This window comes from Bradyrhizobium sp. (genome assembly GCF_027451485.1).
GTDB lineage: Bacteria > Pseudomonadota > Alphaproteobacteria > Rhizobiales > Xanthobacteraceae > Bradyrhizobium.
In genome coordinates this window covers 1-113,127 of sequence record NZ_DAIDJE010000061.1, presented here as the reverse complement: position 1 = coordinate 113,127, position 113,127 = coordinate 1, and the positions used below count along the sequence as shown (strand labels likewise).

Annotated in this window: 100 protein-coding genes and 1 pseudogene; 48 read left to right on the top strand and 53 right to left on the bottom strand. The window is 61.8% G+C overall.

The window, feature by feature from the left end:
* The first annotated feature begins 843 nt into the window (after nucleotides 1–843).
* Nucleotides 844–1,584: an SDR family oxidoreductase gene (locus NEZ08_RS09065; protein ID WP_298106270.1), complete on the top strand. Its 741-nt coding sequence runs from the start codon at nucleotides 844–846 to the stop codon at nucleotides 1,582–1,584.
* Nucleotides 1,585–1,647: 63 nt separating this feature from the next.
* On the opposite strand, the gene NEZ08_RS09060 is transcribed toward NEZ08_RS09065, so the two are convergent.
* Complete coding sequence (locus NEZ08_RS09060; RefSeq protein ID WP_298106269.1) at nucleotides 1,648–2,541, bottom strand: LysR family transcriptional regulator; 894 nt, start codon at nucleotides 2,539–2,541, stop codon at nucleotides 1,648–1,650.
* A 74-nt stretch (nucleotides 2,542–2,615) separates the two neighbouring features.
* Here NEZ08_RS09060 and NEZ08_RS09055 point away from each other — a divergent pair, with 74 nt between their 5' ends.
* Nucleotides 2,616–3,389, top strand: coding sequence for an MBL fold metallo-hydrolase (locus NEZ08_RS09055; protein ID WP_298106268.1), 774 nt, complete (start codon nucleotides 2,616–2,618; stop codon nucleotides 3,387–3,389).
* Nucleotides 3,390–3,593: 204 nt separating this feature from the next.
* On the opposite strand, the pseudogene NEZ08_RS09050 reads toward NEZ08_RS09055, so the two are convergent.
* Nucleotides 3,594–4,901: pseudogene (locus NEZ08_RS09050) on the bottom strand (IS5 family transposase).
* Between the two features lie 286 nt (nucleotides 4,902–5,187).
* A complete protein-coding gene (locus NEZ08_RS09045) occupies nucleotides 5,188–5,814 on the bottom strand; it encodes a glutathione S-transferase family protein (RefSeq protein ID WP_298106267.1) in 627 nt (208 codons plus the stop codon).
* A 154-nt stretch (nucleotides 5,815–5,968) separates the two neighbouring features.
* Here NEZ08_RS09045 and pyrE point away from each other — a divergent pair, with 154 nt between their 5' ends.
* On the top strand, nucleotides 5,969–6,532 hold the full coding sequence (pyrE, locus tag NEZ08_RS09040; protein ID WP_298106266.1) for an orotate phosphoribosyltransferase: 564 nt from the start codon (nucleotides 5,969–5,971) through the stop codon (nucleotides 6,530–6,532).
* A 210-nt stretch (nucleotides 6,533–6,742) separates the two neighbouring features.
* Nucleotides 6,743–7,468: a DUF2865 domain-containing protein gene (locus NEZ08_RS09035; protein ID WP_298106277.1), complete on the top strand. Its 726-nt coding sequence runs from the start codon at nucleotides 6,743–6,745 to the stop codon at nucleotides 7,466–7,468.
* Nucleotides 7,469–7,523: 55 nt separating this feature from the next.
* Here NEZ08_RS09035 and NEZ08_RS09030 read toward each other — a convergent pair whose 3' ends face one another.
* Complete coding sequence (locus tag NEZ08_RS09030) at nucleotides 7,524–7,955, bottom strand: hypothetical protein (protein WP_298106265.1); 432 nt, start codon at nucleotides 7,953–7,955, stop codon at nucleotides 7,524–7,526.
* Nucleotides 7,956–8,428: 473 nt separating this feature from the next.
* Here NEZ08_RS09030 and NEZ08_RS09025 point away from each other — a divergent pair, with 473 nt between their 5' ends.
* Complete coding sequence (locus NEZ08_RS09025; RefSeq protein ID WP_298106264.1) at nucleotides 8,429–10,915, top strand: glycogen/starch/alpha-glucan phosphorylase; 2,487 nt, start codon at nucleotides 8,429–8,431, stop codon at nucleotides 10,913–10,915.
* A gap of 20 nt (nucleotides 10,916–10,935) precedes the next feature.
* Here NEZ08_RS09025 and NEZ08_RS09020 read toward each other — a convergent pair whose 3' ends face one another.
* From NEZ08_RS09020 to NEZ08_RS08995, 6 genes are all read right to left on the bottom strand, one after another.
* Nucleotides 10,936–12,573: an ABC transporter ATP-binding protein gene (locus NEZ08_RS09020; RefSeq protein WP_298106263.1), complete on the bottom strand. Its 1,638-nt coding sequence runs from the start codon at nucleotides 12,571–12,573 to the stop codon at nucleotides 10,936–10,938.
* 5 nt (nucleotides 12,574–12,578) lie between these two features.
* Nucleotides 12,579–13,754, bottom strand: a complete 1,176-nt coding sequence (locus NEZ08_RS09015; RefSeq protein ID WP_298106262.1) for an ABC transporter permease — start codon at nucleotides 13,752–13,754, stop codon at nucleotides 12,579–12,581.
* A complete protein-coding gene (locus tag NEZ08_RS09010) occupies nucleotides 13,754–14,863 on the bottom strand; it encodes a microcin C ABC transporter permease YejB (protein WP_298106261.1) in 1,110 nt (369 codons plus the stop codon). The genes NEZ08_RS09015 and NEZ08_RS09010 overlap by 1 nt, the downstream gene beginning before the upstream one ends.
* Before the next feature lie 3 nt (nucleotides 14,864–14,866).
* Nucleotides 14,867–16,750, bottom strand: coding sequence for an extracellular solute-binding protein (locus tag NEZ08_RS09005; RefSeq protein ID WP_298106260.1), 1,884 nt, complete (start codon nucleotides 16,748–16,750; stop codon nucleotides 14,867–14,869).
* Between the two features lie 14 nt (nucleotides 16,751–16,764).
* Nucleotides 16,765–18,660 (bottom strand): extracellular solute-binding protein, encoded by a 1,896-nt coding sequence (locus tag NEZ08_RS09000; RefSeq protein ID WP_298106259.1) that lies wholly within the window; start codon nucleotides 18,658–18,660, stop codon nucleotides 16,765–16,767.
* Between the two features lie 237 nt (nucleotides 18,661–18,897).
* Nucleotides 18,898–19,446 (bottom strand): cytochrome c family protein, encoded by a 549-nt coding sequence (locus NEZ08_RS08995; protein ID WP_298106258.1) that lies wholly within the window; start codon nucleotides 19,444–19,446, stop codon nucleotides 18,898–18,900.
* Nucleotides 19,447–19,652: 206 nt separating this feature from the next.
* Between NEZ08_RS08995 and NEZ08_RS08990 the strand changes: the two genes are divergently transcribed.
* Entirely contained in the window at nucleotides 19,653–20,396 is a 744-nt protein-coding gene (locus NEZ08_RS08990; protein WP_298106257.1) for a 3-deoxy-manno-octulosonate cytidylyltransferase, read from the top strand.
* A gap of 193 nt (nucleotides 20,397–20,589) precedes the next feature.
* Nucleotides 20,590–21,450 carry a prephenate dehydratase gene (locus tag NEZ08_RS08985; protein WP_298106256.1) on the top strand — a complete coding sequence of 287 codons (861 nt, stop codon included), beginning with the start codon at nucleotides 20,590–20,592 and terminating at the stop codon, nucleotides 21,448–21,450.
* Nucleotides 21,451–21,455: 5 nt separating this feature from the next.
* On the opposite strand, the gene NEZ08_RS08980 is transcribed toward NEZ08_RS08985, so the two are convergent.
* Complete coding sequence (locus tag NEZ08_RS08980) at nucleotides 21,456–22,475, bottom strand: LLM class flavin-dependent oxidoreductase (RefSeq protein ID WP_298106255.1); 1,020 nt, start codon at nucleotides 22,473–22,475, stop codon at nucleotides 21,456–21,458.
* Between the two features lie 367 nt (nucleotides 22,476–22,842).
* On the opposite strand from NEZ08_RS08980, the gene metF reads away from it, so the two are divergent.
* Together metF and metH are read left to right on the top strand one after the other, a co-directional pair.
* Nucleotides 22,843–23,748, top strand: a complete 906-nt coding sequence (metF, locus tag NEZ08_RS08975) for a methylenetetrahydrofolate reductase [NAD(P)H] (RefSeq protein WP_298106254.1) — start codon at nucleotides 22,843–22,845, stop codon at nucleotides 23,746–23,748.
* Nucleotides 23,749–23,751: 3 nt separating this feature from the next.
* Nucleotides 23,752–27,645, top strand: a complete 3,894-nt coding sequence (metH, locus tag NEZ08_RS08970) for a methionine synthase (RefSeq protein ID WP_298106253.1) — start codon at nucleotides 23,752–23,754, stop codon at nucleotides 27,643–27,645.
* A gap of 923 nt (nucleotides 27,646–28,568) precedes the next feature.
* On the opposite strand, the gene NEZ08_RS08965 is transcribed toward metH, so the two are convergent.
* The 3 genes from NEZ08_RS08965 to NEZ08_RS08955 form a co-directional block, all read right to left on the bottom strand.
* Entirely contained in the window at nucleotides 28,569–29,201 is a 633-nt protein-coding gene (locus NEZ08_RS08965) for a glutathione S-transferase family protein (RefSeq protein ID WP_298106276.1), read from the bottom strand.
* A 149-nt stretch (nucleotides 29,202–29,350) separates the two neighbouring features.
* Nucleotides 29,351–29,929: a hypothetical protein gene (locus NEZ08_RS08960; protein WP_298106252.1), complete on the bottom strand. Its 579-nt coding sequence runs from the start codon at nucleotides 29,927–29,929 to the stop codon at nucleotides 29,351–29,353.
* A gap of 203 nt (nucleotides 29,930–30,132) precedes the next feature.
* A complete protein-coding gene (locus tag NEZ08_RS08955; RefSeq protein WP_298106251.1) occupies nucleotides 30,133–30,831 on the bottom strand; it encodes a helix-turn-helix domain-containing protein in 699 nt (232 codons plus the stop codon).
* A 345-nt stretch (nucleotides 30,832–31,176) separates the two neighbouring features.
* Between NEZ08_RS08955 and NEZ08_RS08950 the strand changes: the two genes are divergently transcribed.
* Entirely contained in the window at nucleotides 31,177–31,992 is an 816-nt protein-coding gene (locus tag NEZ08_RS08950) for a class I SAM-dependent methyltransferase (protein WP_298106250.1), read from the top strand.
* Nucleotides 31,993–32,064: 72 nt separating this feature from the next.
* Here NEZ08_RS08950 and glpK read toward each other — a convergent pair whose 3' ends face one another.
* The 7 genes from glpK to NEZ08_RS08915 all read right to left on the bottom strand — a co-directional run bounded on the left by glpK (nucleotide 32,065) and on the right by NEZ08_RS08915 (nucleotide 42,311).
* On the bottom strand, nucleotides 32,065–33,564 hold the full coding sequence (gene glpK, locus NEZ08_RS08945; protein ID WP_298106249.1) for a glycerol kinase GlpK: 1,500 nt from the start codon (nucleotides 33,562–33,564) through the stop codon (nucleotides 32,065–32,067).
* Nucleotides 33,565–33,668: 104 nt separating this feature from the next.
* Nucleotides 33,669–34,442 (bottom strand): SDR family NAD(P)-dependent oxidoreductase, encoded by a 774-nt coding sequence (locus tag NEZ08_RS08940; RefSeq protein ID WP_298106248.1) that lies wholly within the window; start codon nucleotides 34,440–34,442, stop codon nucleotides 33,669–33,671.
* 157 nt (nucleotides 34,443–34,599) lie between these two features.
* Complete coding sequence (pimD, locus tag NEZ08_RS08935) at nucleotides 34,600–35,742, bottom strand: pimeloyl-CoA dehydrogenase small subunit (RefSeq protein WP_298106247.1); 1,143 nt, start codon at nucleotides 35,740–35,742, stop codon at nucleotides 34,600–34,602.
* 142 nt (nucleotides 35,743–35,884) lie between these two features.
* The gene (gene pimC / locus NEZ08_RS08930; RefSeq protein ID WP_298106246.1) at nucleotides 35,885–37,075 is read right to left on the bottom strand and encodes a pimeloyl-CoA dehydrogenase large subunit; all 1,191 of its coding nucleotides are present in this window, start codon (nucleotides 37,073–37,075) and stop codon (nucleotides 35,885–35,887) included.
* Nucleotides 37,076–37,217: 142 nt separating this feature from the next.
* Nucleotides 37,218–38,405, bottom strand: a complete 1,188-nt coding sequence (locus tag NEZ08_RS08925; RefSeq protein WP_298106245.1) for an acetyl-CoA C-acyltransferase — start codon at nucleotides 38,403–38,405, stop codon at nucleotides 37,218–37,220.
* Nucleotides 38,402–40,093, bottom strand: a complete 1,692-nt coding sequence (gene pimA, locus NEZ08_RS08920; RefSeq protein WP_298106244.1) for a dicarboxylate--CoA ligase PimA — start codon at nucleotides 40,091–40,093, stop codon at nucleotides 38,402–38,404. The genes NEZ08_RS08925 and pimA overlap by 4 nt, the downstream gene beginning before the upstream one ends.
* Nucleotides 40,094–40,214: 121 nt before the next feature.
* Nucleotides 40,215–42,311, bottom strand: a complete 2,097-nt coding sequence (locus NEZ08_RS08915) for a 3-hydroxyacyl-CoA dehydrogenase NAD-binding domain-containing protein (protein ID WP_298106243.1) — start codon at nucleotides 42,309–42,311, stop codon at nucleotides 40,215–40,217.
* Between the two features lie 234 nt (nucleotides 42,312–42,545).
* Between NEZ08_RS08915 and NEZ08_RS08910 the strand changes: the two genes are divergently transcribed.
* The 8 genes from NEZ08_RS08910 to NEZ08_RS08875 all read left to right on the top strand — a co-directional run bounded on the left by NEZ08_RS08910 (nucleotide 42,546) and on the right by NEZ08_RS08875 (nucleotide 50,997).
* Nucleotides 42,546–43,409, top strand: coding sequence for an IclR family transcriptional regulator (locus NEZ08_RS08910; protein WP_298106242.1), 864 nt, complete (start codon nucleotides 42,546–42,548; stop codon nucleotides 43,407–43,409).
* Between the two features lie 57 nt (nucleotides 43,410–43,466).
* Complete coding sequence (locus tag NEZ08_RS08905; protein WP_298106241.1) at nucleotides 43,467–44,264, top strand: ABC transporter ATP-binding protein; 798 nt, start codon at nucleotides 43,467–43,469, stop codon at nucleotides 44,262–44,264.
* Nucleotides 44,261–44,971, top strand: a complete 711-nt coding sequence (locus NEZ08_RS08900) for an ABC transporter ATP-binding protein (protein WP_298106240.1) — start codon at nucleotides 44,261–44,263, stop codon at nucleotides 44,969–44,971. The genes NEZ08_RS08905 and NEZ08_RS08900 overlap by 4 nt, the downstream gene beginning before the upstream one ends.
* Before the next feature lie 11 nt (nucleotides 44,972–44,982).
* On the top strand, nucleotides 44,983–45,861 hold the full coding sequence (locus NEZ08_RS08895; protein WP_298106239.1) for a branched-chain amino acid ABC transporter permease: 879 nt from the start codon (nucleotides 44,983–44,985) through the stop codon (nucleotides 45,859–45,861).
* Between the two features lie 2 nt (nucleotides 45,862–45,863).
* Nucleotides 45,864–46,907, top strand: coding sequence for a branched-chain amino acid ABC transporter permease (locus NEZ08_RS08890; RefSeq protein ID WP_298106238.1), 1,044 nt, complete (start codon nucleotides 45,864–45,866; stop codon nucleotides 46,905–46,907).
* A 24-nt stretch (nucleotides 46,908–46,931) separates the two neighbouring features.
* Nucleotides 46,932–48,143 carry an ABC transporter substrate-binding protein gene (locus NEZ08_RS08885; protein WP_298106237.1) on the top strand — a complete coding sequence of 404 codons (1,212 nt, stop codon included), beginning with the start codon at nucleotides 46,932–46,934 and terminating at the stop codon, nucleotides 48,141–48,143.
* 209 nt (nucleotides 48,144–48,352) lie between these two features.
* Nucleotides 48,353–49,585 (top strand): ABC transporter substrate-binding protein, encoded by a 1,233-nt coding sequence (locus tag NEZ08_RS08880; protein WP_298106236.1) that lies wholly within the window; start codon nucleotides 48,353–48,355, stop codon nucleotides 49,583–49,585.
* Nucleotides 49,586–49,716: 131 nt separating this feature from the next.
* Nucleotides 49,717–50,997, top strand: a complete 1,281-nt coding sequence (locus NEZ08_RS08875; protein WP_298106235.1) for a DUF4147 domain-containing protein — start codon at nucleotides 49,717–49,719, stop codon at nucleotides 50,995–50,997.
* A 97-nt stretch (nucleotides 50,998–51,094) separates the two neighbouring features.
* Here the strand turns inward: NEZ08_RS08875 and NEZ08_RS08870 are convergent, their stop codons facing one another.
* Nucleotides 51,095–51,592, bottom strand: coding sequence for a MarR family winged helix-turn-helix transcriptional regulator (locus NEZ08_RS08870; protein ID WP_298106234.1), 498 nt, complete (start codon nucleotides 51,590–51,592; stop codon nucleotides 51,095–51,097).
* Between the two features lie 162 nt (nucleotides 51,593–51,754).
* On the opposite strand from NEZ08_RS08870, the gene NEZ08_RS08865 reads away from it, so the two are divergent.
* The 4 genes from NEZ08_RS08865 (at nucleotide 51,755) to NEZ08_RS08850 (ending at nucleotide 55,941) form a co-directional block, all read left to right on the top strand.
* A complete protein-coding gene (locus tag NEZ08_RS08865) occupies nucleotides 51,755–52,795 on the top strand; it encodes a branched-chain amino acid ABC transporter permease (RefSeq protein ID WP_298106233.1) in 1,041 nt (346 codons plus the stop codon).
* The gene (locus NEZ08_RS08860; RefSeq protein WP_298106232.1) at nucleotides 52,795–54,564 is read left to right on the top strand and encodes an ATP-binding cassette domain-containing protein; all 1,770 of its coding nucleotides are present in this window, start codon (nucleotides 52,795–52,797) and stop codon (nucleotides 54,562–54,564) included. The genes NEZ08_RS08865 and NEZ08_RS08860 overlap by 1 nt, the downstream gene beginning before the upstream one ends.
* Nucleotides 54,561–55,268, top strand: coding sequence for an ABC transporter ATP-binding protein (locus NEZ08_RS08855; protein WP_298106231.1), 708 nt, complete (start codon nucleotides 54,561–54,563; stop codon nucleotides 55,266–55,268). The genes NEZ08_RS08860 and NEZ08_RS08855 overlap by 4 nt, the downstream gene beginning before the upstream one ends.
* Before the next feature lie 157 nt (nucleotides 55,269–55,425).
* Complete coding sequence (locus tag NEZ08_RS08850; RefSeq protein WP_298106230.1) at nucleotides 55,426–55,941, top strand: MarR family transcriptional regulator; 516 nt, start codon at nucleotides 55,426–55,428, stop codon at nucleotides 55,939–55,941.
* Nucleotides 55,942–56,024: 83 nt separating this feature from the next.
* Here NEZ08_RS08850 and NEZ08_RS08845 read toward each other — a convergent pair whose 3' ends face one another.
* A complete protein-coding gene (locus NEZ08_RS08845; protein WP_298106229.1) occupies nucleotides 56,025–56,669 on the bottom strand; it encodes a c-type cytochrome in 645 nt (214 codons plus the stop codon).
* 250 nt (nucleotides 56,670–56,919) lie between these two features.
* On the opposite strand from NEZ08_RS08845, the gene NEZ08_RS08840 reads away from it, so the two are divergent.
* Genes NEZ08_RS08840 through NEZ08_RS08825 form a run of 4 tightly spaced genes read left to right on the top strand, consistent with a single transcriptional unit; the run spans nucleotide 56,920 to nucleotide 60,665 of the window.
* Entirely contained in the window at nucleotides 56,920–58,485 is a 1,566-nt protein-coding gene (locus NEZ08_RS08840; RefSeq protein ID WP_298106228.1) for a cytochrome C, read from the top strand.
* 30 nt (nucleotides 58,486–58,515) lie between these two features.
* Nucleotides 58,516–59,298 (top strand): outer membrane beta-barrel protein, encoded by a 783-nt coding sequence (locus NEZ08_RS08835; RefSeq protein ID WP_298106227.1) that lies wholly within the window; start codon nucleotides 58,516–58,518, stop codon nucleotides 59,296–59,298.
* Between the two features lie 59 nt (nucleotides 59,299–59,357).
* On the top strand, nucleotides 59,358–59,999 hold the full coding sequence (locus NEZ08_RS08830; protein ID WP_298106226.1) for a c-type cytochrome: 642 nt from the start codon (nucleotides 59,358–59,360) through the stop codon (nucleotides 59,997–59,999).
* 60 nt (nucleotides 60,000–60,059) lie between these two features.
* Nucleotides 60,060–60,665: a c-type cytochrome gene (locus NEZ08_RS08825; RefSeq protein WP_298106225.1), complete on the top strand. Its 606-nt coding sequence runs from the start codon at nucleotides 60,060–60,062 to the stop codon at nucleotides 60,663–60,665.
* A 112-nt stretch (nucleotides 60,666–60,777) separates the two neighbouring features.
* On the opposite strand, the gene NEZ08_RS08820 is transcribed toward NEZ08_RS08825, so the two are convergent.
* From NEZ08_RS08820 to NEZ08_RS08785, 8 genes are all read right to left on the bottom strand, one after another.
* Nucleotides 60,778–61,926, bottom strand: a complete 1,149-nt coding sequence (locus NEZ08_RS08820; protein ID WP_298106224.1) for an ABC transporter substrate-binding protein — start codon at nucleotides 61,924–61,926, stop codon at nucleotides 60,778–60,780.
* 55 nt (nucleotides 61,927–61,981) lie between these two features.
* Nucleotides 61,982–62,404, bottom strand: a complete 423-nt coding sequence (locus tag NEZ08_RS08815; RefSeq protein ID WP_298106223.1) for a thioesterase family protein — start codon at nucleotides 62,402–62,404, stop codon at nucleotides 61,982–61,984.
* Complete coding sequence (locus NEZ08_RS08810; RefSeq protein WP_298106222.1) at nucleotides 62,401–63,162, bottom strand: SDR family NAD(P)-dependent oxidoreductase; 762 nt, start codon at nucleotides 63,160–63,162, stop codon at nucleotides 62,401–62,403. Before NEZ08_RS08810 ends, NEZ08_RS08815 begins: the two co-directional genes overlap by 4 nt.
* Nucleotides 63,153–65,081, bottom strand: coding sequence for a feruloyl-CoA synthase (locus tag NEZ08_RS08805; protein ID WP_298106221.1), 1,929 nt, complete (start codon nucleotides 65,079–65,081; stop codon nucleotides 63,153–63,155). The genes NEZ08_RS08810 and NEZ08_RS08805 overlap by 10 nt, the downstream gene beginning before the upstream one ends.
* Nucleotides 65,082–65,221: 140 nt before the next feature.
* A complete protein-coding gene (locus tag NEZ08_RS08800) occupies nucleotides 65,222–65,683 on the bottom strand; it encodes a DUF3237 domain-containing protein (protein ID WP_298106220.1) in 462 nt (153 codons plus the stop codon).
* A 36-nt stretch (nucleotides 65,684–65,719) separates the two neighbouring features.
* Nucleotides 65,720–67,039: a TRAP transporter large permease gene (locus tag NEZ08_RS08795; RefSeq protein WP_298106219.1), complete on the bottom strand. Its 1,320-nt coding sequence runs from the start codon at nucleotides 67,037–67,039 to the stop codon at nucleotides 65,720–65,722.
* 7 nt (nucleotides 67,040–67,046) lie between these two features.
* A complete protein-coding gene (locus tag NEZ08_RS08790) occupies nucleotides 67,047–67,556 on the bottom strand; it encodes a TRAP transporter small permease (RefSeq protein WP_298106218.1) in 510 nt (169 codons plus the stop codon).
* 153 nt (nucleotides 67,557–67,709) lie between these two features.
* The gene (locus tag NEZ08_RS08785; RefSeq protein WP_298106217.1) at nucleotides 67,710–68,726 is read right to left on the bottom strand and encodes a TRAP transporter substrate-binding protein; all 1,017 of its coding nucleotides are present in this window, start codon (nucleotides 68,724–68,726) and stop codon (nucleotides 67,710–67,712) included.
* A 277-nt stretch (nucleotides 68,727–69,003) separates the two neighbouring features.
* On the opposite strand from NEZ08_RS08785, the gene pobA reads away from it, so the two are divergent.
* Nucleotides 69,004–70,173, top strand: coding sequence for a 4-hydroxybenzoate 3-monooxygenase (pobA, locus tag NEZ08_RS08780; RefSeq protein WP_298106216.1), 1,170 nt, complete (start codon nucleotides 69,004–69,006; stop codon nucleotides 70,171–70,173).
* A gap of 131 nt (nucleotides 70,174–70,304) precedes the next feature.
* Nucleotides 70,305–70,724, top strand: a complete 420-nt coding sequence (locus tag NEZ08_RS08775) for a PaaI family thioesterase (protein WP_298106215.1) — start codon at nucleotides 70,305–70,307, stop codon at nucleotides 70,722–70,724.
* 1 nt (nucleotide 70,725) lies between these two features.
* Here NEZ08_RS08775 and NEZ08_RS08770 read toward each other — a convergent pair whose 3' ends face one another.
* Nucleotides 70,726–71,619, bottom strand: a complete 894-nt coding sequence (locus NEZ08_RS08770; protein ID WP_298106275.1) for a LysR family transcriptional regulator — start codon at nucleotides 71,617–71,619, stop codon at nucleotides 70,726–70,728.
* Between the two features lie 107 nt (nucleotides 71,620–71,726).
* Here NEZ08_RS08770 and NEZ08_RS08765 point away from each other — a divergent pair, with 107 nt between their 5' ends.
* Nucleotides 71,727–72,353 (top strand): pyridoxamine 5'-phosphate oxidase family protein, encoded by a 627-nt coding sequence (locus NEZ08_RS08765; RefSeq protein ID WP_298106214.1) that lies wholly within the window; start codon nucleotides 71,727–71,729, stop codon nucleotides 72,351–72,353.
* A 146-nt stretch (nucleotides 72,354–72,499) separates the two neighbouring features.
* Here NEZ08_RS08765 and NEZ08_RS08760 read toward each other — a convergent pair whose 3' ends face one another.
* Nucleotides 72,500–73,228: a glutathione S-transferase family protein gene (locus NEZ08_RS08760; RefSeq protein ID WP_298106213.1), complete on the bottom strand. Its 729-nt coding sequence runs from the start codon at nucleotides 73,226–73,228 to the stop codon at nucleotides 72,500–72,502.
* A 223-nt stretch (nucleotides 73,229–73,451) separates the two neighbouring features.
* Between NEZ08_RS08760 and NEZ08_RS08755 the strand changes: the two genes are divergently transcribed.
* Nucleotides 73,452–74,150: a YafY family protein gene (locus NEZ08_RS08755; RefSeq protein ID WP_298106212.1), complete on the top strand. Its 699-nt coding sequence runs from the start codon at nucleotides 73,452–73,454 to the stop codon at nucleotides 74,148–74,150.
* A 2-nt stretch (nucleotides 74,151–74,152) separates the two neighbouring features.
* Nucleotides 74,153–74,485: a YkgJ family cysteine cluster protein gene (locus NEZ08_RS08750; RefSeq protein ID WP_298106274.1), complete on the top strand. Its 333-nt coding sequence runs from the start codon at nucleotides 74,153–74,155 to the stop codon at nucleotides 74,483–74,485.
* 13 nt (nucleotides 74,486–74,498) lie between these two features.
* Here NEZ08_RS08750 and NEZ08_RS08745 read toward each other — a convergent pair whose 3' ends face one another.
* Together NEZ08_RS08745 and NEZ08_RS08740 are read right to left on the bottom strand one after the other, a co-directional pair.
* The gene (locus NEZ08_RS08745) at nucleotides 74,499–74,891 is read right to left on the bottom strand and encodes a hypothetical protein (protein ID WP_298106211.1); all 393 of its coding nucleotides are present in this window, start codon (nucleotides 74,889–74,891) and stop codon (nucleotides 74,499–74,501) included.
* 120 nt (nucleotides 74,892–75,011) lie between these two features.
* Nucleotides 75,012–75,365 (bottom strand): DUF3307 domain-containing protein, encoded by a 354-nt coding sequence (locus tag NEZ08_RS08740; protein ID WP_298106273.1) that lies wholly within the window; start codon nucleotides 75,363–75,365, stop codon nucleotides 75,012–75,014.
* A 387-nt stretch (nucleotides 75,366–75,752) separates the two neighbouring features.
* On the opposite strand from NEZ08_RS08740, the gene NEZ08_RS08735 reads away from it, so the two are divergent.
* The 3 genes from NEZ08_RS08735 to NEZ08_RS08725 are packed head-to-tail and all read left to right on the top strand — an operon-like array spanning nucleotide 75,753 to nucleotide 79,067.
* On the top strand, nucleotides 75,753–77,147 hold the full coding sequence (locus NEZ08_RS08735) for a TAXI family TRAP transporter solute-binding subunit (RefSeq protein ID WP_298106210.1): 1,395 nt from the start codon (nucleotides 75,753–75,755) through the stop codon (nucleotides 77,145–77,147).
* Between the two features lie 16 nt (nucleotides 77,148–77,163).
* A complete protein-coding gene (locus NEZ08_RS08730) occupies nucleotides 77,164–78,276 on the top strand; it encodes a cyclic nucleotide-gated ion channel (protein ID WP_298106209.1) in 1,113 nt (370 codons plus the stop codon).
* 11 nt (nucleotides 78,277–78,287) lie between these two features.
* A complete protein-coding gene (locus NEZ08_RS08725; protein WP_298106208.1) occupies nucleotides 78,288–79,067 on the top strand; it encodes an enoyl-CoA hydratase/isomerase family protein in 780 nt (259 codons plus the stop codon).
* A gap of 74 nt (nucleotides 79,068–79,141) precedes the next feature.
* Here the strand turns inward: NEZ08_RS08725 and NEZ08_RS08720 are convergent, their stop codons facing one another.
* From NEZ08_RS08720 to NEZ08_RS08700, 5 genes are all read right to left on the bottom strand, one after another.
* Nucleotides 79,142–79,861, bottom strand: a complete 720-nt coding sequence (locus tag NEZ08_RS08720; protein WP_298106207.1) for a nitroreductase — start codon at nucleotides 79,859–79,861, stop codon at nucleotides 79,142–79,144.
* Between the two features lie 3 nt (nucleotides 79,862–79,864).
* The gene (locus tag NEZ08_RS08715) at nucleotides 79,865–81,109 is read right to left on the bottom strand and encodes an acyl-CoA dehydrogenase (protein WP_298106206.1); all 1,245 of its coding nucleotides are present in this window, start codon (nucleotides 81,107–81,109) and stop codon (nucleotides 79,865–79,867) included.
* A gap of 112 nt (nucleotides 81,110–81,221) precedes the next feature.
* On the bottom strand, nucleotides 81,222–82,469 hold the full coding sequence (locus tag NEZ08_RS08710) for an acyl-CoA dehydrogenase (protein ID WP_298106205.1): 1,248 nt from the start codon (nucleotides 82,467–82,469) through the stop codon (nucleotides 81,222–81,224).
* Between the two features lie 30 nt (nucleotides 82,470–82,499).
* Nucleotides 82,500–83,627, bottom strand: a complete 1,128-nt coding sequence (locus NEZ08_RS08705; RefSeq protein ID WP_298106204.1) for an acyl-CoA dehydrogenase family protein — start codon at nucleotides 83,625–83,627, stop codon at nucleotides 82,500–82,502.
* Between the two features lie 22 nt (nucleotides 83,628–83,649).
* Nucleotides 83,650–84,408 carry an SDR family NAD(P)-dependent oxidoreductase gene (locus NEZ08_RS08700; RefSeq protein WP_298106203.1) on the bottom strand — a complete coding sequence of 253 codons (759 nt, stop codon included), beginning with the start codon at nucleotides 84,406–84,408 and terminating at the stop codon, nucleotides 83,650–83,652.
* Between the two features lie 154 nt (nucleotides 84,409–84,562).
* Here NEZ08_RS08700 and NEZ08_RS08695 point away from each other — a divergent pair, with 154 nt between their 5' ends.
* From NEZ08_RS08695 to NEZ08_RS08680, 4 genes are all read left to right on the top strand, one after another.
* Nucleotides 84,563–85,735 (top strand): acetyl-CoA C-acetyltransferase, encoded by a 1,173-nt coding sequence (locus NEZ08_RS08695; protein WP_298106202.1) that lies wholly within the window; start codon nucleotides 84,563–84,565, stop codon nucleotides 85,733–85,735.
* Between the two features lie 88 nt (nucleotides 85,736–85,823).
* Entirely contained in the window at nucleotides 85,824–86,963 is a 1,140-nt protein-coding gene (locus NEZ08_RS08690; RefSeq protein WP_298106201.1) for an alpha/beta fold hydrolase, read from the top strand.
* Nucleotides 86,964–87,068: 105 nt separating this feature from the next.
* Complete coding sequence (locus tag NEZ08_RS08685; protein WP_298106200.1) at nucleotides 87,069–87,380, top strand: hypothetical protein; 312 nt, start codon at nucleotides 87,069–87,071, stop codon at nucleotides 87,378–87,380.
* A 214-nt stretch (nucleotides 87,381–87,594) separates the two neighbouring features.
* A complete protein-coding gene (locus tag NEZ08_RS08680; protein ID WP_298106199.1) occupies nucleotides 87,595–88,002 on the top strand; it encodes a hypothetical protein in 408 nt (135 codons plus the stop codon).
* A 71-nt stretch (nucleotides 88,003–88,073) separates the two neighbouring features.
* Here NEZ08_RS08680 and NEZ08_RS08675 read toward each other — a convergent pair whose 3' ends face one another.
* Nucleotides 88,074–88,796 (bottom strand): hypothetical protein, encoded by a 723-nt coding sequence (locus NEZ08_RS08675; protein WP_298106198.1) that lies wholly within the window; start codon nucleotides 88,794–88,796, stop codon nucleotides 88,074–88,076.
* Nucleotides 88,797–88,949: 153 nt separating this feature from the next.
* Between NEZ08_RS08675 and mbfA the strand changes: the two genes are divergently transcribed.
* Together mbfA and NEZ08_RS08665 are read left to right on the top strand one after the other, a co-directional pair.
* Nucleotides 88,950–89,921 (top strand): iron exporter MbfA, encoded by a 972-nt coding sequence (mbfA, locus tag NEZ08_RS08670; protein ID WP_298106197.1) that lies wholly within the window; start codon nucleotides 88,950–88,952, stop codon nucleotides 89,919–89,921.
* A gap of 91 nt (nucleotides 89,922–90,012) precedes the next feature.
* Nucleotides 90,013–91,485 carry an amidase gene (locus tag NEZ08_RS08665; RefSeq protein WP_298106196.1) on the top strand — a complete coding sequence of 491 codons (1,473 nt, stop codon included), beginning with the start codon at nucleotides 90,013–90,015 and terminating at the stop codon, nucleotides 91,483–91,485.
* On the opposite strand, the gene NEZ08_RS08660 is transcribed toward NEZ08_RS08665, so the two are convergent.
* Nucleotides 91,482–93,257 (bottom strand): acyl-CoA dehydrogenase family protein, encoded by a 1,776-nt coding sequence (locus NEZ08_RS08660; RefSeq protein WP_298106195.1) that lies wholly within the window; start codon nucleotides 93,255–93,257, stop codon nucleotides 91,482–91,484. The two genes, NEZ08_RS08665 and NEZ08_RS08660, sit on opposite strands and share 4 nt — an antisense overlap.
* A gap of 73 nt (nucleotides 93,258–93,330) precedes the next feature.
* On the opposite strand from NEZ08_RS08660, the gene NEZ08_RS08655 reads away from it, so the two are divergent.
* Complete coding sequence (locus NEZ08_RS08655) at nucleotides 93,331–94,032, top strand: SDR family NAD(P)-dependent oxidoreductase (protein WP_298106194.1); 702 nt, start codon at nucleotides 93,331–93,333, stop codon at nucleotides 94,030–94,032.
* A gap of 108 nt (nucleotides 94,033–94,140) precedes the next feature.
* On the opposite strand, the gene NEZ08_RS08650 is transcribed toward NEZ08_RS08655, so the two are convergent.
* Together NEZ08_RS08650 and NEZ08_RS08645 are read right to left on the bottom strand one after the other, a co-directional pair.
* A complete protein-coding gene (locus NEZ08_RS08650) occupies nucleotides 94,141–94,755 on the bottom strand; it encodes a GNAT family N-acetyltransferase (protein WP_298106193.1) in 615 nt (204 codons plus the stop codon).
* Nucleotides 94,756–94,814: 59 nt separating this feature from the next.
* Entirely contained in the window at nucleotides 94,815–94,988 is a 174-nt protein-coding gene (locus NEZ08_RS08645; protein WP_298106192.1) for a DUF1127 domain-containing protein, read from the bottom strand.
* A gap of 135 nt (nucleotides 94,989–95,123) precedes the next feature.
* Here NEZ08_RS08645 and NEZ08_RS08640 point away from each other — a divergent pair, with 135 nt between their 5' ends.
* The 6 genes from NEZ08_RS08640 to NEZ08_RS08615 all read left to right on the top strand — a co-directional run bounded on the left by NEZ08_RS08640 (nucleotide 95,124) and on the right by NEZ08_RS08615 (nucleotide 102,905).
* Complete coding sequence (locus NEZ08_RS08640) at nucleotides 95,124–96,032, top strand: transcriptional regulator GcvA (protein ID WP_298106191.1); 909 nt, start codon at nucleotides 95,124–95,126, stop codon at nucleotides 96,030–96,032.
* A gap of 163 nt (nucleotides 96,033–96,195) precedes the next feature.
* Nucleotides 96,196–97,506, top strand: a complete 1,311-nt coding sequence (locus NEZ08_RS08635) for an MFS transporter (RefSeq protein WP_298106190.1) — start codon at nucleotides 96,196–96,198, stop codon at nucleotides 97,504–97,506.
* A gap of 96 nt (nucleotides 97,507–97,602) precedes the next feature.
* Nucleotides 97,603–98,991: an FAD-dependent tricarballylate dehydrogenase TcuA gene (tcuA, locus tag NEZ08_RS08630; RefSeq protein ID WP_298106272.1), complete on the top strand. Its 1,389-nt coding sequence runs from the start codon at nucleotides 97,603–97,605 to the stop codon at nucleotides 98,989–98,991.
* 156 nt (nucleotides 98,992–99,147) lie between these two features.
* Entirely contained in the window at nucleotides 99,148–100,179 is a 1,032-nt protein-coding gene (locus NEZ08_RS08625; protein WP_298106189.1) for an esterase, read from the top strand.
* Nucleotides 100,180–100,196: 17 nt separating this feature from the next.
* Nucleotides 100,197–101,300, top strand: coding sequence for a tricarballylate utilization 4Fe-4S protein TcuB (gene tcuB / locus NEZ08_RS08620; protein WP_298106271.1), 1,104 nt, complete (start codon nucleotides 100,197–100,199; stop codon nucleotides 101,298–101,300).
* Between the two features lie 108 nt (nucleotides 101,301–101,408).
* The gene (locus tag NEZ08_RS08615) at nucleotides 101,409–102,905 is read left to right on the top strand and encodes an AMP nucleosidase (RefSeq protein WP_298106188.1); all 1,497 of its coding nucleotides are present in this window, start codon (nucleotides 101,409–101,411) and stop codon (nucleotides 102,903–102,905) included.
* A gap of 15 nt (nucleotides 102,906–102,920) precedes the next feature.
* Here the strand turns inward: NEZ08_RS08615 and NEZ08_RS08610 are convergent, their stop codons facing one another.
* Genes NEZ08_RS08610 through NEZ08_RS08600 form a run of 3 tightly spaced genes read right to left on the bottom strand, consistent with a single transcriptional unit; the run spans nucleotide 102,921 to nucleotide 105,592 of the window.
* Nucleotides 102,921–103,334 carry a Rieske 2Fe-2S domain-containing protein gene (locus tag NEZ08_RS08610; RefSeq protein ID WP_298106187.1) on the bottom strand — a complete coding sequence of 138 codons (414 nt, stop codon included), beginning with the start codon at nucleotides 103,332–103,334 and terminating at the stop codon, nucleotides 102,921–102,923.
* A gap of 54 nt (nucleotides 103,335–103,388) precedes the next feature.
* Nucleotides 103,389–104,510, bottom strand: a complete 1,122-nt coding sequence (locus tag NEZ08_RS08605; RefSeq protein WP_298106186.1) for an amidohydrolase family protein — start codon at nucleotides 104,508–104,510, stop codon at nucleotides 103,389–103,391.
* The gene (locus NEZ08_RS08600; RefSeq protein WP_298106185.1) at nucleotides 104,507–105,592 is read right to left on the bottom strand and encodes an amidohydrolase family protein; all 1,086 of its coding nucleotides are present in this window, start codon (nucleotides 105,590–105,592) and stop codon (nucleotides 104,507–104,509) included. Before NEZ08_RS08600 ends, NEZ08_RS08605 begins: the two co-directional genes overlap by 4 nt.
* A gap of 132 nt (nucleotides 105,593–105,724) precedes the next feature.
* Between NEZ08_RS08600 and NEZ08_RS08595 the strand changes: the two genes are divergently transcribed.
* Nucleotides 105,725–106,207 (top strand): CinA family protein, encoded by a 483-nt coding sequence (locus NEZ08_RS08595; protein ID WP_298106184.1) that lies wholly within the window; start codon nucleotides 105,725–105,727, stop codon nucleotides 106,205–106,207.
* A gap of 146 nt (nucleotides 106,208–106,353) precedes the next feature.
* Here NEZ08_RS08595 and NEZ08_RS08590 read toward each other — a convergent pair whose 3' ends face one another.
* From NEZ08_RS08590 to NEZ08_RS08565, 6 genes are all read right to left on the bottom strand, one after another.
* Entirely contained in the window at nucleotides 106,354–107,685 is a 1,332-nt protein-coding gene (locus NEZ08_RS08590) for an HlyD family type I secretion periplasmic adaptor subunit (protein WP_298106183.1), read from the bottom strand.
* Nucleotides 107,682–109,430 carry a type I secretion system permease/ATPase gene (locus NEZ08_RS08585; RefSeq protein ID WP_298106182.1) on the bottom strand — a complete coding sequence of 583 codons (1,749 nt, stop codon included), beginning with the start codon at nucleotides 109,428–109,430 and terminating at the stop codon, nucleotides 107,682–107,684. The genes NEZ08_RS08590 and NEZ08_RS08585 overlap by 4 nt, the downstream gene beginning before the upstream one ends.
* 244 nt (nucleotides 109,431–109,674) lie before the next feature.
* Nucleotides 109,675–109,944 carry a GlsB/YeaQ/YmgE family stress response membrane protein gene (locus tag NEZ08_RS08580; protein WP_298106181.1) on the bottom strand — a complete coding sequence of 90 codons (270 nt, stop codon included), beginning with the start codon at nucleotides 109,942–109,944 and terminating at the stop codon, nucleotides 109,675–109,677.
* A 107-nt stretch (nucleotides 109,945–110,051) separates the two neighbouring features.
* Nucleotides 110,052–111,464: an amidase gene (locus NEZ08_RS08575; protein ID WP_298106180.1), complete on the bottom strand. Its 1,413-nt coding sequence runs from the start codon at nucleotides 111,462–111,464 to the stop codon at nucleotides 110,052–110,054.
* Nucleotides 111,461–111,658, bottom strand: a complete 198-nt coding sequence (locus NEZ08_RS08570; RefSeq protein WP_298106179.1) for a hypothetical protein — start codon at nucleotides 111,656–111,658, stop codon at nucleotides 111,461–111,463. Before NEZ08_RS08570 ends, NEZ08_RS08575 begins: the two co-directional genes overlap by 4 nt.
* A gap of 143 nt (nucleotides 111,659–111,801) precedes the next feature.
* A partial coding sequence (locus tag NEZ08_RS08565; protein WP_298106178.1) for an adenylate/guanylate cyclase domain-containing protein occupies nucleotides 111,802–113,127 on the bottom strand: 1,326 nt, incomplete at its 5' end.

The window sequence follows — 113,127 nt, the reverse complement described above, 5'->3', positions numbered from 1 at the left end:
GTTTGCGCGGGTGCTTCTGATCCCCTCCCCTGACAGAGAAGGATAAGAAGTACAGCCCGCATCGGTAACGGCGCGGGGCAAGCACCAGCCCGCGTTGCAGTTTCCGGTTCACCTTTCAAACAGCGGACGTGCGCTCGCATTCTCACGGCGCGATTGCACCTTGAGTCTTGCTCGAACCATCGTCCATCGAATGATGGAGGGCGCAGGGAATGCCGGGTGATCAGGCTCACCCGCAGCCTCGTGTGCAAGTGAAGAAAGCACACGAGTTAGTCACCACAGGTTCGCCGAACATTCCGGCATTCCCTGCACGATGGTTTTACGGGTTCCTTCGGGCTCTCTCTGGTGATCGGGCTTTCTTGTCACCATCCCTAGTGCAATGCGTCAGCATTGTCACTGAGTTGATACCAGCGTCGAGGCATCAAGACCACACGACTTCGCCGTCCGCGACCGGCGCCGCTCGTCTGGCAGCACCAACGCGTCCATCGCATCCTACGCCCAACGTTCGTGACGATCGGCCAAACGCCCCTCTGGCGAGCACAGGATGGCGCGGGCTTGTAGAGATGATTTGCCCGACGGGGTGAGCGAAATATCTTTCGCAAGAGGCCTTGCGCGTCCGAGCAAATCATCCGTGGCAAGCTCACAATCAGAGGCCACCCGTGTCCGGTTCGAGGGTGGAAGCGGTCGTGCTTTGTCAGCACGATCACATCGCATTTTGACCCAACTCGGACTATCGAACTGACGGTGTGACACCTGCATTTTTTCGCATCGGCGGTTGAAAAACGCGCATTCAACTTCGTGCTGTTCAGGACTACGGTCGCGCTGGTTACGAAAGAGGGATCGCGAATGAGCGGGATTATACACAAGGTAGCCCTTATCCTTGGAGGCGCCGGTGGCATCGGATCGGCAGCGGCTCAGGATCTTGCAGCAAAAGGAGCAAAGGTGGCGGTCGCGGATATCAATGCAGCCAAGGCCGAGATTGTCGCCAAAACGATAGAGAGCAAGGGCGGCATCGCTCGCGCGTACCCGGTCGACATTACCAAGAAAGACCAAGTACAAACCCTTGTTGAGCACATCGTACGCGATTTTGGCTCGCTAGATGCGCTGATCAATTGCGCCGGAATAATGTTCGTTCGCCCCCTAAAGGAGATCAACACGACAGAATGGGAGACGACGATCGATTTGAATGTTAAGGGGGCATTGTGGGCTATCGCCGCCATTCTTCCTGTGTTCCTGGAACAGCAGCGAGGGCATGTAATCAACATCAGCTCCGTCCACGGACTAAAGGTATTTTCTCCGGGCGGCGCTGTGCATTCGGCCTCCAAGTTTGCTCTTCGAGCGCTATCCGAGGGTTTGAGAGCCGAACTCGCAAGTACGCCCATACGGTCCAGCCTGATCACGCCGGGTGCCGTTGACACCGGCATACAATACAAGACGACGGGCTCCGACAGCGCCCGCATGCTTGAGATCTATAAGAATGCAATTCCGGCCGAAGCCGTGGCTCGTGCAATCACGTTCGCGATGGAGCAGCCTGCCAATGTCGACGTGAACGAGATAGTGATCCGCCCAACTGCTCAAGCAATTTAAACACGCTTTCAAATTTCCAGGCGCGACGTTAGCCGACAAGAGATGATCTCGCGATGCGGCTTTCTATCGCTTCTTATCGAAGAATCCAGGCTCCTTGGCAAAGATCGAAGCGATATGCTCCGCAACCGTTTTTATGTGGAGGCTTTCTCGATCTTGGCGTCGGATGATTAGCCAAAGCTCGCGAGTTGGTGGCTCGAGGTCCAACTCGCAGATTACGAGTCTGTCGTCCATTTTTCCGATGAAATGCGGAAGAAGCGCAATTCCAGCACCCGCTCTTGCCGCGGCCGATTGAGAAGATTGACTGTTCGTCCGAAATGATATGCGTCTATGAGCGAAGTGTTCGGCCAGCCAAAGCGCTTCTGGCAAATGGGCGTTTGCCTCGTCAAATCCAACGAAAGTTGGATCTGCGCCGGCGTTAAGGCGACGCCTGTATTCAGCGTTAGCGTAGAACCCGAATTCGATCGATCGCAACCGCTTGGCAAGAACGTCACCATCCCGGGGGCGCCCAAAGCGGAGAGCAATGTCGGCTTCATGCCGCTCCAGGCTCACCGCCCGAAAGTCGGTCGCCAGATTGATGTCGATCCCTGGATATTTCCCACAAAGACCAGCGAGACGGGAAGCGAGAAAATGCTGTGAGAGACTTGGTGGCGCATTGACGCGAACAAGCCCCACAGGTCGGTCGTCCCCGCCTCCGCGGCTCAGATTGGCCGCCGCCGTCTCCATTTCCTTAGCTGGCCCGAGCAACCGCGTACCTGCCGGGGTAAGCACGTAGCCATCAATACGCCGCTCCACCAACCGCTCGCCCAAAGACCGTTCCAAAGAGCGCACGCGGCGGGCGACTGTCGCATGATTTACCGACAATACGCGTGCGGCGGCTGACAAACTGCCGTAGCGGGCAAGCGCGAGAAAAACGCGCACATCCTCCCAATCAAGCTCTGTGCGTTTTTTATCAGCCATTGATGAAGGATAGAGGATTTCTCGCAGATCGCCAGGAGGTTATCTGCGGTTGGCTTAACATCGAAGAGAGCGCTATGCCCCGTTCTATCACTCTCACCTTGATTGGTGGTCCCACCGTGCTCATCGAGTACGACGGCTATCGTTTACTCACAGATCCGACCTTCGACCCTCCAGGCCAATACCAAGGCGCGCACAGCTCTGTAAAGCACGTCAAAACTGAAGGGCCAAGCATCTCGATAGACGAGATTGGCGAACTAGACGCAGTCTTGCTGAGCCACGATCATCATTTCGACAATCTCGATAACTCGGGGCGCTCACTGTTGCCGATGGTCAGCGCGGTTTATACGACGAGGTCTGGGGCTCAGCGTCTTGGTGAAAATACTGTCGGCCTAGACCCATTTGAAAGCAGATTGCTCCAGAAAGACGGTCGGCAAGCGTTGACCGTGACCGCCACCCCCGCGCGCCATGGCCCCATCGGTATTGATGTTGGAGATGTCGTAGGCTTCGCTCTCGGAACTGAGACGCACGGCGACTTGGTCTACATTACAGGCGATACTCTCTGGTTCGATGGCACGGCTGAGGTGGCGCGGAGGTTTTCGCCGAGGGTCGTCATCCTGCATGCTGGTGCAGCCGAACCTCGCGGCCGGTTTCACATGACGATGGGGAGCGAAGACTCCCTGGAGGCTGCACACGCGTTTCCAAATGCGGCTTTAGTATCGGTGCACAATGAGGGTTGGGGACATTTGCGCGAAACTCAGGATCAACTCGCCCACGTTTTCGCGTCATTCAACCTGTCCAACCGTCTAAGCCGGTTTGAGAAAGGCAAACCTCTGAGCATTTCATGGTAAGGGCGCTTCAAGTCCAAGCGGCAAACTTCTAACTACTCAGTTCTGCTATCGGCCCGTCGCCGACATCGAAACCCCACGAGGTCCGCTTCCTGGGCTTGAGCAGACGCAGGCTGGGTCGGCGCTCGACTTCGGTTTGTGACCCACAAACGAAGTCCGACTCTGTTCTGAAATAGTCGACCGTGAAGAACTGACGCGGCGCCCAGCTCAAGCGGTGTTTTGAGCCTGGATGACGGTATGCATGAAGGCTCGGATGATGACACGCAACAGTTCTGCGAGCCACCGCAGCAGCAGGCTGAAGTTATAGCCAGCTGCGGCGAGAACAGCGTTGATGCGGTCGCCGAGGCGTCCCTTGAGATAATTGCGGTCCATGCGGTGCTCGGCCTTGAGGTGCCCGATGACGGGTTCAACAGCCGCGCAGCGCTTCATCTCGCGACGGATGGAAGCGGTGACGCGGCGGACCTGACCCGAGATCCAGACCCTGAACCGATGCGGGTGATTGTGACCGCGATACCCTTTGTCGACGTGGATACGGCGAGCCTCCACACCGGTGAGCTTCTCCATATCGGCGATCACGGGACCGAGCGTGTGCCCATCGAAGGGATTGCCATGCAGGGCCTTGGCGTGGAGCACGAACTGCCCGCCCTTTGGAGATGTCACGGGCGTGGCGATACTGACCTTGCAGCCGAACTCATAGGGCGCGCGGGCTTTGCCCTTGCCGATGCACTCCACCTCCGGGGCATGTAACGCATAGACCTTTGGACCGCGCTGATGCTGATCCTGGCTGCGCACCTGCTGCGCTAAAGCGAGCAACGGGCCGAAGCGAGCTTCCAGCACCGGATCGCCATCAATCTTGCGGCGGATGTCGCGGATGATCCGGCCAAGCCGTATCCGCAGGAACTTGAGCTGGCGCCGGGCGCGTTTGAACTGGTGGGCGTGGGTATAGCGGCCGACCATAATGGCGGCGCGCTTGGCCAGGCGCAGATAGCTCTGGCGCAGCGGCACACGGTTGCGCCTGGCAAGCCCAACCAGCTTGATGATTGCCCGGTGCACCAGCCGCGCGTCGGTCGGATGCGCAACCGCCTTGGGCTGCACCGTGGTATCGACGACCACCCGTTTTGGTCCTTGGGACAGACTTTCCTGGATCAACGCGACGAGCTGTTCTTCGCCGAGCCGCTGCCGCCAGCGTGTCATCGACGATCGATCAAACGGCAGACGGTGGCAGAAGCTCAATTCGCCGCAAAATTATTGGTAGTAGGGATTCTCGATCCAGCGAGCGCACAGCACCTCATCTGACAGGTTGTGCATGTGCTTCAAAATGAACAGGCCAGCGACAAGCCGCGTCGGCAAGCCCGGTTGCCCAGACCCTGCCTGGCACACCGAACTGAAGCGCTCATTCAGGATGTTCCAGTCGACCAGCCCCGCCAACCGCACCAGCGGATGACCCATGTCGATGATCTGATCGAGAGCCGGAAGCAACAGGTCTTTCTGGCGATCATCCCGCGGTTTGCTCATCGCATCCCCCAACGTCGACGACGCCGTCAGGGAATCACGAATCGCCCAAAAGCAAAATCCAAAAACGCAAGAAAGCCAGGTCCAACACCTCGCTTTCCTGCAAAATCGAATACTATATCAAGGCCAATTCTGCTTATTTCTCAGGCCAGTCCGCATTCTTCACGGACGACGAAATAGTCCGCTGATTGGGGTCGAGCTGACGCTACTGACCTGACGCTCTAGACGTCGTTCATGACCCGAAACCCGCGTCGATCAATTCCCAAAGTTGCCGCGGGCAGAAAGATCCTCAATCCAGCTTCACTTCCATGCCGCGTTTCACACCGGGCCGCGCCATCAGCGTTTCGTACCAGCGCTTCACGCTGGGAAAGTCCGAAAGATCGACCTTGTGGCGCGGATGACGCCAGGCCCAGCCGAGGATCGCGAAATCGGCAACCGACAGCGCGCCGGCGACGAACTCGCGGTCAGTAAGCCGCCGGTCCAGCACGCCGTAGAGACGGCGCGTCTCGGCCATATACCGCTTCAGCCCATAGGCACGATCCTGCTCGTTCTCCAGCGCAATGAAATGATGCACCTGGCCAGGAAACGGCCCAAAGCCGCCCATCTGCCACATCAGCCATTCATAGACCGGAATGCGCTCGACGAGCGGCAACGGTAAGAACTTGCCGGTCTTTTCGCCGAGATAGAGCAGGATCGCGCCGGATTCGAACACGCTGACGCGCCGGCCGCCCGGGCCATCGGGATCGACGATGGCCGGAATCTTGTTGTTGGGGCTGATCGCCAGAAACGAGGGCGCCATCTGCTCGCCCTTGGTGATGTCGACCGGAAAGACCTTGTAGGGCAGTCCCATTTCCTCCAGCGCCACGCTGATCTTGCGGCCGTTCGGCGTATTCCAGGTGTGGAGTTCGATGCTCATTTGCGGGCCCTCAAGGCGTTGCGGTTGAGGCGTCTGTAGCATTCCCGATTGCTCACGCAAAACGGCCCGGTTCCCCCTGTTGATGTCGTAGTCAGGGCACTGGCATTGCCGCTCGACCGCGCATAAATTGCGCCACCCGATACGGAGATCACTGTTGTCCAAATCCGCTTCCCGCGCCCGCCTCGTCGAGATCATTCGCAAGCGCTCCTTTGGGCGTGGCGAGATCACGCTGGCTTCCGGGCGCAAGAGCGACTTCTACTTCAATCTCAAGCCAACAATGCTGGATCCCGAAGGCGCCGCGCTGCTGGCCGAGTTGACCTATGAGGCGCTCAAGGACGAGGGCCTCGACTATATCGGGGGGCTGGAGATGGGTGCGGTGCCGCTGGCCGGCGCGGTCGCCCAGATCTCGTGGCTCAAGGGCCATCCGATTGCAGCCTTCTTTGTCCGCAAGAAGCCGAAGGAACACGGCGCCCGGCTTGCGGTCGAAGGCCTCGCCAAGAACGAGAGCCTGCAGGGCAAGCGCGTGGTGATCGTGGAGGATGTCACCACGACCGGCGATTCAGCGCTCAAGGCGGTCGAAGCCGTACGGGACGCCGGCGGTGAAGTCGTTCTGGTTCTGACGATGGTGGATCGTCAGGAGGGTGCCGTCGAGAACTTTGCGCAGGCCGGCCTCGCCTTCCGCTGGCTGTTCCAGGCAAGCGAATACCTGAAGGAATAGGATAGCGAAGCACCGCGCGAGTCTTCAAAAGAGCACTTTTTGGCCTCGCTCCCGCCCTTGCTCATAGCTCGTTTACCATACCGCACTAACGTCAACCGCGCCGGGCCCTGAGCTGCCTTGGCGTTAAGATTTGGTATCGGTGGAGTAAGCGCGTTGGGTATCGAGTCGATTGATCAGCGCAGGCAGCCTCGCTGGGCATCCGTTGCCGCCATTCTCCTCGTCAGCAGCCTTGGCCTGTTGCCAGGCCAAGCTTGCGCCGAGGGTCTGTTCGACCTCTTTTTCGGCGGCTTGCGGAAACTGCAACATCAGGCATCGTCATCGCAGGCGAACTTCTTCGCCGATCCCTTTCAGCAGAACCAGCAGCCGGCGCGGTCGGTGACCTTGAGCGGCCCTGCCTTTTGCGTGCGAAGCTGCGACGGCAAATATTTTCCGCTGGCGCGCGGTAACGCCTCCCCGGTTCAGATCTGCCAGGCCTTTTGTCCGGCAAGCCCGACCCAGGTCTTCTATGGCAACAATATCGATAGCGCCACCAGCGCGACCGGCGAACGCTACGCCGACAGCGAAAATGCCTTCGCCTATCGCAAGGCGCTGCGCGCCGACTGCACCTGCAATGGCCGCGACGCGGCGGGCCTGGCGCCCGTCGATCTGACGATGGATTCCTCGCTCCGCGCCGGCGACGTGATCGCCACCACCGATGGGCTGGTGGCCTATTCCGGCATCAAGGTCGGCAACAACAACAGCCCGGACTTCATTCCGGTTGCCAGCTATCCCGGCCTGACGCCGGAGGTGCGCGCCCGCCTGGGTGCGATGAAGGTGTCGCCGGTCGCACCCGATGCGTCCGGCTACGGCGCCCCGACGTTGGAGAGCGCCAGCGACGTGAGCGCGCCGGCGGCCAAGCCGGTTCCAGCGCGCGACAATCACGCAGCGTTAAATTGACGGCCCTGCGGTCAACCGGCGTTCTGGAGGGCTCCGGCCATGACAGACAATCTTCTTACCTTCCCACTATGACGCCGATCACGTTCGGCGCGGCGCGGTATTTTTCCTCGATCTGAGCGCGCGCCGCAGCGCGGTTTTCCACCGTGAGCAGGCCGCGCTTCTCGGCCAGAATCATCCAGCAATACCCCCACCAGTCGGTCAGCATGCCTTCGTCGTCCACGAGGTCGTAGCCTTGCTCCGCCGCAAAGATGCGCGCCTGCGCTTCGTCGAGCGAATCCAGAAAGGCGTGGTCCTCATCCGAGAAAAGCTCGTCGCTGATATCGTCGGTGGTGTAGCCCCAGACCGACTGACAGACGGCGTTGAACTCCCGGTCGATTGCGTCGTCATCGACCGGCTGGCGGCGCGAGGCTTTGTGCAGCCGTGACAGCGAGCGGGCGAAGTCGGCGATACGGGTCAAGGCGAATTGATCAAAGGCGATGGTGGACATGTTGTCCTCGGCAAGCTCCACAGACCATAGATGTGGTATTGGGACGTCGCGAATCACTATGATATATCAAAGACTTGCTAAAGTGTTCTTAATTCGTTCCAAACTCAGTGCTGCTGCCCAAGGTTGAGCGCCATGAACGCAAGTGGGAAATGGGAACGTCAACCAGAAATCATCGAACTTGGCCGTCGGTACGGTCCTATGATGGCAAGCTGGTTCCCCTTCGACAGCCGTCGCGCCACCATGAGAACACCGAAGCGCCGTTAGGCGCTCACCGACGCGAGAATACGCGCAAGAATAAACGTTATCGGCAACGAGCGGTTGGATGCGCGGCATGAGGTGGAACCCCGGTCCGGTCCTTGCATGAAAGCTGTGCATTCCCAGCTACCGCAAATCGCGGGGGTTCGATCCCGGCGCAAGGTACGGTATCCTAGTTTTTGTCGCAGGATTTGCATTTGCCAGAGCCGTCACATCCAGTGAATTCGCCGGCAGGCCAGCCCATCGATGAGCTGGCGCTGTCGGAAATCAAGAGCGCCATTCTTGCCAAGCTCCGGCTTGCCCTCGGCAAGGACGCCGGCATGGCCACCCGGCACGACTGGTACAAGGCAGCGGCGCTCGCCCTGCGCGACCGCATCGTGCACCGGTGGCTGGCGGCCGACAAGCAGAGCTACGATACCGGCCGCAAGCGCGTCTATTATCTCAGCCTCGAATTCCTGATCGGCCGGCTCTTCAGCGACGCGCTGAACAATATGGGACTGCTGGCGCTGTTCGAGGCTGCGCTCGGCGACCTTGGCGTCGGACTGACGGAACTGCGCAAATGCGAGCCCGACGCCGCGCTCGGCAATGGCGGCCTCGGACGGCTGGCGGCGTGTTTCATGGAAAGTATGGCCACCCTCGGCATCCCCGCGATCGGCTATGGCATCCGCTACGATTTCGGCTTGTTTCGTCAGATCATCAACGATGGCTGGCAGCAGGAATATCCGGACGAATGGCTGAGCTTCGGTAATCCCTGGGAATTCCAGCGGCCTGAGGTCGTCTATCACGTCCATTTCGGCGGCCGCGTCGAGCATGTCGACGACAATGGACGCGACCGCGTCATCTGGCATCCGGCGGAAACCGTGCAGGCTGTCGCCTACGATACGCCGATCGTCGGCTGGCGCGGCCAGAACGTCAATGCGCTCCGCCTGTGGTCGGCGCGCTCGCCCGACCCGCTCCGGCTCGATGTCTTCAACACCGGCGACTACATCGGGGCGGTCGCCGAAGAGGCACGCGCGGAATCGATCTGCAAGTTTCTCTATCCGAACGACGAAAGCCCCGCCGGGCGCGAACTTCGCTTGCGCCAGGAATATTTCTTCGTGTCGGCCTCGTTGCAGGATCTGGTCAAACGTCATCTTGAGGCTGATGGCCAGTTGCGCAGCCTCTCGCAGAAGGTCGCAGTTCAGCTCAACGATACCCATCCGAGCCTCGCGGTCACCGAGCTGATGCGCATTCTCGTCGACCTGCATAATTTCCGCTGGGACGAAGCCTGGAAGATCACGGTTGCGACATTCTCCTACACCAACCACACTTTGTTGCCCGAAGCGCTCGAGACTTGGCCGGTCGAATTATTCCAGCGACTGCTGCCCCGGCATCTGGAGATCATCTATCGCATCAACACCGGCCATCTTGCGCTCGCTGAAGAGCGCTGCCCCGGCGACATCGAGTTCCGCGCTTCCGTCTCGCTGATCGACGAGAAATCCGGCCGGCGGGTGCGAATGGGGCAACTGGCCTTCGTCGGATCGCATCGCATCAATGGCGTCTCGGCAATGCATTCCGATCTGATGAAAGAGACCGTGTTCCACGATCTCAACCATCTCTATCCCGATCGCATTACCAACAAGACTAACGGCATCACCTTTCGCCGTTGGCTGATGCTTGCCAATCCGAAGCTGACCGGCCTGTTGCGCGAGACCTGCGGCGAAGCCGTGCTCGATGATCCAACGCTATTGCGTAAAATCGAGAGCCATGCCGGCGACAGCGCCTTTCAGGAGAAATTCCGTAACATCAAGCATCACAACAAGGTCGCGCTGGCGCGGCTGATCGGCGAAAAAATCAATATAAAGGTCGATCCCTCGGCGCTGTTCGACGTTCAGATCAAGCGAATCCATGAGTACAAGCGGCAGCTTCTTAACATCGTTGAAGCGATCGCGCTCTATCACGCAATGAAGGACAATCCGCAAGGCAACTGGGTGCCGCGCGTCAAGATCTTTGCGGGCAAGGCCGCTGCAAGCTATCGCTACGCCAAGCTGATCATCAAGCTGATCAACGACGTCGCCGAGGTCGTCAACAATGATCCTGCGATCGGCGGCCGCCTGAAAGTCGCGTTCCTGCCCGACTACAATGTCAGCCTGGCGGAGGTCATCATTCCGGCAGCCGATCTTTCCGAACAGATATCGACCGCCGGCATGGAAGCCTCGGGCACCGGCAACATGAAACTCGCGCTCAACGGCGCTATCACCATCGGCACGCTCGATGGCGCCAACATCGAAATCCGCGAGCATGTTGGTGCGGAAAACATTGCGATCTTCGGCATGGAAGCGATGGACGTGATGGTACGGCGCAGGCAGGGGCTGGATGCCAGTGACGTGATCCGCTCTTCCCCGGGGCTGTCACGCGCGATCAATGCAATCGGCGGCGGCGAATTCTCGCCGGGCGAGACCAGCCGCTTCGAGTCGATCGCGCATGCACTGCGTCACCTCGACCACTACATGGTCAGCGCCGACTTCGATTCCTATTATGCGGCGCAGCGCGGCATCGACGCTCGCTGGCAGACGCAAGCCGCCTGGACCCGCGCCTCCATTCTCAATGTGGCACGGATGGCCTGGTTCTCTTCCGATCGGACCATCGCTGAATACGCCGAAGATATCTGGAATGTGCCGGTCAACGGGCAGACGCCGGTCGCGAGGCTTCGCGCCGAGGGGTGACACCAAGGCGGTGCCGATCGTTATTCCCTGACGACGCCCTCGCCGGCGCTTTCCAGCCTGAACGCGGCCGCAAACAACGCGCGGGTATATTCAGTCTTCGGGTTCTTGAACAATTCCGCTGCCGGCCCCTCTTCCATCACCTTGCCGTCGCGCATCACGATCAGATGACTCGCGAGCGAAGCCACGACGCGCAGGTCGTGCGAGATGAACATGTAGGTCAGGTCGCGCTTGCGCTGCAATTCGCGCAGGAGATCGACCATTTGGGCCTGAAACAGCATGTCGAGCGCGCTGGTTGGCTCGTCAAGCACGATGAAATTCGGCTCCAGCACCACAGCCCGGGCGATCGAGATGCGCTGCCGCTGGCCGCCGGAGAACTCATGCGGGTAACGGAATCGCATTGCCGGGTCGAGCCCGACCTCGTGCAGCGCCTGTATCACGCGCGCTTCGCGATCGGCTTCCGAAAGGGACCTTTGATGCACGGTCAGGCCCTCGGCAACGATATCCCCGACCGACATTCGAGGGCTGAGTGAGCCGAACGGATCCTGAAATACGATTTGCATGTCGCGCCTGAATGGCCGCATCTGCTTGAAACGCAGGCCCTGGATCTTGTTCCCCAGGAAGACGATCGGACCGTCGGAAGAAATCAGCCGCAACAGTGCGAGCCCGAGCGTCGTCTTGCCGGAACCTGACTCCCCGACAACCCCTAGCGTTTCCCCCTGCCGCACGTTCAGGCTGACGCCATCCACCGCCTTGATGTGACCAACCGTCGAGCGCAGCAGGCCTCGCTTGATCGGAAACCAGACCTTCAGATTGTCAGCCGACATCACCACCGGGGATGCAGGCCGCGGCGGTGCAGGATCCGGCTTGGGCTCGGCGGCAAGCAGTGCACGAGTATAAGGGTGCTTCGGTGCGGCGAAGACCTGCTCGACTGGCCCTTGCTCGACGATCTTGCCGCCATTCATGACGCAGACCACATCCGCGATGCGGCGTACGATGCCGAGATCATGGGTGATGAAGAGAAGGCTCATGCCAAGGCGCGTGCGGATGTCGGCCAGCAGCGCCAGGATTTGCGCCTGCACGGTGACATCGAGCGCGGTGGTCGGCTCGTCGGCGATCAGAAGATCAGGCTCGTTGGCCAGCGCCATCGCGATCATTACGCGTTGCCGCTGGCCGCCGGACAGCTGATGCGGATAGCTCTTCATCCGCGTTTGTGGATCGGGGATACCGACCTGCTTCAGCAGCTCCAGCGTGCGCTGGCGCACCATCCGGCCACTGACATTGTTGTGAAGCCGCAAGGACTCGCCGATCTGCGCCTCGATCGTATGGAGCGGATTGAGGGAGGTCATCGGCTCCTGGAAAATGATCGAGATATCGTTGCCGCGAATGCCCCGCATCTCGCGCTCCGGCAACTTCAAGAGGTCGCGCCCGTTGAAGAGGATGCTGCCGGAGGGATGCGATGCGTTCGGATATGGCAGCAGCTTCAGGACGGAGAGCGCGCTGACGGATTTTCCCGAGCCGGATTCTCCGACCAGCGCGACGCATTGGCCGCGGCGAATCGAAAACGAAACGCGATCGACCGCGGTCGCCGCGCCTCCCTGATGGCGAAACGCTACCGAGAGCTCGCGAACGTCAAGCAGAGGCTGGTTGACGGCATCCATGGCTCTCACCTGAACGTCTTGCGCGGATCGAAGGCGTCGCGCACGGCTTCACCGATAAAGATCAGAAGCGACAGCATGATCGCGACCGCAAAGAAACCGGTAAAGCCAAGCCACGGCGCCTGGATGTTGGCCTTGCCTTGCGACAGCAATTCGCCGAGCGAGGGCGAGCCGGGCGGCAGGCCGAAGCCGAGGAAATCGAGCGCGGTCAAAGTCATCACCGACGACGAGACGATGAACGGCAGGAAGGTCATCGTCGCCACCATCGCATTCGGCAACAGATGGCGGAACATGATGACGGCGTTGGATACGCCGAGGGCCCGCGCCGCTTGGATATATTCGAAATTTCGCCCGCGCAGGAACTCCGCGCGCACGAGGCCGACGAGCGACACCCAGGAAAACAGCGCCATGATGCCGAGCAGCACGAAGAAGCCCGGCGGCAACACCGCCGAAATGATGAGCAGCAGGTAGAGGTAAGGTATCGAATTCCAGATCTCGATAAAACGCTGGAACGAGAGATCAATCCAGCCACCGAAATAGCCTTGCACCCCTCCGGCGGCAACGCCGATGATCGAGGAAACAATGGTCAGGCTCAGGCCGAACAGCACGGAAATGCGGAAACCGTAGATCAGGCGCGCGACCACATCGCGGCCCTGATCGTCTGTCCCAAGCCAGTTGTATTCGAGATCGCGGCAGCTCTTGAGACCCTTGCGCTGCACCACATCCTTGCACTGCGCTTCCGTCAGCATCCAGGTTGGCGGCGATGGCGCGGGCGTCGGCAGATCGAGATTATGGGTATCGTACGAATAGCGGATCAGCGGCCAGATGATCGTGCCGCCCTTGTCGGCAATCAGTTTCTGCACGTAGGGATCGCGATAATCCGCGGCGGTTTCGAAATCGCCGCCGAACGTCGTCTCGGAATAAGTGACGAAGGCCGGCCAATAAAGATGGCCCTGGTACTCGATCAGGAACGGCCGGTCGTTGGCGATCAGCTCCGCAAAGAGCGAGATGAAGAACAGAACCATGAAGATCCAGAACGACCAGAAACCGCGCCTGTTCGACTTGAAATTCTGCCAGCGCCGGTAATTGAGCGATAGCGGGCGGACCTTGTGCCCGGTAACGGGCACAGCCTCGCCGAGCGGTGCCGGCGTCCTGGTCTCTGGTGGCGGGGCCGTGAGAGTCATCACACCTCCCGCGCTTCGAAATCGATCCGGGGGTCAACCCACATATAGGTGAGATCGGAGACCAGATTGACGACCAGGCCGACCAGCGAAAAGATGAACAGCGTTCCGAACACTACCGGATAATCGCGATTGAGGACACTCTCGAAGCCGAGCAGGCCGAGGCCGTCGAGCGAGAAGATCGTCTCGATCAGGAGCGAGCCCGAGAAGAACGCGTGGATGAAAGCGCTGGGAAATCCTGCGATCACAATCAGCATCGCATTGCGGAAGATGTGACCGTAAAGGACCTGACGCTCGCTGCATCCCTTGGCGCGCGCGGTCATCACATATTGCTTGCGGATTTCGTCGAGGAAAGAGTTTTTTGTCAACAGCGTCATAGTCGCGAAAGCGCCGAGCGACATCGACACGATCGGCAAGGTTATGTGCCAGAAATAGTCGATGATTTTCCAGTACCACGGGAATTGCGACCAGCCGTCCGACGTCAGTCCGCGCAGCGGAAAGATGCTGAGGAAAGAGCCCCCGGCAAACAGGATGATCAGCAGGATCGCAAACAAGAAGCCGGGAATAGCGAATCCGATGATGATCACAGCCGACGTCCAGGTGTCGAATGGCGAACCGTCCTTGACGGCCTTGCGGATGCCGAGCGGGATCGAGATCAGGTAGGTGATCAGTGTCATCCAGATGCCGAGCGACATCGAGACCGGAAGCTTTTCCTTGATCAATTGCAACACGCTGACATCACGGAAGTAGCTCTTGCCGAAATCGAACCGCGCGAAATTCCAAACCATCAGCAGGAATCGCTCAGGCGCCGGCTTGTCGAAACCGAACTGCTTCTCCAAGCTCTTGATGAAATCGGGGTCCAGTCCCTGGGCGCCGCGATACTTCGAGTTCATCGCGTCTGCCGATGCGCCGACCTGGCTCCGCGGCCCGAAGTCACCACCTGGTGATCCCGAAATCCGCGACGTACCGCCGGTATCGGCGCCGGAGAGTTGTGCAATTACCCGCTCGACCGGGCCGCCCGGCGCAAACTGCACCACGACAAACGATACAAACAGGATTCCCAACAGCGTGGGAACCATCAGCAGTATCCGGCGTGCGATATAGGCGGCCATCGGTCACTTCGCCTGTTCGGCTGTCGCCGCTTTGACGCCATCCCACCACCAGATGTCCGGCGCACCGACACCTTGCGCATATCGCGGCAATTTCGCGGAATGGGCAAACACATCCCAATACGCCAACTTGTGCGTATTGGCATACCATTGCGGCACCCAATAACGCCCGGCGCGAAACACCCGATCGAAGGCGCGGCAGGCGACCGTAAGATCGGCGCGGTTGTCGGCGGCAAGGATCTTTTCGATCAATGCGTCTATGACGGGATCGGCGATGCCGGCGAGATTGTAGGAGCCTTTGGTCTTGGCCGCCTGCGAGGTGAAGAACGGCCGCATTCCGTCACCCGGGGTCGCCGACATGCTGAAGCGCTCGATTGTCATGTCGAAGTCGAAATCCTCGACCCGCGCCCGGTACTGGACGGGATCGACGAGACGCAAACTCGCCTCGATGCCGAGTGTCGCCAGATTCTTGATGTAAGGCGCGTGGTGCGGCTCAAGCGACGGCTCATCGACGAGAAATTCAATCCGGAAGATTTCGCCATTCGACAACACGCGCTTGCCGTCCTTGACGGGAAGGCCTGCCGCCCCCAACAGCTGTTGCGCCTTCCGCAGCAGGCTGCGGTCCTGGCCCGATCCGTCCGAGACCGGTGGCACGAATGGCGGGCCGAACACCTCTTCCGGCACCTGGCCGCGGAACGGTTCGAGCAGCTTGAGTTCTGCGGGTGACGGTGAACCACTCGCCATCATATCGGAGTTTTGGAATGGCGAGACCGTACGTGCGTAGGCGCCGTACATGATGGTCTTGTTGGTCCATTCGAAGTCGAATGCCTGGATCAAAGCCTCGCGCACGCGGGCGTCCTTGAACTTGTCCCGGCGGGTATTGATGAACCAGCCCTGCGCGCCTGATGGGGTTTCATCCGGCAGGACCTCGCGCTTGACGCGGCCCTCCTTGATCGCCGGAAAATCATAACGCGTCGCCCAGACGCGCGAAGTGAATTCCTCGCGGAAAAGATAATTCTTCGCGGTAAATCCCTCAAAGGCGACGTCGCGGTCTCGATAAAATTCGTAGCGTACAACATCGAAGTTGTATGCGCCGCGAGCCACCGGGAGATCACGGCCCCACCACTCCTTGACCCGATCGAATTCGACGAAGCGGTTGACTTCGAACTTGCCGACCCTGTAGGGGCCGGAACCGAGGGGAATGTCGAGCGTCGATTCGTCGAACGGCCGAGTGGCGTAATAGGCCTTCGAGAAAATCGGCAGAGCCGCCACGTAGAGCGGTACGTCCCGCGCACGTTTTTCGGCGAAGGTGACGACCAGTGTAGCCTCATCGGCTGCTTCCGCCTTCAGCATGTCGCGCAGCTGCTGCAGAATCAGCGGATGACCTTTGGTCTTGAGCGTCGTCAGCGAGAATGCAGCGTCCTGCGCCGTCAGTCGGGAGCCGTCGTGAAACTTCGCCTCGGGCCGCAGCGTGAATCGATAGATGAGCTTATCAGGTGAAATCTGCACCGATTTCGCCACCAAGCCGTACATTGCATCGGGCTCATCGCCAGCCCGCACCATCAACGGTGCGAAAGTCATGTCCATGCCCTGCGCACCCTCGCCTTTGAGAATGTAGGCGTTGAAGGAATTGAAGGTCTGATAGGACTGGTTGTAGGCGCGAACGGATGGGATCAACGAAAAGACCCCGCCTTTCGGCGCATCCGGATTGACGTATTCGAAATGCGCAAAGTCGGCTGGATATTTCAGATCACCGAAGACCGACAGGCCATGGATATCGTTGCCCGCACCGGCCGCGAACGCTTGTCGTAACCCGGACGCTCCCGAAATGCCGGCGCCGAGAAGACCAGCGCCAAGACCGAGCACATGCCGGCGGGAAAAAGGCATCATGCGCAGAAAATCCCTCAAGATCGCTTGCCGATCTTGGCAGCCTTGTCGGCATCGAACCACCACAGCGCGGGAAATCCCGAAAGCCCATATTTCGGCAATTCGGCCGGGTGGCTAAAGCGGTCCCAACGCGCGGTCCGCACCTTCGGATAATTCCACTGCGGCACAACGTAGTGATTCCACAACAAGACCCGATCCAAAGCCTTGGTGGCTGCGACCAGTTCGGCTCGGTCCTTGGCGAAAATCACCCTGTCGATCAAAGCATCCACGGCGGGATTTTTGATGCCGATCGTATTCCTGGAGCCCGGCGCATCCGCGGCCTGAGATCCCCAGTATTCCCTTTGCTCATTGCCGGGAGAGAGTGATTCAGGCCAGCTATCGATGATGATATCGTAATCGAAATTACGCTTGCGATTCTCGTACTGCACCTCGTCCACGACACGGACCGACGTCGCCACGCCGATACGCTCCAGTGATGGCTTGTAAAACAGCGCTACTCGTTCGTATGACGGGTCCTCAACGAGAATCTCGACGGCGACCGGCTTTCCCGCAGCGTCGACGAGCTTATGATCCTTGATCTCAAAGCCCGCTTCCTTCAACAGCCGCATGCTTTCCCGCAGATTGGTGCGCACGGCATCAGGATTGCCGCCGACGGGATTTTGATAGGGCTTGGTGAAGACTTCAGCCGGCACCTTGTCCCGAACGGTTTCAAGAATCGCCAATTCCTGCCCCTCCGGCAGACCGGAACTGGCAAGGTCGCTACCGGCGAAATAGCTGTTGATACGGATATATTGTCCATAGAACAGCTGCTTGTTCATTTCCTCAAAATCGAAAGCCCAGTTGAACGCATTTCGCACCCGGGCGTCCTTGAATTGGGCTCGGCGAATATTCAGCACGAAGGCCTGCATGATGCCCGAACTGCGATTGGGAAATTCCTCTAGCAGCACATGCTTCTCCGCAACGGCGGGAAAGTCGTATGCGGTGGCCCAGTTCTTCGCGCTGTTTTCGATGCGCCAGTCGACTTGATCGCCCTTGAACCCTTCAAGCGCAACGGTCGAGTCACGAAAAAACTCGTACCGCATCTCGTCGAAATTATTCTGGCCAATCCGCGCTGGAAGGTTGGCGCCCCAATAATTCTTCACCCGTTCGAGCGTTAATGTGCGGCCCGCGTTAAAATCCTTGATGCGATAGGGCCCGGAGCCCAGCGGCGGCTCCAGCGTGGTCTGCGAGATGTCGCGCTTGTGTCCCTGGTTGTCGGTGCCCTCCCAATAATGCTTGGGCAGAACCGTCAGTTCGCCGACGATCTGCGGCAGTTCGCGGTTTCCCGGAGAATCGAAGCTGAATTTGACCTCGCGCTCACCCGTCTTCTCAGCCTTCACGACATGACGATAGTACGAAGCATACATCGGGCTGAATTTTTTCAGCACCTCGAGCGAATAGACGACGTCCTCCGGCGTCACCGGCTGGCCGTCATGCCAGCGCGCCTCTTTGCGAAGACGGTAGATGACCCAGGAAAAATCGGCGGGATGCTGGGCTGCTTCTGCCAGCACGCCATATTGGGTCGCAACTTCGTCCAGAGAAGGCTCCATGAGCCGTTCGTAGATTTGACCGATCGGCGCCATCGAGCCTTTCACACCCGACACCGCGATGTTGAAATTATCGAATGTGCCGACCGCGATTTGCCGCACGGCGCCGCCCTTGGGCGCATCGGGATTGATATAGTCAAAATGTTTGAAGTCGGCCGGATACTTGACGTCGCCGAACAACGAAAGACCATGACGCCAGGCGGGCTCGGCAGCAGCGGTGTCGGCATTCGCCGGACTAGCGATCGAGAAACTGGAAGCTGAGCCCAGCGCCGGGGCGATCACGGTCGCCGCTCCGCCCTGCAAAAGATGTCTGCGGTTCAATGCCAAAGGAGAGATCCTGTCGTTAGCCGCCTTACCGGAAGGTCAGTATAGGGCAAGGTTTTCGCCGATTAAGTTGCTTTTTGCTCATGATGGCGCCGATCGTGGGGCGAAAGGCCGCGGAGACGAAAGTCAAACCGGGAACATCCTCGCAAAATTGATGCGGATTAGCGGAACCAATAGGACCACGCGAAAACGGCCGGGAAATCCCGGCCGTTCAAACAGGATGCTTGCGATCAACGGCCGCTATTTTGACGCGGTCGGCAGAGGCTGCGGGTGGTCGGAAAGCGAGTTCAGATAGGCGATGACGTCTGCCCGCTCACTGTCCTTTTGAATGCCGGCGAAGCCCATCGCGGTGCCGGGCACGAAGCCCTTCGGATTGTCGATGAACTGGTTGAGGTCGTCGATGGTCCATGTGCCGCCCTTGGCCTTCATCGCTGCCGAGAAATTGAAGCCGCGGCCTTCACCCTTCTTGTCACCCACGATGCCCCAGAGATTCGGGCCGACCTTGTTAGGGCCGCCCTTGGTAAAGTCGTGACAGGCGCCGCATTTCTTGGCGGCCTGTTCGCCTTTCTGAACCGAGGCGGTCTGCAACAGCTTCTCGATCGGCTCGGGCGCGGCTGCCTTGGCGGCCTTTTCGCCCCCTGCGGGCGTTTCCTTCACGGCGATTTCAAATCCCGGCTTTTGCGGCTTGTTCGGAGCGAAAATCGCCCCTGCGGCAAAGCTCGTCACCAGCAGAAGGATGCACGTACCGAGGACGGCACCGAGGATTTTGTTAAGTTCGAAGGAGTCCATTTTCGATCTAGGCCCCAGGCCGGAAATGTCGACTTTGGCCGGAGTGATGCGGCCGCGAAAAGTGCCAGGAATCGGCCGTTTGCGCCGCCCCAAGCCCGCATGAGATATCGGTTTGCCCGTGCTCTGGCAACCCGTATAAACGCTTCGGCTCTTGACCCGTCCCCTGATTTCCGGACGCTTTCCTGGGACGACCAGACAGAATTCCGATGACCGATCCCCGCGTTTTGGTGCTGATTCCGGCCCGCATGGCCGCCACGCGACTGCCCGGCAAGCCGCTGCTTGAACTCGCCGGTCTGCCGATGATCGTGCACGTCCTGCGCCGGGCTGAGGCGTCCGGAATCGGGCGGGTCGCGGTCGCGACCGATACCGCCGAGATCGCGGCAGTGGTCATGGCGCACGGCGGAGAAGCGGTCATGACCCGCTCCGACCACCCCTCCGGCTCGGACCGGATCTTTGAGGCGGCAAGCCGCCTCGATCCCGACTGCGAGGCTGAGATCGTCGTCAACCTGCAAGGTGATTTTCCGACCATCACCCCGGGCAATATCCGCGATGTGCTGGCCCCGCTGGCCGACGCCGGCGTCGATATCGCGACGCTCGCGGCCGAAATCCACACCGAGGAGGAGGCGACAAATCCGAACGTGGTGAAGGCGGTCGGCTCGATGGTCAGCCCCCGGCGGCTGCGCGCGCTCTATTTCACCCGCGCGACGGCGCCCCATGGCGAGGGGCCGCGCTACCATCACATCGGCCTCTATGCCTATCGCCGCAAAGCGCTGGAACGCTTCGTCGGCCTGCCTCCCTCGCCGCTGGAACGGCAGGAGAAACTGGAGCAGTTGCGGGCGCTCGAGGCGGGCATGCGGATCGATATCGGTATCGTCGATTCCGTGCCGCGTGGCGTCGACACCGCGGCCGATCTCGAGGCAACGCGGCGGATACTCACGTCCCGGTCCTGACATTTGAATGGAGCGGCGGGTCCGTTTAACGAATGCCCAAGCCAAAGGGACGCGGACAAATACTCGATTCCAGTGCGATTTTCGATTCGACTTCGCCTTCTGAGAACTCGCGGCTGCGCCGCAGCGGAGGTCGAATCCACCGCACTGGCATCCGCCACACTGGCGAAAAGCTGAGCGGCTGCTACAAGGCGTCATGACCAAGATGCTGAAAATCGCATTCCAGGGCGAGCCGGGCGCAAACTCCCACATTGCCATCAGCGAAGCTTACCCCGACGCCGAGGCGATGCCCTGCCCAACCTTCGAGGACGCGCTGGCCGCGATCTCCTCCGGTGAAGCGGATCTCGGCATGATCCCGATCGAGAATTCGGTCGCCGGCCGCGTCGCCGACATTCATCATCTGCTGCCGCAGTCCGGGCTCTTCATCGTCGGAGAGTGGTTCCTGCCGGTCCATCACCAGCTGATGGGGCTGCGCGGCGTCAAGATCGGCGACGTCAAGACGGTCGAGAGCCACGTCCACGCGCTCGGACAATGCCGGCGGATCATCCGCAAGCTCGGCATTAAGCCGATCGTCGCCGGCGATACTGCCGGCAGCGCCCGCATGATCGCCGAGCGCGGTGACAAGAGCTGCGCTGCGATCGCCCCGCGCCTCGCGGCCGAAATTTACGGCCTCGACATTCTGGCCGAGGACGTCGAGGACGAGGCGCACAACACCACCCGTTTCGTGGTTCTGGCCCGCAAAGAGAGCTGGGCCAAACAGGGCTCGGGGCCGCTGGTCACCAGTTTTGTATTCCGCGTTCGAAACCTCCCGGCCGCGCTTTACAAAGCACTTGGCGGTTTCGCCACCAACGGCGTCAACATGACCAAGCTGGAAAGCTACATGGTCGACGGCAACTTCTTCGCCACGCAATTCTACGCCGACGTCGATGGCCACCCCGCCGACCGGGCGCTGGCCTTTGCGCTGGAAGAACTGAAATTCTTCTCGCGCGAATTCCGTATCGTCGGAGTCTACCCGGCCCATCCCTTCCGCGCCACTTTCAGCGAAAAGCGGGAGTAACCGGCTTACGCCGCCTCCCGCCCGGCAAGACCGAACGCCTGCGCCAGCAGGCTGTACGACCTCTTGCGCGCTTCGTGATCGTAGATCGCGCTGACGACCATCAGTTCATCCGCCTGGCATGCCGCAATCAACGGCTCGAGCTTTTGCATCACGGTTGCAGCGCTGCCGACGAACAGCCGCGAGCGGTTGCGCGCGATCACGGCGCGATCGGCGTCCGTATAAGCGTAGGCCTGAGCCTCTTCCGGGCTCGGCAGCGGAATATATTGACCACGATCGCGCAGCAGGCGATTGAGATCCATCGACGTCGCCAGCCGCTCGGCTTCCGCGTCGGTTTCACCCGCAACCACGGCCACCGCGAGAATGGCATAGGGCGTCTCGCGCCAGCCCGTCTGCTTGAAGTGGGCGCGGTAGTTCGTCATCGCCGCGACCGCGTCATAGGAAGCAAAGTGATGCGCAAACGCATAACCCATGCCGACCTGGGCGGCGAGTTCCGAACTGTAATCGCTTGAGCCGAGCAGCCAGATCGGCGGCAGCGGCGTGTCGTCCGGCATCGCCACCACTTTGTTGAAGGGGTGATTGGGCGGGAAGTTGCGGGTCTCCCACAGAGTCAGTTCGTGCAGGCGCTCCAGGAAATCGTCGCCCTCGCGGCGATCGAGCCGGCTGCGCAGCGCGTAAGCCGTGGCGCCATCGGTGCCGGGCGCGCGCCCGAGCCCGAGATCGATCCGGCCTGGAAACAGCGCCTCCAGCATTTTGAAGCGCTCGGCTATCACGAGCGGGGCGTGGTTCGGCAGCATCACGCCGCCGGAGCCGACGCGAATGTTTTTCGTCACCGCGGCGATCTGGCCGATCATGAGGTCGGGAGCGGGGCTCGCGACCGAAGCGAGATTATGGTGCTCGGCGAGCCAGTAGCGGGTGAAACCGAGCGCATCGGCGTGACGGCCGAGATCGATGCTGTTGCGCAGCGCAGCGGCGGGCCTGGTGCCGGAGGTAACGACCGACAGATCGAGGATGGAAAGCGCAATCATGGCGGTAAACCTAGTGCGAGCGTCAAAGCGCGCAACGGCGCGGCATGCAGAGCAGACCATTAGCGGCCTCTGCGGCTTGGCAACGCCCCTTGGTGGGCAAAATGCTTTCTTCTCGTTAATTTCTTCAATTTGCCCACCATCTACCGAATGCTGAATCTGAACATATTGTTGTAATTCCAATATGTTACTATCATATGCCGGCTTCCCACCAGAGACTTAAATACAGTAATTTTGAACTTAATCGGTGGATATTGGGCAATTTCCCATAACTGGTGGGCTGTTTAGGCCAAAGCTTTTCACCTATTTTGGCGCTTCGAGAGCAACGCCGTGCACGGCCGTCAGGTTTGTTGCGGAGATTACCAGAGTCATGAACGAACCCACCCCTGCCGCCTCCCGCGCGGCCAAGCAGCCGGCGATCTCCTTCGAATTCTTCCCGCCGAAGACCGAGGAGATGGAAAAGAGCCTGTGGGAGACCATCAATCGCCTGGCGCCGCTCACCCCGAGCTTCGTTTCGGTGACGTACGGCGCCGGCGGCTCGACCCGCGAGCGCACCCATTCCACCATCGCCCGTATCCTCAAGGAGACCGAACTCCTGCCTGCCGCGCACCTGACCTGCGTCGGCGCGGCGCGCGGCGAGATCGACGATATCGTCGCGCGTTATCATGAGATCGGCGTCCGCCACATCGTCGCGCTGCGCGGCGATCCGCCCGGCGGCATCGGCACGCCATTCTTCACCCATCCAGACGGCTATCAGACCTCTTCCGAGCTTGTCGCTGCCATCAAGAAGCGCTTTCCCGACGTCGAAGTCTCCGTCTCGGCCTATCCGGAAAAACACCCGGAGAGCCCGAGCTTCGATGCCGACATCGACACGCTGAGGGCCAAGGTGGACGCCGGTGCCACCCGCGCCATCACGCAAGTGTTCTTCGATAATGACCTTTACTTCCGCTTCCTCGACCGCGTCCGTGCCCGCGGCATCGAGATTCCGATCGTGCCCGGCATCATGCCGATGCACAATTTCAAGCAGGCTAGAGCCTTCGTCACCCGCGCCGGCACCACCGTGCCGGAGTGGCTCGCGGAAAAATTCAACGGCCTCGACGACGATGCCGAGACCCGCAAGCTGGTCGCGGCAACCGTCGCTGCCGGTCAGGTGCAGAAGCTGAACAAGCACGGCGTCGATACCTTTCATTTCTACACCATGAACCGCGCCGATCTTGTTTTCGCGATCTGCCATCTGCTCGGCATCCGGCCCGCAAGCGTGCAAAAGGCGGCTTAAGCAATGACTGTTCCGGTCTCCCCGAGACGCACCGCGTTTCTCGCCGCCGCCAAGCAGCGCATCCTGGTGCTCGATGGCGCCATGGGCACCATGATCCAGGCGCTGCAATACGACGAAGCTGCCTTTCGGGGGCAGCGTTTTGCGAATTTCCACCGCGACGTCAGGGGCAACAACGATCTATTGATCCTGACACAGCCGAAAGCGATCGAGGACATTCACGCCGCTTATTTGCGTGCCGGCGCCGATATCGTCGCCACCAACACATTCTCTTCGACGTCGATCGCGCAGGCCGACTACGAGATGGGGGACCTCGCCTACGAGCTCAACCTCGAGGGCGCGAAACTCGCGCGCGCTGCCGCCGAGCGCGTGAGCGGGGAGGACGGCAAGCCGCGCTTTGTCGCCGGCGCCATTGGTCCGACCAACCGTACCGCCTCGATCTCGCCTGACGTCTCGAACCCCGGCTATCGCGCCGTCACTTTTGACGATCTGCGCAAGGCTTACGGTGAACAGATCAAGGGGCTGCTCGACGGCGGCGCCGATCTTCTGCTGGTCGAAACCATTTTCGACACGCTCAATGCCAAGGCAGCGCTTTACGCGATTGCCCAGATCGCCGAAGCACGTGGCATCGACGTGCCGGTGATGGTATCCGGCACGATCACCGACAAATCCGGCCGCCTGCTCTCGGGGCAGCTGCCGGAAGCGTTCTGGAATTCGGTGCGGCACGCGAGGCCAATCACGGTCGGCTTCAACTGCGCTTTGGGAGCGGAGGATTTGCGCGCGCATATCGCCGACATCGGCCGTGTCGCCGATACGCTGGTCTGCGCCTACCCCAATGCTGGCCTGCCCAACGAATTCGGCCAATATGACGAGAGCCCGGGCTATATGGCGCGGCTGATCGGCGAATTCGCCGCCGCCGGTCTCGTCAATGTCGTCGGCGGCTGCTGCGGCACCACGCCGGAACATATCGCGGCGATTGCGGCTGCCGTCAGCCCGCACAAGCCGCGCGATATTCCCGCGATCGAGCCGCGCCTGCGGCTCTCGGGTCTCGAGCCCTTTGCGCTGACGCCGGCGATCCCCTTCGTCAATGTCGGCGAGCGTACCAACGTCACCGGTTCGGCGCGCTTCCGCAAGCTGATCACGGCCGGCGACTACGCCGCGGCCTTGCAGGTCGCACGCGACCAGGTCGAGAACGGCGCGCAGATTATCGACGTCAACATGGACGAGGGCCTGCTCGATTCCGAAGCGGCGATGGTGACCTTCCTCAACCTGGTCGCCGCCGAGCCGGATATCGCCCGCGTGCCGGTCATGATCGATTCCTCGAAATTTCCCGTGATCGAGGCCGGCCTGAAATGCGTGCAGGGCAAGCCGGTCGTCAACTCGATCTCGATGAAGGAAGGTGAGGAGAAATTCATCCATGAGGCCGCAATCGCCAAACGCCATGGCGCTGCCGTGGTTGTCATGGCGTTCGACGAGAAGGGACAGGCGGATACGTTCGCGCGCAAGACCGAAATCTGCAAGCGCGCCTACGACATCCTCGTCGACCGGGTCGGTTTCCCGCCTGAGGATATCATTTTCGATCCGAACATCTTTGCGATCGCAACCGGCATCGAGGAACACAACAACTACGGCGTCGATTTCATCGAGGCGACGCGCTGGATCCGGAAGAACCTGCCGCACGCGCACGTCTCCGGCGGCGTCTCCAATCTGTCCTTCTCCTTCCGCGGCAACGAACCGGTGCGTGAGGCCATGCACTCCGTGTTCCTGTATCACGCCATCAAGGCCGGCATGGACATGGGCATCGTCAATGCGGGGCAGATGATCGTCTATGACGACATCGACCCCGAGCTTCGAAGGACCTGCGAAGACGTCATTCTTAACCGCGATCCCGGCGCGTCCGAGCGGCTGCTCGCTTTGGCCGAGAAATTCCGCGGCAAGGAGAAAAAGACCGAGGCGCAGGACCTCGCCTGGCGCGAATGGCCGGTGGAAAAGCGCCTGAGCCACGCGCTCGTGCACGGCATCACCGAATACATCGAAGCCGATACCGAGGAAGCCCGCAAGTCCGCCGCGCGCCCGCTCGATGTGATCGAGGGGCCGCTGATGGCCGGCATGAACATCGTCGGCGACCTGTTCGGCGACGGCAAGATGTTCCTGCCGCAGGTGGTGAAATCCGCCCGGGTGATGAAGCAGGCGGTCGCTTATCTCATGCCGTTCATGGAGGAAGAAAAGGCGAAGAACCTCGCCAACGGCATCGCCAGCGACGAGCGACATGCCGCCGGCAAGATCGTTCTCGCGACCGTGAAAGGCGACGTCCACGACATCGGCAAGAACATCGTCGGCATCGTGCTGCAATGTAACAATTTCGAAGTGATCGACCTCGGCGTCATGGTGCCGGCCGCCAGGATCATCGAGACCGCCAGGCGCGAGAACGCCGACATCATCGGCCTTTCCGGGCTGATCACGCCATCGCTCGACGAGATGAGCTTTCTGGCGGGCGAGATGCAGCGCGAAGGCATGCAGATTCCGCTTCTGATCGGCGGTGCCACCACGAGCCGGGTCCATACCGCCGTGAAGATCGACCCGAATTACCGATCGGGGCCGGTCGTGCATGTCAACGACGCGAGCCGCGCCGTCGGCGTCGCCTCCTCGCTGCTGTCGCCGGACAAGCGCGAGGCCTATGCCACCGAGATCCGCGCCGAATACGACAAGATTTCCGCTGCCCACTTCCGCGCGCAGGCCGAAAAGAGGCGTCTGAAGCTCGCCGATGCGCGCGCCAACGCCGTATCGATCGATTTTGCCAAGACGCCGCCTAAAAAGCCGTCGTTCCTCGGTCTCAAGACGTTCCGCAACTACGACCTTGCGGAACTGGCCGACTACATCGACTGGACGCCGTTCTTCCAGACCTGGGAGTTGAGCGGGCGTTTTCCGGCAATTCTCGACGATCCCAAGGTCGGAGAGGTCGCACGCTCGCTCTATGACGACGCGCGCAAGATGCTGACGCGCATCATCGAAGAGAAATGGTTCACGGCGCAGGCCACCATCGGCTTCTGGCCCGCGAACACCCAGGGCGACGATATCATCGTCTATGCCGACGAGAGCCGGAAGAAGCCGATCGCGACCTTCCACACCCTGCGCCAGCAGCTTGAGAAGCGCGAAGGCCGCTTCAACGCCGCGCTGTCCGACTTCATCGCGCCCGTTTCCTCCGGCGTCGCCGATTATATCGGCGGCTTTGTCGTGACCGCGGGGATCGGCGAGGACGCGGTCGCCGATCGTTTCAAGAAATCGAACGACGACTATTCCTCGATCCTGTGCAAGGCGCTGGCCGACCGCCTTGCCGAGGCCTTTGCCGAGCGCATGCATGCGCGTGTGCGCCGCGAATTCTGGGGTTATGCGCCGGACGAAACTCTCTCCGCGGAAGACCTGATCCTCGAGAAATACGACGGCATCCGTCCTGCGCCCGGCTATCCGGCGCAGCCCGACCACACCGAAAAGGCGACGCTGTTCGCGCTGCTCGATGCCGAGAACACTGCGGGCGTCAAACTCACCGAGAGTTTTGCGATGTGGCCGGGCTCTTCGGTGTCCGGGCTTTATTTCAGTCATCGGGAAAGCTTCTATTTCGGCGTCGGCAAGATCGAACGCGACCAGGTCGAAGACTATGCGGCGCGCAAGGGTCTTGCCGTCGAACAGATCGAGCGTTGGCTCGCGCCGATCCTGAATTACATCCCGGTGAAGGATCAATCGCCGCAGGATCGCAGCCTGAAAGAGGCGATGCCGGCCCTGGCGCGCTCTCCCGCAAAGCCCGCGAACGATGCCGAGGCGCAAGAACTCTCGTCGCATCCGCCCGGCTGCAGCTGCGCCGTCCATCTCGCCTGGCGCAAGAAGAAGGTCGGCGCGGGGTAGAGTGTTTCGGTCACCTGTGATTCCAACGCTGCTTGTCATTTCCGCGGCGCGCGTAAGCGCGAGCTTGGTGCGCGATTGCACCCGAGAATCCCATTCTTTCCGGACTGCGGCGCCATGGCTTCCGGGCTCGATGCTACGCGCCCCGGAATGAAGAGACGTGTATGACTGGGGCATGCCGGCCGAAACTCATGCCCGAAAACCCGCTGATTCAGATTTCAAACAGCCGTCCGCATTCCCGCAGCCCGATTACCGCGGGTTAAGCCGAATTCATCGCTCCCTCGAAAGACGGAGGGCGCAGGGAATGCCGGGTGCGCGACGCACCCGCAGCCTCGTGCGCAAAAGAAAAGCACACGAGTAAGTCACCACAGGTCCGCCGAAGCAATCCGGCACCCCCTGCGCGAGTGGTTTTAACGGCTTCCTTCGTGATCTCCTCGGTGAACGGGCTTTGTTGCCACCGTCGCAGGCCACGATGCAAAAGCATCGTCGGCCGGCTTGATGCCAGCGTCGCGGCATCGGGACCACACGACTTCGCCGTATGCAGATGGTGTTTCGTCCGGCGCAAAGTGCTTGCACCTGACACCACCTGCATCCATCGCATCCCGCGCCCCACGTTCGTGACGATCGCGAAACGCCCCTCTTGGCGGGCACGGGACGCAGGAAGAGGTGCCAGTGATTTGCCCGACGTCACAAGCGAAAATGACTGCGACAGAATGGCACGACGCGCAAATCAGTGCGAGAGAGCAAGCCGCTGTCAAGCGCGATCCCGCGTCCCGAACGCGATGCGGCGTATGCACGACGATGGGCCACTGATCAGCAGAGCACCACGCTGCATTCCCTTGGTGCGCTACGCAGCATCCGGGAAGGTTTCCGCCGTTCGCCGAACCAGCCCCCCAAGCACGCGCGCGAGGCGAAAAAGAAAAGTTTCATCCCTTCGGCGGCACCAGCGGCTGTAAGATGTCCTGGAACACCGGCATGGCTTCGCAGCGCGCGGCATGATCGGCGAGCGCCGGATGGCTTGCATCACTGAACAATTGCGGATGGGCGTCCTGCGTGAACCGCAACACACAGGCGACGGCAATGTCGGCATGGCTGATCTTGACGCCGAACCAGAACGGCGAAGCGATCGCTGCGCGTTCTTTCTCCAGCACGTCCAGCACGCCGCTGATCTGGGCTTCGCATCGTTCGATCCAGAGCTGCGAGGGATGATCTTTCCGCAACACGCGTTCGTAAAGCAGGCTGACCGCCTTGTCGGCTAGGCCGCCCGCGAGCGCGCAAATCCTCAAAGCGCGGCGCCGCTCCGGTCCGCGAGCAGCGATCATCGCCTTCTCGGGACCTGCGAGCTCGTCGAGATAGTCCAGGATGATCGCGCTCTCGATCAGCGCCTCACCATCACCAAGCACAAGGGTCGGCACGCGCCGCAGCGGATTGAAGGCCGCGATCTTCTCGGCGTCGCCGAAAGTCGACCACGGCCGGTGCTCGAAATGAAAGCCATATAGTTTGAGCGCAATCGCGACGCGGCGGACGAAGGGCGAGTCGTACTGGCCGATGAGGATCATGGAAACGACACGTGATGGCTTGCGAACTTCGGATTCGAAGTTCCAGGCTGACATGGATCACCTCACTTTCGCAACTGAGGAAGGGCCGTGAAGCGAGATCGACCCCGACCTCGATGGCCGGGGTCATGCAGAGGGCGGACGCGAAAAGCCTAGAGCCTGCTGAACCGGCTGGATCCTGCGAACCTTGTCCACCCCGCGCTCGGATTGACGATGGTGTAGCCGGCGATCGAAACCGGGTGCTCGCGCGTCACATGGCCACCCGAATTGCCATCATGGGCATACCAGATGCTGCCGGAGATCTGGCTCTCGAGAATCATGACGTGTCCCGGCCGGACCGCGGCCATGCCCGACGCCGGCATGGCGCGCGGAAAGCGCAGCCAGTTGGATGCGAGGTTCAGTTCCGGAATGATGCGGCCAAACTTGTAGAGAGAGGCTTCACATCCACAGAAGCGGTTTGGACACCCATAGGGGCGGCTGCCGACGACCCGCTCACCGCCGTCCGGCGAGGCCATCGCCCAGGCCTGCCGGAAGTTCCGCGTGTCATAGGCGCGACGAGCGTAGGCGTGACGATAATAAGCGTGACGGGAATAAGCGTGATGGACGTAGGCGCGGTGAGAATAGGCGTGGTGGATGGCGGTATGATGGAAATGGCGCGCTTCGGCTTGGGAGGGAAGGACCAACGGCGCGGCCACGATGCACGCGGCTACGCTCCAGACGGCTCTATGCATTGCGGAGGACTCCTTGGATTTGAGGAAATCCCCCTGCCCGCGCGGACAGCACCCGGCAAACGTGTCGGCACGGTGGCCGAAACCTGGCCGCGCGACCTGCCCATGCGCAGAGCTGCATTCGCGGAGCGCACAGCGAAAGTAGCGCAGGTTATTGCCAGCCTCGCAAGTCTGGAGCTCCGGCGGCTCAGTGCCACCTGCAGGCTCTACGCAACCTTCCTCTCGACCTTTGCGAACATGCTGAGTTTCAACCAGGCGCGCAGGTCGGCAGCGAGGTCTCTGTTGCCTGTCACGACAAGGCGGCCGTCATCGGATGCAAGGCCGGCGGACGCATAGCCGAGCCAGATTTCGGTCATCGTTCGCAGGTCGGTCGACACGTAGAGGTCGACGTCGAAGCCAGGATCGACAACGCACAGGTCGACCTCGTTGCGCGGTTCTACGATGAGCCAGTAATTGCGCTCCGCAGGCGGCCGGTCCTTGAAGATGAACTGGATAACGTTGCGGCGATGCGGCATCGGATCGGTATTGATGTTTCGCCTGATGTCCCACATCAGCAGATTGGCATCGAGGTTCTTCAGCGTCGCCTCGGTCGTCACCCATCGATGTCCCCAGACGCCGACCGCTTCGATGATCGGACGAAGCTCTTCTCCGGCCGGGGTAAGACGATATTCGTGCACGCCGGGCTCGCGCTCGGCCGCAGTGCGCCTGACGATCCCCGCAGCTTCCAGATCTTTCAGCCGCTTCGAAAGCAGTGCCGGCGACATGCTTGGCACGCCGCGCCGCAATTCGTTGAAGCGGCTCGATCCCTGTACCAGCTCGCGCAAGACGAGCAGTGTCCAGCGGGAGCAGATGATTTCCGCCGCCATCGAGACGGGACAGAACTGGCTGTAGCCGCTATCCGACATTGGTGCGTTCCCTCCGGCCATCGCGCTCGTCCTGCTGCGCCGCAGCCAGTGCTAACCAACATCCTGAGGTCGCTTGCGCGCTTCTCGAAGGATTTGGCCAGTGGCCGGTGGTCTCGTGGTTCGAGATGACGCTTACGCGTCTCCTCACCATGAGGGGTATGACGCAGCAGGACCGGGATGAAGGATGCTACCGATCGCCCGACAGCGCCAGTTCAAAATCTGTACCGCATGGATTCAGATCCTGAACTGGCTCTCCGCAATCGCGCCGTGAGAGGCTCCCGCCGAGTTCGCCAAGCCGCGGCTCGGCCTCGGACGGCAAGTCCGGAAAACACAAGGAGATCAGCTATGCCGGTTGCGACGCTTCCCCTCGATTACACCGCCATCAAACAGCGCCAGCAGGCCGTATGGTCGGCCGGAGACTATGCGCTCATCGGAACAACGCTCCAGATTGTCGGCGAGCGACTGTGCGAGGCGGTCGATCTCTGTGCCGGCAGCAGCGTGCTCGATGTCGCGGCCGGCAACGGCAATGCCACGCTTGCCGCCGCACGCCGCTTTGGCCGCGTCACGTCCACCGACTATGTGCGCGCGCTGCTGGACCGGGGCAAGGAACGTGCCGCCGCCGAGCGCCTTGCCGTCAGTTTTCAGGAGGCCGACGCCGAAGCGCTTCCCTTTGCCGACGGCAGCTTCGACGTGGCGCTGTCCACGTTCGGGGTGATGTTCACGCCCAACCAGGAGAAGGGGGCGGCCGAGCTCGTTCGCGGCGTTCGCAGGGGCGGCAGGATCGGGTTGGCGAACTGGACGCCGGACGGCTTCATCGGCCAGCTCTTGAAGCTTGTTGGCCGGTATGCGCCGCCGCCGGCGGGCGTGAAGCCGCCAACGCTCTGGGGAACCACTGCGCGCCTGGAGGAGCTGTTCACGGGCTGCGAAATCAACAGTTCGTTGCAGACCTTCACCTTCCGGTACGAATCTCCGGAGCATTGGCTCGAGGTTTTTCGCAACTACTACGGTCCCACCAACCGGGCGTTCGCAGCGCTCGATATGGAGAAGGCGGCGGCCCTGGAGGCCGATATCCTCGACCTCCTGGAGAAATCAAATTGGGGCCGCGGGGGAAACCTCATTGTCCCCGGCGAATATCTCGAGGTTGTGATTACGAGATCTTGAGATTCAAGCGATGTCGGGCCGCATGGCTGCCAAGGGGCAGGCCTCTGGCAGCCATGCGCCCGGCTTGATCAATCACTCCTCATCGCTCGCAAGCACGCCGTTGACGGCCCGCGCCCATCCCTGTCGTTTGCGCTCGCGCGTCGCCGCGCTCATCTTCGGCTCGAACCGGTATTCGAGCCGCCAGTGATCGGCGAATTTTTCAGGCTCCGGGAAAACACCTGCGGAAAGACCGGCGAGATAGGCCGCGCCCAGTGCCGTCGTTTCCTGAATGACCGGACGGTCGACCGGCGCGTCAAGCAGATCGGCGAGGCGCTGCATGGTCCAGTCGGAGGCGGTCATGCCGCCATCGACGCGCAGCACGACATTGGCGGCTTTCGCCTCCGGCCAATCGGCGCGCATCGCTTCCCACAGGTCGCAAGTCTGGTAACAGACGCTTTCGAGCGCGGCATGCGCGAGCTCGGCAGGGCCGGTGTTGCGCGTCAGCCCAAACAACGCGCCGCGCACGCGCGGATTCCAGTAGGGGGCGCCCATGCCGACAAAGGCCGGCACGAGATAAACGCTCTGCGCGGAATCGGATTTTTCTGCGAGCGGGCCGGTGTCGGCCGCCTGCTTGATGACCCCCAACCCGTCCCGCAACCACTGCACGGCGCTGCCCGCCACGAAGATCGAGCCTTCGAGCGCGTAGGTGCGCCTTCCCTTCAGCTGATAGGCGATGGTGGTCAGCAGCTTGCTCTTCGAGGCAACCGCCTTCGTGCCGGTGTTGAGCAAGGCAAAGCAGCCGGTGCCGTAGGTCGACTTGATCATGCCGGGCGAAAAACAGGCCTGCCCGATGGTCGCAGCCTGCTGATCGCCGGCGATCCCAGCTATTGCGATTGGACCACCGAGGATATCCGCCATCGTCTCGCCGAAACGAAAAGAGCAATCCTTCACCTCCGGCAACATGGCGCGCGGCACGCCGAGCAGCTTCAGGAGATCATCATCCCACGTGCCGCTGTGAATGTTGAACAAAAGCGTGCGCGAGGCATTGGTGGCGTCTGTGGCGTGAACCACGCCGCCGGTCAGGCGCCACAGGAGATAGCAATCGACGGTGCCGAACAACAGTTCGCCGCGCTCGGCGCGCGCCCGCGCGCCCGGCACATTGTCGAGCATCCAGGCGACCTTGGTGCCGGAAAAGTAGGGATCGATGATCAAGCCGGTCTTGGCCGTGATCGCCGGCTCATGGCCTTGATCTTTCAGCCGCGCGCAAAAATCGGCGGTGCGGCGGTCCTGCCAGACGATGGCGCGGTGGATCGCTTTGCCCGTGCCACGGTCCCAAACCAGCGTGGTCTCGCGCTGGTTGGTGATGCCGATCGCGGCGATGTCCTTTGCGGTCAGATCCGCTTTCTTCAACGCCTCGCGACAGACCGCAACGGTCGAATTCCAGATGTCTTCCGGATCGTGCTCGACCCAGCCCGACGCAGGAAAATGTTGCGGGAATTCCGCCTGCGCGATCGCGGCGACCGAGAGATCGGCGCGAAACACCATGGCGCGCGAGGACGTGGTGCCCTGATCGATGGCGAGCACGAGGGACATTGGCGTTGCTCCCGGCGTTTCTTTCGTGTCGTATCCGGCGAAGGCAAGCGGATTGAAGAAGTTTCGTCAATACATACGCGTCAGCCGGCAACGACGGCGGCGACCTACACCGCAGCCGTCGTGACGCCTCCGTCGACCACGATGGTCTGGCCGGTCATGAAGCTGGATGCATCAGAGCCGAGATAGGCGACTGCGCCGGCGATCTCGTCGGGCTCGCCGATCCGCCGCAACGGCGTGGTGGCGCAGCGGCGCTTCAGCCGTTCTTCGTCTTCCCACAGCGCGCGGGCGAAATCGGTCTTGACGAGCCCCGGCGCGACGCAGTTGACGCGGACGCCCTTCGGCCCCCACTCGCCGGCAAGGCTGCGGCACAGCGCGAAATCGGCGGCTTTTGAAATGCCGTAGGCGCCGATCACAGTCGAGCCGCGCAGGCCGCCGATGGAGGAGATGATCACCACAGAACCTTTGCCGCGCTCAGCCATTTGCGGAATTGCCAGCGCGCAGAGCCAGAGGTTGCTTTTGACGTTGGAGGCCATGATCTTGTCGAAGGCCTCGTCCTTGATGTCGAGCAGCGGACCGTAATAGGGGTTCACCGCCGCGTTGCAGACCAGAATGTCGATCCTGCCGAAGTGCTTGATGGAGCCGGAGATCAGCGCCTCGACCTCTTCGCGGCGCGAGATGTTGCAGGCGATGACATGGGCGTCGCCGCCGGATTTGCGGATGCCGCTCGCGACTTCCTCGCAGGCATCCGCCTTGCGCGAGGAAATCACGACCTTGGCGCCGAGTTTGGCGAGCAGTTCGGCGGATGAGCGGCCGATGCCGCGGCTCGACCCGGTGACGACGGCGACCTGACCGGTGAGATCGAAAGGGGTGGCTTTCATGGAAGGGTCCTCTGACGTCTTTTGGGGGACGCGCGTGAGCGCGAACTATGGTGCGAAATTGCGCACCCGAGAAGCCATTTGTCCTCGAATTGGAGCGCCATGGATTCCGGGCGCGATGCTGACGCATCGCCCCGGAATGGCAGCAGTGCGCGGCTACTTACACCAATCCGCCGCCCGCCGTGACACGGCGCAGGTGATACTCGGTGTCGCCATAGGTGTTCTCGATCATCGTCAGGCGCTTGAAGTAGTGGCCGATCGCGGCCTCCATGGTCATGCCAATGCCGCCATGCAGCTGGATCGACTGCTGACCGACGAATTTGCCGGACTTTCCGATCTGCACCTTGGCGGCCGCGACCGCGGTGGCACGCTCCTTGGCATCCTCGAAATCGGTAGCCATCGTCGCAAACATCGACATCGAACGCGCCTGCTCGACCGCGACGAACATGTCGGCGGCACGGTGCTGCAAGGTCTGGAAACTGCCGATCGGCACGCCGAACTGCTTGCGCGTCTTGAGGTATTCGACCGTGGTCTTCAGCGATTCGTCCATCAGGCCAACCGCTTCCGCGCATAGCGCAGTGCGCGCCTCATCCACCACCCGCTCGATCAGCGGAAGCGCATTTTCGGGATCGCCGATCGCAGCATCGGCGCCAACCTCGACACCGGTGAAGGTGACATCGGCGCCATGCAGGCCGTCCTGGGTCGGATAGCCCTTCTTGGCAATGCCCCTGGCATTGGCCGGCACCAGGAACACGCCAACGCCGCCCGCATCGCGCTGGCCGCCTTTGGTGCGCGCGGTCACGATAAAGGTATCGGCGGCTTCTCCATTGAGCACGACGAATTTCTCGCCGTCGATCACCCAGCCATCGCCCTTCTTCTTCGCCGAAGTCGCGACGTCCGCCAGATCATAGCGCGAGTTCTTCTCGAGCTGCGCGAAAGCAAGCGTCTTGCTGCCGTCGATGATGGCGGGAATATGCGCTTCTTTCTGCGCGGCCGAACCGCCATGACGCAGAAAGCCGCCGCCGATCACGACCGTCGTCAGATAAGGCTCGACCACGAGCGCGCGGCCGAGCGCTTCCATCACGATCATGGTTTCAACCGCGCCGGCCCCGAAGCCGCCGTCGCCTTCCGCAAACGGCAGTCCGAGCAGGCCCTGCTCGGCGAAGCGGCCCCAGATCGCCTTGCTCCAGCCGCCCGGCTCCTTCATGTATTTCTTGCGCCGATCGAAGTCATAGGCGTCGCCGAGCAACCCTTCGACGCTTTCCTTGAGAAGCCGCTGCTCCTCCGACAAATCGAAATCCATTTATTTATTCCTCATACCCGGTCTATCATTCCGTCTCTCCGGGATGCGCCCACTCGGGCGCAGGCCCGGAATCCATTCCTCGACGCAACCCGCAGAAAAATGGACTCCGGGCTCGCCTTTCAGGCGCCCCGGAATGACGTCCCTACAGCCCCAGCACCGCCTTGGTGATGATGTTGCGCTGGATCTCGTTCGATCCGCCATAGATCGAGACCTTGCGGTTGTTGAAGTAGCTCGGCGCGATCTGCGCGGTCCATTCCATAGCCTCGTTCGAGCCGTCGTCGGCGTGTTCGTCGAACGGCGCGGCAAATGGCCCGATCACTTCCATCAGGAGTTCGGTCGTTGCCTGCTGGATTTCCGAGCCCTTGATCTTGAGCACGGAGGATGCCGGATTCGGTTTGCCCTTGCCGTGCTTGCCTTCGTCGGCCACCACGCGAAGCTGGGTGAGTTCGAGCGCCTTCAGTTCGATCTCGACCGCCGCGAGCTTTTCACGGAAAGCCTGGTCTTCCATCATCGGCTTGCCGGCCGACTCGACCTTGGAGGCCAGATCCTTGATGCGGCGGATGCGCTCCTTGGAGACGCCGACCCGCGCAATGCCGGTGCGCTCGTTGCCGAGCAGGAACTTGGCGTAGTCCCAGCCCTTGTTCTCTTCGCCGATCAGATTCTCGTAGGGCACCTCGACGTCATCGAAGAAGACTTCGTTGACCTCGTGGCCGCCGTCGATGGTCTGGATCGGCCGTACCGTGACGCCCTTCGACTTCATGCTGAACACGATGAAGGAGATGCCGGTCTGCTTCTTGGCCGACGGATCGGTGCGGCAGAGACAGAAGATCATGTCGGCATATTGCGCCAGCGTGGTCCAGGTCTTCTGACCGTTGATGATCCACTTGTCGCCCTTGCGCTCGGCCTTGGTCTTCAGCGAAGCAAGGTCGGAGCCGGAGCCCGGCTCGGAGAAGCCCTGGCACCACCAATCGTCGACATTGGCGATGCGCGGCAAATACTGCTTTTTCTGCGCTTCGTTGCCGAAGGTATAGATGACGGGGCCGACCATGCTGACGCCGAACGCAAGCGGCGCCGGCGCCGGATAGGCCTGCAGTTCTTCGTTGAAGATGTAGTGCTGCACGGAAGACCATCCCGTGCCGCCATATTCCTTCGGCCAGTGCGACACGCCCCAGCCCTTCTTGTTGAGGATGCGCCACCAGGCGACCATCTCGTCCTTGCTGAGATGACGGCCTTCGATCATCTTCTGCCGCGTCGTGGCCGGCACGTTATCCCGAAGAAAGGCCCGCACCTCTTCGCGGAACGCCACTTCTTCCTTGGTAAAAGCGAGATCCATCGGATTCTCCTACGAATTATCCTACCAATCTATCCATTGTCGTCCCCGCGAACGTGGGGGCCCATAACACCACCGGCGCCCGTTTTTGGGAGGCCGGCTGCCGCTGCGTATGGGCCCGGCTCGCGGCCGTGGACGACCACAACTAGTGCACCACCTCGAACAAGCCGGCCGCGCCCATGCCGCCACCAACGCACATTGTCACGACCGCATATTTGGCCTTGCGCCGTCGGCCCTCGATCAGCGCGTGACCGGTCAGGCGCGCGCCCGACATGCCGTAGGGATGGCCGACCGCGATTGCGCCGCCGTTGACGTTGATCTTTTCCGGATCGATGCCGAGCTTGTCGCGGCAATAGATCACCTGCACCGCGAACGCCTCGTTCAATTCCCAGAGATCGATGTCGTCGACCTTGAGGCCGTGCCGCTTGAGCAGGCGCGGCACCGCGAAGACCGGCCCGATGCCCATTTCGTCCGGCTCGCAGCCGGCAGCGACGAAGCCGCGGAAAATGCCGAGCGGCTTCAAACCCCGCCTAGCCGCTTCCTTGTCGCTCATGACGACGGAGGCGCTGGCGCCATCGGACAGCTGGCTGGCATTGCCGGCGGTGATGGTAAAACCATCGCCGCGCACCGGCTTGAGCGCCGCGAGGCCCTCCGCCGACGTATCCGGCCGCGGGCCCTCGTCTTTGGAGAGTGTCACCTCCTTGAACGAGACCTCGCCGGTTGCCTTATCGGCGACGCCCATCGTCGTGGTGATCGGCGCGAGTTCGTCGTTGAACTTGCCGCCCTGCTGAGCGGCGGCGACGCGGCGCTGGCTCTCCAGCGAATATTCGTCCTGGCGTTCGCGCGAGATGCCGTACCGCTTGGCCACGACTTCGGCGGTATCGATCATCGGCATATAGACTTCGCCCTTAATCTTGAGGAGCGCGGGATCCTGGGCGTGAAAAGTGTTCATCTTGTCGTTCTGCACGAGGGAGATGGACTCGCCGCCGCCGCCGACCGCGATCTCGACACCGTCGAAAATCACCGAACGCGCCGCGAGCGCAATCGCCTGCAAACCGGAAGCGCATTGCCGGTCGATCGTGGTCCCGCCGACCGTCACCGGAAGCCCGGCGCGCAGCAGCGCCTTGCGCGCGATATTGCCGCCGGTTGCGCCCTGCTGAAGGGCTGCGCCCATCACGACGTCCTCGATCTCCGCAGGGTCCAGCTTGGCGCGCGCGACCGCTTCGCCGATGGCGTGACCCAGCAGCGTGGCACCTTCCGTGGCGTTGAGCGCGCCGCGGTAGGCCTTGCCGATCGGTGTGCGGGCGGTGGAAACGATGACGGCGTCGGTCATGAGCGACCTCCTGTTGCGAGTTGTTGTTGTGGTGTTTCCGGCGCAGGCCGGCTGTTGGCTTGCTGGCTGCGCAATTCGTGCCGCGAGAGCTTGCCGACGGGCGTGCGCGGCAAGTCATCGACGAATGCGAGCGCGGCCGGAATCTCGTGCCGACCGAGCTTGCCGGCAAGAAACGCTTTCAGTTCGTCGAGCGAAAAGGCGGCCGAGCCGGGGCGCAGCTTGATGAACGCCTTCGCCGCCTCGCCGCGGTATGCGTCGGGGATGCCGATCACGATCACTTCCTGCACGGCGGGATGCTCATAGATCGCCTGTTCGATCATCTGCGGATAGACGTTGAAGCCTCCGGAGATGATCATATCCTTCTTGCGGTCGACCAGAAAGAAATAGCCGTCCTCATCCATATAGCCGATGTCGCCGGTGAGAAAGCGGCCGCCGACAAAGGCCTGCGCCGTTTCCTGGGGCCGGCCCCAATATCCCCTGGTGACGTTCGGCCCGCGAATGCGGATTTCGCCGACTTCGCCCGGAGACAAAACCTTGTTCGGATCATCGAGCGCAACCACGTCCATCTCGATGCCGGGCAGCATCAGCCCGATCGAACCCGGCTTGTCCGGCCCTTGCTGCGGATGTCCGGTGCCGGGCGAGCAGGTCTCGGTCATGCCCCACCCGCTCTTCAGCTTCATGTTGGTCTTGCGCTCGAAGATTTTCGCAACCTCGACCGGCAGCGGCGCCCCGCCTGAGCCCGCCTGGACCAGCGAGGAAAAGTCACGCTTGTCGAGATCGGGAAGGCTTGCGATTGCGATCCACATGGTGGGAACACCGGGAAAGGCGGTCGCGCGCTTGACCTCTATATCGCGCATCACGGCTTCGACGTCGAAGCGCTGGTGCAGCGAAATCAGCTTGCCGAGCCGCAGGCATGAGAGCATGACCACGGTCAGCGCGTAGATGTGGAACAGCGGCAATACGCAGATGACACGTTCGTCGCGATCGAGCCGCGCCGGCCGCCCCCAGACCTCATAGATCGATACGGCCGAAGTCAAATTGCCGTGGCTGAGCATGGCGCCCCTCGGCAGTCCCGTCGTGCCGCCGGTATATTGCAACAGCGCGATGTCGTCTGCAGAAATGGCCGGCCATTGCGCCGGCCTGGTTGCGCCTTCGGTGAACTTCGCAAAGGTGACGATCGCCGGATGATCGGGAATTGGCGCATGCGGATTGCCAGCCACGCCCCAATGATCGTCCTCGCAGACGACCAGGCGGTCGATCAGGCCACTTTCCAGGAATTTCAGCGCCGTCGGCAGCAAGGAGGCGAGATTGGACGTGACCAGGATGCGCGCGCCGCTGTCGCTCAGTTTGTGGGACAGCGCGCGCATCCCGTCGAGCGGCGAAAGATGCGCGATGCGGCTGCCGGCCTTCAGGGCGCCGAAGAAATTGATCGGGTGATCCGGCGAGTTGCCGAGAAACAACGCCACGGTCGTTCCGCTGCCAAACCCGGCACGCAGGAACGCCGATGCCGCGACATCGGCAAGCGCTTCCAGCTCGCTGAAGCTGATGGTTCGGTCGCGGAATTCGATCGCCGGCCGCGCGCCGAATTGACGCACGGCGTGCGCCAACAGGTCGGGCAGGGTCCCGCGCTCGATCGGATCATCCCAGCGGACGCCCTTCGGATAAAACTGCTCGCCGGGATGGGTCATGGGCGCGATGCACCACGCACGTCGTCGTTCCGGGGCGCGCAAAGCGTGAGCCCGAAACCTCGAAATTCCGGGGCAGGCGCTGACGCACCATCCCGGAATGACGTGAGCTTGCAAAATCCCATCACGCCGCCTTCGACTCCCGCGCCCACGAGGCAAACGTCTTCCCCTCGGCGGCAAGCCGCTTGAGCAAAGGCGCAGGTTCCAGCGATGGGTCGCTGGTCTCCTTGGCATAATGGGAGAGACGGTCGGCAATGTGCTTCAGGCCGACCTGATCGGCATAGAACATCGGGCCGCCACGATAGACCGGCCAGCCGTAGCCATAGAGCCAGATTACGTCGATGTCGCCGGGTCGCGCCGCGATCTTCTCCTCGAGAATCCGCGCGCCTTCGTTGATCATCGGATACATCATGCGCTCGAGAATTTCCTCGTCGCTGACCTGGCGGCGCTTGCGCCCGAGGCGCTGCAACGTCTCGTCGATCAGCTTCTCGACCTCGGGATCAGGCAGCGGCGCGCGCGACCCGCCTTCATACTTGTAGTAGCCCTTGCCGGTCTTCTGGCCGAAGCGGCCCGCCTCGCACAGCGCATCGGCGATCTCCGACTTGATGCCGCGGTCCTTTCGCGAACGCCAGCCGATATCGAGACCGGCAAGATCGCCCATCGCAAACGGGCCCATCGGCATGCCGAATTTGGTGACGACAGCGTCGACCTGCTGCGGCAAGGCGCCTTCGAACAGAAGCTTCTCCGCCTGTTTGCCGCGCTGGGCGAGCATGCGGTTGCCGACAAAGCCGTCGCAAACGCCGACGACGGCCGGAACCTTCCCAATCCTGCGGGCAACGGCAACGGCCGTAGTCAGCACGTCAGGCGCCGTCTTTTCCGCGCGGACGATCTCGCACAGCTTCATCACATTGGCCGGTGAGAAGAAGTGCATGCCAAGCACGTCCTGCGGACGCTTGGTCTCCTTCGCGATCTCGTTGATGTTGAGATAGGAGGTGTTGGAGGCGAGCACCGCGCCCGGCTTGGCGTACTTGTCCAGCGCGCCGAACACTTCCTTCTTGATCGCCATGGTCTCGAACACCGCCTCGATGATGAGGTCGGCATCCTTGACGTGTTCCAGCCCGACGACGCCGTTGATCAGCGCCATGCGCTTGGCGGGCGCATCTGCCGGAATGCCGCCGCGGGCGGCGGTCGCCTCATAGTTCTTCTGCATCACGCCCATACCGCGCTTGAGCTGCTCCTCGCCGGTCTCGACCAGGGTCACCGGAATGCCGGCATTGGCGAAAGACATCGCGATACCGCCGCCCATGGTGCCCGCGCCGATGATGGCGACGCGCTCGACGTTGCGCGGCTTGGTTCCCTCCGGCACGCCGGAGATCTTGGCGGCCTCACGCTCGGCGAAGAACGCATAGCGCTGTGCCTTGGACTGATCGCCGGTGACGAGCTTGGTGAAACCTTCCCGCTCCTTCTTCAGCCCTTCGTCGAACGGCAGGTCGATTGCCGCACCGACGGCATCGGCCGCCGCAAACGGCGCCTCGAGCCCGCGCGCCTTCTTTGTCATCGCCGCGACCGCGTTTGTAAAGATCGAGCGGTCGGCCCTCGCCGCCGCCAGCTTGCTGTCGTCGTCACGCAGTTTCCGCAGCGGCCGCTTCTCGGCCAGAATCTTGCGGGCAAACGCCTCGCCGCCGGCGGCGGGACCTTCGACGATCTCGTCGATCAGCCCGTTCTTGAGCGCATCCGAAGCCGAAATCGGATCGCCGCCGACGATCATCTTGACCGCGAGTTCCGGACCGACCGCGCGCGGCAGCCGCTGCGTTCCGCCGGCGCCGGGCAGCAGCCCGAGCTTCACCTCGGGCAGGCCGAGCCGGGCTTCCTTGACGGCAACCCGGAAATGGCAGGCGAGCGCGACCTCGAGGCCGCCGCCAAGGGCGGTGCCATGAATGGCAGCAACCACGGGCTTGGGCGAATTTTCGATTTCGGCCAGCACCTCGTGAAGGCTCGGCGGCTGTGGCGGCTTACTGAATTCGGTGATGTCGGCGCCGGCGATGAAGGTCCGTCCAGCGCAGGTCAGAACGATCGCCTTGACTTCGGAATCCGCGATCGCGCGCTTGACGCATTCGTTGATGCCGCTCCGCACTGCGACGCTCAGAGCATTGACCGGAGGACTATTCACCGTGACGATGGCGACGACGTCGTGACGTTCAAGACTGACCACTTCACTCACGGAGATTCTCCCTCGATGTCCTGTTCTTGCGCAGCTCAATTAACGCAGATCTATGAATTCCGCATTGCGGAATTCAATTCCGCATCTTGACAGGGAGGGTTATTTTGAAGCACGTCCCTTGTCAACAAAGCCCCGCGCAGTTGAGGGGCCGGGTTCAGTTTCGGTTGTTAGGCTCGCGGGTACGTCGGCAGCGAACATCAATTCACTCCACCAGGCGAGCATCGGCAGAAGCATATGAAGCGTCAGGGCAAGAAAGTGGCGACCGATCGCAGTTTTGTCGTCGCGCTTTCCCGCGGTCTCGATGTGTTGCGTGCATTCCGGCCAAACGACGGACTTCTCGGCAACCAGGAGATTGCGGCGCGGACCAACCTGCCGAAGCCGACGGTCTCCCGGCTGACTTATACGCTCACCAAGCTCGGTTACCTGGCGCCGGTTCCGCGGTTCGAGAAATATCAGCTCGCGCCGGCAGCCATGGCGCTCGGCTATGCCGCGCTCGCCAATCTCGGCGTTCGACATTTGTCGGAACCGTACCGGGAAGAATTGATGCGCGAGACCGGCGGTGCCGTCGCCATCGGTGGCCGTGATCGCCTCAGCATGATCTATTTCGGCCAGAGCCGCGGCATGACCATTGGAGTTCAGCTTGACGTCGGCTCGCGTGTCCCGATCGCCACCACCGCCATGGGACGCGCCTATCTCTGGGCGTTGACCGAAGAAGAACGAAGCGAGTTGCTCCAGGAGCTTAAGGAGCACTACGGCCCGCGCTGGGCCCGCATGCGCGACGGCATCGAGCGTGCCGGCGAGACCGTCGCCAAGCATGGCTTTGTGATCTCGGCGGGCGAGTGGCACGACGACATTGCAGCAGCCGGCGTAGCACTAAAGCTTAATGACGGAACCGGCCCTTATGCGTTTAACTGTGGTGCGCCAGCCTTCCGTTTTACGGAAGAACGGCTGCGCACTGACATTGGCCCTCGTCTGGTGACGATGGTCAGGAATATCGAAGCGGCACTCGGTGGAATGGCACCGCAAATAAAAAAACAGGAAGGCCGGAAACTGAAAGCAGGAGGGAAAGTTGCGCGTGTGGTTGAGGGGATCAGATAGCTTTCGCCGCCTTGATTCAGCCAGGGCTCCAGCCCGTTCCGGCGCGTGCGGTGAACGATGAACGCGGCTCAGACGGCGCCGGCCACATCGCCGCTTCTTGCCGTTTGTGACGTCAGCGTCGCGTTCGGCGGTATCATTGCCCTGAACGGCGTGTCGTTCGAGATGCATCACGGGCAGATTCTTGGCCTGATCGGACCGAACGGGGCCGGCAAGACCACGCTTTTCAACTGTCTCAGCCGGCTCTATCAGCCGAGCTCGGGCGATATCCTGCTCGAAGGGACGAGCATTCTGAAGCGCCCGCCGCACCGCATCGCCGAAATCGGCATCGGACGCACCTTTCAGAACGTCGCTCTGTTTTCCAACCTGTCGGTGCTCGACAACGTCCGGGTCGGCGCGCACGCCCGGACGAACAGCGACATCCTAAGCGACTCCTTGAGACTTCCCAAGGTGCGCCGCGATGAGGCCGCGCTCAACGACCGTGTCCACGAGATCCTCGGCTATCTCGACCTCGAAAGCGTTGCCCGCAGCATTGTTTCGGGACTGCCATTCGGGACACAAAAGCGCGTGGAGCTGGCGCGGGCGCTCGCGGCCGAGCCCAAGATCCTGCTGCTCGACGAGCCCGCCGGCGGCCTCAATCACGAGGAAGTTCACGCGCTGGGCGACCTGATCCGGCGCATACGCACCGACCGCAAGGTCACGGTGCTGCTGGTCGAACACCATATGGGCCTTGTGATGTCGATCGCCGATCATGTGGTCGCCCTGAACTTCGGCCGCAAGCTCGCGGAGGGTACTCCGGCCGTCGTGCAGTCCGATCCCGATGTGATCAAGGCCTATCTCGGGAGCAAGGACCAATGACCGCGCTCCTCAACATCAAGGCGCTCAACGCCTATTACGGCCAGGTCCAGGCGCTGCATGGCCTCGAATTTTCGCTGAACGAAGGCAGCGTGACGACGCTGCTCGGCGCCAACGGCGCCGGCAAGACCACCACGCTGCGCGCGATCTGCAACATGGTTCGCACCACAGGCGCGATCGAGTTCGCCGGCGCTCCGTTGTCGAGCCGTCCCACCGAAAACATCGTCCGTCTCGGCATCGCCCATGTTCCGCAGGGCCGCGGCACGTTCACCACCATGACGGTCGAGGAAAACCTTGAGCTCGGCGCGATCACGCGCAGCAAGGCCGGGATCGCGGCCGATATCGAACGCATGTACGCGTATTTTCCCGTTCTCAAGCAGCGGCACACCCAACAGGCCGGCACGCTTTCCGGCGGCGAGCAGCAGATGCTGGCGGTGGCACGCGCGCTGATGCTGCGGCCGCGCCTGATGCTGCTCGACGAACCCTCGTTCGGGCTTGCCCCGCTGATCGTGCGCGACCTGTTCAGGATCCTCGGCAAGATCAACCGCGAGGACAAGGTCACGATCCTGGTGGTCGAGCAGAACGCGCAGCTCGCGCTGGAAATTGCCGACCACGCCTATGTGATCGAGACCGGCCGCATCGTGATGTCCGGCAAGGCCGCCGAGATCGCGGATAATGAAGACATCCGGAAATCGTATCTGGGCTACTAGGGAACGCCGCCATGGACCTTCTCCTCAACCAGATCCTGGCCGGAATCTCGACCGGCGCGATCTATGCCTGCATGGCGCTTGCGGTCGTCATGATCTACCAGGCGATTGATCATCTCAATTTCGCGCAAGGCGAAATGGCGATGTTCTCGACCTTCATTTCCTGGCAATTGATGCAGTGGGGCTTGCCTTACTGGGTCGCCTTCGCGATTACCCTTGTCCTCTCCTTTATCGGCGGCATCGTGATCGAACGACTGTTGTTCAAGCCGCTCGCCAAGGCGCCGATCCTGACCAACGTCGCCGGATTCATCGCGCTGTTTGCGATTCTCAACAGCAGCGCCGGCCTGATCTGGGATTTCACCATCAAGGAATATCCGACGCCGTTCGGCTCCTCGCCGTTCCTCGGCAGCCAGTTGATCTCGACCCATCAGGCCGGAATGATCGGGGTGACGGTGCTGCTGCTGATCGCGCTTTACGTCTTCTTTCGCTACACCAGGATCGGGCTTGCGATGCGCGCCGCCGCTTCGGTGCCGGAATCGGCGCGGCTCGTCGGCATCAACACCTCGTGGATGATCGCGCTCGGCTGGGGCATGGCGGCTGCGATCGGCTCGATCGCCGGCATGCTGATCGCGCCGGTCGTGTTCCTGGAGCCCAACATGATGGTCAGTATCCTGCTCTATGGCTTTGCCGCCGCGGTGCTCGGCGGCCTGACCAGCCCGTTCGGCGCGGTGATCGGCGGATTTCTGGTCGGCATCATCGAAAATCTCGCCGGCACCTACATTCCCGGCGTCGGCAATGAACTGAAGCTGCCGATCGCCCTGGCGCTGATCATTACCGTTCTGGTCATCAAACCGGCCGGCCTGTTTGGCCGGCCCGTCGTCAAGCGAGTTTGAGCATGAGCGCCGTGCAGGAAGTCGTCACCGAAGCACCGGTCATCGAAGCCGTTCCGAAACGGGCGATGACGCTGGGCGCAGGCACCTCGCTCGTGATGCTGGCGCTTTTGATCCTTGTGCCGTTCTTCGTGAAGAACTTCATCATCTTCCAGCTGACCATGCTGCTGGTCTACGGCCTGGCGGTTCTCGCGCTCAACATCCTGACCGGCGGCAGCGGGCAGTTCTCTCTCGGACAAAGCGCCTTTTACGCGGTCGGCGCCTACACTTCGGCGATCCTGATCGAAAATGCCGGCATGAACTACGCCCTGACGCTGCCAGTCGCCGGCTTCATCTGTTTCCTGTTCGGCTTCCTGTTCGGCCTGCCCGCGCTGCGGCTTTCCGGCGTTTACCTCGCACTGGCGACTTTCGCGCTCGCCACCGCGATGCCGCAGATCCTCAAGCTCGGCTATCTCGAAGCCTGGACCGGCGGCGTACAGGGCCTGGTGGTGACCAAGCCCGATCCGCCCGACATCGTGCAGGGCGTGCTTGCATGGTTCCACCTGAAGATGTCGCAGGACATGTGGTTCTATTACTTCACCCTCGCGATCACGGTTGCGATTTACGTCCTCTCCCTGAACCTGCTGCGATCGCGCTCGGGCCGCGCCTTCATGGCGATCCGCGACAACGAGATCGCAGCCTCCGCCATGGGTGTCGACGTTGCGCTCTATAAGACGCTGGCGTTCGGCGTGTCGGCCGCCATCACCGGCATCGCCGGCGGATTGGGCGCGATTGCCGTGCAATTTGTCGCGCCCGACGGCTACACCATCACGCTCGCGATCTCGTTGTTTCTCGGCATGGTGGTCGGCGGGGTCGGCTGGCTGCCCGGCTCGATCGTCGGCTCCGCCTTCATCATCTTCGTGCCGAACATCGCCGAAGGCATTTCGAAGGGCCTTTCCGGCGCGGTGTTCGGCGTCATCCTGTTTATCGTCATCTTCCTCGTGCCGCACGGCGCGAGGCAGGTCGCCATGGTCGCCCAGCATCTGCTCGGCAGGCTCAAGAAACGCTAAAACGCTTCAAGGAGAAAATGAGACATGACGCTTTCGAAACGTAGGTTGCTGATTGCGGCGATCGCGGTCGGGCTCACCTCGACCTGCAACGCGCTGGCGCAAAAAAAATACGACACCGGCGCCACCGACACCGAAATCAAGATCGGCAACATCATGCCCTATAGCGGCCCTGCTTCCGCGTACGGCGTGATCGGCAAGACCGAAGCGGCCTATTTCAACAAGATCAACGCCGAGGGCGGCATCAACGGCCGCAAGATCAAGTTCATCAGCTATGACGACAGCTACAGCCCGCCGAAAGCGGTCGAGCAGGCGCGCAAGCTCGTGGAGAGCGATGAAGTGCTGTTGATCTTCAACCCGCTCGGCACGCCGTCGAACACGGCGATCCAGAAATACATGAACGCCAAAAAAGTCCCGCAGCTGTTCGTTGCGACCGGCGCCACCAAATGGGACGAACCGAAGCAGTTTCCATGGACCATGGGCTGGCAGCCCAGCTATCAGGGCGAGGCGCGGATCTACGCCAAATACCTGCTCAAGACCAAGCCCGACGCCAAGATCGCCGTGCTCTATCAGAACGACGATTTCGGCAAGGATTACCTGAAAGGCCTGAAGGACGGGCTCGGTGCCAAGTCGTCGATGATCATCGCCGAGGAAGGTTACGAGACCTCCGAGCCGTCGATCGACGGCCACATCGTCAAGCTCAAGGCCTCCGGCGCCGACGTGTTCATCAGCATCACGACGCCGAAATTTGCCGCTCAAGCCATCAAGAAGCTGGCGGAGATGAACTGGACGCCGCTGCACATCCTGACCAACGTCTCGGCATCGGTCGGCGGCGTGATCAAGCCGGCGGGATTCGAGAATTCGCAAGGGATTCTCTCGGCCGCCTACGCCAAGGACGGCGCCGATCCGCAGTGGAACAACGATCCCGGCATGAAGAAGTTTTTCGACTTCCTGGCCAAGTATTATCCCGACGCCAACAAGCTCGACGGCTCGGTGGTGTACGGCTACGGCGCTGCGCAGACCATGGTGAAGGTGCTGCAAATGTGCGGCGACGATCTCACGCGCGCGAACGTGATGAAGCAGGCCGCGAGCCTGAAGGATTTCACGCCGGACACCCTGCTCCCGGGCATCTCCATCAACACCTCGCCGACCGACTTCGCCCCGATCAAGCAGTTGCAGATGATGCGCTTCAAGGGCGAGAAGTGGGAATTGTTCGGCGACATCATCTCGAGCGAATAGAGCAGGCGGACCGCCGGCGTTTCGCCCTGTGGAAACGTAAACGCCGCAAAACGCCTACTAAAGACGCAGCCCTTCGCACCTGGTGCGGAGGGCTTTTTGTTGTGAGCAGTCTGGTAAAATGATACGCAAAGGGTGGAGCCATCAAGAGCTTTCGGTGAAGAAAGCCAAGCCAGACACAGCATCAGAGACTGGACAAGAGGGAGAACGTCATGACTGTTTTTGTAAACAGAATTGCGACGGCATCCGTTGCCGTCGTCACGCTGCTTGCCGTATCGACGAGCGCTGCGCTCGCGCAGAAGAAATACGATACCGGCGCCACCGACACCGAAATCAAGATCGGCAACATCATGCCCTATAGCGGCCCGGCTTCCGCGTATGGCGTGATCGGCAAGACCGAGGCCGCCTACTTCAAGATGATCAACGAGGCCGGCGGCATCAATGGCCGCAAGATCAATTTCATCAGCTATGACGACGGCTACAGCCCGCCGAAGACGGTCGAGCAGGCCCGCAAGCTCGTGGAGAGCGACGAGGTCCTGTTCATCTTCAATTCGCTCGGCACGCCGCCGAACTCGGCGATTCACAAGTACATGAACGCCAAGAAGGTGCCGCAGCTCTTCGTTGCCACCGGCGCCACCAAATGGAACGACCCCAAGCACTTCCCTTGGACCATGGGCTGGCAGCCGAGCTATCAGAGCGAGGCACGCATCTACGCCAAGTACATCCTGAAAGAGAAGCCCAATGCCAAGATCGCGGTGCTCTATCAGAACGACGACTACGGCAAGGACTACCTGAAGGGCCTGAAGGACGGACTGGGCAGCAAGGCCGCTTCCATGATTGTTGCCGAGGAAAGCTATGAGACCTCCGAACCAACCATCGACAACCATATTGTCAGGCTCAAGGCGAGCGGCGCCGATGTCTTCGTTGACATCACGACGCCGAAATTTGCGGCTCAGGCGATCAAGAAAGTCGCAGAGACCGAGTGGAAGCCCCTGCACTTCCTCAACAACGTCTCCGCATCGCTCGGCTCGGTGATCAAGCCCGCCGGATTTGATAATTCGCAAGGGATCATTTCGGCCGCCTATATGAAGGATGTCTCCGACCCGCAATGGGCCAATGATCCCGGCATGAAGCAATTCCTGGCCTTCCTCGCCAAGGACTTCCCCGAAGCCAACAAGCTCGACGGCTCTGTCATCGTCGGTTACGGCGTTACGCAGACCCTGTTACAGGTGCTGAAGCAGTGCGGCGATAATCTCACCCGCGAAAACGTCATGAAGCAGGCCGCGAACCTGAAGGACTTCCGCACCGAAGTTCTGCTGCCCGGCATCAAGATCAACACTTCGCCGACCAATTTCGCTCCGATCACGCAGCTTCAGCTGATGCGGTTCAAGGGTGAACGCTGGGTGCTGTTCGGCGATATCATCAGCGGTGATGTCAACGGCTGACGCCTTGTTCCGACCGATGAGCTGAACACCCCCGCTGGGTGCCCAGCGGGGGTTTTCTTTTGCCGCAATGCGGAGGATAACGGCGTTCCTGTCCGCCCCCTCGCCTCCTGCTGAACGAAGCCAGAAACGCCATGACCGACAGACGCCCTCTCCTGCGCGCGATTTTCGATGCGGCGGTCGCCGCCGCGCATCCCGACGTCGTGCTGTCGGCTCACCTGCGTCCCGTTCCCACAGGCAGGATCATCTGCCTTGCCGCGGGCAAGGGGGCAGCGGCGATGGCCGCCGCCGCCGAACGGCATTATCTCGATCGCCTGAGGTTCGATCCGGCGCGGCTGTCCGGCATCGCCACCACCCGGCACGGTCACGGCGTGCCGACTCGGCGGATCAAGGTGATCGAGGCAGGTCACCCGGTGCCTGACGAGGCCGGGCTGAAAGCCGCCGACGAGACGCTCGCGCTGGCGCAGACGGCGGGGCCGGACGACCTGCTGCTGGTGCTGCTATCGGGCGGCGGCTCCGCCAACTGGATTGCGCCGGCCGATGGCGTGAGCTTCGCGCAGAAGCAGCAGGTCACCCGCGCGCTGTTGCGCTCGGGCGCCCCCATCGGAGAGATCAACACCGTTCGCAAGCATCTGTCACGGATCAAAGGGGGCCGGCTCGCCCGCGCCGGACAGCGCGCCGAACTCGTCACCCTCGCAATCTCGGATGTGCCGCATGACGAGCCGTCCGCGATCGCATCCGGCCCCACCGTGCCGGATCCGACGACGCTGGCGGACGCGCGTGCCATTGTCGCGAAATACCGCCTCGACATCGACGATGCAGTGCGCCGCGCGCTCGACGATCCAAAAAACGAAAGCTGCAAGCCGGACGATGCCGCCTTTGCCCGTGCCGAATTCGAACTGATCGCGCGGCCGAAGGCGTCGATCGACGCTGCGGTCAAGGCCGCGGCCGAGGCCGGTTATGCAATCATCGAACTCGGCGCAGATCTTGAAGGCGAGGCGCGCGAGGTCGCGGCCGAACATGCGAGCCTCGCGTTGAAGGCGCGCGCCGAAGGCAAGCGAGTTGCCATTATTTCCGGCGGCGAACTCACGGTTACGGTGCGCGGCCAGGGACGCGGCGGTCCAAACCAGGAATATGCGCTGGCATTGGCTGGGCTTCTGAAGGACACGCCGGATATTTCGGCGCTCGCCGCCGACACTGACGGTGCCGACGGCGGCGCGGGCAGCGCTTCCGATCCCGCCGGCGCCCTCATCGATCACCTGACTTTCTCGAAAATGAGATCGCTCCACCTCGATCCCAACGCCTATCTCGCCAACAACGATGCGACCGCGTTCTTTACCCTGACCGGCGATCTGCTGCTGACCGGTCCCACGCTCACCAATGTCAATGACGTCAGGGTGATTTTGGTCGATTGATTGACACTGGTGGTGAGGAGCGTGTCGTCACATGTCTCGAACCATAGCGGAAGGTCATTCTTCGGAACGGCGCTGAGCGCCTGCTCAGGATGAGCGCTCAAAATTCATCCGCAATCTTCGCCAGCATTGCGACGAGCGCTGCGCGGTTGTCGGCGCCCAACAAGTCATTCAGCCGCGCTTCGTGCTTCGCTGCGACGAGCTTCTTCGCCCGCGCCAACACAGCCTTGCCCTTGTCAGTCAAAACGAGATGATGCGATCGGCGGTCGTTAACCGATCGGATCCGCGCGCACAGATCCCGACTCTCCAGGCCGTCGAGCATCGCTACGAAATTCGGCCGCAGGATGCCGAGCGTACTGGCGATTTCGGTCTGGTTGCGGCCCGGATTGCGGTCGAGGAGCAGCAGCACGGAAAACTGCGCCGGGGTCAGTTGCAGCGGCGCCATACAGCGCAGAAAATCCTCGAAGATCTTCAGCTGGGCGCGCTTCAGCGTATAGCCGATCAGTTCCGACAGTTCGCCGAGTTCAATGGGGACGTCCTCGGCCTCCTTGCGGGCGGGACGCTGCGCCTTGGCGGCCTCGTTAGCGGCTCTGGTCATCGCTCGATGTTCACTCTTGCGCTATGCTTGCAAAACGTCGCCAACGCGGGAGGTCTTGAGGTTATATTTGATAATTGTTATGGACCATATCAAAATAGCTGTGCGGATTTCAACCGCCGCGACATCAGGGACCGACGCAAGGGACCGAAGGGGAGCGCCTGATTGAACACGACCATCGTGCTGTTCCTGCTTCAGGACGGCATTACCAATGGCGCGATCTATGCCCTTCTCGGCCTGGCGCTGGTTCTGGTCTTTGCCGTGACCCGCGTCATCCTGATCCCGCAGGGCGAATTCGTCACCTATGGCGCGCTGACCTATGCCACGCTGGCGTCCGGCCAGGTGCCCGGCACCGCGCACCTCGTGCTCGCGATGGGCATCGCGGCTTTCGGCCTTGATCTCTTGATGCGCAGGCGAACATTGCGGCTCGGTTCGGTCGGCCGGAGCCTTGCGATCAACATCATCCTGCCGGCGGCGATCCTGGCGCTCACACTGGCGCTGACCGGCAAGGAGACCCCGATCGCAATCAATATCGCGCTCTCCCTTCTGATCGTCGGCGCCATCGGGCTCTTCCTGTATCGCATCGCCTTTGCGCCGATCGCGCATACTTCGGTGCTGGTGCTGCTGATCGCCGCTGTCGGCTGCCATCTCGCGCTGCAGGGGATCGGCCTTGTCTTCTTCGGCGCCGAAGGCCAGCGCGGACCACCGCTGTCGAACGCGGCCTTCACCATCGCTCCCTTGCGCTTCTCGGGTCAGAGCATCGCCGTCTACGCCGTCACGCTCGCGCTGATCGCCGGACTATGGCTTTTGTTCAGCTTCACGCTGTATGGCAAGGCGCTGCGAGCCACGGCTGTCAACCGGCTGGGCGCGCGGCTGGTCGGCATTCGCACCGCAATGTCGGGACAGATCGCCTTCCTCCTCGCCGCCGTCATTGGCGCCATTTCCGGCATCCTGATCGTGCCGATCACCACGCTCTATTACGACACCGGCTTTCTGATCGGACTGAAAGGCTTCGTCGCCGCGATCATCGGCGGTCTCGTCAGCTATCCGCTGACCGCTGTCGCCGCACTCTTCGTCGGAATCATTGAGGCCTTCTCTTCGTTCTACGCCAGCAACTTCAAGGAAGTGATCGTGTTCGCGCTCATCATTCCGGTGTTGCTGTGGCGATCGCTAGCAACGCCCGCTGCCGACGAGGAAGATGACTAATGCGACAGCGGCTGCCGGTGATCCTGTTCGCGCTTGTGATGGCGGCCGTTCCGTTCATTCCCGGCATGCCGCCGTTCTGGATCGTCCTGCTCGACAATATCGGATTATCGGCGCTGGTCGCGATGGGACTCGTCCTGCTCACCGGGGTCGGCGGCTTGACCTCGTTCGGCCAGGCAGCGTTTTGCGGCTTCGGCGCCTACACGACCGCCGTATTGACCACCGCTTACGGCGTCTCGCCATGGCTGACGCTGCCGCTGTCGCTGCTGGTGAGTGGACTGTTTGCCGTCGTGCTCGGCATTGTCACGGTGCGGCTTTCCGGCCACTACCTGCCGCTCGGCACCATCGCGTGGGGGCTTGGCCTGTTCTATCTCTTCAGCAAGCTCGAATTCCTCGGCCGCAACGATGGCATTTCCCAGATTCCGCCGCTTGCGATCGGATCGCTGAAGATGATCGCTCCGGACACGATCTACTTCGCGATCTGGGCCGCGGTCATCCTCTGCGCTTCGCTGACCATGAATTTGCTGGATTCCCGCACCGGCCGCGCGATCCGGGCGCTGCGGCGCGGGCATGTCGCGGCCGAAGCCTTCGGCATCAAGCCGCCGCAGGCCAAGCTCCTGGTTTTCATTTACGCCGCAGTGCTCGCCGGACTGTCCGGCTGGCTCTATGCGCATTTCCAGCGCGCCGTGAATCCGACGCCGTTCGGCGCCGAGGCGGGCATCGAATATCTCTTCGTCGCGGTGATCGGCGGCGCCGGCTATGTCTGGGGAGGCGTGCTCGGAGCGGCCATCGCCGTCATCCTGAAGGAGGTCCTTCAGGATTATTTGCCTTATCTGCTTCACAGTGAAAGCCAGCTCGAGACCATCGTGTTTGGCATGTTGCTGGTCCTGTTGCTCCAGCTCGCGCCCGGCGGCGTCTGGCCCTGGTTGATGCGGCGATTGCCGTTGCGGCCCGACCGCAAGCGAGCCGATCCCTCGCTGGTCTTGCCGCCGCGGGAAAGGCCCGCCGCCGCCAGCGGCACCTTGCTGCGGATCGAGCACGCGCGGAAGCAATTCGGCGGCGTGGTCGCTGTCAACGATGTCTCATTCGGCGTCGATGCGCGCGAGATCGTCGCCCTGATCGGCCCGAACGGCGCCGGAAAAAGCACGACCTTCAATCTCATCACCGGCGTGCTCTCGGCGTCCGCCGGCACGATTTCGCTGCTCGGCCGCACGCTTCGCGGCGCTTCGCCACAGGACATCACCCAACTCGGGGTTTCCCGCACCTTCCAGCACGTCAAGCTCATTGCCGACATGACCGTCCTCGAAAACGTCGCGATCGGCGCTCATCTGCGCGGGAACGCGGGCGCGCTCGCCAGCATGCTGCGCCTCGACCGTGGCGACGAAGCCAGACTGCTCGCCGAGGCAGCGCGGCAGATCGAGCGCGTCGGGCTCGCCGGGCAGGCCCATATGCTGGCCGGAAGCCTGTCGCTCGGCCAACAGCGCATCGTCGAGATCGCGCGCGCCCTGTGCGCCGATCCGGTGCTGCTCCTGCTGGATGAGCCGGCGGCCGGGTTGCGCCACATGGAAAAGCAGCGGCTCGCAGCCTTGCTGCGCGAGCTTCGCGACGGCGGCATGTCGGTATTGCTGGTTGAACACGACATGGGATTTGTCATGAATCTTGCCGACCGCGTCGTCGTGCTCGACTTCGGCACGAAGATCGCTGAAGGCACGCCCGCGGCGATCAAGGCCAACCCGGATGTGATCCGAGCCTATCTCGGAGCCGTGGCATGAGCGCGCTTCTTCGGGTGAGCGATGCCCATATCGCCTATGGCAAGGTCGAAGCGGTGCGTGGCGCTTCGCTCGATGTCGCGGCGAACGAAATCGTCACCATCGTCGGGGCCAATGGCGCCGGCAAGACGACGCTGCTCAATGCCATCATGGGCATACTGCCGCTGAAGGGCGGCGCAAGCTTTGCCGGCATCGATCTGGCGCGGCTCGAGATCGAAGACCGGGTCGTTGCCGGCCTGAGTCTCGTGCCCGAGCATCGCGAGCTTTTCGCCGCGATGGGCGTCGAGGACAACTTGCGGCTCGGTGCCTTCCGGATCGGCAAGGCAGTGGCCGCGCACGCACTCGAACGCGTCTACACTCTGTTCCCGCGGCTGAAAGAGCGGCGGCTGCAACTGGCGGGGACGCTATCGGGTGGTGAGCAGCAGATGCTTGCGATGGGTCGCGCGCTGATGGGTTCGCCGAAGTTGCTGATGCTGGATGAACCGAGCCTCGGGCTCGCGCCGATCATCGTCGCCGATATCTTCCGCACCATCTCCGAATTGCGCGCCGGCGGCGTATCGGTGTTGTTGGTCGAGCAGAACGCGAAGGCCGCGCTGCAAATCGCCGACCGCGCCTACGTCATGGAGCTCGGCGAGTTCGTGCTTCAGGGCTCGGCAAAAGACGTCGCGGGCGATGCCCGCGTGGCGGCGAGTTATCTCGGCGTCTAGTAACTCCATGGCAGAGTTGCTGGATGACTGAGCGCCGGACCATTCGTCCGAACAAAAACAGCATCAGTTGATTTATCGCAACTCCCGCGGCGCTTTAACGTCCGATATTGACCGTCAAGTTCAACACTAAAATTTTTTTTAAGGAGCTTGTGCGTAGGTGCAACGCAACAGGCCAGATCAGACAAATAAGGCTCTCAGCAAGGCGGGTGACAACGTGTTGATGAAAGCGCGGCTGTTATCGAGAGCCATCACGGAAATTTACGAGAGCGAACTTGAGCCTTTCGGCATCGGGGCGATCCAATTCGCTCTTCTGGATCTCATCGGCCGAACCGAGCCAACGACCCGCGCGGCCATTGCCCGGACCCAGCAGTTGGATAAATCGACCCTCACGCGAGACCTGAAGGCGATAGTCTCCGAAGGATGGGTCGAAGAAGTCCACGAACAGGCGGACGGACGAAGCAGACCCATCGCCCTAACCCAAGCGGGGAAGCAACGGCTGCTTGATGCGGCATCGGCCTGGCGCGCGGCGCAGCACAGGGTCGAGACCTTGCTGGGCGCGGAAGGGGTGACCGCGCTCATGGGCAGCGTCGAACGCTTTGCCAAGCCATTTGCGACCCGTGGAGCGCGCGTTGGGGTCAGAAAAACAAGCCAGCATCCGGCGGCTTGTGACTAGTCCGCCGATCTGAAGTCCCCGCACCACAAGCGGCGAAATGATCAGGGATTCGCTGGGCATTGGGCGAGCCGTCCGCCGCCGCTTTACTCGAGCTGGCTGACATAAGCTGCAACAGCCTTGATTTGCGCTTCCGTCAGACCATGCGCGATCGGCTCCATGATCGCGGAATTGTCAGGCTTATCCTTGTTCTGACCTCGCTCCTTGTCCCAATTGGAGAGTTTCCGGAGAATATAGTCGGGGAGTTGGCCGGCGAGCCGCGGAAACGCGTCGGCGCCCTTGGCTTCCGGTCCGTGACACGATGCGCAGGGCGGAATGTTGGCGCTTGGCACGCCCTCTTCGTAGATCTTCTTTCCCTCCGGGACGAGCGCTTTCGACCCTCCTCCCAGCGGCTTGGGGTTCAGGTTCTGGAAATAACCGGCAAGTGCCTTGACCATCGCCGGATCGAGAGCGTGGGCGACGTTGTTCATCACAGGATTGGTTCGCCTGCGGTCGATGAAGGCCTGAAGCTGGTTGGCGATATATTCCGGCTGCTGTCCGGCCAATCGCGGCATCGGAAACGATCCACGAAATCCCTGGCCATCTATGCCATGACACGTCTTGCAGTAATCGGTTTTGGCCTTGAGCGCCTGCGGACTCACCGTCGAGGCCGCGGCCTTGTCTTCTGCGCGAGCCGCGGGGTTCGTCAGAACCACAAGGATCGTAGCCAGCAACAACGACCTGGAATGCATTCAATCCCCCCATCTCGATCAGACTTGCAAAGTTGCAGCAGCTAATTTTTTCGATCAATTGATTCAGATCAATCAAAACCTGATTTCCCCTGCACAAGCAAACGTTGCATACGCAACGGTCGTTGCAACATTGTCGCGATGATCCGCAATTGTGTGCAAACAGCGCGAAAGGCACTTGGCGTTTGATCCAATCCTTGGCCTACTGCTGCCACGACGCAAAATTGGGCGGGCGCGTCGAAAGCAGATTGTTATGCGGGCATATTGGGGCAATTGCATCAATCCTGTTCGAGCGGGCGTCGTCGCTCTCACAGAGATTTTCGTTCTATCAGCATCGCTGACCATCGGCTTTGCGCCGTCAGCTCAGGCGCTACCCAGCTTCGCGCGCCAGACCGGTCAGCCATGCGGCACCTGCCACACCGATTTTCCGGCGCTGACACCCTACGGCCGTCGCTTCAAATTGCTTGGCTACACGACGGGCGGCGGAGAATTCCGCACCAATCCATTCTCGTCGCAGATCGCGCGCGATGCGCGTGCCGAATACGACAAGATGATGGGGTATGTGAAGTCGCTGCCGCCACAAGCTCCTTCGTCAAAGCCGGAAGAAGACAAGGACTGGGTCCCGCCGGTCTCGATGATGGCGATCGTCGGCTATACGCACACCCAGGCTGATTTGGGCACTCTGATCGGGCCTTCGGATCCGTACAGCCAGAACAATAACGTTGTGCTTTCGCCGTTTAGCGCGTTCTGGGGCGGCGCGATCACCGACCATGTCGGTGCGTTCGCGCAAGTGACCTATAACGCGATCGGGCCAGGCCCCTCGGCCGATCCGTTCGATCGCCATACCTGGACGTGGGACAACACCGACGTTCGTTACGCCAACACCGCTCATATCGGCCCGCTCGATATGATCTACGGAATCACAGCCAATAACAATCCGACGGTGCAGGACGTCTGGAACACCACGCCGGCGTGGAGCTTCCCTTACGCCGTCTCCAATATCTTCGGTCCGCAATATCCCGGGACGGTTATGGAGGGCGCGTTCGCGGCGCATGTTGGTGGCGTCGGCGCCTATACCTTCATCAACGACCTGCTCTACCTGGAATTGACGGGTTACAAGACCTTAGGGTTCAGCGCGCAGAACGACCTCGGCACGGACCCGTTCGGTGCGCCCGGACAGCTCGGCGGCATTTCGCCCTATTGGCGCGTCGCACTCGAGCCCCACTGGGGGCGCCACACGCTCATGGTCGGCGCCTTTGGCGGGCAGTTCGATGTCCATCCCTGGGTCGATTCCAGCTTCCAAACCTGGTCGACCGCAGTATTTCCGCAAACCGACAGATTTACTGACGTCGGCTTCGACACTCAATATCAGTATCAGGGCGACAACTGGTGGCTGACGTTGCGCGGCAGCTATATCAGAGAATATCAGCAGCTCGATGCGACGTTTGCCAACGGGCTGGGGCCGAACGGACCAACGAATGCAAACGACACGCTCAACAGCCTGAAATTGCAGGGCTCGATTGCCTATGGGGCCGACAACCGGGTCGTCTTCACGGGACAGTATTTCAGCAATTGGGGGACCGCGGACGCCGGGTTGTACGGCACCGATCCGAACACGGGAATTGCTCTCACGCCGAACACCAACGGCTGGACCGCGGAGATCGCCTACATTCCGTTCGGCGCCGGCAAAATGATCGGATGGCCGTGGTTCAACGCGCGGATCGGGCTGCAATACACCTATTACAACAAGCTCAATGGCACCACCGTCAACGCCAGCGACAACAACACCCTGTTCCTCCATGCCTGGTTTGCGATGTAGGCGGACGGGACCGGATCCGGAGATGGTCTGATGAAAAGAGCTCTTTTCCTCCAGGTGACCGCGCTCGCGAGCAGCCTCGTAACGCCGGTGATCGCTGCCGACTTGCCGATGAAAGCGGAGATGCCGGTCGTTCCCGTTTTCAGCTGGACCGGATGCTATGTCGGCGGCCACGTCGGCGGTGGCAGGGGCACCAAGGATATGACGGATCCGGTGCAGCTCGTGCAGGACACGCTGATTGCGCCGGGTACGACGGCCGGCGTGACCACCGTCACCACCACACCGACCGGCGCCGTGATCGGCGGCCAGATCGGTTGCGACTATCAATTCGCCGGCAATGCCGTCATCGGCATCGAAGGAAGCGCGTCAGGCACCACCATGAAAGGCAGTTCGCTCGTTGGCCTTCCGATGGGGCTCCCTGGCGACAGCGCGCTCGTTCAGGCCAACAATGATTTTCTGGCCGGCGTGACCGGCCGAATCGGCTACGCGTTCGACAGGGTCCTCGTCTACGCGCGCGGCGGCGTTGCGGTCGCCGGCGACAAATACGATGTCAGCGGCGGCACTTTCAACGGCGGTGGGCCATTCCACTTCCAGGGTGCAGACAATCGCTACGGCTGGATCGCGGGCGGCGGCGTCGATTGGGCTTTCACGCGGCATTGGTCGATGAACGTCGAGTATGACTATTACGGGTTCGGCAACGGCAATATTATGATGACCGATCAGTTCAGCGCCCTGACGAACACCCTGAACGTCAGGCAGAGCGTTCAGGTCGTCAAGGTTGGCTTCAACTTCCATATCGGGGCATCCGGCTGGTGATGTTGGCAAGTCGTTCAGCAGTCGAAGCGGATCTACCGGACGGCAGGAGAGGCGGCCGCATGGCGACGCTTGGCCTCTGCTTCGCCGTGCTTACCTCGATCCTGGCGACCGCTTTGTGCCAAAGCGCCCGCGCGCAGGAAAGGAAGGCGCCGGCTGTGGGCGGCTTCGAATCCAAACTCGAATATTGCAAGACCTGCCACGGCCTTTCGGGCCAGGGCTATCTCGGCTATTTCCCGATGCCGCGCCTGGCGGGCCAGCAACCCGAATATATCGAGGCCCAATTGCGCGCCTTCATCGAACGCAGGCGCAGCAACCCGGTCATGTTCAATGTGGCGCACGTGCTGAGCCCATCGATGATCTCCGCTCTCGCCAATCATTTCTACCATCTCAATCCCCCGCCCTCTGACGGCGCGCCGCGGCGCGCCGTGGCGCTGGGAAAGCAAATTTTTGAGGAAGGCTTGCCCGAGTCGAACGTCCCGGCCTGCTCCGCCTGTCATGGTGAGGACGGCCACGGGCAGCACGAAATTCCGCGGCTCGCCGGTCAGCTCTATCCCTACATGGTCGGCCAGTTGACGGGCTGGAGTAAGGAGCGCGGCCAAGGCACGGCGGTCGATACGTCCGCGATCATGGCACCGACGGCGCATAACTTGACGCGATCACAGGTGGAAGCGGTGGCAGCCTATGTCAGCAACTTGCGATGAGTGCTGTCGCCGCACACGCCGGCGTGTCTGCGAGTGGATGAAGCGCGAAAGCCTGGGGTCATGAAGCGCATTGGACTGAAACTGGCGATTGCTGCGACGATCGCAACCTTGGTCTCCGCCGTCCCGGCAGGTGCCGGCGATAGTCCAGCGGTGCGCAACTGCACCTGGTGTCATGGTGCAAACGCACAAGGCTATACGGTCGCGCCCCGCCTCGCCGGCCAGCGGCCGCAATACACGCTGAACCAGATCCGAAGCTTCCACGATCACACGCGCGACAATCCGTTCTCCAGACAGTACATGTGGAATGCGGTCGCTGCGCTCAACCCGGATACCGCGCGCGATCTTGCCAATTACTTTGCCTCAATCGCACCAAAACCGGCCAATGACGGCGACAGCGCGCTCGCAGCCAAAGGAAAGCGGATTTTCATGGAAGGGGTTCCGGAAGCAAACATCGTTTCCTGCTACGCCTGTCATGGTCCGAATGGCGAGGGAATCCGCGACATCCCGCGGCTCGGGGGACTTGCCTACTTCTACGTCAAAGCGCGGCTCGAGCAGTGGAACAAGGGATATCATTCCACGGCCGGCTCGCCGATGCCGCTGGTAGCGAGCCACCTGGGTCCTGACGAAATCGAGGCGCTCGCGTCCTATCTCAGCTTCGTCAATTAGCCCTATCGGCGTCGGCGCAACCAAACTGGCCGCGAGCCGATCGGCTCGCGGCCTTTATGATGCCCTGCCCGGCACAATATCTTCCTCTAGAGGGGAGACCCCCCTGCGTCCTTCACATCGCCGGGACGTATTTGCCGTTCTTCACCGTCAAGAGGATGCGCGAGCGGTCGTCGAGGCCGGAGCGGTTCTTTTCGGTCCAGTTGTAGACGCCTTGCGTCGCTGCGATTTCGTGCTCGCTCATCATCGCCTGACGGATCGCCTCGCGGAATTCGGGCGTACCGGGTTTGGCGCTCTTCAATGCGACAGGTATAAGCCGCTTGAGGGCTTCGAAGGCGTCATAGGAGTGGCCGGCAAACTGGCTGCGGGTGTTGGGACCATATTTGGCTTCATACGCCGTATCCAAGGCCAGACCCGGCTTCTTGGTTAGCGCGGAATCCGGTTGGCCCTCCGGGTTCATCACCGGGCCGGAGGCCATGATCACGCCCTCGGCTGCTGGGCCTGCGATGCGGATGAAGTCCATGCTGGCGGCGCCATGGGTCTGGTAGATCAGGCCCTTATAGCCGCGGTCGCGCAATGTCGTCTGCGGCAAGGCAGCGGCGGTGCCGGAGGCGCCGACCAGGATGGCATCCGGATTAGCGGCCACAAGTTTCAACACCTGGCCCGCGACCGATGTATCCGGCCGCGCAAAGCGCTCCTCGTCCACCAGCTTCAATCCCATCGGCTCCGCCTGCTTCTCGAAGTCCTTGAACCAGAGATCGCCGTAGGAATCTGAGTAGCCGATATAACCGACGGTTTTGACGTTATGCGCCTTCATGTGCTGGTAGAGCACCTTGCCCATGATCGGTATTGGCTGCGGCATCACCACGGACCATTTGGCGCGCTCGGGCGTCACCGGAAATGGCGCAAGGGCAAAATGCGGAATGCCGGCCTCATTGGCGACGTTGGACACCGCGATGGTCGACGGCGTGGTCGACGATCCCATGATGACGTCGGCCTTGGATTCCGTGACAAAGCGGCGTGCATTGGTGGTGGCGTTGGTGGGATCGCCGCCGTCGTCAAGAACGATCACTTTCAGCGGCACGCCGGCGATTTCCTTCGGCACGAAATCGAGCGCGTTGCGCTCGGGGACGCCGAGCGCGGCCGCTGGCCCCGTGGTGGAAATCGTAATGCCGATGGTGATTTCGTTGGACTGCGCGGCGCTGGGTGTTGCCGGCAGCGCGAGCGCCGCAGCGGAAACGGCCGCAAGAAGCATCTTGTTCATCAATTCCCTCCCTGAATGTTGTTACTTATCGCTCTGCTCTGCTGGACCGGACAACCTATCCTTTGGCGAATTTCGCCACCATCTCCTCCGGCATCGGCGCCGATTTCAGCCGGCTTGGGTCATCCGGGTGGCGCCCGACCAGCACCCGCGTCTCGAACGCCTCGATCGCCAGTGCCTCACCCTTGAACACCTTGTGGGTGACCTCGAAGCTTGAACGCTTGACGCTTTCGACCCGGCTTTCGATCGTGATCCAGTCGCCATGGGTCGAGGCGATGTGGAATTTCGCCCGCGTATCCACCATGGGAATGCCGACCAGCCCGTACTTCTTGACGATGTCCTGCTTGGAGAAGCCGGCGGCCTCGAACAGGATCGAGGTCGAATCGTCGAACATTTCAAAATAGCGGGGGTAATAGACGATGTTGGCGGGGTCGCAATCGCCCCACTGGATCTGCACATCGCGCCGGTGAACGAACGTCATTTCGGCGCCATGCGCAGCGAGGCGTCGAGCCGCACCACCTCGCCGTTGAGGTAGGGGTTCTCGATCATCTGCATCACCAGCGAGGCAAACTCGCTTGGATCGCCGAGGCGGCGGGGAAACGGAATCGAGGCGGCGAGCGAATCCTGGGCCTCCTGCGGCAGCATGGCGAGCAGCGGGGTCAGGAACAGACCCGGCGCGATCGCGAGCACGCGAATGCCGAATTGCGCAAGCTCCCGCGCGATCGGCAGCGTCATCGAAACGATGCCGCCCTTGGAGGCCGAATAGGCGGACTGGCCGATCTGGCCGTCATAGGCGGCGACCGAGGCGGTCGAGACCACCACGCCGCGCTCGCCGCCCGCCAGCGGCTCCAGCTTCGACATCTCGGCGGTGGCAAGCCGCAGCATGTTGAAGGAGCCGATGAGGTTGACCTTGATGACGCGCTCGAAATCGGCAAGCGCCATCGGCCCCTCACGCCCGACCACCCGCTTGGCGACGCCGATGCCGGCGCAGTTGATCAGCACCCGAGCCGGACCATGGGCTTTCGCAGCGGTCGCGACCGCGGCTTCCGCCGAGGCCGCATCCGACACGTCGCAGGTCACCGCCACGCCTCCGATTTCCTCGGCGACCGTCTCGGCAAGCTTCGTGTTGAGGTCGAACACCGCGACCCTTGCACCTTCCTTCGCAAGCCGCCGCGCGGTCGCCGCTCCCAATCCTGATGCACCGCCGGTGACGATTGCGGCCTGGTCCTTCAATTGCATTCTGTCCTCCTCAACGCTTCTGTGGCCGAAGGCGTTATCACGCTGTCGGAAATTCCAGATGAATAAAGCAACTCGACCAGGGCGTCGCGGTGCTCGAGCACCGCGCGCTGGTTGATCGATCCCTTGTCGGTGACCTCGCCGCGATCAATCGAAAGCGGTGTATCGATAAGCAACGCCCGGGCCACCCGCGTCGACGAGCCGGTTGCCGCGGAGTGAAAGGCCGCAAACTTCTGCCGGAACGCGCTGCGGACCTGCTCATCGTGCGCGCAGGCGGAAATGTCGTTCGACGGAAGTGCCGGATTGATCATGCGGCAACCATCGGGATCGAGCACCACCAGCGCGGCAATTTCATCGCGGTTGATGCCGGCGAGCACGACGTCGCGCACCAGCGGCGCGCAGGCCGCGATGAAACGGGCGCGCAGCGGACCGACGCTGACCCAGGTGCCGCTGGCAAGCTTGAAATCCTCTGCGATGCGGCCGTCGAAATCGAGGCCGGCGGCAAAGTCGCCTGCTATCGCGGGCTTGGCGGCATCGCCGAATTTATAAAAGCCCTCCTCGTCGAAGGCAGCCGCCGTGAGCTCCGGCTGGCGCCAATAGCCCGGGGTAATATTCGGTCCCCTCGTGCGAAGCTCGAGCTTACCGTTGGCGGGCACCAGCTTGACGTCGTTACCGAGCACGGGAAGGCCGATATGGCCGGAGCGGCTGCTCAGCGGCGTCGCCAGCAGGCACAGCGGCGCGGTTTCGGTGGCTCCCAAGCCGGTCAGCATCGGCACACGGAAGCCGGTCTCCTTGACCGACAACTCGTCGAGGCTGTTCCAGATGTGCGGCGACATCGCTGCGCCCGAGAAGAACATCGACTGCAGGCGGCGGAAGAACATGTGACGCAAATGAGCGTCATCGCGCAAATAGGGCAGCAGCGACTCGTAACCTTTCGGCACGTTGAAATAGACGGTGGGCGAAATCTCGCGAAGATTACGCACGGTCTCTTCAATGCCGCCGGGCATCGGCTTGCCGGCGTCGAGGTACATCGAACCGCCGTTGACGAGCACAAGCCCGATATTGTGGTTGCCGCCGAAGGTGTGATTCCACGGCAACCAATCGACGATGACCGGCGGATCTTCCTTCAGGAACGTCATGGTTTCGCGGATCATCACCTGATTGGCACACAGCATCCGCTGCGTGTTGATGACTGCCTTGGGATTGCCGGTCGAGCCCGACGTCAGCAGGAATTTCGCGATGGTGTCCGGCCCAACGGCCTGATGTACGGTCTCAAGGCCGGGATGCAGCGGCGTCGCGGCCAGCTCGGAGAGCCGTGTCACCGCGCGGCCCGGCAGCGTGCCGCGCGAGACGACGATCTCGGCGTCGCCGGGAACGTTTGCTGTCAGCGCAGACGCGAATTGAACCGCGTCATCGACAAAGACCAGCCCCGGCGTCAGCAGCTTCATCACATAGGAAAGCTTGCCGTAATCCTTCGAGATCAAGGCATAGGCCGGCGAGACCGGACAGAACGGCACACCGGCATAGAGCGCGCCGAACGAGACCAGCGCATGGTCGATCGAATTGCCGGAAAGGATCATCAGCGGCTTCTCGGCCGAAAGGCCCCGCCTCAGCAGGCCCGATGCGATATGGCGGCTGAGGTCAAGCAATTCGCCGTAACTGATCGTGCGCCAGCCGTCGGCATCACGCTCCGCCATGAAAACGCGGTTCGGGGCGCGTTCGGCCCAATGATGCAGGGAATCCGTCAGCCGCGCCGGGTAGTCGGTGAGCGGGCGGCTCGGCCTGAGATAGAGCGTGCCATCGGCGCCGCGATCAACCGACACGACCGGATCGCCGAATGAAATCGGACGCAAAGGATGCGCGCTGCCGTGCCGCAGCGCCGCGGCTTTCGGCTGCAAGGACAGGTCGGCTTTCGCGCTCATGTCCAGTGCTCTCCTCCCGAATAGTTATGTTTTATAACTAATTTGCCGGGAGTCAATAAAGGCTCGGTCTAGACCTTTGGGCGTACACCTTTCCCATCGCGGCAGCACCATTGACCCTTCGTCATTGGGTAAGCGTCAAACTAGAGCACCTGGTGCACATCGATCACGACCCGCGACTCGTGGCGCGCGGCGGAAGCGACAAACAGACTTTGCATCAGCCAGCGGTATTTGTCCGCCCCGGTTTCGAATCGCGGTACGGTGCGGAAATAGATCAGCGCCGGATCGACCGCCTCGCCGCGATTGAGTTTTTGGATCAGTTCGCTCGGGCCGCAACGAATGCCGCGGTTTTCGACGTAGATTACCGCGCCATCATCGGTCTCGATGGCGTATTTCGCCTCGAGCTCGATCGAGGAGTCCGGCCGGACGATCTGGAAGTCCGCACCGAAACCAAGGACCTTGCCGTTGATTTCCCTGCCCCGCACCTCGCCGCCCGTGATCGGAATGATGCGGCGCTCGCCGAAGCCGAGCTGCCCGGCCGATGTGACGCCGGCGATATGCGCGGTAATGGTGAAGACATATCGGGTCGCAAGCGCAGGTTCCATCGAAACACCTCGTGGCTTTTCGCTCGCCGGGAGATCCTAGCGCGCCATCATGTGCTGGGGCAACCAGGTCGCCAGCAGTGGAAACGCAATCAGAATGATCAGCCGAATGATATCGGTGACGACAAAGGGCAAGACGCCCTTGAAGATCGTGGTGAAGGACACGTCCTTGACGACGCTTTTTATGACAAAGACGTTCATGCCGACCGGCGGATGGATCAGGCCGAGTTCCACCGTCATCACGATGATGACGCCGAACCAGATCGGATCGAAGCCAAGCTGCGAGACGACCGGAAAGATGATCGGCACCGTGAGGATGATCATCGCCATCGCATCCATCAGGCAGCCGAGTACGAGATACATCAGCATAATGAGAGCGAGGACGCCATACCGACCGAGCCCAAGGCCGGTGAGAAACTCCGTCACCTTTTGCGGCGTCTGCGTCACCGTCAGGAAATAGCCGAATAGCAAGGCACCGATCAGAACGGTGAAGACGGCCGCCGCCGTACGCGTCGCCTGTAACAGCGAGACCAGCACCTTCTCCTTGTCGAGCCGGCCGGTGAAGATGCCGATCAGGAACGCGCCGGTCGCGCCGACGCCGCCGGCTTCGGTCGGCGTAAAGCGTGGCAGAAAAGGCAGGCCGTAGAGGCCGCCGATGACAAAGATGAACAGCAGCACCGGCGCCCAGATATCCTTCAGCGCAAGCAAAGTTTCGCGCGCCGACATCTGCGTGCCGGATGGCAGGAAGCCCGGCCGCAAATAGCCGATCAGCGAGATCGTGATCATGTACATGGTCATCGCGAGCAGGCCCGGGATGATGCCGGCCATGAACAGCTTGCCGATATCCTGCTCGGTGATGATGCCGTAAACGGCAAGCACGGTCGACGGTGGAAGCATCGCCCCCAAGGTGCCGCCGGCCGCGATCACGCCGGTGGCGAAGGATTGCGGATAGCCGAAGCGGCGCATTTCCGGATAGGCCACGGCGGAAAACGTCGCCGCAGTCGCAACCGATGAACCGCAGATCGCGGCAAAGCCGCCGCAGGCCGCAACAGTTGCAATGCCGAGGCCGCCGCGCAGATGGCCGACAAAACCGTTGGCGGCGCGAAACAGGTCGCGGCTCATGCCGGAATGGCTGACGAATGCTCCCATCAGGAGAAACATCGGGATCACGCCGAAGGTATAGTCAGTCACAGTTCGCATGGCGGTCTGGCCGACGAGCTTCAGCGCAGGCGTGCCGCCGACGATGTAACCGAAGCCGGAGACGCCGACGAGGCCCATTGCCATGCCAACCGGCACGCGCAGCAGCATCAGCAGAAAAAGCGCGGCGAATCCGAGAATGGCGACGGCATCGGTGCTCATGCCGCGCTCACTCCGTGCTCTTGAGCTTGGGATCGTGCATGTCCTCGGGGTGGAAGACCAGCCGGTAGGTGCGGATTGCGATCAGCAGTACCGCGGACACATCCCCGATCCAGGCCACCGCAAAAAAAGGCCACGTCGGCATGTGCAGGTCGAAAGTCTCGACGTGATCCCGATAGGTGCCGCGGACCTTGTCGAACAGCGTCCAGGTCTGCACTGTCACGACGAACAGGAGCACCAGCGTCGCGAAAACGTCGATGAAGCGCTGATATCTCGGACTGACGTTGCCCCATATGAGATCGACTGTGATGTGGGTGCCGCGATAACTGGTTGCGGCAATGCCCCAAAAAATGAGGATGCCGAGCAGCATGCGCCCGATATCGAAGGAATCGGGAATTGAATAGCTGAACAGGTTGCGCAGCAGCACCGAAACGAAGATGTCGATGGCAACGAGGCCGACAAAGCCGGCAGCGATCCATTCGATCGTATCGATGAAGCGATCCATGAATCGGCGCATCATGGAGCATCCCGGCGATCCGCCCGGCGGTCCTCGGCCAAAGCGCGACAGCACTTATAGGAAATCGTCATCGCGCCTTGCCGCTTGCTCGCATGATCCTTCGGAAAGCCGCTGCCCACTTTGCGGCAACCCGGCTCTTCGCCTCGGGATCATGCGTCACGGCGCCAGCGCGTTGTACTTGGTCAGCGAGGCTTTCAATTCCGAAAGCGCCGCGTCGGGGTCGACGCCTGTCTTGCGGACGCTGTCTGACCAGGTCTTGACCAGCGGTTCGGCGGCCTTCTTCCACTGCGCGGTCTGCTCGGGTGTCAGCGAATAGACGTCCTGCCCAGCCTCTGCCTTCACCTTGTCGATCCCGGCGTCCTCGAACTTGCCCCAGGGTTCGCCGACGCGGCCGGCAGCTTCCGTGTTGCAGTTGTCATCAATTGCCTTCTTCTGCCGGTCCGACATCTCGTTATACTTGTCCTTGTTCATCACGAGAACGAAGGTGGTGACGTAGAGCGGCGCGTCCATCTGGAACTTGGTCACCTTATCGATACCGAACAGCACCAGCGACCCCCACGGGAAGGTGACCGCATCAGCGACGCCGCGTTCGATGATATCGCGCACTTCAGGCGCAGAGGATTGCACATTGGTGCCGCCCAGCAGCGTGACGAAATTGGCGATCGTCGCATCCGCGGGGCGGATCTTCATGCCCTTGATATCCCCGGGCACAAGGATCTTCTTGGTGCGGGAATGAAAGGAGGAAGGCGAGTGGATGAAGGCGAGGCAGAACTTGACGTCGCTCATCTCCTTCGGCGCGTATTTGCGGTACCAGGCGTCCAGCCCCATCGAACCGCCCTTGGCCGCCGACATCAGGAACGGCAACTCGCCGGCGGCAATGATCGGGAAGCGTCCGGGTTGGTAGCCGGGATTGACATAGGTGACATCGGCAATGCCGTCGCGTGCCATGTCGTAATGGTCGAACGCCTTGCCCAGTTGCTGCGCCGGATAGACATGCGACTTGATGGTGCCGCCGGAGGCTTTTTCCACGGCGGCGCCCCAATCCTCCAGCGATTTTTGCAGGGGATGCGACGCCGGCACCCAATGCGATATCTTCAGGTCGAAGGTTTTTTCCTGCGCCATTGCAGGCGAGGCAAGCGCAGCCAGCAGCGCGGCGAGCAAGGCCTTTTTCATCGATCACTCCCTTTGGACGAAGGCCGGCTTCTTTGGCCCGCTCTCTATTTATTTAACATGTTATAGAAGGTTTCACTGTGCTTTCAAGACGAGCCACCTCGCGCCCGGAAGAGGCGGACGATCGGCCAGCCGATCTTCTCGCTTGCCGCCTCGCACCAACCAATTGCTCCGAAAGGACCCGCTCCCACGCCTTCCCAAAACCGTTATATGATATAACTACCAGTGTTTGCCGGCGGCGGCCACCATTGCGAACTTATACTATCGGGGAGGGACGGTATTGCGGACCAAAGTCGCGATTATCGGCGCAGGGCCTGCGGGCCTCCTGCTCGGGCAGTTGCTGTACAGCTACGGCATCGACAATGTGATCCTGGAGCGTCACACAGGCGAATATGTTTTGGCGCGCATTCGTGCCGGCCTGCTTGAAGAAGGCACCGTCACGCTGCTCGACGAGGTCGGCGCCGGCCAACGCGCGCACCACGATGGCCTGATCCACCAAGGCATCGAGCTTGCCTTCGGAGGCGAGCGCCACCGCATCGATCTGCACGGTCCCACCGGCAAGACGGTGATGATCTACGGCCAGACCGAATTGACGCTCGACCTGATGAACGCGCGGCGCGCGGCCGGGCTGACCACCATCTATGAAGCCGATCACGTCAGGCCGACCGATTTCGAGACCGACCATCCCCGCGTCTCCTACCTCAAAGACGGGGTCACGCACGAAATCGACTGCGACTTCATCGCCGGCTGCGACGGCTTTCACGGCGTCAGCCGCGCCAGCGTCAAGCCCGAGGCCATCGAGACGTTTGAGCGAGTGTATCCGTTCGGCTGGCTCGGCATTCTATCCGACACCCCGCCGGTCAGCCCTGAGCTGATCTATTCCAACCACGACCGCGGATTTGCGCTCTGCACCATGCGCTCGACCAAGCGCAGCCGCTACTACGTGCAGTGCCCCCTGGATGATCACATCGACCAATGGCCGGATGGGCGGTTCTGGGACGAACTGAAACGACGCATCGACCAGAAGGCCGCCGACACTCTCGTCACGGGGCCCTCGATCGAAAAGAGCATCGCTCCGTTGCGCAGTTTTGTCGCCGAACCGATGCGCTTCGGGCGGATGTTCCTGGCCGGCGATGCCGCTCATATCGTACCGCCGACCGGAGCCAAGGGACTTAATCTCGCGGCATCGGATGCGCATTATCTCGCGCAGGCGTTTCGCGAATATTACGATGAGAGATCAAGCGCGGGCATAGATGCTTATTCGGCGAAAGCGCTGTCGCGGGTGTGGAAGGCCGTGCGCTTCTCCTGGTGGATGACATCGATGCTACACAAGTTCCCCGACAATGGTCCGTTCGGCGCGCGCATTCAACTCGCCGAGCTCGACTACGTTGTGAACTCGAAAGTGGCAGCAGCCTCGCTGGCGGAAAATTACGTGGGGCTGCCGTTTTAGCCGGTCACGCCTGCGGAGCGCCGGCTCAAGCCCCTTTCAAAGCGCGAGCAAATCCCGTTTAAAACTTTGTAGGCGGTGATTTTCGTCGCTCGCTTGTCTTCAATAGCGGCTCATCAGAACGCGAGCCGGCCATGACATCCGCCAATATCCCCGAAGGCTTCGAGCCACATTTTCGCAAGAGCCCCTTCACCGATCCATGGGAGCCGCTCTATTCGAGGCGAACCGAAAAGGCCGTGATCATGGGATTGCGGCTGGCAAAGCCGCATACCAATGCGCGCGGACTTATCCATGGCGGGTTAATAGCCTCGCTGGCCGACAATGCGATGGGCTACAGTTGTGCGCAGGCAACGGGCTGGGTCACATCATTCGTGACGATCTCCCTGTCGATAGATTTCACCGGTGGCGCAGGGATCGGTCAATGGCTTTCAGTCGAAAGCGACGTCATCCGCACCGGCGGCACGATCTTCTTTGCGCAAAGCCTGATCAAGGCGGACGACATCGTGATTGCGCGGGCGAATGGAACGTTCCGCGTCGTCAGGAAAGGAGCGTGAATCAGTCGAAGTACCAGTCGCTCACTTCGAGCACGAGATCGATGAAGGCGCGCACCTTCGCCGACAACAACCGCTGGGTCGGATAAACGACATGGATCGGCAGCGGCGACTGCTCGAACTTGGCAAGCACGATTTTCAGCCGCCCGCGCTTGAGCGCATCCGCGGCCTGATAGGCCATTACCCGCGTCAGGCCGCCGCCCTTGACCGCATATTGGATCGCTGCATCAGCGCTGTTGGTGATGAAGCGGGGAACGGATCCGATACGGATGTCCCTGCCTTCGCGAACGAAACGCCAGTCGAGCGAAGCTGCCGTGGCGCCGAACTGAACGGTCTGGTGCGACGCGATCGCCTCGGGTGTCTTCGGCTCACCACGGGCCTTGAGATAGCCTGGCGAGGCGACCACGACGCGCCGCATCTCACCGACCTGGCGCGCCACCAGACTTGAATCGGGGAGATGGCCGATCCGCACCGCCAGGTCGACGCCATCTTCGATCAGATTGATCATGTGATCGGTCAACCGCAACTCGCCGGAAACCTCCGTGTAACGCTTGAGGTATTCGGACATCACCGGGCTGACATGGAGCCGCCCGAACCCGATCGGCGCCGACACCACAAGCCGCCCGCTCGGCCGGGTTCGTTCATCCTGGATCGAGGCTTCCGCCTCCTCGACATCGGCAAGAATTCGCCTGACACGCGCCAGATAACGCTGCCCCGCATCCGTCAAGGCAACAGACCGGGTGGTTCGCTGCAACAACCGCGCGCCAAGGCGTTCCTCAAGCGCCGCGATCAGCCGTGTCACGGCCGAAGGCGATAGTCCCAGCCTGCGGGCGGCAGGCGCAAAGCCTTCGAGGTCCGCAACCGCGAGAAAGGCCTGCATGGCGTCGATCCGATTTATGACATTGTTTCATAATCCGCAATTATCTGGTGTCAATCGAGCTAATTGTTTTATCGCGAAAACGACCTCATCTGGAGGGAGCACAGTACCGGACACGGAGACTTCCGATGTCACCAATTCATGCCGCATCGAGCGACGTCGCATTTACACCGGCCGTGAAAGCCATTCAGATCCGGAAAGGTTCGCGCGAAGCTTATGCTGCGCACGGCGATTGGCGCACCGGGATCGATGAGAATCTGGCGGCGTTCCTTGGCGAGGCCACCAGTTTCTATCTTGCAACCGCCTCTGCCGAAGGCCAGCCCTATATCCAGCATCGCGGCGGCCCGAAGGGCTTCATCAAGATTCTCGACGAGAACACGCTTGCGTTTGCCGACTACGCCGGCAACCGCCAATACATCACCCAGGGCAATCTGTCGGAAAATCCCAAGGCCTATATTTTCGTGATGGACTATGCGCGCCGTCGCAGAGTCAAGCTCTGGGGCGAAGCGAAGGTCATCGACGACGACCCGGCGCTACTGCAATCTCTGATGCCAAAGGGTTACAGGGCGCGGCCTGAACAGGTGATCCTGTTCCGCATATCGGCATGGGACACCAATTGCCCGCAGCACATTCCGCAGAAGTTTGATGCGGCCGACGTCGCCGCCGCTCTGGCCGCGCGCGATGCACGGATCGGCGAGCTGGAAACTGAGGTTGCGGCGCTCAGAAAAACGCTGGCCTCAGACTTACCCGATTAGCGGAAGAATGTCCCTGCGAACGCAAGAGGCCATAGCCATATGCCGTGGCCAGGCACTTCGCATCGGGCCGGCTCACATCGACCGGACTGGCATCGGTGGTTATGGATGGCCGCGTGCACGGTGAGACTGCGACATTCATCTGAAATTCACGCCGCCTCGTAAAGCCGCGTCCAGGCGAAGTCGGGATAGTATTGATCCATCATGCGATCGACGTAGGCGATCAGATTGGAAAATTGCTGGGCGCGTTCGCGCAAGGGCGACTCGAAGAACGGGGTGAGAATTCCCGCCACGACGGCAAACGCGGTCGCATCCGCGCCGCACGGCGTTCCCCCCATCAAATACGGCCTGTCGCCGAGCTGAACCGATAGCGCCAGCAGCGAGCGGATGGCAAGATCGACATCCTCGTCCGGGGCATGACGGCCAAGACCGCTGATCAGGTAATTCTCCGCCACGCGAAATTGAGCGTCCTCACGCAGCCTCTCGCGCATATGCGCCGGCGCGGAGTCGAAGAAATGTGCCGGCCCCTTGGCGAAGTTCTCCGGGTTGGTCCAGCGCGCGCCCACCAGCGCCCAGTAGAGGTGGTGTTCGATCATGCGTTCGAACGCCCAGGCCTGCGCGCGCTGCTGCAAATTCAGCGGCGCATCGAAATCGAAGCCGTATTTGGCTTCGACATGCGCGCGGATGAATGTGGAATCGGCGATCGCCTCCGCATCGTCCTGGATATAGGGCAACTGGCCCTTTGGCGAGCTGGTCGGCCGCGCCTTTTCCTTGACATATGTAAGGCCCGCCATCTTGAGCTGGACCTCCGTCTTGGTCACGAACGGGCTGATTTCCGGCAGGCCAAAGCCGGCGCCAAAGCCATACAGCGTGATCAATGGATCACTCCCTTTTCCCTGAGAAGCCGCTTCAGGCTAGCCACGCCCTGCTGCCACCGTGGTGTCAGCAGCGGTGAAACCGTCGCCCAGAGGTCGAGGCCGTAAAGTATGATCATGGGACAAACCCCTCTCGATTTGAGTGTTGTCCCGTTATACTTGCCACCTGCTGCCAACATGGTGTCAGCATCCGGCAGCCCTCTCGCAAAAAGCTCAAGAGCCTCACATGCGACGTGCCGATCGTCTGTTTCAGATCATTCAGGTGCTCCGGCGTACCCGTAAACCGCTGACAGCGGATGCGATCGCCGCCGAACTCGAGACCTCAAAACGCACGATCTATCGCGACATCGCGACATTGATGGAGCAACGCGTGCCGATTCGCGGCGAGGCCGGGATGGGCTACATCCTGGAAAAAGGTTTCGATCTGCCGCCGTTGATGCTGACGCCCGACGAGATCGAGGCAGCAGTGCTGGGCGCGCAATGGGTCGCGAGCCACGCCGACGAAACGCTGTCGCGCGCAGCCGCCGACCTGATTGCAAAAATCGCGGAGACCGTGCCGGAGCGGTTGCGGCCCTTCGTGCTCGAGCCGACGAGTCACGCCCGCCCGAGCTGGCGCAAGGAGCCCGACCGCATCGACATGGTGAAGACGCGCGCGCAGATCCATGAGGGACGAAAAATCGCGCTGCGCTACCGCGACGAGCACGGGCGCGACAGCGAGCGTACGATCTGGCCGATCGCGATCGGATATCTCGAGGCCGTCCGGCTGCTCGCCGCCTGGTGCGAATTGCGCCGCGATTTTCGCAGTTTCCGTACCGACCGCGTCGTCGACGCGGTGTACCTTGACGAGAAATACCCGGAGCGGCGCGATCTGCTTCGAGCCAAGTGGCGAAGGAGCCTCGTCTGGGAAGCCCCGAGCGATATCTGATGATGAACGCAGACCCTCAGGCCTCGAAATACGAAAGCCCGTGCCAGTCCTGCGGCGCCTGCTGTGCCTATTCGAGCAACTGGCCGCGCTTTACGACCGAGGAGGATTCAGTGCTCGATCTCATTCCGGCAAGCCTGGTCAATGCGAGGGGGTCCGGCATGCGCTGTGACGGCGACCGCTGCTCCGCCCTATCAGGTCGGATCGGGGTCGCGACCTCCTGCACCGTCTATGCGATTCGGCCGGAGGTCTGTCGCACCTGCATGCCGGGCGATGCCGAATGCGCCATGGCGCGCCGGAGATGGGGATTGCCGGCGCTGGCGGACCCCGGCGCCTGAAAGGGTAAAGCAATTAAGCCGTGACGGCTTTTGCGAATTCGACGAAGTCTTCGTCGTCGGCTTCGTCATCGACCGGAGCAACCTGCCTCAGCGGCTTGGTCGACAGCGTGATCGGCTTGCGGCCGTTCACCGATGTCGGCGAGGTGCGCGCCGCAGGCTCGCGGGACAACGCGTAAAGCGTTGAACCGACGCGGCCCCCGGCCTGAACCAGCTCGCGTTCGCTGCAGCTTCCGGCGATGGTGAGCGCCAGCGAATAGAGATGGCTCTTGCGATAGCAGAACAGCGCCAGCATGGCCCGGACATCGGGCGAGACACTGGCCACCAGCTGCGGCAGGCCATGCTCGCTGGCGCGATACATTTGACCGAGCAGTTCATCCCGGATCGGGCAAAAGTCGTTCTCGAACATTTGCATATCCCCCGACGCCGAAGATGCCGTGCGACTCTCTAACGAAGGGTTAACCACGGCACCCAGTAGTGCCACGGAGGCCTTGATCGAAAACAAAACGTCGGAACCGGCGCCAGCGAATCAGTTCGCGGTCATGAAGATCGACAGGCCGAAGCCGGTGAGATGGTGCAACGCCTGATCGACGCCGATCAAGGTCCAGAACCAGGGGTGATGGTTCTCCTGATTGACGCCCAGGCGCGAGGACACCAGCCCCTTGCAGCGATCGACGGAGATGTGGATGGCGAAATCGATCAGCGCCACAAACCAGAACCGCGGCGCAACGATCAGGATGAACGCCAGTGCAACCGCAAGATGCACGCTGCAGTGGGCTAGCAGCGGCAGAAACCAACCCGTCTTCTGGTCCTTTCCGATCGCCATCCAGGAGGTTTGCAGCACAAAGTCCGCGATGACGTGCTTGACGGTCAGAAGCAACATCCATCCGATCAGCGCACCTGCCGGAAGCGAGGCGGACATGGGAGGAAACGACAAGCGGAAACCCTTCAGGCGTGAATGACGGAGTGATCTCTGGAGGCTTCAGCTACTTCTTCTTGATCCTGCCCAATCCGGCCAGGTTCCCGTTTTTATCGCATCTCTGGACCCGGAATGCACCATCGCAGCGTTGGAAAAGCACAGACAGGGACCAGCGCGGCCCCGCAAGTAAGGTTACTGGTAGCGGGCTGATCGGGGCGTTTGCAATCCGCAAAGCAGCAGATATCATGCCGACCGATAATTATCGTTCTTTTTTAGGTAGTTAGGACTGGGTTCGGGCGATTTTGGCGCGGCCAACGCTGCGAAAGCGCCTCCAGGTTGCGGATATGGGCCATGCGCGCTGAAGTCCCAACATCGGCCCCGGACGATCGGCGTTCACGACCGACATTTCTCAACAGCAATCGCCGGCAGGTGATCCTGTTCGCGGTGCTGACACTGCTGCTCAGCTTCGCAACCGTTTGGGGCGGCCGCATCTGGCTGCGGAACTCCGAAACACTGACCTTCGCGGTCGGCGAGTCCAGCGGACCGGAGGCGCACTTCGCGGCCAGACTGGCGGCCATGTTGAAAGCAACCTCCTCGCGGCTTCACATCAAGATCATCCGTAATGCCGACAATGCGAAGGCGCTGGCGCAGTTCGACCACAAGCAGGCCGATCTCGCCGTGTTGCGGACTGACGCCAGGATCCCGCCGCGCGCCCGGTCGCTGGCCATCCTGGAACACGACCTGCTGATGCTGATCAGCCCCGGCGACAAGAAGATCAGATCGCTTGCTGAACTGAAGAAAAAGAAGATCGCGCTGCTGACGAACGGCAACAACCTCGCCTTCGTCCGTAACGTGCTCGAAATTCCCGATAAAGCGGACGCCAATGCGCGGCTGCAATTGGCACCGCTGAATTCGATGGTCGACAAGCTTTTCGCTTCGGGCGGCTATGGCGCCGTCATCGCCGTCGACCACGCCTCGGCCATCGTCAGGGACAAGCGCTTTGAGCAGTCTGCGAGGCGCGCTCCATTTACGGTGAACGCAATCGACGAAGCGACTGCGCTGAGCCGCCGCTATCCCGGGATGTCGGAAGAAACGCTGGCCACGGGGCTATTGTCGTCATCGCCGCAAATTCCTGACGACGACATCGATACCGTCGGGCTGCAGTGGCTCCTGGTCGGTCAGGCCGCGCTCGCTGCGAATACCGCGGGCGAGCTGGCGCGCACGATCTACGAGAACAAGGCCGAGCTCGCGCTTGACGACGGCTTCGCCTCGAAGATCGAACCGGCCGACGTCGACAAGAGCGCTTTTGTCGCGGCGCATCAAGGCGTCGCCGAATATATCAACGATACCTCCCGATCGTTCCTCGATCGCTACAGCGATCTGCTTTATCTCAGCGTGGCCGTACTGGGCGTAATCGGTTCGCTGTTTGCCACGCTCTATACCAAGGTCACCCGGGTGGCGCCCGAGAAAGCCGGCGAACTCGCAACCGAGATCCTCGATATCGGGGAGCGTGTCGCACATGTGCAGACCAGCGAGGCACTGGACGGCTTGCAGGACGAGCTCGAAAGCGTGCTGCGCGGCGCGGTGATCGGACTACGCGACGGCACGATCTCCAGCGACGGGCTCGACACCTTCAAGCTCGGCTATGAATTTGTACGAGACGAAATCGGCATGCGGCGCGAGAGCCTGAAGCGGCAAAACGGACGCGACGATGTGGTGATCGTCAAGACCGCACAAAGCGCGTAGAGACGGCCAGCACCCGATGTCCAGTCCGCCCGTTCTCCCGACCCTCTCGCCGTTTGTGACCGCTACGGCCGGCCGCAACATGACCAGACCTGCCTACGTCGCGGTGACCTGCGGGGTCCTGATGATGGTGCTGCTGACGACCGATCCGCTCTACGCGGCCATGCACGGCGTCATCAACGCGCTGTTGTGGGCGTGCCTTGCCTTTTTCGTGTTCGAATGGCTGGTAAGGCTCCGCCACGCGGCCCGCACCGGCCGCCAATGGGCCTACACGTTTTCCTTCCGCGGCATCGTCGATGCCGCCTCCGCATTGGCAGTCCCCATCGCGCTAGCGGCCGGTGTCAGCTCCAGATCGGCATGGCTGCTCGGCATGTTCTGGGTGCTCAAGGTGGTTCCTGGCGTTCGCGGCTTGCGGCAATTGCGCCGGGTGCTGGTGCAGGAATCAGGGCCGCTGCTCAGCGTGCTCGTGATCTTCCTGATGGTCATCTTCCTGGCCTCTGTGGCGGAATTCTTCCTGGAGCGCGATGTTCAACCGGCATCCTTTGGCAGCATCCCGGCGGCCTTCTGGTGGGCGGTGACGACATTGACGACGACCGGCTATGGCGATGTGGTACCGATCACGCCGCTTGGCCGGCTGGTTGCGGCCGGCGTCATGATCTGCGGGCTTGGGGTGTTCGGCCTTTGGACCGGTATCCTCGCCACCGGCTTTGCCGCCGAAACCCGCCGCGACAACTTCCTGCGCACCTGGGAATCCGTGAGCAAGGTGCCGTTCTTTGCCAAGCTCGGCCCGGCCGCGATCGCCGATGTCACGCATATGCTGCGAACCATCGACCTGCCGGCGCGCACCACCATCATCCGTAAGGGCCAGGCCGGCGACTGCATGTATTTCATCGCCAGCGGAGAGGTCGAGGTCGATTTGCCGGGCAAGACGGTGGTACTTGCAGAAGGCGCCTTTTTTGGCGAAATGGCGCTGCTGGGCAATAATCTGCGCTCGGCTGATATCACGACCAAGCGGGTATCGCGGCTTCTGGTACTCGATCTCGTCGACTTTCGCCTGCTGATGGCCCGCCATCCGGACCTGGCCGAGACGATCGATACTGAGGCAAAGCGGCGCGCACTGGAAAACAAGTAGTGGAGAAAAGAATGTCGGAAAACGACGCAAGCCCACCCGTGCTGGAACGCCGAGGCGCACGTGCCACGATCCGCTTGAATCGACCGAGACACCTCAATCGCCTGCAAGCCGAGGACCTCGACGTGCTGCTGAAGCTGTTCGCGGAGGTCGAGACGGACCCTGCGCTTCGCGTTCTCGTGCTGACCGGCACCGGGCGCGCCTTCAGCGCCGGCTATGATCTCAATTCCGTTTCCGAGCGTGCCGTCAGCGACGTCGAACAGAAGAGTGCCGGCTCCGCCTTTGAGGTAGTGGTCAACCGTCTCGAGGATATCGGCATTCCGACGATCTGCCGGCTCAACGGCGGCGTCTATGGCGGATCGACCGACCTTGCGCTTGCCTGCGATTTCCGCATCGGTATCGACACCTGCGAAATGTTCATGCCGGCGGCAAGGCTCGGCCTGCATTATTACAAGAGCGGCATCGGACGTTACGTGGCGCGGCTCGGCCTCGACAACGCCAAGCGGCTGTTTCTGACCGCCGAGAAGATCGGCGCGGCCGAAATGCTGCGCATCGGCTATCTCACCGCGGTCGTGCCGCCTGAAGCGCTGGACGAGGAAGTCGACCGGCTTGCGAACGTCCTTGCCGGCAACGCGCCGATTGCGATGCGCGGCATGAAGCAGACAATGCATGAGATCTCGCGCGGCAAACTCGATGCAGAAGCGGCTGATCGCCGGGCGCGCGACAGCATGCGCGGCGAGGAGATTAAGGAAGGCATCAGGGCCTTTGCTGAAAAACGCCTGCCGAAGTTTTAAAGCACGCACGACGCGCGTGTCCCGGCTCTGGTGCGCATCATATGATGTTGCGCTGCGTCCCGGGAACGATGAGCCTATTCGTCCACAAACACCGCCGCATCCGCGATAGCCGCGCGCGAGGTGCGATAGCTATTGATGCGATGCTCATGATCGGCAAAGCCGAACGATATGCCGCAGACGACCCGCCGGTCGTCGCCGATCTTGAAATGACGCCGGATCAGGCCCGATTGATGCGCCAGTGCCGCCTGCGGAATAGTGCCAAGGCCGAGCGCCTGCGCCGCCAGCATGAAGTTGGAGACATATGCGCCACAATCAATGGCGCCATAGACACCGAGCGCTTCGTCGGTATGGATGATCGCGACATGCGGCGCGCCAAAGAAATTGAAATTCTCCAGTGCCTGCCGCGCGTAAGCGGCTCGATCGCCCCGCGGAATACCGAGCTTGTTGTAAAGCTGAAAGCCGCTTTCGCGCCGCCGCTCCAGGTAGACGCCGCGATACTCCCGCGGAAACGGAAAATCGCCGTCGTCCTTGCCGGAGCTCGCCGCCGCGTAGATCGCCTGCCGAAATCTTTCCTTGGCCTCGCCGCTGGCTATCACGACCTGCCAAGGCTGGCTGTTGCACCACGATGCCGTGCGCTGCGCCGCCTTCAAGACCCGCTCGATGAGCGGGCGCGGCACCGGATCAGGCTTGAAGGCGCGGCAGGAAAAGCGCTCATCCAGCAATTCCTCGAGAACGAGGATACGCTCCTCGATGCTGTGGCGGCCCCGGGGCAGACTCTTGGCGGTCGTTGACATACTTCAGCGTCCCCTGGTCGGGATTTGATTGAACGGCACATCCTTGTCGACGCGAATGTCCCCGGGCAGCCCCAGCACGCGTTCGGCGATGATGTTGCGCAGGATTTCGTCGGTGCCACCGGCGATCCGGACCGACGGCGAGGACAGCAGCATGGCCTGAAACTGGCCGGCGGCTTCGGCGGTCGCCGGATCATTCAGCATGCCGCTCGCGCCCTGCAGGTCCATGGCATAAGCCGCGATATCCTGCAGCATCGCCCCCGACACCAGCTTGCCGATCGAATTCTCCGGGCCGGGCCGGTCGCCTCTGGAGAGCGCTGAGACCGTCCGCATACTGGTATATTTGAGCCCGCTGTTCTTCACCGCCCATTGCGCGAGCTTCGAGCGTGTGGCGCGATCATCGATGGCAAGGCCATGTTCCGTGACGAGGTTGCAGCAGAATTCGAAGATTTCGTTGAAGCCGGTCGCAAGCCGCGCGCCGATCGACATCCGCTCGTTCATCAGCGTGGTCAGAGACACGTTCCAGCCGTCGCCGACGGCGCCTAGCCGCTGCGAATCGGGGATGCGAAGGTTCGTGAAAAACACTTCGTTGAATTCCTGCATGCCGTTGGCTTGCTTGATCGGCCTGACCTCGACGCCCGCGCTCTTCATGTCAATGAAGAACATGGTGAGCCCCTTGTGCTTGGGAACGGCCGGATCGGTGCGGGTGATGAGCAGGCCATAGTCGGCATAATGTGCGCCGGAGGTCCAGATTTTCTGGCCGTTGATGATCCAATGATCACCGTCGCGCTCGGCGCGGGTACGCAGGCCCGCGACATCGGAGCCGCCGGCGGGCTCGGAAAACAGCTGGCACCAGATTTCATCGCCCGAGGCGATCCTCGGCAAGTATCGCCGCTTGTCGGCCTCGCTGCCGAAGGCCATCAGCGTCGGCCCGCACATACCCTCGCCGATCTGGAAAGGGCTGGTGAGCTTGAAGTAGACGCCCTCTTCCTGCTGCCAGATTACGCGCTCAACGGCGGACGCGCCTCGCCCGCCATATTCCTTGGGCCAGTTCAGGCATACCCAGCCGCCCTCGGCCTTCTTCTTCTGCCAGGCCTTGGCGACCTCGACGATATCATGCTTCTGCAGCCTGATCCGGCCGAGCGAAGCCTTTGAGAGTTCGGCCTCGAATTCTTTCGGCGCGTTGGCCTCGATCCAAGCTCTCGCTTCGGCGCGGAAGGCCGCTTCCTGCGGACTGTCATCGAAGTTCATCGGTATCTTTCCCTGTCATTCCGGAGCGCCGGTCAGGGCTCGACTCGGAATCGCGATCCAAACTTCCCGATCCCGAGTCCGCGTGCTTCGCACGGATCCCGGAATAACGGCATCAGCTCCGTCCCTTGGTCGGGATCTGGTTGAACGGAATATCCTTGTCGACGCGGATGTCGCCGGGCAGACCCAGCACGCGCTCGGCTATGATGTTGCGCATGATCTCGTCGGTGCCGCCTTCGATGCGCGTGCCGGGCGCGCGCAGCAGCATGGCCTGGAACTTGCCCGCCGCTTCCGCATTCTCGGACCCGGAAAGCACGCCGGCTGCGCCCTGCAAATCCAGCGCGTAGGCCGATATATCCTGGATCATCGATCCCGCGACCAGCTTGCCGATCGAGTTTTCCGGTCCCGGCCGCTCGCCCCTCGACAGGGCCGATATCGCCCGCATGTTGGTGTATTTCAGCCCGCTGGCGCGCACCGCCCAGTAAGCGAGCCTGGCACGGACGCCGCGGTCCTCGATCGCAGGTCCCTCTTCCAGCATCAGGTTGCTGCAAAACTCGAACAGTTCCGGAAAGCCGGTCGCAATGCCGGCGCCGATCGACATGCGCTCGTTCATCAGCGTGGTCAACGAGACGTTCCAGCCGTCATTGACGGCGCCGAGCCGCTGCGAGTCGGGGATCTTCACGTCGGTGAAATAGACTTCGTTGAAGTCGGAATTGCCGTTGGCCTGCTTGATCGGCCTGATCTCGATGCCCGGGCTCTTCATGCTCAGGAAGAACATGGTGAGTCCCTTGTGCTTGGGGACGGCGGGATCGGTGCGCGTCAGCAGGATGCCGTAGTCGGAATAATGCGCGCCCGAGGTCCATATCTTCTGGCCGTTAATGACCCAGTCGTCGCCGCGTTTCTCGGCGCGCGTGCGCAAGCCTGCGACATCGGAGCCGCCGGCAGGCTCGGAAAACAACTGACACCAGATTTCCTCGCCCGCGGCGAGCGGCGGCAGGTAGCGGCGCTTATGCTCCTCGCTCGCGTAAGCCATCATGGTGGGGCCGCACATGCCGTGGCCGATGATGAAGGCGAAGGAGAGCTTGCCAAAGGCGCCTTCTTCCTGCTGCCAGATCACGCGCTCAATCGGCGAAGCGCCGCGGCCACCGTAATCCTTCGGCCAATGCAGGCAGGCCCAGCCGGCATCCGCCTTCTTCTTCTGCCAGGCCTTGGCGACGTCGAGAAAATTGGCGCCTTTGAGCACCGCACGGCCGAGCGAGGATTGTTTCAGTTCCTCTTCATATTGCCTCGGCGCGTTGGCTGATATCCAGGCCTTCGCCTTGGCGCGAAATTCGGCTTCCTGCGGGGTATCGTCGAAATTCATGCGTACGTTCTCATTATTGGTGGGCGTCCATCAGGCCGCATTCCGTTTCCGCATGCGATCGATCAACGCATCTTCCCAGTACGACAGCGATCCCAACGACAATGCGGTTGCGTTCGCACGCCGATAATAGAGATGGCAGTCGAACTCCCAGGTGAATCCCATGCCGCCATGGACCTGGATGTTGTTCTTCGCACAGTGCTGGAACGCCTGGGTGGCGCTGATCCGCGCGGCAGCGGCCGCTTCCGGCAGTTCTCCTGCGTTGGTTGAAAGCGCCCAGGCGCCGTAATAGCAATTGGAGCGCGCCAGCGTCGCCGAAACATACATGTCGGCCAGCATGTGCTTGATCGCCTGAAATGAGCCGATCGGCCGTCCGAAGGCGATACGATCGAGCGCGTAATCGCGGCCCATTTCGAGCGCACGGTCGGCACCGCCGACCTGCTCAAAGGCAAGAAGGACCGCGGCACGATCCAGCACCTGCGCGACGATGCTCCAGCCTTCGCCCGCCGAGCCGAGCGGCTCGGCCTTGCAGTTCTTGAAGACAATTTCGGCCTGTCCGTGCGACGGATCGATGTTGCCGAGCGCCTTGGCTGCGACGCCGTCGGCTTTCATGTCGACCAAAAAAAGCGAAATGTCGGTGTCACGGCCGCTGGAGCCGGTACGCGCGGCAACCACCGCAAAATCGGCGATCGCGGCGTCGGGTACCGGCTTCTTCGTGCCATCAAGCGCGCCGTTGGAAGCGGCAAGCTTTATCGATTGCGGCGACGGATTGCCTCTGCCTTCGAACAACGCGAGCGTCCCGATGGCTTCACCGGAGGCAATCAGTGGCAGCCATTTCTGCTTCTGCGCCTCGCTGCCGGCAATCAGCAGCGCTTCGGCGGCGAGATAGACCGTCGAGGAAAACGGCACAGGCGCGAGTGCGCGGCCCATCTCTTCGGCGATCACGCAAAGCTCGAGATGCCCGGCACCAGTGCCGCCATAACTTTCCGGAATCGCAACGCCGAGAAATCCCATCTCGGCCAACCCCTTCCACAACTCCCGGTCATACGGCGCGCTGCCTTCAATGACGGCGCGCACAGCCTTTGGCGGGCATTTTTCGGCGAGAAATTTCCGCGCCGTATCGCGCAGCTGCTTCTGCTCGTCAGAAAAATCGAAATTCATGCCGTTACTCCCCGATGCGAGGTCATCGCGGCGCCATGCGGATCGCGCCGTCGAGGCGTATCGTCTCGCCGTTGAGCATCGCGTTCTCGACGATGTGAACGGCGAGATTGCCGTATTCCGAAGCGTCTCCGAGGCGCGCCGGATGGGGGACCTGCGCGCCGAGACTTTGCCGCGCCTCCTCGCTGAGGCCCATCAACAGCGGCGTGAAGAACAGGCCGGGCGCGATGGTATTGACGCGAATTTTGTGCTGCGCAAGATCGCGCGCGGCCGGCAGCGTCAGCCCGACCACGCCGCCCTTGGACGCCGAATAGGCTATCTGGCCGATCTGACCTTCATAGGCCGCGACGCTTGCGGTATTGATGATGACGCCACGCTCTTCGCCCACCGGGTCGTCGGTCAAAAGCCGCTCCGCGAACAGCCGCAGCACATTGAAGGTTCCGATCAGGTTGACGTTGATGACGCGCGCGAACTTGGCGAGCGGGTAAACGCCGTTCTTGCCGACGATGCGCTGCGATCCGCCGATACCGGCGCAGTTCACCAGCACCCGTGCGATACCGTGCGCGGCTTCCGCCTTCGCGATGGCCGCCTTGACCTGTTCCTCGTCGGTCACATCGGCTACCACCGCAATACCTTTGACCTCGGCGGCAACCTTCTCCGCGTTCTCACCGCTTTGGTCGAGCACCGCGACTTTGGCGCCTTTGGCCGCCATCGCGCGCGCGGTTGCAGCGCCAAGGCCGGAACCGCCGCCGGTGATCAAGACTGCAACGTCCTTCAACTGCATGATGGCTTCTCTCCCGATTGTTCATTGTTGCATCCACGCTAACCCCATGGCGCGGGCAGCCTCAAGTCTTAATTGATTGACTAAATCCAACGGCGTCATTCTAATTCGTGCGATCAACCAGAAATTCCGCTCAACAAAATTAGGGAGAACGCCTATGGCCGAAGCCTATATCGTCGCCGCCGCGCGCACCGCTGGAGGCCGCAAGGGGGGCCGACTTGCCGGCTGGCATCCGGCCGATCTCGCCGCTGCCGTGCTCGACGCGCTGGTGGAGCGCTCAGGCGCGGCACCGGACCAGATCGAAGACGTGATCATGGGCTGCGTCATGCAGGTGGGCGAGCAATCCAACAATATTGCGCGCAACGCCATCATGGCTTCCAAGCTGCCGGAGAGCGTGCCGGGAACATCGATCGACCGGCAATGCGGGTCCTCGCAACAGGCGCTGCACTTTGCCGCACAGGCGGTCATGTCGGGGAGCATGGACGTCGTGATCGCTGCCGGCGTCGAGGCGATGACCCGGGTGCCGATGGGCCTTGCGTCACAACTGCCGGCGAAAAACGGCTTCGGTCACTACAAAAGTCCGAAGATCGAACAGCGCTACCCGAACATCGTGTTCAGCCAGTTTACCGGCGCAGAAATGATGGCCGAGAAATACGGCCTCTCCAAAGACGAAATGGATGAATATTCGTATCAGAGCCATCAGCGCGCGATCGCCGCAACGCAAGGCGGCCTGTTCAAGGACGAGATTGTCCCGCTGCCGATCACCCGCGCCGACGGTTCAAAGGACATTCATTCTGTCGATGAGGGAATTCGCTTCGACGTCAGCCTGGACGGCATCAGAAACGTCAAGCTGATCGCGGAAAATGGCAAGCTGACGGCGGCCTCTGCCAGCCAGATCTGCGACGGCGCTTCCGGCGTGATGGTCGTCAACGAGAAGGGGCTGAAATCGCTCGGGATCGAACCGATGGCGCGGGTCCATCACATGACCATGATGGGCGGCGATCCGGTGATCATGCTCGACGCGCCGCTGCATGCAACAGAACGCGCGCTGAAGAAAGCGGGCATGAAGGTCGACGACATCGACCTGTTCGAGGTGAACGAGGCCTTTGCCTCGGTGCCGACGGCGTGGTTGAAGACCACCGGCGCCGATCCGGAACGCCTCAACGTCAACGGCGGCGCCATTGCGCTCGGTCATCCCTTGGGCGGCTCCGGCACCAAACTGATGACGACGCTGGTCAACGCGCTCAAGCAGCGCAACAAGCGCTATGGATTGCAGACCATGTGCGAGGGCGGCGGCATGGCCAACGTCACTATCGTGGAGCGGCTGTAGGTTCGAAGCTTCACATCCATTTGCACCAGCCTCATCCCAAGGCGCGCGCGTTTAGCGCGCGCCTCCTCGCCATGAGGAGCAGGACTTCATGACGCTCCCCGACATCCCGCTCCCCGCGGGCATCCGCCCGCGCTTCGTCGAGAGGATCAATGGCCTCACCATGCATGTGCTGGAGGCTGGGTTTGAGAGTAAAGGCCGCCCTTGCGTGCTGCTCCTGCATGGTTTTCCGGAACTCGCCTATAGCTGGCGCAAGGTAATGCCGGCCTTAGCCGAGGCCGGCTATCACGTCATCGCGCCGGACCAGCGCGGCTATGGCCGCACCATCGGCTGCGACGCAAGCTATGACTCCACCCTCATGCCGTTCCGCCTTACCAACCTCGTCCGTGACGCACTCGGCATTGTCGCCGCATTCGGTCATCGTTCGGTTGCGGCGGTGGTCGGACACGATTTCGGCAGTTCGGTCGCAGCCTGGTGCGGTGTGATCCGGCCGGACGTGTTCCGGTCGGTGGTCCTGATGAGTGCGCCGTTCGCAGGCCCGCCGCAAATGGCCTTCAATACCGCGGATGAACCGCTACCGCCAAAGCGCGTCGATCCGGTGCATCACGAACTTGCCGCGCTGCCGCGCCCGCGCAAGCATTATCACTGGTACTATTCGACGCGCGAGGCAAATGACGATATGTGGCGTGCGCCCCAAGGCGTGCATGACTTCCTGCGCGCCTACTATCATCACAAGAGCGCGGACTGGAAAGGCAACAAGCCTCATCCCCTCAAATCCTGGTCGGCCGGTGAACTCGCCAAACTGCCGACCTACTACGTGATGGATCTGGCGAGAACGATGGCGGAGACAGTCGCCGAAGAAATGCCGCCGAGCGAAGCGATCGCGGCCAACACCTGGCTTCCCGACCACGAACTTGCGGTCTACAGCGCCGAATATCGGCGCACCGGATTCCAGGGTGGCCTGCAATGGTACCGCTGCGGCACCTCCGGCGCCTTCACCGCGGAGCTCGAAACCTGGTCGGGCAAGAGCATCGACGTGCCCTCCTGTTTCATCTCGGGCAAACAGGACTGGGGCACCTATCAGCGTCCCGGAGTGTTCGAGGCGATGCAGAGGACGGCCTGCACGCGAATGACCAGCGTTCATCTCGTCGAGGACGCCGGACATTGGGTGCAGCAGGAACAACCCGGCGAAGTCAGCCGCCTGTTGCTGCAATTTATGCAGGCCGCCTAGATACGCGTTCCTGCTCTCCAGCTCCGGGAAGGCTGGAACAATCATGGGTTCCGCTGCGTTGGCTGCCGATGGGTGATCTACCCGCATCTGATTTGGAGGAAATAAATGGAGAAGAGAATCGCTGGACTTCTGGGCGCCGTGGCGACGCTCGGGGCGATGACGGCAGTTCAGGCCGCACCAACACCGCAAGCCCCGACCGGCACCTTGAAAGCCAATTCGTTTGCTGAGTTGTTAGAACCGATTCCAAACGCCGCCGCCACGCTGCGGGCAGTCGACGAGCAGACCGGCCCGTCAGCGGCAGGCAACGTCGAGCTCGCGCAATACTACTATCATCACCATCATCACCATCATTTCTGGCGGCGCTGGCACCACCATCATCACCATCACCATTGGTACCGCCGCGGCTATTATTATTGAGCGGCGGAATGAGGAAGCTGGACAGGACCCCTTGGGGGTCCTGTCTTTTATAGCAGATCACTGGCCCCTCAGCGCAGAGTGCAGGCCGTCCGACATCGTGCTGCGGTACGTGAAACGTTCGCTTTTGCTTGAATGGGGCGTAGTTTTGTCATAGATGCCTTCTATGATGGCCATTGCCGGCTGCGGCATCCTGATTTGCTATCAAGGAGGTAGAATGGAAAAGAAGATCGCTGGACTATTGGGAGCGGTAGCGGCGCTCGGCGCGGTGAACGCGAGCCACGCGGCGCCGATACGGGCTGCGACCGCCAATGAAATCTTGACGGCGAATTCCTTTGCAGAATTGCTCGAGCCGATTCCGAATGCCGCAGCGCTGCTGAAAGTCGTCGATGAAGCGACGCCAGATCCTTCAACAGAAGCACACGTCCAGCCTGCTCAGTACTATTATCACCATCACCATCATCACCACCATCATCATCACTACTATCCAGGCTATTACGGCTACCAGCCGTATGGCTATGGATATGGCGGGGTGGTCGTCGCGCCAGGGTATCGCCGATATTACCACCATCACCATCATCACCATCATCACCATCACCACAGCTTTTACCCGCGCAACTGGTGAGGCGCGCGTCACGAGCAAGAGGGACCCTTGATGCCTCAATGGCTTCTGGGTCCCTTTTTTGTGGCACGATTTTATCCCTGGCGGGCTTTCTCCTTGGCCGCACGATGAAGGTGCCGATAGGTACCATCGAACACGGTATCGGTTGACGAAGTCCATTCGGTTCCAGCCGAGAGGGTGGGCCGGCTGTTGTAGATGCGGCGCGACTGAAGCTCGCGCTCGGCGAATTCCTCCTCGTTCATCGGCTCCAGTTCAAAATTGGCTTCCTCCGGAATGACGATGATCTGCCCGAATGGCTCGCCGCGCCGAAAAATGTGCGTGCGACCTTCATCCGGCGACTTGAACACGCAAAAGAACATCATCGGCCACCAGTTGCGGATCAATGCAGGCACGGCGATCGGAACGGTGCCGGTTCGATCGTTGTAGAAGCGCGGATGCGGCTCGGTGCGAATCGCCATGCCTTTCTCGACCTTGAGGTCGAGCAGGATCTGATAGGTGTAAAAGTCATCGCCGAAATTCCGGAACGGCGGCCAGTTCGCTCCGCTGTCGGGCGGCTCGCCCCAGTCGCTCTCCAGGATCAGGCGACCGTCTTTGGTGCTGACATGGAGTTCATTGTCATAAGGATAGAATAATTCGATTCCATACTGCGCTCCTTCTGAAAACGGAACGCAATGCCAGACCTGCTCGCGGGAGCCATTGGCGCGGGGTTCGCGCTTGCCGGCCCAGCCGGGGATCTCGAGCTTGGTGCGCCGCGGCGCCAGGCGCGGATCGTTCAAGCGGTATTTGACAGTTTTCATGATGGCTCCCCTCGCAAATCCTCTAAAAGCCCGAACGGCCCGGACTTCGTTCAGTTCCCTTCACACAGGCGCCTGGAACCTGCGAATTGACCTAATTGGAGACGGCGACTATATCGTTTTAGAATAGTTCTAAATCAATCAAAAGGCCAACCCGTGAAGAAGTTCGCCGATTTGACCGAACGCGAGGTGCTGGCGGTCGCAATCGCTGCCGAAGAAGAAGACAGTCGCATCTACATGAGCTTCGCGGAAGATCTCGCGGAGCGCTATCCGGATTCGGCAAAGCTGTTCGAACAGATGGCGGAGGAGGAAAAAGGCCATCGTCACATGCTGCTCGAAATGTACGAGAAGCGCTTTGGCCAAAATCTGCCGCCGATCCGCCGCGACAACGTCAAGGGGTTCCTGCGCCGGCGTCCGATCTGGCTGACCAAGAATTTATCCCTCGATGCCATCCGCAAGGAAGCGGCGACGATGGAGTTCGAGGCCGAGCGCTTCTACATCAAGGCCGCCGAGCAGACCCAGGACGTCGGCGTCCGCCGCTTGCTGTCGGATCTGGCAGAAGCCGAGAAAAGCCATGAGCATACCGCGGCAAAGCTCACCGACCAGCTTCTCACCCCTGACGTGCGCGCCGAAGAAGACAGAACGCGCCGCCGCATGTTCGTCCTGCAATATGTACAGCCGGGCCTTGCAGGGCTGATGGATGGATCGGTGTCGACGCTGGCACCGCTCTTTGCCGCAGCTTTCGCCACGCATCAGAATTGGCAGACGTTTCTCGTTGGCCTTGCCGCATCGATCGGCGCCGGCATCAGCATGGGCTTTGCCGAAGCCTTGTCCGACGATGGTTCGCTCACCGGCCGCGGTTCGCCCTGGCTGCGCGGCCTGACTTGCGGATTCATGACGGCGCTCGGAGGCCTTGGTCATAGTTTGCCCTATCTGGTGCCTGACCGCCTGGCCAACGCGTTCTGGATTGCGACTGCGATTGCGAGCGCAGTCGTCTTCTTCGAACTCTGGGCGATCGCCTATATCCGGGCGCGCTATATGGACACGCCCTTCCTTCAGGCCGTGTTCCAGATCGTGCTCGGTGGCGTCATCGTGCTCGGCGTCGGTATTCTCATCGGCGCTTCGTAAACTTACAAGCCAACAGCAAGGACGGTCTAGCGACCGTCATTTCGGGCGCGCATATTCTCCGCTGGTACGACACCAGACCGGAAGGACGGACGTGGCGAAATCGCAATGGAGCTTTGAGACCGCCATCGGATTATCGAAGGCGCTGGCGAAAAAGGAGATTTCCGCGATCGAACTGGCGGAACACGCGATCGCGCGCATCGAACGCCATGACGCGAAGATCAATGCGGTCTGCGTTCGCGATTTTGAGCGGGCGCGCGATGCGGCACATGCGGCCGACACAGCACGGGCGCGGGGCGAGAACAAACCGCTGCTTGGTATTCCGCTCACGGTGAAGGAATCCTACAACGTTGCGGGGCTGCCGACGACATGGGGCATTCCGGCGCAAAAGGATTTTCATCCCCAGGAAGACGCGCTTTCGATCACCCGCGTCAGGGACGCCGGCGGCGTCATCCTGGCCAAGACCAATGTGCCGCTCGGGCTTGGCGATTGGCAGAGCTACAACGACATCTACGGCACCACCAACAATCCTTACGACCTGACCCGCACGCCCGGCGGCTCTTCCGGCGGATCGGCGGCGGCACTCGCCGCCGGCTATGGGCCGCTGTCGCTCGGCTCGGACATCGGCGGCTCGCTGCGCGTGCCGGCGTTTCACTGTGGCATCTATGCGCACAAGCCGACCTTTGCTCTGGTGGCAAGCCGCGGCCACACGCCGCCGCCATTCCCGCCCTTGCCGATCGACCGCGACATGGCCGTGATCGGGCCGATGGCGCGGTGCGCTGCGGACCTCTCGCTGTTGCTCGACGTGATCGCCGGACCCGATCCGCTGGAAGCCGGCAAGGCCTTCCGGTTATCGTTGCCGCCATCGCGGCATGATGCGCTGAAGAACTTCAGGGTGCTGGTGATCGACAGCGATCCCGTGCTGCCGACCTGCACTGTGGTGCGCGCGGCGATCGAAAAGCTGACGAACGATCTCGGTAAATCCGGCGCCACTATTGCGCGCCAAAGCCCGTTATGGCCGGACTTTGCCGCGACTTCGCGTCTTTATATGCGGATGCTGCTGTCTTTCCTCGCAGTCGGCTTGCCCTCGGAGATCTATGCCAGCGCGGTGGCGGCGGCGGCCGGTCTGCCTGCGGAGGCAACCAGCCTGCAAGCCGAGCGGCTGCGCGGCGTTGCGCTCAGCCATCGCGATTGGCTGCTGGCCGAAGGCGAGCGCGCGCAGCTGAGGGCGCAATGGCGCAGTTTGTTCGAAAGCTTTGATGCGGTGATCTGCCCGATCATGCCGACCCCGGCCTTTCCGCACGATCACTCGCCGGAGCAGGAACAGCGCCGCATCAATATCGACGGCAAGGATTATGCCTATACCGATCAACTTGCATGGCCTGGCGTTGCAACGCTGCCCGGCCTGCCCGCGACCCAGATCCCGCTCGGCCTATCGCCTGATGGCCTCCCGATCGGCGTCCAGATCGTTGGCCCGTGGCTGGAAGACCGCACGCCGCTAAGGCTCGCTGAGTTGATCGAGCGGGAGTTCGGCGGATTCACTCCGCCGCCGGCTTTCGACGACTAGGCGACGAGCTTGCCGGCTTCTTCCATGCCGACCGCGCGCTCTCCGAGCAAAAGCTGGGTAATCGCGCGCTGCCGGCCTGGCTCGGCCAGATCGAACGGATCGCCGGACGAGAGCCGGTGATCGATGACAAGCCGCGAGAGCAGCAAGCGTCGCGCATCGCCGCGCATCTGGTGAATGCGATGAGCTTCCCACGCCAGCACTACAGCGCTTGCGACATGATAGAGAAGACTGGTAGCGCGGCGCGCTTCGGCCTCGTTCTCGCTCCGGCCTGCAACCTCGCGGGCAAAGCCGACAGCACGGTCCGTCAAGCTGTGCAGGCGGTCACGCCATTTGCCTGGTACGGCCGCGCTGTCATCGAGCTTTGCGTGCAAATCAGCCGCTAGCGCCGCATCAGCGCCATGGCGGCCCACTGCCCGCGTCAGCGCGTCGATTGCAACGATATTGCCGGTGCCCTCCCAGATCGAGCCAAGATGGGCGTCGCGCAACAGCCGGGCGGTGGCGAATTCCTCAATGTAGCCAATCCCGCCGCGCATCTCCATCGCGTCGCCACAGACTTTGCGCGCATCGCGCGTGGCACGAAATTTCAATGTGGGCGTAAGAATGCGCAACAGGGCGGCGGCGTCCTGGCTGCCGGCCTCGGCCCGGTCGAGCGCGTCGGCGGTCAGAAAGCTCATCGATAGCGCCTGCTCGGTCGCCAGCGTGATCTTCATCAATTGCCGCTGAGCCAGCGGCAGATCTACGATTCGGCGGCCGAACACGACGCGATTCTTCGCGACAGCCATCGCATCGTGCCAGGCGCGACGCATCAGCGCGGTCGACTTCACGCCGTTGGAGAGTCGCGAGGAATTGACCATCTCGGCCATCTGCACGAAGCCGCGATCGAGCTTTCCGACGGCATAGGCGATCGCGCCCTCGAGTTTGATCTCGCCAGACGCCATCGAGCGGGTGCCGAGCTTGTCCTTCAAGCGCACGATCCGATAATGATTGGGCGAGCCGTCATCGAGCGTGCGCGGCATCAGGAACAAGCCGACGCCGCGCGTGCCCGGGCCTGCGCCTTCCGGGCGTGCCAGCAGCATCACGACCTTGGCGTCGGCGTTCGAGCAGAACCATTTCTCGCCATAGAGCCGCCAGTGATCGCCCTCCTCGACTGCGGTCGTGGTCAGCGTACCGACATCGGAGCCACCTTCCTTTTCGGTCATGAACTGGCCGCCCTGCGTCAGCCTGCTCATATCGGTTTGGGTGAGGCCATCGAGATATTTAGCTTTCAGCGCCTCGCTGCCGAAATTGGCGAGCAGCTTGGCGCAGCCGTCGGTGACGTTGATCGGGCAACCAAGGCCGAACTCGGCCTGGTTGAACAGAAACGTAAAGGCGTGCTTGGCGGCGACGGGATATTTGTCGGGCCAGCCGAGGATACCCTTACGGATCGACATCGCATGAATGCCAAATTCGCTGAAGGCGGCGCGCTCAAGCTCGCGATAAGCCGGGTGATATTCGATCCATTGCATGTCGCGACCAAAGCGATCGCGCTGATGCAATAACGGCACATGGCGGTCTGCTAGCCTGGCGCATTCATCGAGGTGGCCGCCCGCAAGGTGTCCAAGCCGGTCGAGATGCGGCTCGATATGCCGAAATAACGTGTCAGGCAGATGGATGCGCAGCAGATCGGAAAGCGCCGGATCGGCGCGGTAGAAGTTCATGCCCGAGGTGTCCGGCGCCAACAGCTCTGGCCGAGGGTCTGAAGTCGCAAGACGATTTTGCGGATGCGGCTGCATTGAATTCCCCTGGCCGGTTCCTCATCTCTTTGAGACGAACTATCGCACATCCCTAGTGGTCAAGGAACAACCGATGGAAATGCCAACATACAAGAATGCTCTGATCGTCGGGGCCGGCGAAGGCCTGAGCGCCTCGCTGGCGAGGCTGTTCGCGCACGAAGGTATTCGCGTGGCGCTGGCGGCCCGCAGCATCGAAAAGCTCGGCGCGCTCTGCGCCGAGACCAAGGCGCGCGCCTATGCCTGCAACGCCGCCGAACCCGATGACGTCGAGCGCTTGTTCGGTCTTGTCGAGCGTGAGATCGGAACACCTGATCTCGTCGTCTACAATGCCGGCGCGCGGGCACGCGGTCCACTGATCGATCTCGTGCCGGCCGACGTCGCCCAGGCGATTGCGGTCAGCGCATTTGGCGGCTTCCTGGTGGCGCAGCAGGCCGCAAAGCGCATGCTGCCGAACAGGCATGGCGCCATCCTGTTCACCGGGGCGTCCGCCAGCGTGAAGGGCTACGCCCAATCGGCGTCCTTTGCGATGGGAAAATTTGCGCTACGCGGGCTCGCGCAAAGCATGGCACGCGAATTGTCACCGCAAGGCATTCACGTCGCGCATTTTGTCATCGATGGCGGAATTCGCAGCGCCGCACGAACCGAACCCGCCGATCGACCGGATTCGTTTCTCGATCCGGACGCGATCGCGCTGAGCTACTGGAACGTGCTGCAACAGCCGCGGAGCGCCTGGACCTGGGAGGTGGAATTGCGGCCCTGGGTGGAGAAGTTTTGAGGTGGAGCTTTAGGCCTTCCCTTGTCGTCATTCCGTCCTCGCATTTTCACCACCACCCCCGAACGACGATTGTTTCGCTACGAGCGCAATGACCACGGGTCGAACGACTCACACCGTCGCCTCCAGCGCTCGTCGCTCGCATAGATGCCGCCGGCTTGCGCAGGGGATATCTCGACGGAGCGGATCGATCGGCTTTTCGAAGCGCGCGAGCCTCCAGTCGTCGGGATGGCGTGTGAAGGCGTAGCCGGACTTACGCGCGAGCGCGATCATCGCCTCGTTGGAACGCAGCGTATCGCCGAACACGCGATGTGCACTCATGGCTGCCGCCCGGCACTCCAGGTTGCGGAGCAGCGCCGAACCGATGCCTTGGCCCTGCCAGCGATCATCGATGGAGATGCCGAACTCGAAATTGCCGGTCTCAGCTTCAAAGCCAGAGCGCGCCTCGCCGACGATCCTCTCGCGATCATCGACCATCATCGCCGCGGTCACGGTGAACCGGCCGTTCTCGCCGGCGCTAACGAAATGATCGAGCTGGCTGGCCGGCAATTCACTGATCGCGCCGAGAAACCGATTGTAGCGCGAGCGGGCCGAAAGCTGCCGGAAGTAACGCTGCAGCGCCTCCGCGTCGTCGGACGCGACAAGGCGCACACAGAGGGTCTTGCCATCGCGCAATCTCACGTTTTCGGTGCAACGCGAACGATCGAAGAGATGGACCAGGCTCAAGGCGATCTCCCTCGAACTCGAAATTCGCGACCGGGTTCCCTTAATCGAGAAGACGTCGCCTACGGGCGCCAGAACGGCTTCCCGGCCTCGCGGACGACATCGCTCCAGGACAATCCGACGTCGTGCAGGTCGCGATCCGACCAGCGGGTCAGTTCGTCGCGCTGCCGCCAGCGGGTCAGCCATACCTGAAACTGGCGGCCGATCGCGGCGCCAAATTCATGAGTATTTGTCATATCATTGCCAGCGCAAAGGGACATCTCGCCCTCCATGCATTGTACGTCTTTGTGCAAAAATATCTTAGAATTCGCAGTTGTAACAAACGACACTTTGAGCCACGATATATGATATAAAATCATCTAACGGATGCCATGACCACCCGCCTCCCCTCGCTCAACGGCTTGCGCGCCTTCGAGGCCGCTGCGCGCCACCTGAGTTTCACGGCCGCAGCAGCCGAACTGAACGTGACCCAGACCGCGATCAGCCATCAGATCCGGCGGCTGGAGGAGGAACTGGGGATCAGGTTGTTTATCCGTCAGAACCGCAGCCTGACGCTGACGACAGAGGCCAAAGAGTACCTGCCGGGCATTCGCGCCGCATTCAACGACCTGCGGCTCGCCACCGACCGGCTGTTGCGCAAGGACGGCGACCGCGTGCTGACGATATCCACGCTGGCATCCTTCGCGGCAAAATGGCTGTTGCCGCGGCTTTCCTCGTTTCAGCAGGCCCATCCCGGTATCGACGTCCGAATCACCTCCTCGACGAGCCTGGTCGATTTTCGCCGCGATGATGTCGATGCCGCGATCCGTTATGGCCGGGGACACTGGTCCGGCCTGCGCGCCGATTGGCTGACCGCCGACGAGTTGTTTCCGGTGTGCAGCCCGGCCCTGCTGGAAGGCGACAAGCCGCTGCGCTGCCCGGAAGATCTCGCGCATCACACGCTCTTGCACAGCAGCGGCGGCTATGACGACGACTGGCGCTTGTGGCTGACAGCGGCCGGTCTGCCTTCAGACATTTCGAAACAGCCGGGGTTGAGTTTCGACCTGATTCTGATGAGCGTACAGGCGGCGATCGATGGTCTTGGCGTCGCCATGGGCCGGACCTCCTACGTCGAGGGCGATATCGCCAAGGGCCGTCTGGTGGTGCCGTTCAAGATCGCCCTGCCGGCCGATGCCGGCTTCTATCTGGTGTCGCCGCAGGCGCGCGCCGAATCAGCGAAACTATCGGCATTCCGAAAGTGGCTCCTCGCATCGGTGCAAGGTGGATCAAAAGTCGCCTGATTGCCGGGCCCAGAGGATTAATTCCGACATCGCGAAAACTGCCTTGTGCGAACGCAAGCGAATGTTGGAATCAGACCACCAGCATGGCAGATTGGCCCCGCAACGTAATCCCGCCTGCTCAAAACGGGCTGATCCTGCGCGGGACCACCGGGAGAAACCAGTAATGACGCCGTCGTCCAGTTCGCCACCGGTTCAGCTTAAATCGCGAATTGGCGCCATCCTCAGAGCAACCAGCGGCAATTTCCTCGAGCAGTTCGATTTCTTCCTGTTCGGCTTTTATGCCCGCTACATTGCGGCGGCGTTCTTTCCGTCCCATGACGAAACCGCAGCACTGCTGCACACCTTCGGTGTATTCTGGCTCGGCGCGCTGATGCGCCCGGTGGGCGCGATCGTGCTCGGCGCCTATATCGACCGCATCGGCCGCCGCCAGGGTCTGATCGTAACCTTGAGCATCATGGCGATCGGCACGGTCACGATCGCCTTTTGTCCGGCCTACGCGACGATCGGCGTCGCCGCGCCGGTCATCGTGCTGATCGGCCGCCTGCTGCAAGGCTTTTCCGCAGGCGTCGAGCTGGGCGGCGTGTCGGTGTATCTCTCCGAAATCGCAACGCCCGGCAATCGCGGCTTCTATACTTCGTTCCAGTCTTCGAGCCAGCAGGTCGCGATTTTCGTCGCCGCCATCATCGGCTTCGTGTTGAGCGAGATCGTCCCCAAGGAAGTTGTCGCGGCATGGGGCTGGCGGATTCCGTTCTTCATCGGCTGCCTCATCATTCCCGTAATTTTCTTCCTGCGGCGGACGTTGGAGGAAACACCGGAATTCCTCGCGATGAAGCATCACCCAACGACCCGGGAGGTGTTCGCTTCGGCCGCGGCAAACTGGCGAATCATCGTGCTCGGCATGATGATTGCGGTATTGACGACGACGACCTTCTACTTCGTCACCGTCTACACCCCGACCTTCGGCAGGACGGTGCTGAAGCTGACCTCAAGGGACGCGCTTCTGGTCACGCTGCTGGTGGCGGTGACCAATTTCATCTGGAATCCCGTCGGCGGAGCGCTCTCCGACCGTATCGGACGAAGGCCGGTGTTTCTCGGGATCGCGGTCCTGTCGCTGCTCACGGCCTATCCGGCGCTGCACTGGCTGGTGGAAGCGCCGACGTTTGGCAAGATGCTGGCGGTCGAGATGATGTTCTCGTTCTATTTCGGCGTTTATAGCGGCACGATGCTCGGGGCGCTGGTCGAGATAGTGCCGAAACATGTTCGCACCACCTGCTTCTCGATGGCGTTTGCGCTCGCGGCCGGCCTGTTCGGAACCTTCACGCCATTCGCATCGACCTGGCTGATCGAGCATACCAACGACAAGGCCTCGCCCGCATTCTGGCTGATGTGCGCCGCCGTTCTCGGCATCATCGCCGCGCTCACCGTCTATCGTGGCGGTGAGGAAGCGGCGAAGCAGAAGGCGCTCGCCGGCTGACATGGCCGGCCGGATCATGCCGGTGAGAGATACGGCCCTGCGTTGATGCGGGTTCTGGTTTCCATGCGAACGAGATAACCAATCAGCATGGTGGATTTGACCCGCAAATACGATGTGCTGGTAATCGGCGGCGGCAATGCCGCGCTGTGCGCGGCGATCAGCGCCGCGCGCGACGGCGCCTCGGTGCTGGTGCTGGAAGCTGCCCCGAAATTCTATCGGGGCGGCAACACCCGCCACACCCGCAACATGCGTTGCGCGCATGATGCGGCGACCGACATCCTCACCGGGCCTTATACGGAAGAAGAATTCTGGGAAGATCTGCTTCGCGTCACCGGGGGCAAGACCGACGAGGAACTGGCGCGGCACATGATCCGCGAGTCCAAGGACATACTGCACTGGATCGTTCGGCAGGGCGTGCGCTGGCAACCCTCGCTCGGCGGCACGCTGAGCCTGGGACGGACCAACTCGTTCTTCCTGGGCGGCGGCCGGGCGATGCTGAATGCGCTTTATCTGACTGCCGAGCAACTCGGCGTCGATGTGCTCTATGATGCCGAGGTGACCGACCTCGAGATCGCCGACGGGATGTTCCTGTCCGCGACGTTCAAGCACCGCGACGGCCACGCCACGATCAAGGCTTCGACACTGGTCGCAGCCGCCGGCGGCTTCGAGGCCAATATCGAGTGGCTGAAGACGTACTGGGGCGAGGTCGCCGACAATTTCCTGATCCGCGGCACGCCCTTTAACCGCGGTTCGGTTCTCAAGCTGCTTCTCGACAAAGGCGTACTGGAAATCGGCGACCCCACGCAGTGCCACGCGGTGGCAATCGATGCCCGCGCGCCGAAGTTCGACGGCGGCATCATCACGCGGCATGATTCCGTGGTGTTCGGCGTCGTCGTCAACCGCGACGCTCAGCGATTCTATGACGAAGGCGAGGACATCTGGCCCAAGCGCTATGCGATCTGGGGGCGGCTGGTCGCCGCGCAGCCCGGCCAGATCGCCTACATCATCTTCGATGCAAGCTCGCGCAACAGTTTCATGCCGACGCTGTTTCCGCCGATCGAGAGCGACAGCATCGCGGGGCTGGCGCAAAAGCTCACGCTCGATCCATTGGCACTTGAAAAGACCATCCTCGACTTTAATGCCGCCGTGCGCCCCGGCACCTTCGACCATACTATTCTCGACGATTGCCGCACCGAAGGGCTGACGCCGCCGAAGAGCCATTGGGCGCGGAAGCTTGAGAAGCCGCCCTATTATGCCTATCCGGTGCGGCCCGGCATCACCTTCACCTATCTTGGCACGCGCGTGAACAAGCAGGCGCGGATGCTGATGAAAGACGGCAAGCCATCGGCCAACATGTTTGCCGCGGGCGAAATCATGTCCGGCAATGTGCTCGGCCAGGGTTATGCCGCCGGCATTGGCATGACCATCGGCAGCGTGTTCGGCCGGATCGCAGGCCGCGAGGCGGCGCGCAATGCAAGGAACTAGCGCAAGCTACGGCCTTTCTACACCCCTCCCTCTTGCGGGAAGGTGTCGGGGACGGGGTATTTTGCGGGCACATTGTTGCCGGATGTCCCCCCGCTCCAACCCTGCAAGGGAAGGAGGGGGGAGAACGCTGCCCATGGAGCGGTATAGGGAGGACACATGCCACGATTCATCTTCGCCATTGCCGCGGCAACCCTGATGTCGGCTGCCTCCGCCCTGGCCGCCGATCCCATCACGCTGCGCGACATGGGTTCGTTCCATGTCGGCGGGCGTCTTGTCACGATCAGCGGGAAGCCGGTCAAGGAAGTCACATTCACGCCCGGCGGCGTGCCGGCCAGGGTTGATCCCAATGGGAACTACCAAGTCGAGCAGATGTATGTGCAATACTTTCTGCCGGCCAACGAACACGGCGCCTATCCCCTGCTGATGTGGCACGGCGGCGGACTGACTGGTGTCACCTGGGAGACAACGCCGGACGGCCGTGAGGGCTGGCTCAACTATTTCCTGCGCAAAGGGTGGAGCGTCTACAATTCGGATGCAGTGGAACGCGGGCGTGCCGGGTGGGCGCCATATCCCGACGTCTTCAAGAGCGATCCGGTGTTTCTGACCACTGCCAATCCGTTCGAGCGATTTCGCATTGGCGACGGTCCGCACTCATACGATCCGGATCCGGCAAAACGCAAGGTGCTGCCGGGCAGCCAGTTCCCCGTCGAAGCTTACGACGATTTCGTCAAGCAGGGGGTCCCGCGCTGGACTACCAATGACGAAGCAACGATTGCCGCCTACATCGCCGAAGTCGACCGGATCGGCCCCTGCATCATCATGGTGCATAGCCAGGCCGGCACCTTCGGATTCAAGGTGGCTCAGGCGCGGCCCGACAAGGTCAAGGCGCTGATCGCCATCGAGCCGGCTGGCGTGGGCGATCCCGCCAAGGTCGATGCGCTGAAGAACATTCCGACCTTGATCGTCTACGGCGACTACATCGACCGCGACTCGCGCTGGCCGAAGATGCGCGCGGCCGGCGTCGCTTTCGCCGACAGCATCAAGGCGGCCGGCGGCAGCGTCGACGTTGTCGACTTGCCCAAGATCGGCATCAAGGGCAATTCACACATGATCATGATGGACAAGAACAACGCCGAGGTCGCCAGCCTGATCCAGGGTTGGCTCGAACGCAAAGGCCTTACCAAGTGATTCAACAACTGCGCGCCATGCATGGAAGCCCGATCCTGGAGGAGGCCGACCGCCTGATGACGGTCTGCAATTCCTGCCGCTACTGCGAGGGCCTGTGCGCGGTGTTTCCGGCGATGGAAATGCGCCGTGCCTTCTCCGACGGAGATCTCAATTTTCTTGCCAACCTTTGCCACGCCTGCGGCGCCTGCTACACTGATTGCCAGTTCTCGCCGCCGCACGAATTCAATGTCAACGTGCCGAAGACGCTCGCGGCCTTGCGCGCGGAGTCCTGGGCGGCCTGTGCCTGGCCACGCGCCCTTTCCGGCCTCTTCGTCCGCAACGGCGTTGCCATCAGCATCATTGCCGCGCTGAGCGTGGCGGCGTTCATCTTTGGCTTTGCAGCCTTCATCGACCCGCAGGTCTTGCTTGGCGTTCACACCGGTCCCGGCGCGTTCTATACGCTGATGCCGCATAATGCGATGGCCGCCCTGTTCGGCGCGGCGTTTCTCTACGCCATCTTTGCGCTTGCGATGGGCTTGCGAGCGTTCTGGCGCGGCCTCGGCGGCCCCTCCGGCACGCTCCCTGATCCCCCGTCGCTGTGGCAGGCGATAAGGGACGCAGGACAACTACGTTATCTCGATGGCGGCGGCGGCGGTTGCTTCAACGAAGATGAGCGTCCCACCGATCGCCGCAGGATCTATCACCACCTGACGTTCTACGGCTTTCTTCTGTGTTTCGCCTCGACGTGCGTGGCTACGCTGTATCACTATCTGCTCGGCCGCGAGGCGCCCTATGCCTGGTGGGACCTGCCGGTGGTGCTGGGAACGCTCGGCGGGATCGGCCTGGTCATCGGGACCACGGGACTCTTCGCCGAAAAATCCAAACGCGATGCAGCCCTGATCGACGCCAACAGCACCGGAATGGATGCAGCATTCACGCTGATGCTGTTTCTGACTGGCCTGACCGGGCTCACGCTTCTCGTCTGGCGTGAGACGTCAGCGATGGGTCCGCTACTCGCGCTGCATCTCGGCGTTGTATTCGCGCTGTTCATCACGTTGCCATACGGCAAGTTCGTGCATGGCCTCTATCGTTATGCCGCCTTGGTGCGCTACGCGCGCGAGCAGCGCGCGATGACGAAATAGTTCCCGAGTTGCCGCGCCGTCGCCCGCATGTTTATCGATGCCATCGCGGCTCGGTTGGGATATAACTCTTGCGATCGAACGCGTGTCACAAGCGAAGCCGAGCCGCCTATGACTCCCGCATCGAACATCGAAGCTCCGCCGACCATCGCGAGCGAATCGTTCGACGATGCCGTCGCGGCGGTTACTCGCCTCGAGGAAATCTACCAGAACAGCACGAAGTTCCTCCGCGACCGCTTTGAGGCCTATGTCAACGGCGCGGTACTTAATGCGCACGTGCGTGCCACCTACCCTTTTGTCAGAATCACGACATCAACGCATGCGCGGCTCGACTCGCGGCTGGCTTACGGGTTTGTCGCGGGCCCGGGCATGCACGAGACCAGCGTGACGCGGCCGGACCTGTTCCGCGCCTACCTCACCGAGCAGATCGGCCTGTTGATCGAGAATCATGGCGTAGCCGTCGAGATCGGCTGTTCGCACGAGCCGATCCCGCTGCATTTCGCCTATCAGCGGGACATCAACATCGAGGCAGCGATCACCCGGGATGACAGCACGCTGTCGCCGCGATCGCTCCGGGACCTGTTCGATATGCCCGATCTTGCCGGCATCGACGACGCCATTGCCGACGGCACGCTCGATTTGGTGCCAGGCGCTCCGCGGCCGCTTTCCCTGTTCCGCGCGGCGCGGGTCGACTATTCGCTGCGGCGGCTTTATCACTACACCGGCACGGATCCCGACCACTTCCAGAACTACGTGATCTTCACAAACTATCAGTTCTATGTCGACGCCTTCGTGCAACTCTGCCAGCAACGTCTTGCCTCGGGGCAGGCCGGCCCCGATTATTTCGTCGGACCGGGCAACGTGATCACGCGCAATGCGCGACTTGGCGGCGGCACGGCTGGCACGGTACCTGCCCGCACGCCGCAAATGCCGGCCTATCATCTGGTCGAGCCCGGCTGTAAGGGCATTACCCTGATCAACATCGGGATCGGCCCGTCCAATGCGCGCAACATCACCGACCACGTCGCCGTGCTGCGGCCGCACGCCTGGCTGATGCTTGGACATTGCGCGGGCCTTCGGAATACGCAACGGCTCGGGGATTACGTGCTGGCGCATGGTTATGTCCGCGAGGACCATGTTCTCGATCGCGAACTGCCGCTGTGGGTACCGATCCCGGCGCTGGCCGAGATGCAGGTTGCGCTTGAGGAAGCCGTCGGCGAAGTCACTGGTCTCTCCGGCTTTGAACTCAAGCGCCTGATGCGCACCGGCACGGTCGCAAGCGTCGACAATCGCAATTGGGAAATCAGCGGCCCCGCGGTTATCCGCCGCATGTCGCAATCGCGCGCGGTCGCACTCGACATGGAATCGGCCGCGATCTCCGCCAACGGCTATCGCTTCCGCGTGCCCTACGGCACATTGCTGTGCGTCTCGGACAAGCCGCTGCACGGCGAGATCAAGCTCGCCGGCATGGCAAGCGAGTTCTATCGACAACGCGTCGGTCAGCATCTCGAGATAGGCCTGAAGGCGCTGGAACGTCTCAAGCACCAGGAATCGGAGCGCCTGCATTCGCGCAAGCTGCGCAGCTTCGCTGAAGTGGCGTTTCAGTAAGCAGAAAAATCATGGCTACAAATCCACCACGACATAATCATTCTCGACCGACACGTTGAGCGTCTCGGCTACATAGGGCCCTTTAACCACCACCGCGCCGGGCTCGACATTGACGGCGTAGGCGCGGGTGCGAAAGCGCCGCGGCTCGCAATAGGATTGCCCGGTTCGGATATCGAATTCCCAGCCATGCCAGGGGCAGCGGATGATCTCGCCCATCCTTGTATATTCGATCTCTCCGGGATCGGACGATTGCGCAAGACCAATCAGCGGCCCTTCGCACAGCGCCGCGCCCTGATGCGGACAGCGATTGAGCAGGCCGAAGAATTCGCCATTGACGTTGAATACCGCAATCGGCCGTTCATCGATGGTGACAAACCTGCGCGTCCCGGGCGGCAACTCATTCACCGGCGCAACGACGTAACGGGTCATGCTGTTTTCTTACTCATGATCTTTTCGAAAAACCGGCCCATTTTTCGGATCATGCTAGGGCAGCCCGTATAGTTTCCTGGCATTGTTCAGATAGAAAGCATCGCGATTGGCGTCGCTGACACCGGGCGGCAAGACCCGTGAAGGTTCATCGAAATCCCAATGCGGATAGTCGGTGGCGAACAGCAATTTGTCCCAGCCTATCCAATCGATGACATCGAACAGATGATCGCGCCGCTCCGGGTCCTCCATCGGCTGGGTCGTCCACCAGATGTGATCCCGAATATATTCCGACGGCAGGCGCTTTACATGCGGCACTTCGCTCTTCAAAAGCTTCCAGTTGCGGTCGAGCCGCCACGACAATGACGGCGCCCAGCCGAAGCCCGCCTCGACCATGATCATCTTGAGACGCGGATACCGCTCGAATACGCCTTCCAGCACGAGGCTCGCGAGCACCGCCTGCTGGCACTGCGAGTGGCCGACCATTTCCTCGATGTAGAAGCTCGGCCAGCCCGAGGCCGTGATCGGATTGCCGCCAAAGCCGAAGGCATGCACCCCAACCGGAAGACCCGCCTCCTCGGCTGCCTCATAAATCGGCCAGTAGCGGCGCTGGCCCAGCGGTTCGACGGTACGGCTGAGCAGCAGCACCTGAACGAAGCTGTTGTCGGCGGAGCGCTTGCGGATTTCGGCCGCCGCCGTGGGCCCGTCCTCATTGGCCACGACGATGGATCCTTTCAGGCGAGAATCCTTGCTGGTCCATTTGTCGATCTGCCAGTCATTGATTGCCGAGCAGATCGCGGCGGCCAGTTCGTGGTTGCGGATGCCCTGCCCGGTTGCGAGCGGATTGAGGACGCCCAGCACGACATTATTCGGATCCAGATGCTGCTTCTGCATGAAGGAGAGCGAGGAGCCTTGCGGGCCGCCTTCAGGCGGCCACGCATCGCGTCGCGAGGCGTTCGGCTGCGCCTTCGGATAGGGCGGGCCTTCCATCATACCCTGATAGGGATGCTTGCCGTAGGTCTCAAGATGATCGTGCCAACGCCTGGCGAGAAATGGATGCAGTTCGTTTGCGGTCGCGCGGGCCGGGTGAATATCGCAATCGGCGATCGCGGTTTTGGCGCCGGTGTTCCTGTCAGTCGATGAAGTCGCTTGGGGTTGCTCTCGGAACTGGATGTTCATGGTGCGGTCTCCCTGATCACCAACTCGTTGAGGCGGGTATAGGTCGCAAAGGGATTGTCGATCATGATCTTCCGGACGAGATCAGATGACATGCCCGGCGGCAACGCGGCGTCGTCGTCGAATTGCCAATGCGGATAGTCAGTCGAGAATAGAAGCAATTCGTCCGACTGCATATGGTCGATCAAGCGACTCAGCACGTCCGGTTCCGGCGGCGCATCGACCGGCTGCAACGAGAAGCGGATATTGCTGCGCACAATTTCCAGGGGCGCGCGATCGACCCACGGCGTCTCCATTCGGATGCCGCGCCAGAACTTGTGCAGCCGCCACAGATACGGCGGCAGCCACGTGAAGCCGCTTTCCAACATCACCATCTTCAGCTTCGGGTGTCGCGCGAACACCCCTTCAGTGATCAGGCTCGTCAGTTGTGTCTGGAATGCCTGCGCCTGTGCGACATAATCTTCGATGTGATAGGAGCCCCAGCCGACCGAGGTCGGCGGATTGTGGTAGCTCGAACCGGCGTGGATTCCGATCGGCAGGCCCAGCCGTTCGGCTGCTGCATAGATCGGCCAATAGGCGCGCTTGCCCAGCGGCATGTCGCCCATCACCAGCATCAGGACCTGGACGAAGCGCCTGTCCCTTGCGCAGCGCTCGATTTCGGCGACAGATTTTTCGACGCTCTGGACGGGAATGACGATCGAGCCGCGCAGGCGGTCGTCCTTGTCGAGCCACTCCTTCACCAGCCAATCGTTCAAGGCGCGGGCGAAGGCCACCGCCATATCTTCGGAAAACACCATCTGCACCCCGAACAGCGGATTGCAGATGCCGAAGCGGACGCCGAACGAATCCAGCGCCTGCGCCTGCATATCGGCAAGGCTTGAGCCCGGCTTGCCTCGGGCCGGCTGCCAATCCGGCCGCGCCGAAATCGGCGAATTCGGCGGATAGGATTGCGAGACGAGATCGGTCATCCCGCGGGTGGTCACCTGGTCGCGCCAATAGTCGTCGAGAAACGGCAGGAGGCTGGTCAGATGAGGAACGGCGGGATGAAGATCGCAATCCACACCACCCGCGATCGGTGACGTCATGGGTTTCCTCCAGCAGCCCCTTTTGGCACATTCAAGCAGGCCGCCCCTTCGCCCGCAACACAGCAAAAAGCCATCGCAGGCGTGCTATAAAGCGGGTCGCGTCACCAGCGCCCCAGCAGGAATTGAAAATTCATGAAAGACCTCGTCGCGATCGCCGAACAGATTGCCGCCAAGCTCAAGGCACGGAAGGAGACCATCGCGGTCGCGGAATCGTCGACCGGCGGACTGATTTCGGCAAGCCTGCTTGCCGTGCCCGGCGCTTCCGCTTATTTCCTCGGCGGTGCCGTGGTCTATACGCGCGAAGCCAGGCGGCTGCTCGCCGATATTCCCGATGAGGCGATGAAGGGAATTCGCTCGGCATCGGAGCCTTACGCCCAATTGCTGGCGAGCCGGACTCGCGAGCGTTTTTCGACGCATTGGGGCCTGTCGGAGACCGGTGCTACCGGACCGACCGGAAACCGCTACGGCGATGCTGCCGGTCATAGCTGCATGGCCGTTGTGGGCCCGCATTCGTCAGTGATTACGCTCGAGACCGGCGGCGCCGAGCGTCTCGCCAACATGCACGCCTTTGCCTTGCGGGCACTCGATCTGTTGCTGGAGCACGTATCGCGGTAAATTCTGTTGAACCATGATCGGGAAAGGGGTGTATCGGGCTTCCGAAAGGACCATGCTCGATCAAAGCGCTCAAGCGCGAGGATCGCGCTTTAGACGTTATTGCGGAGCGAGCGAGCGGGAATCACGGTTCAGTCAACGTTTCGCCGTTACTTCTCCCTGAATGCGCGCATCAGCTGATCGCTCAGGGGCTTGATCAGGTAAGACAGAAGCGTGCGTTCGCCGGTTTGCACAAAGGCTTCAACCGGCATGCCCGGAATGAGTTTAACATCGCCAAGCCGCGCGATCTCTTGCGGTGGCATCGAAACGCGGATGGTGTAATAGGATTGCCCCGTACGCTGATCGGTGGTGGTGTCGGGCGAGACGCGGGTCACGAGGCCGTTCAATTCCGGCGTCGTGCGCTGGTTGAAGGCGGACAGCCGCAGCAGCGTCTTCTGGCCGACCTGCAATTTGTCGATATCCTGCGGATTGACCTTGGCTTCCACCTGAAGGTCGTCCGTTTGCGGCACGATCAGCATGATGGTGTCGCCTGCGGTGATCACGCCGCCGACCGTGTGCACGGTGGATTGCAGCACCATGCCATCCTGCGGCGCCCGGATATCGACGCGCCGCAACTGGTCCTCCGCCGTGACCTTGCGCTCGACGAACTCGCCGATCTTGTCGTTGGTCTCGCGCAGATCCTTGGACACGTCACTGACCATGTCCTTGTCGACCTGGATGATCTGTAGCTCGGTTTCGGTGATCTTGCCCTTGGCCTGCGCGCGCTGGGCAATGTATTGCGCGCGCTCGCCGGCGAGCCTCGCCGCATCGCGTTCGAGGGTCGTCAGGCGGCTGAGTTGCACCAGATGCTTGTCATAGAGATCGCGGACCCCGGAGAGTTCCTTCTCCACCAGATTGATTTCCTGGTCCTTGGCCTTTTCCTGCGCGGAAAGGCCGTCGATTTCTTCGTTCAACTGCACGATACGCTCGCGCAGTTGCGCCTTTTGACCGGCGCGGCCGTTGACGCGCACATCGAACAGCTTGGTCTCGTTCGCCATGATCGCCTTGACGTCGGGATCATCGGCGCGATCGGTCAGCGTCTTCGGAAACACGATCTTGTCGAGGCCGCGCTGCTCGGCCTCCAGACGCGCCGCGCGCGCCCACAGGCCGTCGAGGTTCTTGGTGACGATCGCGAGATTGGCCTTGGTGACGGTATCGTCGAGCCGCACCAGGACATCGCCCGCCTTGACGACGTCGCCGTCATGGGCCCGCACCTCGCCGACGACTCCGCCGGTCGGGTGCTGCACTTTCTTCACGCTGGATTCGACGACGATCGACCCCGGCGCAATCAATGCACCCGAGATTTCCGCAGTCGAGGCCCATCCGCCGAGGCCGCCTGCCAACAGGATGACCACGGCCATCCCGACAATCAGATGCCGCTGGATCGACGAGCGCGTACCCTGCTGCCGAAAATCCGCCATGACTTTTTGAACGGCTGTCATGGCTTGACCACGCCTCCTTCCGAGACGATCTTGATCGGCGACGGCGAAGCCACGCGCGGCTGCAACACCTGCGCCAGCACGGTCTCCTTCGGACCGAAAGCCTGGACGCGACCATCCCTCAGCACCAGCAACTGATCGACCGCTTCGATCCCGATCGGCCGGTGCGCAACCACCACCACGATGGCGCCGCGCTCGCGCGCCCCACGGATGGCGCGCGTCAGCGCCTCGTCCCCTTCGGTGTCGAGATTGGAGTTCGGCTCATCCAGAACGATGAGGAATGGATTGCCGTAAAGCGCGCGAGCCAGCGCCACGCGCTGCGCTTGTCCGGCGGAAAGCGCAGCCCCCTGCTCGCCGACCTGCGTATCGTAGCCTTCGCGCATCTTGATGATCATTTCGTGGACGCCGGCTTCCTTGGCGGCCGCGATGATGCCGTCGGAAGTGGCTTCGGGATCGAAACGGCAGATGTTCTGCGCGACCGACCCCGCGAACAATTCGACGTCCTGCGGCAGGTAGCCAATGTGGCGGCCGAGCACATCCGGCGACCATTGATCGAGCGCGGCGCCGTCGATCCGCACCTTTCCGCGCGCCGGCTGCCACACGCCGACCAGCGCGCGGACCAGAGAGGATTTGCCCGAGCCACTCGGCCCGATGACGCCGAGGCCGTTTCCGGCAGCAAGCGCAAACGTCACGTCCTGCACGATGAGGCGTTGATCGCCCGGGGGCACGATACTGACGGCCTCCACCGACAGGCGGCTGGAAGGCGTCTGCAGCAAGGTGGGCGTGGGCCGCGCCGGCATCGATTCCAGCAAACGGTTGAGACGCTGCCAGCTTTGGCGTGCGGCGATGAAGCTTTTCCAGTGCGCGATGGCGAGATCGACCGGCGCCAACGCCCGCGCGCTCAGGATCGAGCCGGCGATGATGATGCCGGCGGTCGCCTCCTGATGGATCACAAGATAGGCGCCAACGGCAAGCACGGCCGATTGCAGCATCATACGCAAGACCTTGGCTACAGCGCCCAGGCCGCCTGCAACGTCGCTGGCGCGCTGGTTGCCATTCAAATAGTTCTGGTTGGCGTCGGTCCAGCGCTTGGTCAGTCGGCCGGACATGCCCATCGATACCAGGACTTCGGCGTTGCGCCGGCTGGCGGCCGCCAGATCATTGCGCCGCGCCGCGAGGCCCAATGCCTGCCGCGCAGGCGCGCGCGACAGGAACTCGGTCATGAGGGTGAGCGTCACCAGGATGATCGCACCGACCAGCGCGGTGACGCCGATCAGCACATGGAAGGCAAAGCAGATCGCCAGATAAAATGGCAGCCAGGGCAGATCGAAGAACGCGCTTGGTCCCATGCCGCCGAGAAAGCCACGGACGTTGTCGAGGTCGCGCAGCGGCTGAAGACCCTCATTGCGGCCGCCGACGGTCAACGGCAGTCGGACGACGATATCGAATACCCGCGCATTCAAGGCTTCGTCGAGCGATGTTCCGATGCGGCCGAGGATCCTTCCCCGGATCAGATCGAGGATGCCTTGGGCGATGTAGAGTCCGCCAGCCAGGATGATCAGGCCGATCAGGGTCGGGACGCTGCGGCTCGGCAGCACGCGGTCATAGACCTCAAGCATGAACAGCGAGCCGGTCAGGTAGAGCAGGTTGATCATGCAGCTGATGATGCCGACCCCGATAAAGGCGGAGCGGCAGGCGCGCAGGGCTTCGCCAAGCTCGGATTGCCGGACACCGGGAACGGCTGCCATTTATCCTGATCTCTCCGCTAGGACCGCCCCCCGCTAAAATAGCCGCCGGGGAGGCAGCAATATCACCGACCTCAATGCCGCGGGGTCTGCAACAATATTACCCGATTTTCGCAGTCAGGGTCTAACGAAGTCCTAAACGCTCCCCGCCCGAATGCTACTTCCGGCGCGGGGCCAGCGGGTCTGATCGTGCCGGCGGGCCACGGTTCGGGGCCGGCTGGCCATTGCGCCACCCGGAACCGGCTCATCAGAAGCGACCGCCAGACCGAACCAATCGCACGATCAGCAGAAGAATGATGGCGCCGATCGCCGACTCGATGATTTCCGATACCAGGTGGGTACCGACCCTGATCCCGAGTTTCGGAAACAGCCAGCTCGCGATGAAGGCGCCGATCACGCCGATAACGATGTCGCCGATGATGCCGAAGCCGGCACCGCGAACGATCTTGCCGGCCAGCCAGCCCGCGATCAGACCGACGAAAAGGATAACAATAAGGTGTTCGCCCGAAAGGTACATGAAGCTCCCCGTGATGGTGCGCGACGTCCCGCCTCGCGCTCCCCGGAAACCTAGCGATTATTGGCTGGCCTGACCACGTCAAATTGAGCCAACGCGCCCGGGCATGCTCACGGCAGTTGCGGCAGCCTTTCGTGAAAATCGGTGGCGCGCTGGAACGCCCCGCCGATCCGCAGCAACGTCGCCTCGTCGAACGAGCGGCCCATCAGTTGCAGCCCCACGGGAAGGCCCTTGCGGGTAAAGCCGGCGGGAATCGCCAGCGAAGGCAGGCCGAGGTAATTGATCGGACGGGTGAAGCGCGTCAGCCGCTGGATCACGGCTTCGGCTCCCGGACTGCCTCCGACATCGCTTTCGACGATGGTCGGCGCGGGAACCGGCGACACCGGCGCGATGACGGCATCGACATCGGCCGTCGCCGTCTGGTGGGCCGCCAACGCCGGTCCGCGCCAGCGCATGGCTTCAAGATAGGTGATTGCGGAAATCGCCAGCCCGTTCTGAAGCCGCATCAAGACCTGTGGCCCGTAATCCTGCGGGCGTTCGATCAGCCAGCGTTTATGAAACGCGGCGGCTTCCACCGCGAGCACCAATTGCGCAGCGCCCGAAAGCTGGCGCTGATCGGGCAAATCGACCCGGACGATCTGCGCGCCTTCCCGTCTGAGCGTGGCGATCGTTGCATCGAGTATCCCTGCGACTTCGCCATCGAGGTCATCGACGTAGAACGAACCTGGCACCCCAATGGTGATCCCCTTCATCGGTTCGGCCGACACCGCCACATAGTCCGGCACCGGTACAGCGATCGCGGTTGGATCGGCAGGATCCGGACCCGCCATCAAACCGAGCAGGATCGCGCAATCTTCCGCCGTGCGCGCGAGCGGTCCCACCGTGTCAAGCGATTGCGACAGCGGCATCGCACCGGCGCGGCTCACCCGCCCCACGGTCGTCTTCAATCCGGTCACGCCGCAAAAATGCGCCGGCATCCGGATTGAACCGCCGGTGTCGGAACCGAGCGCTGCAAACGTCAATCGCGCGGCGACGGCCGAACCCGATCCCGACGACGAGCCGCCGGTGATATGATCCAGCGCAAACGGGTTGTGCACCGGACCGAAATGAGCATTGTGGCCGGTCGGGCCATAGGCGAATTCAGCCATCTGCAACGAGCCCAGGCGTATCGTGCCGGCGTCCTTGAGACGCTGCAGCGCCGTTGACGTCGTCGTGGCGACAAAGTCGCGCCGAATACACGAGCCGCACGTCACTACCTTGCCCGCCTCGTAATACATATCCTTGTGCGCCATCGGCACGCCATGCAGCGGCCCGCGCCGATCGCCCTTGGCGAGAGCCGCGTCGGCAGCATCGGCTGCTCTCAAGGCTTCTTCCCCCTCGATCGCCATGAAGGCATTCAGATGCGGCTGCCATTGCGCGATCCGGTCGAGACAGGACTGCGTCACCTCGCGCGCAGAAAGGCGCTTTTCCAAGATGGCACGCGCAACCGCGGCGAGCGACATTAATGCCGGTTCTGATCTCATCGGCTCACCTTGGAAATCTGAACGAGCACAAAGGCGGAAGGCTCGAGATCAAAGGGCAGCGTGCCGGCGATCGGTGCAAACGCGTCCAACGCCGGTCGGATGGAATTGGCGATGCGCGCGGCAACTTCCCTGTCCACCAGCACGCCCGCAGCAATGGCGATCGCGCCGACCTCTTTTTCCGTGGGTATCGTCATGCGGATTTTCTCCCGCTTGTTCTTGGCTTCGCGGACTGGACCGAGCCCGCGATTCACGCCGCCCAAACGACCATATCGACGCAGTTCAGGCAATACAGTTCACGCAATACAGAGGTTCATTCTTCCGGCCCATCGTGCCGGTGCTACTTGGTCAATAATGCAAAGGCGCCGTTCCAGTCCGCCGGCGGCGGATTCTTCTGATAGTCGCGAATGCGTGCCTCGTAGAGCTTGTACAGATGGCTGAGCGAGCCGGCCTCATCCCTGCGACGGCCGCGCTCGATCGACGAAAGCGCGCCGTCCCAGTCGCGGCTGCGATAGCAGGCCAGCATCTCGATCGTCAGGTTGCGCAAGGTCTGAAACCACGCCGACTGGGCGACGTCCTGGCGTCCGGCGATGGCATAGATGACCTCCGGCTCCTTCTTTCCCTTCACCATGATGAAGTCCAGCTCGAGGATGGCGAACTTGTCCTTGGCCGCGAGCGCCGTTCTGGAGCCGGCGATGATCGGAAAGCCGTACTCCTTGGACTGCCCTTCGAGCCGCGAAGCCAGATTGACGCTGTCGCCGAGCACGGAATAGTCGAAGCGGAGGTTAGAACCCATGTTGCCGACCACGCAGACGCCGGTGTTCAGGCCAACCCCGACATTGATCGGGATATAGACGTGGCCGCCGTTCTGTGCCTCGATTTCGCGCTCCTTGTTGAGGGCGTCGATCTTCTCAAGCATGTCGAGCGCGGCATTGCAGGCGTTGATCTGGTGTTCCCTGTCATCGAGCGGCGCATTCCAGAACGCCATGATCGCGTCGCCCATGTATTTGTCGATGGTTCCCTTGCGGGCGAGAATGGCGTCGGTCAGCGGCGTGAGAAATCGGTTCATCAGCGCCGTCAGCCCCTGCGGGTCAGCCTTGTAGGACTCGGAAATCGAGGTGAAGCCGCGGACGTCGGAAAACATGATCGTCATCTCGCGCTCTTCGCCGCCGAGCTTGAGCTTTTCGGGTGACTGCGCGAGCTGCTCGACCAGGGCCGGCGAGATATATTGGCCGAACGCCGAGCGGATCTGACGGCGCTGCGCCTGTTCGCGGACGAAGCTTGCAAAGATCAGGGTGAGATAGATCGCGGTGGTCGACAGCAAGGGATAGGTGAAATCGATCAGGAGCCGCTGCTCTTTGTACGCGTACCACGAGGTTCCAACCAGAACGGTTGCGAACAGGGCGCCGGCGCCGACCAGCGTCACCGGGCCCAGATTTGGCGTGAACATGATGACCAGAAGACCGAGAACGAAGGCGCCGAGAAGCTCGATGCCGATTGCGTAATTTGGCTGGGCCAGCACCGTGTGGGTCAGCGCGGATTCGAGCACCTGGGCGTGGACCTCGACTCCGGGCAATGCCGCCGAAACCGGGGTCGTCTTGATGTCGTTCAGCGCGACCGCCGAGGTGCCGATAAGCACCAGCTTGCCCCTGATCTTCTCGACAGG

Coding starts and splice junctions, on each gene's coding strand:
- NEZ08_RS08640 (WP_298106191.1), top strand. CDS start 95,124: ATGACCACCCGCCTCCCCTCGCTCAACGGCTTGCGCGCCTTCGAGGCC.
- NEZ08_RS08840 (WP_298106228.1), top strand. CDS start 56,920: ATGCGGGCATATTGGGGCAATTGCATCAATCCTGTTCGAGCGGGCGTC.
- NEZ08_RS08705 (WP_298106204.1), bottom strand. CDS start 83,627: ATGAATTTCGATTTTTCTGACGAGCAGAAGCAGCTGCGCGATACGGCG.
- NEZ08_RS08790 (WP_298106218.1), bottom strand. CDS start 67,556: ATGATGCGCCGATTCATGGATCGCTTCATCGATACGATCGAATGGATC.
- NEZ08_RS08985 (WP_298106256.1), top strand. CDS start 20,590: ATGACCAAGATGCTGAAAATCGCATTCCAGGGCGAGCCGGGCGCAAAC.
- NEZ08_RS08870 (WP_298106234.1), bottom strand. CDS start 51,592: ATGACCAGAGCCGCTAACGAGGCCGCCAAGGCGCAGCGTCCCGCCCGC.
- NEZ08_RS09065 (WP_298106270.1), top strand. CDS start 844: ATGAGCGGGATTATACACAAGGTAGCCCTTATCCTTGGAGGCGCCGGT.
- NEZ08_RS08715 (WP_298106206.1), bottom strand. CDS start 81,109: ATGAACTTCGATGACAGTCCGCAGGAAGCGGCCTTCCGCGCCGAAGCG.
- NEZ08_RS08820 (WP_298106224.1), bottom strand. CDS start 61,926: ATGAACAAGATGCTTCTTGCGGCCGTTTCCGCTGCGGCGCTCGCGCTG.
- NEZ08_RS08585 (WP_298106182.1), bottom strand. CDS start 109,430: ATGGCAGCCGTTCCCGGTGTCCGGCAATCCGAGCTTGGCGAAGCCCTG.
- NEZ08_RS08695 (WP_298106202.1), top strand. CDS start 84,563: ATGGCCGAAGCCTATATCGTCGCCGCCGCGCGCACCGCTGGAGGCCGC.
- NEZ08_RS08885 (WP_298106237.1), top strand. CDS start 46,932: ATGACGCTTTCGAAACGTAGGTTGCTGATTGCGGCGATCGCGGTCGGG.
- NEZ08_RS08720 (WP_298106207.1), bottom strand. CDS start 79,861: ATGTCAACGACCGCCAAGAGTCTGCCCCGGGGCCGCCACAGCATCGAG.
- NEZ08_RS08765 (WP_298106214.1), top strand. CDS start 71,727: ATGTCACCAATTCATGCCGCATCGAGCGACGTCGCATTTACACCGGCC.
- NEZ08_RS08575 (WP_298106180.1), bottom strand. CDS start 111,464: ATGAGATCAGAACCGGCATTAATGTCGCTCGCCGCGGTTGCGCGTGCC.
- NEZ08_RS08615 (WP_298106188.1), top strand. CDS start 101,409: ATGACTCCCGCATCGAACATCGAAGCTCCGCCGACCATCGCGAGCGAA.
- NEZ08_RS08940 (WP_298106248.1), bottom strand. CDS start 34,442: ATGAAAGCCACCCCTTTCGATCTCACCGGTCAGGTCGCCGTCGTCACC.
- metH (WP_298106253.1), top strand. CDS start 23,752: ATGACTGTTCCGGTCTCCCCGAGACGCACCGCGTTTCTCGCCGCCGCC.
- NEZ08_RS08740 (WP_298106273.1), bottom strand. CDS start 75,365: ATGTTGCTTCTGACCGTCAAGCACGTCATCGCGGACTTTGTGCTGCAA.
- NEZ08_RS08965 (WP_298106276.1), bottom strand. CDS start 29,201: ATGATCCTCATCGGCCAGTACGACTCGCCCTTCGTCCGCCGCGTCGCG.
- NEZ08_RS08950 (WP_298106250.1), top strand. CDS start 31,177: ATGCCGGTTGCGACGCTTCCCCTCGATTACACCGCCATCAAACAGCGC.
- NEZ08_RS08825 (WP_298106225.1), top strand. CDS start 60,060: ATGAAGCGCATTGGACTGAAACTGGCGATTGCTGCGACGATCGCAACC.
- NEZ08_RS08655 (WP_298106194.1), top strand. CDS start 93,331: ATGGAAATGCCAACATACAAGAATGCTCTGATCGTCGGGGCCGGCGAA.
- NEZ08_RS08815 (WP_298106223.1), bottom strand. CDS start 62,404: ATGACGTTCGTTCACCGGCGCGATGTGCAGATCCAGTGGGGCGATTGC.
- NEZ08_RS08570 (WP_298106179.1), bottom strand. CDS start 111,658: ATGACGATACCCACGGAAAAAGAGGTCGGCGCGATCGCCATTGCTGCG.
- glpK (WP_298106249.1), bottom strand. CDS start 33,564: ATGTCCCTCGTGCTCGCCATCGATCAGGGCACCACGTCCTCGCGCGCC.
- NEZ08_RS08860 (WP_298106232.1), top strand. CDS start 52,795: ATGCGACAGCGGCTGCCGGTGATCCTGTTCGCGCTTGTGATGGCGGCC.
- NEZ08_RS08835 (WP_298106227.1), top strand. CDS start 58,516: ATGAAAAGAGCTCTTTTCCTCCAGGTGACCGCGCTCGCGAGCAGCCTC.
- NEZ08_RS08725 (WP_298106208.1), top strand. CDS start 78,288: ATGTCGGAAAACGACGCAAGCCCACCCGTGCTGGAACGCCGAGGCGCA.
- NEZ08_RS08745 (WP_298106211.1), bottom strand. CDS start 74,891: ATGTTCGAGAACGACTTTTGCCCGATCCGGGATGAACTGCTCGGTCAA.
- NEZ08_RS08995 (WP_298106258.1), bottom strand. CDS start 19,446: ATGGACTCCTTCGAACTTAACAAAATCCTCGGTGCCGTCCTCGGTACG.
- NEZ08_RS08610 (WP_298106187.1), bottom strand. CDS start 103,334: ATGACCCGTTACGTCGTTGCGCCGGTGAATGAGTTGCCGCCCGGGACG.
- NEZ08_RS09010 (WP_298106261.1), bottom strand. CDS start 14,863: ATGGCCGCCTATATCGCACGCCGGATACTGCTGATGGTTCCCACGCTG.
- NEZ08_RS08895 (WP_298106239.1), top strand. CDS start 44,983: ATGGACCTTCTCCTCAACCAGATCCTGGCCGGAATCTCGACCGGCGCG.
- NEZ08_RS08775 (WP_298106215.1), top strand. CDS start 70,305: ATGACATCCGCCAATATCCCCGAAGGCTTCGAGCCACATTTTCGCAAG.
- NEZ08_RS08660 (WP_298106195.1), bottom strand. CDS start 93,257: ATGCAGCCGCATCCGCAAAATCGTCTTGCGACTTCAGACCCTCGGCCA.
- NEZ08_RS08595 (WP_298106184.1), top strand. CDS start 105,725: ATGAAAGACCTCGTCGCGATCGCCGAACAGATTGCCGCCAAGCTCAAG.
- NEZ08_RS08810 (WP_298106222.1), bottom strand. CDS start 63,162: ATGCAATTGAAGGACCAGGCCGCAATCGTCACCGGCGGTGCATCAGGA.
- tcuB (WP_298106271.1), top strand. CDS start 100,197: ATGCATGGAAGCCCGATCCTGGAGGAGGCCGACCGCCTGATGACGGTC.
- NEZ08_RS08955 (WP_298106251.1), bottom strand. CDS start 30,831: ATGTCGGATAGCGGCTACAGCCAGTTCTGTCCCGTCTCGATGGCGGCG.
- NEZ08_RS08710 (WP_298106205.1), bottom strand. CDS start 82,469: ATGAATTTCGACGATACCCCGCAGGAAGCCGAATTTCGCGCCAAGGCG.
- NEZ08_RS08795 (WP_298106219.1), bottom strand. CDS start 67,039: ATGAGCACCGATGCCGTCGCCATTCTCGGATTCGCCGCGCTTTTTCTG.
- NEZ08_RS08730 (WP_298106209.1), top strand. CDS start 77,164: ATGTCCAGTCCGCCCGTTCTCCCGACCCTCTCGCCGTTTGTGACCGCT.
- NEZ08_RS09045 (WP_298106267.1), bottom strand. CDS start 5,814: ATGAGCATCGAACTCCACACCTGGAATACGCCGAACGGCCGCAAGATC.
- NEZ08_RS08800 (WP_298106220.1), bottom strand. CDS start 65,683: ATGGAACCTGCGCTTGCGACCCGATATGTCTTCACCATTACCGCGCAT.
- NEZ08_RS08980 (WP_298106255.1), bottom strand. CDS start 22,475: ATGATTGCGCTTTCCATCCTCGATCTGTCGGTCGTTACCTCCGGCACC.
- NEZ08_RS08875 (WP_298106235.1), top strand. CDS start 49,717: ATGACCGACAGACGCCCTCTCCTGCGCGCGATTTTCGATGCGGCGGTC.
- NEZ08_RS08700 (WP_298106203.1), bottom strand. CDS start 84,408: ATGCAGTTGAAGGACGTTGCAGTCTTGATCACCGGCGGCGGTTCCGGC.
- NEZ08_RS08855 (WP_298106231.1), top strand. CDS start 54,561: ATGAGCGCGCTTCTTCGGGTGAGCGATGCCCATATCGCCTATGGCAAG.
- NEZ08_RS08690 (WP_298106201.1), top strand. CDS start 85,824: ATGACGCTCCCCGACATCCCGCTCCCCGCGGGCATCCGCCCGCGCTTC.
- NEZ08_RS09055 (WP_298106268.1), top strand. CDS start 2,616: ATGCCCCGTTCTATCACTCTCACCTTGATTGGTGGTCCCACCGTGCTC.
- pimA (WP_298106244.1), bottom strand. CDS start 40,093: ATGACCCATCCCGGCGAGCAGTTTTATCCGAAGGGCGTCCGCTGGGAT.
- NEZ08_RS08880 (WP_298106236.1), top strand. CDS start 48,353: ATGACTGTTTTTGTAAACAGAATTGCGACGGCATCCGTTGCCGTCGTC.
- NEZ08_RS08645 (WP_298106192.1), bottom strand. CDS start 94,988: ATGACAAATACTCATGAATTTGGCGCCGCGATCGGCCGCCAGTTTCAG.
- NEZ08_RS08675 (WP_298106198.1), bottom strand. CDS start 88,796: ATGAAAACTGTCAAATACCGCTTGAACGATCCGCGCCTGGCGCCGCGG.
- NEZ08_RS08905 (WP_298106241.1), top strand. CDS start 43,467: ATGAACGCGGCTCAGACGGCGCCGGCCACATCGCCGCTTCTTGCCGTT.
- NEZ08_RS09015 (WP_298106262.1), bottom strand. CDS start 13,754: ATGACTCTCACGGCCCCGCCACCAGAGACCAGGACGCCGGCACCGCTC.
- NEZ08_RS09030 (WP_298106265.1), bottom strand. CDS start 7,955: ATGTCCACCATCGCCTTTGATCAATTCGCCTTGACCCGTATCGCCGAC.
- NEZ08_RS08845 (WP_298106229.1), bottom strand. CDS start 56,669: ATGCATTCCAGGTCGTTGTTGCTGGCTACGATCCTTGTGGTTCTGACG.
- NEZ08_RS08685 (WP_298106200.1), top strand. CDS start 87,069: ATGGAGAAGAGAATCGCTGGACTTCTGGGCGCCGTGGCGACGCTCGGG.
- NEZ08_RS09020 (WP_298106263.1), bottom strand. CDS start 12,573: ATGGATGCCGTCAACCAGCCTCTGCTTGACGTTCGCGAGCTCTCGGTA.
- NEZ08_RS08900 (WP_298106240.1), top strand. CDS start 44,261: ATGACCGCGCTCCTCAACATCAAGGCGCTCAACGCCTATTACGGCCAG.
- NEZ08_RS08925 (WP_298106245.1), bottom strand. CDS start 38,405: ATGACCGACGCCGTCATCGTTTCCACCGCCCGCACACCGATCGGCAAG.
- NEZ08_RS08600 (WP_298106185.1), bottom strand. CDS start 105,592: ATGACGTCACCGATCGCGGGTGGTGTGGATTGCGATCTTCATCCCGCC.
- NEZ08_RS08605 (WP_298106186.1), bottom strand. CDS start 104,510: ATGAACATCCAGTTCCGAGAGCAACCCCAAGCGACTTCATCGACTGAC.
- NEZ08_RS08755 (WP_298106212.1), top strand. CDS start 73,452: ATGCGACGTGCCGATCGTCTGTTTCAGATCATTCAGGTGCTCCGGCGT.
- NEZ08_RS08805 (WP_298106221.1), bottom strand. CDS start 65,081: ATGAGCGCGAAAGCCGACCTGTCCTTGCAGCCGAAAGCCGCGGCGCTG.
- NEZ08_RS09005 (WP_298106260.1), bottom strand. CDS start 16,750: ATGATGCCTTTTTCCCGCCGGCATGTGCTCGGTCTTGGCGCTGGTCTT.
- NEZ08_RS08590 (WP_298106183.1), bottom strand. CDS start 107,685: ATGACAGCCGTTCAAAAAGTCATGGCGGATTTTCGGCAGCAGGGTACG.
- NEZ08_RS08785 (WP_298106217.1), bottom strand. CDS start 68,726: ATGAAAAAGGCCTTGCTCGCCGCGCTGCTGGCTGCGCTTGCCTCGCCT.
- NEZ08_RS08890 (WP_298106238.1), top strand. CDS start 45,864: ATGAGCGCCGTGCAGGAAGTCGTCACCGAAGCACCGGTCATCGAAGCC.
- pimD (WP_298106247.1), bottom strand. CDS start 35,742: ATGGATTTCGATTTGTCGGAGGAGCAGCGGCTTCTCAAGGAAAGCGTC.
- NEZ08_RS08830 (WP_298106226.1), top strand. CDS start 59,358: ATGGCGACGCTTGGCCTCTGCTTCGCCGTGCTTACCTCGATCCTGGCG.
- NEZ08_RS08735 (WP_298106210.1), top strand. CDS start 75,753: ATGCGCGCTGAAGTCCCAACATCGGCCCCGGACGATCGGCGTTCACGA.
- NEZ08_RS08750 (WP_298106274.1), top strand. CDS start 74,153: ATGAACGCAGACCCTCAGGCCTCGAAATACGAAAGCCCGTGCCAGTCC.
- pimC (WP_298106246.1), bottom strand. CDS start 37,075: ATGGATCTCGCTTTTACCAAGGAAGAAGTGGCGTTCCGCGAAGAGGTG.
- NEZ08_RS08910 (WP_298106242.1), top strand. CDS start 42,546: ATGAAGCGTCAGGGCAAGAAAGTGGCGACCGATCGCAGTTTTGTCGTC.
- NEZ08_RS08960 (WP_298106252.1), bottom strand. CDS start 29,929: ATGCATAGAGCCGTCTGGAGCGTAGCCGCGTGCATCGTGGCCGCGCCG.
- metF (WP_298106254.1), top strand. CDS start 22,843: ATGAACGAACCCACCCCTGCCGCCTCCCGCGCGGCCAAGCAGCCGGCG.
- NEZ08_RS08635 (WP_298106190.1), top strand. CDS start 96,196: ATGACGCCGTCGTCCAGTTCGCCACCGGTTCAGCTTAAATCGCGAATT.
- NEZ08_RS08625 (WP_298106189.1), top strand. CDS start 99,148: ATGCCACGATTCATCTTCGCCATTGCCGCGGCAACCCTGATGTCGGCT.
- NEZ08_RS08990 (WP_298106257.1), top strand. CDS start 19,653: ATGACCGATCCCCGCGTTTTGGTGCTGATTCCGGCCCGCATGGCCGCC.
- NEZ08_RS08680 (WP_298106199.1), top strand. CDS start 87,595: ATGGAAAAGAAGATCGCTGGACTATTGGGAGCGGTAGCGGCGCTCGGC.
- NEZ08_RS09060 (WP_298106269.1), bottom strand. CDS start 2,541: ATGGCTGATAAAAAACGCACAGAGCTTGATTGGGAGGATGTGCGCGTT.
- NEZ08_RS08580 (WP_298106181.1), bottom strand. CDS start 109,944: ATGTACCTTTCGGGCGAACACCTTATTGTTATCCTTTTCGTCGGTCTG.